98 protein-coding genes (1 of these 98 running past the window's edge) are annotated in these 105,011 nt (G+C 65.9%); 50 read left to right on the forward strand and 48 right to left on the reverse strand.

Annotation, left to right across the window (positions count from 1 at the left end):
* On the forward strand, positions 1–219 hold the final stretch of the coding sequence (locus VNM24_04225; GenBank protein HWQ37808.1) for a glucose 1-dehydrogenase. The gene continues 531 nt to the left of window position 1, outside the view; the window shows 219 of its 750 coding nt (coding positions 532–750); its start codon lies off the left edge, out of view; the stop codon is at positions 217–219.
* A 94-nt stretch (positions 220–313) separates the two neighbouring features.
* Here the strand turns inward: VNM24_04225 and VNM24_04230 are convergent, their stop codons facing one another.
* Together VNM24_04230 and VNM24_04235 are read right to left on the reverse strand one after the other, a co-directional pair.
* Complete coding sequence (locus tag VNM24_04230; GenBank protein ID HWQ37809.1) at positions 314–2,179, reverse strand: TRAP transporter permease; 1,866 nt, start codon at positions 2,177–2,179, stop codon at positions 314–316.
* Positions 2,176–3,129 carry a TAXI family TRAP transporter solute-binding subunit gene (locus tag VNM24_04235; GenBank protein HWQ37810.1) on the reverse strand — a complete coding sequence of 318 codons (954 nt, stop codon included), beginning with the start codon at positions 3,127–3,129 and terminating at the stop codon, positions 2,176–2,178. The genes VNM24_04230 and VNM24_04235 overlap by 4 nt, the downstream gene beginning before the upstream one ends.
* A gap of 364 nt (positions 3,130–3,493) precedes the next feature.
* On the opposite strand from VNM24_04235, the gene VNM24_04240 reads away from it, so the two are divergent.
* On the forward strand, positions 3,494–3,697 hold the full coding sequence (locus tag VNM24_04240; GenBank protein ID HWQ37811.1) for a cold-shock protein: 204 nt from the start codon (positions 3,494–3,496) through the stop codon (positions 3,695–3,697).
* A gap of 462 nt (positions 3,698–4,159) precedes the next feature.
* Here the strand turns inward: VNM24_04240 and VNM24_04245 are convergent, their stop codons facing one another.
* The 3 genes from VNM24_04245 to VNM24_04255 all read right to left on the reverse strand — a co-directional run bounded on the left by VNM24_04245 (position 4,160) and on the right by VNM24_04255 (position 6,389).
* Positions 4,160–4,555: a hypothetical protein gene (locus tag VNM24_04245; protein ID HWQ37812.1), complete on the reverse strand. Its 396-nt coding sequence runs from the start codon at positions 4,553–4,555 to the stop codon at positions 4,160–4,162.
* 121 nt (positions 4,556–4,676) lie between these two features.
* A complete protein-coding gene (locus VNM24_04250; protein ID HWQ37813.1) occupies positions 4,677–5,240 on the reverse strand; it encodes a hypothetical protein in 564 nt (187 codons plus the stop codon).
* A gap of 93 nt (positions 5,241–5,333) precedes the next feature.
* Positions 5,334–6,389 (reverse strand): serine hydrolase, encoded by a 1,056-nt coding sequence (locus VNM24_04255; GenBank protein ID HWQ37814.1) that lies wholly within the window; start codon positions 6,387–6,389, stop codon positions 5,334–5,336.
* Between the two features lie 188 nt (positions 6,390–6,577).
* On the opposite strand from VNM24_04255, the gene VNM24_04260 reads away from it, so the two are divergent.
* The 3 genes from VNM24_04260 (at position 6,578) to VNM24_04270 (ending at position 9,654) form a co-directional block, all read left to right on the forward strand.
* Positions 6,578–7,420, forward strand: a complete 843-nt coding sequence (locus VNM24_04260) for an alpha/beta hydrolase (GenBank protein HWQ37815.1) — start codon at positions 6,578–6,580, stop codon at positions 7,418–7,420.
* 263 nt (positions 7,421–7,683) lie between these two features.
* Complete coding sequence (locus VNM24_04265; GenBank protein HWQ37816.1) at positions 7,684–8,859, forward strand: CoA transferase; 1,176 nt, start codon at positions 7,684–7,686, stop codon at positions 8,857–8,859.
* A 12-nt stretch (positions 8,860–8,871) separates the two neighbouring features.
* On the forward strand, positions 8,872–9,654 hold the full coding sequence (locus VNM24_04270) for an enoyl-CoA hydratase (protein HWQ37817.1): 783 nt from the start codon (positions 8,872–8,874) through the stop codon (positions 9,652–9,654).
* A 49-nt stretch (positions 9,655–9,703) separates the two neighbouring features.
* On the opposite strand, the gene VNM24_04275 is transcribed toward VNM24_04270, so the two are convergent.
* The 4 genes from VNM24_04275 to VNM24_04290 all read right to left on the reverse strand — a co-directional run bounded on the left by VNM24_04275 (position 9,704) and on the right by VNM24_04290 (position 13,696).
* The gene (locus VNM24_04275; protein ID HWQ37818.1) at positions 9,704–10,981 is read right to left on the reverse strand and encodes a TRAP transporter large permease; all 1,278 of its coding nucleotides are present in this window, start codon (positions 10,979–10,981) and stop codon (positions 9,704–9,706) included.
* Positions 10,978–11,496 carry a TRAP transporter small permease subunit gene (locus tag VNM24_04280; protein ID HWQ37819.1) on the reverse strand — a complete coding sequence of 173 codons (519 nt, stop codon included), beginning with the start codon at positions 11,494–11,496 and terminating at the stop codon, positions 10,978–10,980. Before VNM24_04280 ends, VNM24_04275 begins: the two co-directional genes overlap by 4 nt.
* A gap of 156 nt (positions 11,497–11,652) precedes the next feature.
* On the reverse strand, positions 11,653–12,723 hold the full coding sequence (dctP, locus tag VNM24_04285; GenBank protein HWQ37820.1) for a TRAP transporter substrate-binding protein DctP: 1,071 nt from the start codon (positions 12,721–12,723) through the stop codon (positions 11,653–11,655).
* A gap of 217 nt (positions 12,724–12,940) precedes the next feature.
* Entirely contained in the window at positions 12,941–13,696 is a 756-nt protein-coding gene (locus VNM24_04290; protein ID HWQ37821.1) for an MBL fold metallo-hydrolase, read from the reverse strand.
* A gap of 93 nt (positions 13,697–13,789) precedes the next feature.
* Here VNM24_04290 and VNM24_04295 point away from each other — a divergent pair, with 93 nt between their 5' ends.
* Together VNM24_04295 and VNM24_04300 are read left to right on the forward strand one after the other, a co-directional pair.
* Positions 13,790–14,365 carry a sigma-70 family RNA polymerase sigma factor gene (locus tag VNM24_04295; protein ID HWQ37822.1) on the forward strand — a complete coding sequence of 192 codons (576 nt, stop codon included), beginning with the start codon at positions 13,790–13,792 and terminating at the stop codon, positions 14,363–14,365.
* A complete protein-coding gene (locus VNM24_04300; protein ID HWQ37823.1) occupies positions 14,362–14,937 on the forward strand; it encodes a zf-HC2 domain-containing protein in 576 nt (191 codons plus the stop codon). Before VNM24_04295 ends, VNM24_04300 begins: the two co-directional genes overlap by 4 nt.
* A gap of 129 nt (positions 14,938–15,066) precedes the next feature.
* On the opposite strand, the gene VNM24_04305 is transcribed toward VNM24_04300, so the two are convergent.
* From VNM24_04305 to VNM24_04315, 3 genes are read right to left on the reverse strand one after another with little or no spacing between them, the layout of a single operon-like run.
* Positions 15,067–16,038, reverse strand: a complete 972-nt coding sequence (locus VNM24_04305; protein ID HWQ37824.1) for a transketolase C-terminal domain-containing protein — start codon at positions 16,036–16,038, stop codon at positions 15,067–15,069.
* Positions 16,035–16,877 (reverse strand): transketolase, encoded by an 843-nt coding sequence (locus VNM24_04310; GenBank protein ID HWQ37825.1) that lies wholly within the window; start codon positions 16,875–16,877, stop codon positions 16,035–16,037. Before VNM24_04310 ends, VNM24_04305 begins: the two co-directional genes overlap by 4 nt.
* 10 nt (positions 16,878–16,887) lie before the next feature.
* On the reverse strand, positions 16,888–17,403 hold the full coding sequence (locus VNM24_04315) for an OmpA family protein (protein HWQ37826.1): 516 nt from the start codon (positions 17,401–17,403) through the stop codon (positions 16,888–16,890).
* Positions 17,404–17,573: 170 nt separating this feature from the next.
* Between VNM24_04315 and VNM24_04320 the strand changes: the two genes are divergently transcribed.
* From VNM24_04320 to VNM24_04370, 11 genes are all read left to right on the forward strand, one after another.
* On the forward strand, positions 17,574–17,771 hold the full coding sequence (locus tag VNM24_04320; GenBank protein ID HWQ37827.1) for a hypothetical protein: 198 nt from the start codon (positions 17,574–17,576) through the stop codon (positions 17,769–17,771).
* Positions 17,768–18,277, forward strand: a complete 510-nt coding sequence (locus VNM24_04325) for a hypothetical protein (GenBank protein ID HWQ37828.1) — start codon at positions 17,768–17,770, stop codon at positions 18,275–18,277. The genes VNM24_04320 and VNM24_04325 overlap by 4 nt, the downstream gene beginning before the upstream one ends.
* A 122-nt stretch (positions 18,278–18,399) precedes the next feature.
* A complete protein-coding gene (locus VNM24_04330; GenBank protein HWQ37829.1) occupies positions 18,400–21,681 on the forward strand; it encodes a BTAD domain-containing putative transcriptional regulator in 3,282 nt (1,093 codons plus the stop codon).
* A gap of 99 nt (positions 21,682–21,780) precedes the next feature.
* On the forward strand, positions 21,781–22,275 hold the full coding sequence (locus tag VNM24_04335) for a hypothetical protein (protein ID HWQ37830.1): 495 nt from the start codon (positions 21,781–21,783) through the stop codon (positions 22,273–22,275).
* 246 nt (positions 22,276–22,521) lie between these two features.
* Positions 22,522–23,103 carry a cell wall hydrolase gene (locus tag VNM24_04340; protein HWQ37831.1) on the forward strand — a complete coding sequence of 194 codons (582 nt, stop codon included), beginning with the start codon at positions 22,522–22,524 and terminating at the stop codon, positions 23,101–23,103.
* A gap of 157 nt (positions 23,104–23,260) precedes the next feature.
* Positions 23,261–24,568 (forward strand): ABC transporter substrate-binding protein, encoded by a 1,308-nt coding sequence (locus tag VNM24_04345; protein ID HWQ37832.1) that lies wholly within the window; start codon positions 23,261–23,263, stop codon positions 24,566–24,568.
* 92 nt (positions 24,569–24,660) lie between these two features.
* Complete coding sequence (locus tag VNM24_04350) at positions 24,661–25,419, forward strand: ABC transporter ATP-binding protein (protein HWQ37833.1); 759 nt, start codon at positions 24,661–24,663, stop codon at positions 25,417–25,419.
* Positions 25,419–26,123 carry an ABC transporter ATP-binding protein gene (locus tag VNM24_04355; protein HWQ37834.1) on the forward strand — a complete coding sequence of 235 codons (705 nt, stop codon included), beginning with the start codon at positions 25,419–25,421 and terminating at the stop codon, positions 26,121–26,123. Before VNM24_04350 ends, VNM24_04355 begins: the two co-directional genes overlap by 1 nt.
* A gap of 170 nt (positions 26,124–26,293) precedes the next feature.
* On the forward strand, positions 26,294–27,163 hold the full coding sequence (locus VNM24_04360) for a branched-chain amino acid ABC transporter permease (GenBank protein HWQ37835.1): 870 nt from the start codon (positions 26,294–26,296) through the stop codon (positions 27,161–27,163).
* A complete protein-coding gene (locus VNM24_04365) occupies positions 27,160–28,155 on the forward strand; it encodes a branched-chain amino acid ABC transporter permease (GenBank protein HWQ37836.1) in 996 nt (331 codons plus the stop codon). Before VNM24_04360 ends, VNM24_04365 begins: the two co-directional genes overlap by 4 nt.
* Positions 28,156–28,244: 89 nt before the next feature.
* On the forward strand, positions 28,245–28,964 hold the full coding sequence (locus tag VNM24_04370) for a GntR family transcriptional regulator (protein HWQ37837.1): 720 nt from the start codon (positions 28,245–28,247) through the stop codon (positions 28,962–28,964).
* 241 nt (positions 28,965–29,205) lie between these two features.
* Here the strand turns inward: VNM24_04370 and VNM24_04375 are convergent, their stop codons facing one another.
* Positions 29,206–30,312, reverse strand: coding sequence for an enolase C-terminal domain-like protein (locus VNM24_04375; protein ID HWQ37838.1), 1,107 nt, complete (start codon positions 30,310–30,312; stop codon positions 29,206–29,208).
* A gap of 574 nt (positions 30,313–30,886) precedes the next feature.
* On the opposite strand from VNM24_04375, the gene VNM24_04380 reads away from it, so the two are divergent.
* The 5 genes from VNM24_04380 (at position 30,887) to VNM24_04400 (ending at position 38,529) form a co-directional block, all read left to right on the forward strand.
* A complete protein-coding gene (locus tag VNM24_04380) occupies positions 30,887–31,426 on the forward strand; it encodes a Rieske (2Fe-2S) protein (protein ID HWQ37839.1) in 540 nt (179 codons plus the stop codon).
* Positions 31,427–31,494: 68 nt separating this feature from the next.
* A complete protein-coding gene (locus tag VNM24_04385; protein HWQ37840.1) occupies positions 31,495–33,225 on the forward strand; it encodes a PQQ-dependent dehydrogenase, methanol/ethanol family in 1,731 nt (576 codons plus the stop codon).
* A gap of 560 nt (positions 33,226–33,785) precedes the next feature.
* Positions 33,786–35,096, forward strand: coding sequence for an MFS transporter (locus VNM24_04390; protein HWQ37841.1), 1,311 nt, complete (start codon positions 33,786–33,788; stop codon positions 35,094–35,096).
* 24 nt (positions 35,097–35,120) lie between these two features.
* Positions 35,121–36,776 carry an AMP-binding protein gene (locus VNM24_04395; protein ID HWQ37842.1) on the forward strand — a complete coding sequence of 552 codons (1,656 nt, stop codon included), beginning with the start codon at positions 35,121–35,123 and terminating at the stop codon, positions 36,774–36,776.
* Between the two features lie 19 nt (positions 36,777–36,795).
* The gene (locus VNM24_04400) at positions 36,796–38,529 is read left to right on the forward strand and encodes a thiamine pyrophosphate-binding protein (GenBank protein HWQ37843.1); all 1,734 of its coding nucleotides are present in this window, start codon (positions 36,796–36,798) and stop codon (positions 38,527–38,529) included.
* 134 nt (positions 38,530–38,663) lie between these two features.
* On the opposite strand, the gene VNM24_04405 is transcribed toward VNM24_04400, so the two are convergent.
* On the reverse strand, positions 38,664–39,413 hold the full coding sequence (locus VNM24_04405; protein ID HWQ37844.1) for a hypothetical protein: 750 nt from the start codon (positions 39,411–39,413) through the stop codon (positions 38,664–38,666).
* 116 nt (positions 39,414–39,529) lie between these two features.
* Between VNM24_04405 and VNM24_04410 the strand changes: the two genes are divergently transcribed.
* A complete protein-coding gene (locus tag VNM24_04410) occupies positions 39,530–39,940 on the forward strand; it encodes a hypothetical protein (GenBank protein HWQ37845.1) in 411 nt (136 codons plus the stop codon).
* A 22-nt stretch (positions 39,941–39,962) separates the two neighbouring features.
* Positions 39,963–40,775, forward strand: coding sequence for an aspartate dehydrogenase (locus tag VNM24_04415; GenBank protein ID HWQ37846.1), 813 nt, complete (start codon positions 39,963–39,965; stop codon positions 40,773–40,775).
* A gap of 12 nt (positions 40,776–40,787) precedes the next feature.
* On the opposite strand, the gene VNM24_04420 is transcribed toward VNM24_04415, so the two are convergent.
* The 9 genes from VNM24_04420 to VNM24_04460 all read right to left on the reverse strand — a co-directional run bounded on the left by VNM24_04420 (position 40,788) and on the right by VNM24_04460 (position 50,165).
* The gene (locus tag VNM24_04420) at positions 40,788–41,822 is read right to left on the reverse strand and encodes an aldo/keto reductase (protein HWQ37847.1); all 1,035 of its coding nucleotides are present in this window, start codon (positions 41,820–41,822) and stop codon (positions 40,788–40,790) included.
* Positions 41,823–41,933: 111 nt separating this feature from the next.
* Positions 41,934–42,704 carry a DNA oxidative demethylase AlkB gene (gene alkB / locus VNM24_04425; protein ID HWQ37848.1) on the reverse strand — a complete coding sequence of 257 codons (771 nt, stop codon included), beginning with the start codon at positions 42,702–42,704 and terminating at the stop codon, positions 41,934–41,936.
* The gene (gene ada / locus VNM24_04430) at positions 42,701–43,783 is read right to left on the reverse strand and encodes a bifunctional DNA-binding transcriptional regulator/O6-methylguanine-DNA methyltransferase Ada (GenBank protein ID HWQ37849.1); all 1,083 of its coding nucleotides are present in this window, start codon (positions 43,781–43,783) and stop codon (positions 42,701–42,703) included. The genes alkB and ada overlap by 4 nt, the downstream gene beginning before the upstream one ends.
* Positions 43,784–43,883: 100 nt before the next feature.
* Positions 43,884–44,510 (reverse strand): YceI family protein, encoded by a 627-nt coding sequence (locus tag VNM24_04435; GenBank protein ID HWQ37850.1) that lies wholly within the window; start codon positions 44,508–44,510, stop codon positions 43,884–43,886.
* Between the two features lie 28 nt (positions 44,511–44,538).
* Positions 44,539–45,312 carry a DUF2189 domain-containing protein gene (locus VNM24_04440; GenBank protein HWQ37851.1) on the reverse strand — a complete coding sequence of 258 codons (774 nt, stop codon included), beginning with the start codon at positions 45,310–45,312 and terminating at the stop codon, positions 44,539–44,541.
* Positions 45,313–45,427: 115 nt separating this feature from the next.
* Positions 45,428–46,234 carry a metallophosphoesterase gene (locus VNM24_04445; GenBank protein ID HWQ37852.1) on the reverse strand — a complete coding sequence of 269 codons (807 nt, stop codon included), beginning with the start codon at positions 46,232–46,234 and terminating at the stop codon, positions 45,428–45,430.
* Between the two features lie 4 nt (positions 46,235–46,238).
* A complete protein-coding gene (locus VNM24_04450; protein HWQ37853.1) occupies positions 46,239–47,711 on the reverse strand; it encodes an amidohydrolase family protein in 1,473 nt (490 codons plus the stop codon).
* A gap of 53 nt (positions 47,712–47,764) precedes the next feature.
* Complete coding sequence (locus tag VNM24_04455) at positions 47,765–48,775, reverse strand: D-2-hydroxyacid dehydrogenase family protein (GenBank protein HWQ37854.1); 1,011 nt, start codon at positions 48,773–48,775, stop codon at positions 47,765–47,767.
* 67 nt (positions 48,776–48,842) lie between these two features.
* A complete protein-coding gene (locus VNM24_04460; protein ID HWQ37855.1) occupies positions 48,843–50,165 on the reverse strand; it encodes an aspartate aminotransferase family protein in 1,323 nt (440 codons plus the stop codon).
* A gap of 147 nt (positions 50,166–50,312) precedes the next feature.
* On the opposite strand from VNM24_04460, the gene VNM24_04465 reads away from it, so the two are divergent.
* The 3 genes from VNM24_04465 (at position 50,313) to VNM24_04475 (ending at position 52,608) form a co-directional block, all read left to right on the forward strand.
* On the forward strand, positions 50,313–50,774 hold the full coding sequence (locus tag VNM24_04465; protein HWQ37856.1) for a hypothetical protein: 462 nt from the start codon (positions 50,313–50,315) through the stop codon (positions 50,772–50,774).
* A gap of 3 nt (positions 50,775–50,777) precedes the next feature.
* Positions 50,778–52,043, forward strand: a complete 1,266-nt coding sequence (locus VNM24_04470; protein HWQ37857.1) for an MFS transporter — start codon at positions 50,778–50,780, stop codon at positions 52,041–52,043.
* Between the two features lie 361 nt (positions 52,044–52,404).
* Positions 52,405–52,608, forward strand: a complete 204-nt coding sequence (locus VNM24_04475) for a cold-shock protein (protein HWQ37858.1) — start codon at positions 52,405–52,407, stop codon at positions 52,606–52,608.
* Between the two features lie 106 nt (positions 52,609–52,714).
* Here VNM24_04475 and VNM24_04480 read toward each other — a convergent pair whose 3' ends face one another.
* The 4 genes from VNM24_04480 to VNM24_04495 form a co-directional block, all read right to left on the reverse strand.
* Positions 52,715–53,689 (reverse strand): S1C family serine protease, encoded by a 975-nt coding sequence (locus tag VNM24_04480; GenBank protein ID HWQ37859.1) that lies wholly within the window; start codon positions 53,687–53,689, stop codon positions 52,715–52,717.
* 114 nt (positions 53,690–53,803) lie between these two features.
* Complete coding sequence (locus tag VNM24_04485; protein HWQ37860.1) at positions 53,804–55,126, reverse strand: diguanylate cyclase; 1,323 nt, start codon at positions 55,124–55,126, stop codon at positions 53,804–53,806.
* A gap of 230 nt (positions 55,127–55,356) precedes the next feature.
* The gene (locus VNM24_04490) at positions 55,357–55,617 is read right to left on the reverse strand and encodes a hypothetical protein (GenBank protein HWQ37861.1); all 261 of its coding nucleotides are present in this window, start codon (positions 55,615–55,617) and stop codon (positions 55,357–55,359) included.
* 189 nt (positions 55,618–55,806) lie between these two features.
* Positions 55,807–57,054, reverse strand: coding sequence for a S41 family peptidase (locus tag VNM24_04495; GenBank protein HWQ37862.1), 1,248 nt, complete (start codon positions 57,052–57,054; stop codon positions 55,807–55,809).
* Between the two features lie 186 nt (positions 57,055–57,240).
* Between VNM24_04495 and tal the strand changes: the two genes are divergently transcribed.
* A complete protein-coding gene (tal, locus tag VNM24_04500; protein ID HWQ37863.1) occupies positions 57,241–58,365 on the forward strand; it encodes a transaldolase in 1,125 nt (374 codons plus the stop codon).
* A gap of 173 nt (positions 58,366–58,538) precedes the next feature.
* The gene (locus VNM24_04505; protein HWQ37864.1) at positions 58,539–59,795 is read left to right on the forward strand and encodes an anion transporter; all 1,257 of its coding nucleotides are present in this window, start codon (positions 58,539–58,541) and stop codon (positions 59,793–59,795) included.
* Between the two features lie 138 nt (positions 59,796–59,933).
* Here VNM24_04505 and VNM24_04510 read toward each other — a convergent pair whose 3' ends face one another.
* A complete protein-coding gene (locus VNM24_04510) occupies positions 59,934–60,902 on the reverse strand; it encodes a hydrogen peroxide-inducible genes activator (GenBank protein ID HWQ37865.1) in 969 nt (322 codons plus the stop codon).
* 89 nt (positions 60,903–60,991) lie between these two features.
* Between VNM24_04510 and VNM24_04515 the strand changes: the two genes are divergently transcribed.
* Complete coding sequence (locus VNM24_04515; protein ID HWQ37866.1) at positions 60,992–61,531, forward strand: peroxiredoxin; 540 nt, start codon at positions 60,992–60,994, stop codon at positions 61,529–61,531.
* A 57-nt stretch (positions 61,532–61,588) separates the two neighbouring features.
* The gene (locus VNM24_04520; GenBank protein HWQ37867.1) at positions 61,589–62,140 is read left to right on the forward strand and encodes a carboxymuconolactone decarboxylase family protein; all 552 of its coding nucleotides are present in this window, start codon (positions 61,589–61,591) and stop codon (positions 62,138–62,140) included.
* Positions 62,141–62,306: 166 nt separating this feature from the next.
* Here VNM24_04520 and VNM24_04525 read toward each other — a convergent pair whose 3' ends face one another.
* Positions 62,307–63,086: a sterol desaturase family protein gene (locus VNM24_04525; GenBank protein ID HWQ37868.1), complete on the reverse strand. Its 780-nt coding sequence runs from the start codon at positions 63,084–63,086 to the stop codon at positions 62,307–62,309.
* Between the two features lie 182 nt (positions 63,087–63,268).
* Between VNM24_04525 and VNM24_04530 the strand changes: the two genes are divergently transcribed.
* From VNM24_04530 to VNM24_04550, 5 genes are all read left to right on the forward strand, one after another.
* Positions 63,269–63,823 carry an NnrU family protein gene (locus VNM24_04530; GenBank protein HWQ37869.1) on the forward strand — a complete coding sequence of 185 codons (555 nt, stop codon included), beginning with the start codon at positions 63,269–63,271 and terminating at the stop codon, positions 63,821–63,823.
* 17 nt (positions 63,824–63,840) lie between these two features.
* Positions 63,841–65,652: an ABC transporter transmembrane domain-containing protein gene (locus VNM24_04535; GenBank protein HWQ37870.1), complete on the forward strand. Its 1,812-nt coding sequence runs from the start codon at positions 63,841–63,843 to the stop codon at positions 65,650–65,652.
* Positions 65,653–65,686: 34 nt separating this feature from the next.
* Positions 65,687–66,388 carry a hypothetical protein gene (locus VNM24_04540; protein ID HWQ37871.1) on the forward strand — a complete coding sequence of 234 codons (702 nt, stop codon included), beginning with the start codon at positions 65,687–65,689 and terminating at the stop codon, positions 66,386–66,388.
* Positions 66,389–66,504: 116 nt separating this feature from the next.
* Positions 66,505–66,639, forward strand: coding sequence for a hypothetical protein (locus tag VNM24_04545; protein ID HWQ37872.1), 135 nt, complete (start codon positions 66,505–66,507; stop codon positions 66,637–66,639).
* A complete protein-coding gene (locus tag VNM24_04550; GenBank protein ID HWQ37873.1) occupies positions 66,636–67,250 on the forward strand; it encodes a hypothetical protein in 615 nt (204 codons plus the stop codon). The genes VNM24_04545 and VNM24_04550 overlap by 4 nt, the downstream gene beginning before the upstream one ends.
* A 69-nt stretch (positions 67,251–67,319) precedes the next feature.
* On the opposite strand, the gene VNM24_04555 is transcribed toward VNM24_04550, so the two are convergent.
* Positions 67,320–69,605 carry an NADP-dependent malic enzyme gene (locus VNM24_04555; protein ID HWQ37874.1) on the reverse strand — a complete coding sequence of 762 codons (2,286 nt, stop codon included), beginning with the start codon at positions 69,603–69,605 and terminating at the stop codon, positions 67,320–67,322.
* A 276-nt stretch (positions 69,606–69,881) separates the two neighbouring features.
* On the opposite strand from VNM24_04555, the gene VNM24_04560 reads away from it, so the two are divergent.
* The 4 genes from VNM24_04560 (at position 69,882) to VNM24_04575 (ending at position 75,272) form a co-directional block, all read left to right on the forward strand.
* The gene (locus VNM24_04560) at positions 69,882–72,785 is read left to right on the forward strand and encodes a proline dehydrogenase family protein (protein ID HWQ37875.1); all 2,904 of its coding nucleotides are present in this window, start codon (positions 69,882–69,884) and stop codon (positions 72,783–72,785) included.
* A gap of 234 nt (positions 72,786–73,019) precedes the next feature.
* Positions 73,020–73,490: a YbaK/EbsC family protein gene (locus VNM24_04565; protein ID HWQ37876.1), complete on the forward strand. Its 471-nt coding sequence runs from the start codon at positions 73,020–73,022 to the stop codon at positions 73,488–73,490.
* Positions 73,491–73,577: 87 nt separating this feature from the next.
* Positions 73,578–74,657, forward strand: a complete 1,080-nt coding sequence (locus tag VNM24_04570; protein ID HWQ37877.1) for a glycerol-3-phosphate dehydrogenase/oxidase — start codon at positions 73,578–73,580, stop codon at positions 74,655–74,657.
* Between the two features lie 99 nt (positions 74,658–74,756).
* On the forward strand, positions 74,757–75,272 hold the full coding sequence (locus VNM24_04575; GenBank protein HWQ37878.1) for a cysteine rich repeat-containing protein: 516 nt from the start codon (positions 74,757–74,759) through the stop codon (positions 75,270–75,272).
* A 45-nt stretch (positions 75,273–75,317) separates the two neighbouring features.
* Here VNM24_04575 and VNM24_04580 read toward each other — a convergent pair whose 3' ends face one another.
* A complete protein-coding gene (locus tag VNM24_04580; protein ID HWQ37879.1) occupies positions 75,318–75,677 on the reverse strand; it encodes a hypothetical protein in 360 nt (119 codons plus the stop codon).
* Between the two features lie 155 nt (positions 75,678–75,832).
* Entirely contained in the window at positions 75,833–76,252 is a 420-nt protein-coding gene (locus tag VNM24_04585; GenBank protein HWQ37880.1) for a hypothetical protein, read from the reverse strand.
* A gap of 77 nt (positions 76,253–76,329) precedes the next feature.
* Between VNM24_04585 and VNM24_04590 the strand changes: the two genes are divergently transcribed.
* Positions 76,330–77,943, forward strand: a complete 1,614-nt coding sequence (locus tag VNM24_04590; protein ID HWQ37881.1) for an acyl-CoA synthetase — start codon at positions 76,330–76,332, stop codon at positions 77,941–77,943.
* A 34-nt stretch (positions 77,944–77,977) separates the two neighbouring features.
* On the opposite strand, the gene VNM24_04595 is transcribed toward VNM24_04590, so the two are convergent.
* The 6 genes from VNM24_04595 to VNM24_04620 form a co-directional block, all read right to left on the reverse strand.
* The gene (locus tag VNM24_04595) at positions 77,978–78,889 is read right to left on the reverse strand and encodes an MBL fold metallo-hydrolase (GenBank protein HWQ37882.1); all 912 of its coding nucleotides are present in this window, start codon (positions 78,887–78,889) and stop codon (positions 77,978–77,980) included.
* Positions 78,890–79,034: 145 nt separating this feature from the next.
* Complete coding sequence (locus tag VNM24_04600) at positions 79,035–79,994, reverse strand: branched-chain amino acid ABC transporter permease (protein HWQ37883.1); 960 nt, start codon at positions 79,992–79,994, stop codon at positions 79,035–79,037.
* A complete protein-coding gene (locus VNM24_04605) occupies positions 79,991–80,875 on the reverse strand; it encodes a branched-chain amino acid ABC transporter permease (protein HWQ37884.1) in 885 nt (294 codons plus the stop codon). The genes VNM24_04600 and VNM24_04605 overlap by 4 nt, the downstream gene beginning before the upstream one ends.
* A 31-nt stretch (positions 80,876–80,906) precedes the next feature.
* Positions 80,907–82,115 (reverse strand): ABC transporter substrate-binding protein, encoded by a 1,209-nt coding sequence (locus VNM24_04610; GenBank protein HWQ37885.1) that lies wholly within the window; start codon positions 82,113–82,115, stop codon positions 80,907–80,909.
* Positions 82,116–82,173: 58 nt separating this feature from the next.
* Positions 82,174–82,896, reverse strand: a complete 723-nt coding sequence (locus tag VNM24_04615; GenBank protein HWQ37886.1) for an ABC transporter ATP-binding protein — start codon at positions 82,894–82,896, stop codon at positions 82,174–82,176.
* Positions 82,874–83,629 (reverse strand): ABC transporter ATP-binding protein, encoded by a 756-nt coding sequence (locus VNM24_04620; protein HWQ37887.1) that lies wholly within the window; start codon positions 83,627–83,629, stop codon positions 82,874–82,876. The genes VNM24_04615 and VNM24_04620 overlap by 23 nt, the downstream gene beginning before the upstream one ends.
* Positions 83,630–83,896: 267 nt before the next feature.
* On the opposite strand from VNM24_04620, the gene VNM24_04625 reads away from it, so the two are divergent.
* Entirely contained in the window at positions 83,897–84,499 is a 603-nt protein-coding gene (locus tag VNM24_04625) for an intradiol ring-cleavage dioxygenase (GenBank protein HWQ37888.1), read from the forward strand.
* Between the two features lie 152 nt (positions 84,500–84,651).
* On the opposite strand, the gene VNM24_04630 is transcribed toward VNM24_04625, so the two are convergent.
* The 3 genes from VNM24_04630 to VNM24_04640 are packed head-to-tail and all read right to left on the reverse strand — an operon-like array spanning position 84,652 to position 90,529.
* Positions 84,652–86,097 carry an efflux transporter outer membrane subunit gene (locus VNM24_04630; GenBank protein HWQ37889.1) on the reverse strand — a complete coding sequence of 482 codons (1,446 nt, stop codon included), beginning with the start codon at positions 86,095–86,097 and terminating at the stop codon, positions 84,652–84,654.
* Entirely contained in the window at positions 86,090–89,293 is a 3,204-nt protein-coding gene (locus VNM24_04635; protein ID HWQ37890.1) for an efflux RND transporter permease subunit, read from the reverse strand. Before VNM24_04635 ends, VNM24_04630 begins: the two co-directional genes overlap by 8 nt.
* A gap of 15 nt (positions 89,294–89,308) precedes the next feature.
* The gene (locus tag VNM24_04640) at positions 89,309–90,529 is read right to left on the reverse strand and encodes an efflux RND transporter periplasmic adaptor subunit (GenBank protein ID HWQ37891.1); all 1,221 of its coding nucleotides are present in this window, start codon (positions 90,527–90,529) and stop codon (positions 89,309–89,311) included.
* 132 nt (positions 90,530–90,661) lie between these two features.
* On the opposite strand from VNM24_04640, the gene VNM24_04645 reads away from it, so the two are divergent.
* Positions 90,662–91,330 carry a TetR family transcriptional regulator gene (locus VNM24_04645; protein ID HWQ37892.1) on the forward strand — a complete coding sequence of 223 codons (669 nt, stop codon included), beginning with the start codon at positions 90,662–90,664 and terminating at the stop codon, positions 91,328–91,330.
* A 51-nt stretch (positions 91,331–91,381) separates the two neighbouring features.
* Here the strand turns inward: VNM24_04645 and VNM24_04650 are convergent, their stop codons facing one another.
* A complete protein-coding gene (locus VNM24_04650) occupies positions 91,382–91,780 on the reverse strand; it encodes a DUF2237 domain-containing protein (GenBank protein ID HWQ37893.1) in 399 nt (132 codons plus the stop codon).
* 305 nt (positions 91,781–92,085) lie between these two features.
* Here VNM24_04650 and VNM24_04655 point away from each other — a divergent pair, with 305 nt between their 5' ends.
* Together VNM24_04655 and VNM24_04660 are read left to right on the forward strand one after the other, a co-directional pair.
* The gene (locus VNM24_04655) at positions 92,086–93,561 is read left to right on the forward strand and encodes a hypothetical protein (protein HWQ37894.1); all 1,476 of its coding nucleotides are present in this window, start codon (positions 92,086–92,088) and stop codon (positions 93,559–93,561) included.
* Entirely contained in the window at positions 93,558–94,220 is a 663-nt protein-coding gene (locus VNM24_04660) for a VWA domain-containing protein (GenBank protein ID HWQ37895.1), read from the forward strand. The genes VNM24_04655 and VNM24_04660 overlap by 4 nt, the downstream gene beginning before the upstream one ends.
* Positions 94,221–94,292: 72 nt before the next feature.
* Here the strand turns inward: VNM24_04660 and VNM24_04665 are convergent, their stop codons facing one another.
* From VNM24_04665 to VNM24_04685, 5 genes are all read right to left on the reverse strand, one after another.
* Positions 94,293–94,865: a GNAT family N-acetyltransferase gene (locus VNM24_04665; GenBank protein ID HWQ37896.1), complete on the reverse strand. Its 573-nt coding sequence runs from the start codon at positions 94,863–94,865 to the stop codon at positions 94,293–94,295.
* Positions 94,862–95,509: an MBL fold metallo-hydrolase gene (locus VNM24_04670; protein HWQ37897.1), complete on the reverse strand. Its 648-nt coding sequence runs from the start codon at positions 95,507–95,509 to the stop codon at positions 94,862–94,864. Before VNM24_04670 ends, VNM24_04665 begins: the two co-directional genes overlap by 4 nt.
* A 104-nt stretch (positions 95,510–95,613) precedes the next feature.
* Entirely contained in the window at positions 95,614–96,918 is a 1,305-nt protein-coding gene (guaD, locus tag VNM24_04675) for a guanine deaminase (GenBank protein HWQ37898.1), read from the reverse strand.
* A gap of 18 nt (positions 96,919–96,936) precedes the next feature.
* A complete protein-coding gene (locus tag VNM24_04680; protein HWQ37899.1) occupies positions 96,937–98,106 on the reverse strand; it encodes a pyridoxal phosphate-dependent aminotransferase in 1,170 nt (389 codons plus the stop codon).
* A 215-nt stretch (positions 98,107–98,321) separates the two neighbouring features.
* Complete coding sequence (locus VNM24_04685) at positions 98,322–98,513, reverse strand: hypothetical protein (protein HWQ37900.1); 192 nt, start codon at positions 98,511–98,513, stop codon at positions 98,322–98,324.
* A 159-nt stretch (positions 98,514–98,672) separates the two neighbouring features.
* Between VNM24_04685 and VNM24_04690 the strand changes: the two genes are divergently transcribed.
* Both VNM24_04690 and VNM24_04695 read left to right on the forward strand, forming a co-directional pair.
* Positions 98,673–99,416: a helix-turn-helix transcriptional regulator gene (locus tag VNM24_04690; GenBank protein ID HWQ37901.1), complete on the forward strand. Its 744-nt coding sequence runs from the start codon at positions 98,673–98,675 to the stop codon at positions 99,414–99,416.
* 57 nt (positions 99,417–99,473) lie between these two features.
* Positions 99,474–100,913, forward strand: coding sequence for an aldehyde dehydrogenase family protein (locus tag VNM24_04695; protein ID HWQ37902.1), 1,440 nt, complete (start codon positions 99,474–99,476; stop codon positions 100,911–100,913).
* A gap of 168 nt (positions 100,914–101,081) precedes the next feature.
* Here the strand turns inward: VNM24_04695 and VNM24_04700 are convergent, their stop codons facing one another.
* Positions 101,082–102,071, reverse strand: a complete 990-nt coding sequence (locus tag VNM24_04700) for a DMT family transporter (GenBank protein ID HWQ37903.1) — start codon at positions 102,069–102,071, stop codon at positions 101,082–101,084.
* Positions 102,072–102,574: 503 nt separating this feature from the next.
* Between VNM24_04700 and VNM24_04705 the strand changes: the two genes are divergently transcribed.
* Both VNM24_04705 and VNM24_04710 read left to right on the forward strand, forming a co-directional pair.
* Positions 102,575–104,692, forward strand: a complete 2,118-nt coding sequence (locus tag VNM24_04705; GenBank protein HWQ37904.1) for a peptidase domain-containing ABC transporter — start codon at positions 102,575–102,577, stop codon at positions 104,690–104,692.
* 118 nt (positions 104,693–104,810) lie between these two features.
* Positions 104,811–105,011 (forward strand): hypothetical protein (locus VNM24_04710; GenBank protein HWQ37905.1); only part of this gene is annotated, 201 nt, incomplete at its 3' end.

A 105,011-nucleotide genomic window follows, 5' to 3' on the forward strand; every position in this document is an offset into this window, starting at 1 on the left:
CGCGTGAATTCCGTTCATCCCGGCGTGATGCCGCCAATGCGCACCTCGGTGACCGCCGCTGATCCCAAGTTGCGCGAAAAGCTGATGGAGTCAATCCCGATGCGCCGCGCCGGCCGGGTGGAGGAGGCGGCCTACGCGGTTCTCTTCCTCGCCTCCGACGAAGCTTCCTACATCACCGGCACCGAGCTGGCGGTGGACGGCGGGTACCTCGCGGCCTAGCAAGAGTTGAGAAGGACGGCCTGAGCGAATCGCCGCTGCTCGCTCGGTGCCGCTCGCTGCGCACGTGACGGTGGCGGCGGGTCGGTCTCGCCGGTCAGGCGCCCTTGGCCTTCGGTTTCTTCGCAAGCACCTGGGCGGCGATGACGATCGCGGTCAGCGCGATGCCCCCAAGGTCGGTGTAGATGCCCGGCTTGATCAGCATCAGCGCGGCAGCCACCAGCAGCAGCCGCTGCCACCAGGTGGCGATGCCGGCGAAGTAGCCAGCCAGCCCGCCGGCGAGGCAGGTCACGCCGATACTCGCGCTCACTGCCGTGAGCGCGATGGAGCCGGGCGTGCCGATCATCAGGAGCGAGGGACCGAACACGAACATGAACGGAATGATGTAGCCGCTCGCGCCGAGTCGCACGGCTTCGCGACTCGACTCCCACAGCCCGGCGCGGGAGATGCCGTTGGCGGCGTACACCGCGAGCGCGACCGGCGGTGTGATGGCCGAGAGGATGGAGAAGTACAGCACGAACATGTGCGCCGCTTCGACCTGCACGCCGAGCTTCACCAGAGCGGGGACCAGCAGTGCGGTCTGCATGATGTAGGCCGGTGCGGTGGGCATGCCCATGCCGAGCACGATGCCCGCCGCCATGGTGAGCAGAAGCGCCAGCAGCACCTGGTTGGCGGCGGCCCGCAGCACCAGATCGGTGAACTCGAGGCCCAGTCCCGTGAGATAGATGACGCCGATGACGATGCCGGCGCAGGCGCAGGACAGCGCAACCGAGACGGTATTGCGCGCGCCGGACTCCAGCGCGGCGACCAGGTTGTCGAGCCGCACATAACGGCGCGTGCTCTTGCGCAGCAACGCGGTGGGAATCGTGGAGGCAATCCCGCAGAGCGCGGCAAAGGGCGCGCTGTAGCCGGCAAGCAGCACGCCGATGATGATGCCGAGCGGCAGGAACAGATGCCCGCGGGCCTTGAGCACTTCGCCCAGACGCGGTAGTTCGGAACGCGGCAGCCCCTTCATGCCCACGCGCTTGGCCTCGAAGTGCACCGTCATGAACAGCGCGAAGTAGTAGAGCAGCGCCGGCAGCAGCGCGTACATCGTGACTGTGAGGTAGCTGATGCCGAGGAACTCGGCCATGATGAAGGCCGCCGCGCCCATGATGGGCGGCATGATCTGCCCGCCGGTGGAGGCGACCGCCTCTACGCCGCCGGCGAAGGCCGGCGAGTAGCCGATGCGCTTCATCATCGGGATGGTGAAAGTGCCGGTGGTCATGACGTTGGCCACCGCGCTGCCCGAGACGGTGCCGAACATGCCGCTGGTGATGCAGGCGACCTTGGCCGGTCCGCCCACCGCCCTTCCGGTCAGGCTCAGCGCGAAGTCCATGAACAGTTGCCCGGTTCCCGTACGCTCCACCAGCGCGCCGAACACGATGAAGAGCATGACGTAGGTCGCCGAGACGTAAACGGGAATGCCGAAGATCCCCTCGGTGCCGAGGTACATCTGCTCCGCCAGCTCGCGCAGGGTATTGCCGCCGAGCGTGAGCGCGTAGAGCACAAAGGCGGCCGCAGTCGCCGGCAAAGCCCAGCCCACCGCACGCCTTGTGGCGTCCAGCACGAGCAGCACGGTCGCCACGGAGAACGCCCAGTCCAGCGGCATCAGGGCGTCGACGTAGACCATCCGGTTGGTGACGTACTCGCGCTCCACGACGAGATAGCCGCAAACCACCATCGAGGCCGCCACCAGAACGAACTGCAGCCAGCGCGGCCGCGGCGCCAGCATCAAGTAGGCGAGGACGAGGGCGAATCCGAGGTGAAGGCTGCGCAGCGTGAGCGCGTCCGGCGGCCCGTACCAGCCCACGTAGAGATGGAAGGCGGCCATCGCCAGCGCCACCAGCGTGACGAGGCGCCCGCGCACGCTTCTGTGCAGCAGCGGCAGGCCCGGCTGTTCGCTGCTCGCCGCCGCCGTCATGAACCCGAGCTCTTCTCGCGATACCACTGCGCCGCGCCGGCGTGCAACGGTACGCCGATGTCCCGGCCCATGCTCCGCACCGTGGCCCTTTTGAGCGCCCGCGCGATGGCGGCGAGATCGTCGCGGCGGGTGTAGAGGCCGTCGAGCACGGTGTAGACGATCTTCGCATCGAGATCGCAGCGCGCGATGAGGTGCGTGGCGTAGCCGATGGTGAGCACGTCCCGATCCTGCTTCGGATAGGTTCCGGCGGGGATGACCGTGCGCTCGTAGCCGGGATTCAGCGCCCGCATTCTCGCCAGACCGTCGTCCGGAATGTCGACCAGCCTCACGTCGCGCCCGCTGGCGAGATCCATGATGGCGGAAGCCGGAATCGAGGTCCCGAGCGTGAAGATGTCGGCATTGCCGTCCTTCATCAGCGCCACCGAATCGGTGTACGAGCCGTAGTTCACGCCCGCCAGATCCCGATAGCTCATGCCGTAGGCCTGAAGCAGATGCGCGGTGATCGCTTCGGCGGTGTTGCCGCGCTGCTGCGCGGCCAGCACGCGCCCGCGAAAGTCGGCCGGACTTGCGATGCCGGAATCCGCCAGCGTGACTACCTGGAAGTACTGCGGGTACAGGGTGGCCACGTTGCAGACGTGCGTGGCCTTGTTCTGGAAGGGCGGCTGGCCGTTGATGGCGTCCAGCGTGGACACCGAGTTGGCGAAGGCCATCTGGGCGCGGTCGGTTTCCACCGCGAGCACGTTGGCGATGCCGCCACCGGGCAACACCTGCACGGACAGGCCGGGCATGCGCGCCTCCACGACGCTCTTCAACGCGCCCGCCAGGGGGTACCACGCGCCGCCCTGTGGACCGCTCGCGAAGCGCAGCCGTTCCGAGGGCGCCGTGCAGCCTGCGGCCAGCGCACCCGCGAGCAGTGCGTGCGCCAGCCACGCGGCCAATCTGGACCTCATCGGATTCTCCTGCCTCCCTCTATCCCGTCCGCGTCCGCCGCCTCGCACTCCCCGAACGCGCAGAGCGCATGATCACACATTCCCGCCAGCGTGACGGCGATGGCACGCCTCATCCTCCCGCTGACCCGAGAGGGGAAGTTGCACGCCGTCGATGCGCATGGCTTGCCGAGCACTGCGAGCGGCGAAATGTTTTGACGGGGCCGGGATATCCGTGTATAAAGAGCGCGCAGGATTCTCCAAGCGCTGATTCAGCTGGTCCGTCGAAACTGCGTTCGCGGTACTCGTCAGATCTCCTCAATAATCTACTCTTGGCTGTCCCGCCAGCGGGCGAAAGCCCATTCATTCTCTTTCAGGAAGATCAGACGTGGAAACAGGTACCGTAAAGTGGTTCAACGAGGCAAAAGGCTTCGGCTTCATTACTCCGGACAATGGCGGCAAAGATCTCTTTGCGCATTATTCGGCGATCCAGGGCAGCGGTTTCAAGTCGCTCAGGGAAAACCAGAAGGTGACCTACGACAAGACGACCGGCCCCAAAGGCGATCAAGCATCCAACATTCGGCCTGTGTAAGCAGGGCGAACGAAGGACCCAGGACTGAGGAATCAGGACTGGGCGAAGAAAGCCCGCCTCGCGCGGGCTTTTTTCTTTTCAGAGTCGGCAGGCTGCGCGTACCCGAGGCTCAAGGCAAGGGGCAGACCGATCGCGGCCGTCGACTACGGAGATGTGCGGCGTTGCGCTCCCTCGAAGCATCGCGCGGGTGATGCGATCGCCCAGGCGCTGCAGCCCCTGTGCCTGATCGATGATCCAGGCGCCATCGGCTTTGACGCGATCGAGCACCGACTCCAGCGTCCCCACGACGCGCGGATGATCGGCCTGCGCAGTCTTGACCTCGAGAACGATTCGGCGATTGCCGCGTTCGATGAAACGGGCGGCGAGTTGGCGCAGGCGGCCGCAGCCAGGCGGCGAAACATGCCCTGCGACTTGGAAGGGTGGCTTCTGGATTGCAAGTTACTCCCGGGCTTTCCGGGGCGATCAGTTCTGCGGCGGCGGGGGAGACGCAGGCGCGGGCGACGGCCGTCGGGTGGGGAACTGCGCCGAGGCGCGCCACATGTAGAAAGTGACGGCCTCGGATCTGGCCAGCACCTCGCCCTTTTCGTCGACCAGCAGCGCCTGCAGCGTGTGCGCGCCGCGGTCGATGCCCTCAAGATCGATGGTCGAGGCGTCGGTATCGGGGCCGACCGGCGAGCCGTCCAGCAGCAATCGGATGCGTCGGCGATCGCCGAGCGCGGCTTCCACCACCACCCTGACATTGCCCAGATTGTCGTGAACCGTCTGCTCGTGCTGCGGGCTCACGATGGCGATTTGCGCCGCGCCGGCCTTCGGCACGGCGAGCCAACAAACCGCCGCCATCAGGATGGCGGCGGACATACGTGCTCCTGGACGGTCGCGGGTCATGAATGCTGGCCTCCGTCAACAGAGACCGCCAGGCGGCGTCTCGGGTTCGCGGGCCGGGCGCTCGGAAGGCTGCGGTGATCCGCCGATTGCTCGCTCACCAGACTCTGACCTTGATCTGCGCTATGACGGCTCCGTCTACCCGGTCGTTGATGGTCGGGACCACGCTGAAATTGAAGCCGATGCGCCGACTCTCGATGGCCAGCAGCGGCAGCGGCGCGACGAACCAATCGCCGTCCCGCACTCGAGGATAGCCATCCAGCGCGGCGATGACGACGCCGGCCACGACCCGAGTCGTATCGCCGGCCTTCCAGTGCAGCGGCCGCCACTGGTAGGCGGCGTAGCGGGTCCTCTCCCGTTCACTGTTGATGAAGGTGCCGCCGATGAGTGCGTGGTTGCGGTGCAGCACGATCTCGGCACCGAGGCCGATGTTGTCTTCGCGCAGATCCCGCGTGCGGTCGAAGTGCAGGGAGAAGAAACCCGGGTTGAGCCATATCCGGGGATAGGATTCACCGGTTTTCGAATCAGCCAGCGACGGAGTCGGAGAGGCCAGGACGACGAGCACGAGGCACAGGCTCCCGAATGTGCTCGGCGTTGCCCGGACAATTCGTCTTGCATTCATTCTTGTTGCACTCGTCTTGTTCTTGATTTCGGGCGACATGATCGGCCGGTCCCCACGAAGCAACCGCCCTGCAAAGCGGCCCGGCGGCATTGTGCCGCAACTTCGCCTGTCCAGTCGAAGCCAAGGGATCTTCTACCCCTGATCCACGGCCTCCAACACCTGTCCGAAGAATGCGTTTGCGTGCTCCGGATCGATCCAGCGAACCACCAGTACCATCCGGCGCTCGGGCTCGATCCAGGTGAAGTTGCCGCCTGCGCCGACGGCGAACCAGCTCGACTCCGGCACGCCGGGAAAAACGCGCCGCTGGTCATTGAGCCAGACGAGATATCCATAGAAAGGCGCGATCGGACACGGCGTTCGCATGCGCCCGATCCACTCCGACGAAACCACCTGTCGGCCGTTCGCTCTACCGTCATCCAGCATCATCTGGCCGATCCGCGCCTGATCCAGGGCGCTGATCGACACGCCGCCACCCCAATGCGAGCCACCGGGTACCGACTGGACTTTGCGCCCCTTCACCTCGACCCAGGCGTGGTCGTAACCCTTCCAGCCCCAATCGTCGCTCGCGCCGATCGGTTGCATGATCGCTTCGCGAAAGACTTCGGGCAGCGGACGGCCGAAAAGGTGAAGCAGCGCCAGTGAAAGCTGGTTGATGCGAACGTCGTTGTACTCCCAGTAGGTTCCGGGTGCCTGAAGCGGGCGCGCGTCGCCTTTCCTTCCCCTTGCGGCGGTGACCTGAAACTGCACGAAGCGGTAGCGGTCGACGCGGTCCGGGATACCGAAGCACTCGCCTTCCCATTCGCTCGTCTGCTGCAGCAAGTGCGTCCAGGTCACCTGGGCATTGCGGCCGTGGTCGAAGCCGATGCCGCGAATGCGCGATCCGACGGGCTCGTCGGGATCGGGCAGCAGGCCTCGGTCAAAGGCCACGCCCGCCAGCAGCGCAAGATAGGTCTTCGCCACGCTGAACGTGAGATCGGCCCGGTGAGGCTCGCCCCAGGAGACAAGCGTCTTCCCGTGCAGCAAGACCGTTCCGGACACCGGGCCGCGCGCGTGCACCGGCCCGAGCAGGCGGTTCCACGGCGGCGGGTCCTCGTTGTGAATGCCCCAGCTGTCGGAAATGTCGCGCGACCAGGGAATCTCGTGGTTGGTCGCGAAGCGCACGGCTTGTTCGAGCTTGGTGTGTCGCATGCCAGTCGATGCCGGACCGGGCCGGTCCAGCGCGGCATCTTAGCGCGCAGCACGAGATCCGGCTGGCCAACGATCACGCACGAGGCATGCCCGATCCCTTGTGCCGCCTGATCTGCTAATGTCTTGCAGCGAATCGCCTTGCCGCAGGCACGGCGGGAAGTCCATGACGTCCGTTTGGCCGCAACTGCATGCCTGTCCTGACCACCGACGATGGTGTGAATCTGTACTACGAAGAGACCGGCTCGGGGACTCCGATCGTCTTCGTGCACGAGTTCGCCGGCGACTGGCGCACCTGGGAGCCGCAGGTTCGCCACTTCTCGCGCCGCTACCACTGCATCGTCTATAACGCCCGCGGCTATCCGCCCTCCGATGTTCCCGCGGAGGTCGAACGCTATTCGCAGAGCCGCGCACGGGACGACATTCTGGCCGTGTTGAACGCGCTTCGCATCGAGCGGGCGCACATCGTCGGCAACTCGATGGGCGCCTTCGCGGCGCTGCACTTCGGAATGGCTTATTCGCCGCGTGCGGCTTCGCTCGTGGTCTGCGGCTGTGGCTACGGCGCGCATCCGTCGCAGTATGCGCAGTTTCAGGCGCAGTCCCGCGAGCTGGCGAGGACGATCCTCGACAAGGGCATGGCGCACGTGGCAGCGACCTACGGCCACGGCCCCTCGCGGTTGCAATTGAAGGTGAAGGACCCGCGCGGCTTCGAGGAATTCATCCGCAACTTCTCGGAACACTCGCCGCAAGGCTCCGCCAACACGATGCTTGGATACCAGGCGCGGCGACCTTCGCTCTACGACTTGACCGCGGAAATGGCGCGCGTGCGTGTGCCGGTGTTGATCGTGGCTGGCGACGAAGACGATCCGGTGCTCGAGCCATCACTCATGATGAAGCGCACCATCCCCACCGCCGCGCTCGCCGTGCTGCCGAAAAGCGGGCACATGACCAACCTCGAAGAGCCTCAGCTATTCAACCACCTGCTGGAGGATTTCTTCCGCCAGGTCGAAAGCGGAAGATGGCAGTCCCGCTGACGCGGGACTGAAGCTCTCAAAGCGGAGGACGCAGAGGACGCGGAGTATAGATAGGACTTACTATGTGAACCACGGAAGACACGGTGGACACGGAGGAAGCCAAAAACAAGATTGGGTAACAACGGAAAACAGGAAGAACGCGCTAAGTTCTGGCGGGTGCAGACCGAATCGTCAGTTCTCAATCTCCAGGCAGTCCGCTGCTTTTTCTCTCGTTCTTCCTCCATGTCCTCCGTGCCCTCCGTGGTTCAATGGTTCATCGTGAGATGACGACAGCGGACGCTCTCTCTCATTTGCGAGTGATCGACCTGACGCGCGTGCGCGCGGGTCCGACGTGCGTGAAGCAGTTCGCGGACTGGGGCGCGGACGTGATCAAGGTCGAGATGCCGGACAGCGAGGACCTGCTGGGAGAACGCGAAGGTTCGGACTTCCACAACCTGCATCGCAACAAGCGCTCGCTCACGCTCAACCTCAAGGATCCGCGCGGCGTCGAGGTGCTCAAGCGCCTGGTGAGGACGGCCGACGTGCTGGTGGAAAACTTCCGGCCCGACGTCAAGCACAAGCTGGGCATCGACTACGAAACGCTCGCGCACGAGAATCCGCGGCTGATCTATGCCAGCATCTCCGGGTTCGGTCAGGACGGGCCGTATCGCGATCGCGCGGGCTTCGACCAGATCGCACAAGGCATGGGGGGATTGATGTGGGTGACCGGGTTGCCGGGACAGGGCCCGGTGCGCGCCGGCATCCCGGTCGCGGACTTGAGCGCCGGGCTGTTCGCCGCCCTCGGCATCCTGATTGCGCTGGAAGAACGCAGCCGTTCCGGCAAGGGGCAATGGGTGCAGACTTCGCTGCTGTCGGCGATGGTGGCGATGATGGATTTCCAGGCGGCGCGCTGGCTGGTCGAAGGCGAACTGCCGGACCAGGCGGGCAACGATCATCCGACGTCGATGCCCACCAGCGTCTATCCGACCGCGGACGGATTCGTAAACATCGCCGCGTCCGGCAATCCGATCTTCGCCCGCCTGTGCGAGGCGGTGGGTGATCCGGATCTTGCCCGGCACCCGGACTACGTGACGGCCAGGCTGCGCTCGAAGAACCGTGTCGCGCTGAACGCCGCGATCGCCGCGCACACGCGCCGCTACGCCTCCGAGGCGCTGATCGATCTGCTGGCGAAGGCCGGGGTGCCCTGCGGGCCGATCTACAGGATGGACCAGGTCTTCGCCGATCCGCAGGTGCGGCATCTCGCGATGGCGGTGGCGGTGCCGAGGGCAGATGGCGGCGAGCACATGGCTCTGGTCGGCCCGGCGTTCACGCTTTCGCGCACGCCGGCGCGCATGAAGCGCACGATCGGGTCAGCTGGAGAGCATAATGAGGAAATTCTTCGCAGCCTCGGCTACAGCGCCACGGACATCGCCGCACTGCGCGCGGCCAAGGTCGTCTGATCGGGGAAGGCCATGAGCGAAGGCAGGCTGCGCGTGGAGCGCGACGGACCGGTCGGCCGGCTGGTGCTGGACAATCTGGCCCGCCGCAACGCGATCAACGCGGACATGTGGCGTGCGATTCCGGGCGCGATCGCGGCGTTGGACGCCGACGCGGCGATCCGCTGCATCGTGATTCGAGGTGAGGGAAACGAGGCCTTCGCGGCCGGCGCCGATATCTCCGAGTTCGAGAAAAACCGCTCCAGCGAGTCGCAGGTCAGGGACTACGAGGCGGCGACCGCCGCGGCCCACCACGCGATCGAATCTTCCCCCAAACCGGTGATCGCCCTGATCCATGGAGTCTGCGTCGGCGGGGGACTCGCGATCGCTTTGTCCTGCGACCTGCGTTACGCCGGCCAGTCGAGCCGCTTCGCCATTCCCGCGGCGCGCCTCGGGCTGGGGTACGGGGTGCACGGCACGAACCGGCTGGTCGCCACGGTCGGCCACGCTGCGGCACGCGAGATCATGTTCAGCGCCCGCCGCTACGACGCCCCCGAGGCGCTCGCCATGGGACTGGTCAACCGCGTGCTGCCGGATGCCGAGCTGGAGGCGTACGTCCAGAACGTCGCGCTCGAGCTGGCGTCGAACGCGCCGCTCACCATCGCCGCATCGAAGGCGGTGATCAACGCGCTGATCGAGCCGAGTGGAGAGTTCGCGACGGCGGAAGCTGCCGTCGCGCGCTGCATGAACAGCGAGGACTACGTCGAGGGCCGGCGCGCCTTCATGGAAAAGCGCGCGCCGCAGTTCAGGGGCAAGTGATCGTTTCGACCGGTGCCGTTCTCGAAGAGCGACACACCGGATCGACTCGCTACTTCAGCAGGCCCGGCAGCCACAGCACCATCTGCGGCCACACGGAAACGATCGCGATCACCGCGATGAAGCTCACGTAGAACGGCAGCGAGGCGCGGATCGCGCTCTCGTAGCTCACGCCCGCGATCTGCGAGGCGGTCATCAGCGTCATGCCGACAGGAGGGGTGATGTTGCCGACGTTCAGGGCCAGGATCATCACCATCGCGAAGTGCAGGGGGTCGAAGCCGAGCTGTGTCATGGCGGGAGCCAGTACCGGCGCCACGATCACCAGCGCAGGGAGCACGTCCACCACGGTGCCGAGCACGAGCAGCAGCAGATTGACCATCAGGATCTGCACCAGCGGGTCGGTGCTGAAGCCGGCGATCAGCTCCGCGGCCTCGCGGGTGATGCCGGAGCGGGCGACGAACCAGCCCAGAACGGTGGACGCGCCCAGCAGAAAGAACACGACTCCGGACAGCCGCACTGTGGTCATCAGCGCATCGAACACGTCCCGCCACGTCAGGGTGCGGTAGAGCAGCGTGCCCACGGCGATGGCGAAGACCACGGCGAAGGCCGAGGCTTCGGTCACGGTGCTCAGGCCGCTCAGGATGCCGCCGAGGATGATCAGCGGCACCAGCAGCGCCGGGACGGTGGGCAGGAAGGCGCGCACCGCGAGGCGCAGGCTGGCGGCGCCGTGTACCGGAAAGTTGCGCCGCCAGGCGAGATAGAAGCTCACGATGAGCAGTGCCGCGGCCAGCAGCAGCCCCGGCACAACGCCGGCCACGAACAACGAGATGACCGACACGTCGTAGAGAATCGTGGCGTACACCACCATCACGATGCTCGGCGGAATGATCGGCCCGATCACGGAGGCGCAGGCCGTGACCGCGGCGGCATAGGCCGCCGGGTAGCCTTCCTTTTTCATGGCCGGGATGAGCAGCTTGCCGATCGCCACGCAGTCGGTGATCGCGGCGCCGGTGAGCCCGGCGAAGAACAGGCTGCTGGTGATGTTGACGTGGCTCAGTGCCCCGCGCACGCGTCCCAGCAGCGCATTGTTGAAGTCGATCAGCCGCTGGGTGAGCCCGGCGCGGTTCATCAGCTCGGCGGTGAGGATGAAGTAGGGAATCGCCATCAACAGAAAGCCGCTCACGCCGGAGAACATGCGGTCGGCGACGATCTCGAGGAATTCGATCCCGCCGAGCGACATCGCGCCGGCCAGACCGGAGAACACCATCACCAGCGCGATCGGAGCGCCGATCAGCAGGGCGACTGCGAAGACGATCAGCGCGGCGCTCATCGCTCCCCGCTGCTCGGAGCGGCTTCGCGCGGCGCCTCGACCGGCCCCAGCAACGCGAAGCCGCTCGCGAGATGCAGCAGCAGGATCAGGCCGGACACGGGCACGCAGGCGGCGATCCAGCGCGCATGCACCTGGAGCTGATCGGAGACCATGTAGATCTGGTTCGAGGCGAGAAAGAAATGCCAGCCGAACCACACGAGGAGCAGCGCGAAGAGCGCGACCAGAAACAGGCTCGCGCTGCGCAGCAACCGCGAGAAGCGTCCGGGGAGCAGGCGCACCACCATGTTGACGGCGACGTGCTCGCCGCCCTTGAACGCGACCGTGATGCTCAGCATCCCGATCCAGGGAATGAAGAGCCGCGCCAGCGAATAGGTCCAGCTCAGCGCCGCGCCGGTAACGATCATGTAGAAGAAACCGATGAAGGAAATCGACAGCATCACCAGCACGCAGGCGACGCAGACGGCGATGGTGACCCGGTTGGCCCGGTCGCTCAGCTTCCTCAGGCGCTCCAGCATTTGGCAGGGCTGATCATGCAGGCCGACGGCTCCTGCCGCGGTGGAAACCAGAAAGCCCGAAACCAGGATCAACCACCAAGGGCACCAAGAAAATCAAGACCGACTCTGGTGTTTTCCTGGTGGTCTTGGTGTCCTGGTGGTTCGCCCTGTCTTTGCCTACTGGCCGTAGCGCTTGAGGTCCTGCGCGACGACCTCCTTCTCGATGCGGGTGACCTCGGCCCAGAGCTGGTCGATCAGCTTCGGGTCGATGCCGAAGTCCTTGGTGATCCACTGCTTCCAGGCGGGACGCGCCACCGCCGCCATCTTGTCGCGTTCGGCCTGCGTCAGGATGTGACACTGCTTGAACTTCTTGCACGAGGTCTCCCAGCCTGCGATCGCGGCCAGTACCGCGATGCCATGTGCTACTTGAACGGCCTCGCGCGCTGCTTCGAAGATGACCTGCTGGTGCTTCGCCGGCAGCGAGCGGAACCACTTTTCGCTCATCATCCAGGAGATGGTGTTGTAGACGTGGCCGCTCCACGTGGTGTACTGGTTTACCTCCCACAGTTTGAACGCCAGGCTCACGCCCGGCGCGTTGAACTGCCCGTCGGCGAGTCCCGTGCCCAGCGCCGTGAGCACCTCTCCCCACGGCAGCGGGGTGGCCGAGGCGCCGAGCGCCTTCATCGTGGCCACGTGCGCCGGATTCTCTTCGACCCGGATCTTCAACCCCTTGATGTCGTCCACCGTCCGGATCAGCCGCTTGTTGTTGGTGAAGGCCACGAAGCCGCCACCGTCGTCGAGCGTGCCCAGGTAGCGCAGTCCGCTGGCTTTCAGGGCGCCGCGCATGAAGTTCGCGTGCCACTCGCCGTCGAAATAGGCGCGCGCCACGCGGTAGTTGGGGAACAGGAACGGCGTGGTGATGATCTGGTAGGCGGGATAGAAGGACGACATCGCGCCCGAGGAAATGAGCGTGGCCTGCACCGTCCTGCCGGCCTGGGCCTGCTTGGCTGTTTCGACCTCGGAGCCGAGCTGGCCGTTGCCGAATACCTGCACGTCGATCTCGCCACCGGTCCGCGACTCGACGACGGATTCGAAATGCTTCATCGCCGGATGCATTTCGTTGTTGGTGAGGTCTTCGGGGGCCAGATGGCTGATGACCATGGTATAGCTGGCTGAGAACGCCGGCGAGACGGCGAACGCGGCGACGACAGCAGCCAAAGCAGCGGATGAGACAAGGCGCAGATTCATATCCCCTCCCGGAACATGCGCAGGACTGGCACGGGATCTTCCGTGGCGGGCCTTATTAGACGCCCGCACCTTGAGTTTGTCATCCGGTCGCCGCGCCCCGGACCCACGATGCGCAGCGAATGGGCCGCGCTCGACACCGGTTTTCGGCGGCTTCGTGGCGCCTCCGTTCGTGTGTCTCCCCTGCGCTCGAGCGCAGAGGCCGACTCTTCTCGTCGAGTCAGGCTGCTTGCGACAGGGGCTGCGGTGTCCCCGAGCCGTGCAACCTTTCGGCCAGCGCTTTCAAGAGGGCTGCCCCGTCCCCGCGCCAGGCACTGCCGTGCATGCAGGCCAACGTTTCGGGACGCTCGTTCGCAAGGCGCTGGAGAATGGTGCCGGTGTTCGGAGCGTGCGCGAAGTAGTCCATCGGTGCGCGGAAGGCTTCGCTCGGCTCGAGAATGTCGGATTCGGTAAGCGGCTTTTCCCCCAGACCGCCTTGGGTGAAGAGGTCGCCGCACAGGAGGGTTTGGGTGCTGTATTCCATCAACAGTCCGCACTCCCAGGCGTGAGGCACGTGCGGTGTATCGAACCAACGCACCGCATGCCGGCCCAGTACCAGCAATTCGCCGTCCGTGAGCGCGCGGGCCGGCCGATCGGCCATGTCGTTGACCGACACCGTGGCCGCAATCCGTCCGCACACCGGCACGGCCTGGGGCGCCGTCGCCAGCCATTGGTTCAGCGAGCCGCATTCGTCGGCCTCGAAATGCGAGAAGGCGACGTAGCTCAGGCGATGGACCGGCATGACGTGCGCGACGGCTTGGCGTACCAGCGAGAAAAGCCTGCGCGGGCCGGTATGGAACAGCATTGGGGCGTCGTCCACGATGAGGTACTGGTTGAAGCTGAACTGTGAACCGGGAATGGTTACCGGCGTGTTGATGCGGTAGATGCCGTCGGCGATTTCGTGGATGTTGGTACCGAATTGCGGGTTGCTGAGCATGTCTGCCTCCTTTGTTGTGGGCACAAGGGTGTGTAACGGGGAGGCGCTTCGTTACACTTCCTTGGCAAAGGCCGGAAAGGTATGCTCGGCTGCTTGAACAACCTTGACCAGGCAGACAACCTCGAAGATTCCGCCTTGGCGCGGCGGATCGCGGCTGCCGGAGCCGATGGCGACCGGATGGCCGAGGCCGAGCTATGCCGGCGCCTGGCTCCGCGCGTGCGCTTCTATGGCCTGAAGCATTTGCGCGACGAGCAGGCCGCGGCCGACCTCGTTCAACAGGTGCTGCTGATGGTCCTGGAACGGCTCAGATCGGGCAAGGTCCGGCAGCCGGAAATGCTCGGGTCCTTCATGCTGGGCATGTGCCGGATGGTCGTGCTGGACATGAAGCGCAACTACGCGCGCCGCGAACGTCTGCTGCAGACCTTCGCGGCTGACGTTCCCGCCGCCGACACCTCGTTCTCGCCGCGCCTGGATCAGGCGAAGCTTCTGCGCTGCCTGGATCGATTGCCCGAGCGCGAGAAGTCGGTCCTGGTGATGACCTTCTACGACGACCAGCGTGCGGCACAGGTGGCCACGGAATTGGGGATTTCCGAGACAAACGTCAGAGTGATCCGGCACCGCGGGCTGCAGCGTCTGCGCGATTGCCTTCAGACAAGGAGCGTGTCATGAGACGGGCCGCCTGTTCTTCGCCGATCCCGATCTCGACGCTGGCGGAGTACTGGTTCGGGGAACTGGACCCTGCGCGGGAAAGCTCGCTGGAGGAACACCTGCTCGGCTGCGAGCGATGCAGCACCGAAGCTCTGGGTCTGGCCGAGATCGCGGGCGGTATCCGCCGGCTGACGGAGCGCGGCTTGGTACGGGCCGTGGTCACCGAAGCGTTCCTGGAGCGCCTGCGGGCCGGCGGGCTGCAGGTGCGCGAGTACGACGTACCAAGGGGCGGCAGCGTCAATTGCACCATCGCTCCGGACGATGACTTTCTGGTCGCTCACCTCCAGGCACCGTTGGATACCGTGGAGCGACTCGATCTGGTGATGTCCGGTGCTCATGGCTCCGAGGTCGAGAGGATCGCGGACGTTCCTTTCGACCGCAGGACCGGCAGCGTGGTAGTCGCGTCCAGCACCGAGGTGATTCGTGCCCTGGCCGCCTCGACCTCGTACATGCGCTTGATCGCCGTGGATCGCGAAGGCGATCGCCTGATCGGCGAATACACGTTCAACCATACACCATGGCCGGCGCGCTGAAATAGATGCGCGCAGACCATGGCCTGCGGCAACGCAGGGCGGACATTCAACGCCGCCTCCTCTGCGCCGCCATCGCCTGATCTGCGGCACCGGCAGTTCCGGTTCTTGACCCTCGCTATTGCCAGCCCGTCAGGCAATCAGTGCCCGGCAGGCGTCGATGATGGCTTCCGCGCTCATTCCGTACTTGGCGCGCAGCCGCCCGGTGGGACCCACCATCGCAAAGGTGTCGGGCATGCAGATCATGCGCATCCGGGTCGGATGCTCCACTGCCAGCAGCTCGGCCACCGCACCGCCCAGGCCGCCGGCCAGGCGATGCTCCTCCGCGGTGACGATGCCGCGCGTCTCGGCCGCCGCGGCAAGCACCGCATCGCGATCGAAGGGCTTGATGGTGTGCATGTTCAGCACCCGAACGCTCACTCCTTCCTTCGCGAGCGCATCGGATGCGCGCACCGCCATCTCAACCAGCGCGCCGCAGGCGATCACCGTCACGTCCCGGCCAGGACGCAACAGAGTCGCCCTGCCCGGTCGAAAAGGCGCTTGCGGGTCGGTGACCGGCGGTTCCTCCACCCGGCCGCCCAGGCGCAGATAGACCGGGCCGTCGATATCCAGCGTCGCCAACGTCGCCTGGTAGGCTTCCTCGATATCGGCGGGCACGATGACCGTCATGTTGGGCAGGCTGCGCATCAGCGCGATATCCTCGAGAGCATGGTGGGTGCCACCCGCGACGCCGAGAGAGATGCCGCTCGCCGCCGCACCGATGACCACGCGCTGGTTGGCGTAGGCGACGTCGTTTCGGACCTGTTCCATGCTGCGGGCGGAAATGAACGGTGCATAGGCACAGACATAGGGATGCAGGCCGGTGGTCGCCATTCCCGAAGCGGCGCCGATCGCATTCTGCTCGGCGATGCCCAGCTCGACGAATCGGTCCGGGTGGCGCTCGACCCAGGCACGGATTCCGAGCAGGTCCTGGGTGTCGGCGGACACCACCACTGCCCGCGGGTCGCGCGCTCCGATCTCCAGCAAGGCTTGGCCGAAGGCGAGCCGGGTCTGGTTGGCGCAACGGCTGCGCCAGTCCTGCACGCCAGAGACGGCGCTGTTCACGATCCGCCCCCTGCGCCGGGTTCGGCGAGCTGCGCCAGCGCCTTGGCGAGGATCTCGTCGTTCACCGAGTTGCTGTGCCAGACATAGGTGTTCTCGGCGAAATCCACGCCCTTGCCCTTCACGGTGTGAGCGATGATCGCGGTGGGACGTTCTGGATCGAGCGGCACCGAATCCAGCGCCTCGACCACCTGCGCCATGTCGTGGCCGTCGATCTCGCGCACCTCCCAGCCGAAGGCGCGCCACTTCTCGGCGAGCGGATCGACGCCGATGATCTCGTCGACCCGGCCGCTCTGGCAGATCTTGTTGAAGTCGACGATCGCGGTGAGATTCGACAGCCGGTAATGCGCAGCCGACATCGCCGCCTCCCAGTTGGAACCTTCGTGCAGCTCGCCGTCACCCAGCATCACGAAGGTGTGGAACGGTTTTCTCTGAATGCGCGCGCCCAGCGCCATGCCCAGGGCGACGGCCAGCCCGTGTCCGAGCGCGCCGGTGCACATCTCCACACCGGGCATCTTGATGTCGGGATGCATGCCGAACGGCGATTCGAAGCCGTAGAAGCGGTCCAGCACCTCATCCGCGATGAATCCCGCCTGTGCCAGCACCGCGCCGAGCGCGGCGTTCGCATGCCCCTTGGATAGCACGAAACGGTCGCGCTCCGGCCAGTCTGGCTCATCGGGACGCACCCGAAGGCGATGGAAATACAGCGCCGCCAGGATGTCCGCGGCGGAACAGGAGCCGCCGGCGTGGCCTCCGCCGCCGGCGCGCAGCGCGCGCCAGACGTTGCGCCGTATCTGGCGCGCTTCCGCTTCCAGGCGACTCACCAGCGCGGATTTGTCCATGACGGTCGGGTTACCTCGCGACTTGCACCAGCACGCGGCGGTTCTTCTGCTTGTCCGCCGCCGTCTTCTCCGGCGAGACCAGTGGCTTGGAGGAGCCGACCCCGATCGGCTTGCAGGCAAGCTGCATGCCCTTGTCCTTGAGCGCTTTGCACACCGTACGGGCGCGGGCGAGTGAGAGCATCTGGTTGAACTCAGCAGTCCCGTCGGCGTCGGTGTGCCCTTCGGCGGTGACGTAGAGATCCGGAAACGCCGCCTTCAGCGCCTTGGAGTTGTCGGTGATGATCTTCAGCAGCCCGTCGATGCGCTTCTCGTTGCCGGGTGCGAACTCGGCCTTTCCGGTCTTGAACTGGAACTGACCATCCTTGATCTGCTGCTGCGCCAGTTTCTTGTTCACCGTGTCGAGCAGCGATTTGTCCTTCATCTCGCTCAGCCTGGGAACGCCGTCGAGTTTGGGCAGATCCACCGCCGTCGCGGAGGACCCCTGCATGAGCAACAGGCTGGCGGCGGCTACCAACATCGAGCGCATGACGATTCACCCTGGAGAGTTCGAACGGCCCAAAGTATAGAGGACGGCGGCCCGCCACGGGGCCTGCCAGCGGCAGCCTGCGGAATAACCGACCGGACCCGCCGCTATTTGTAGTCAATTCGTACCCGCCGCCTCGCTAGGCTGTTCTTGCGTCGAGGGAGGTCGAGCAGATGAATGCGGTCGGTGTCTATGTTGTCCGTCTCTACCGAAGGGATGCTTTGACGCTTGCGGGCGTGGTGGAATCGGTCGAAAGCGGCGAGCAATTGCCGTTTCACTCCACCGAGCAGTTGTGGCGCGCCCTTCACAAGCTGCCGTCTCCCCGACGAGCCATCCAGAGCGCCAAACCAGACGAGGAGGACATGCCATGAAGAGAGGTTTCGTTTCAGTAATGGCGATCGCAGTAGCCGGGGTCGTGCTGTCGACCGAGTCTCTTGCCGGCAGGGTCACCATGCCCAAGGAGGGCAGCTACGAGTTCGACTTTTGCCCCATCGGTCGTGGCAAGGTCTTTTCAGCGGGCGACAAGCTCTTCGTCATGAATTACGATCTTGAAGCGGTCCTGAGATCCACGCCAGCGGGGAAGGCGTTCGACCGCATGGGCGCCCGATGCTTCGGAATCTATTCGAACATCAGCGGGCGTCAGCAGGAAGCCGGAATATGCGAGCTGACGGACCTCGATGGAGACAAGTGGTGGATGGACTACCGCGGCAATCCGGACGGCAAAGGCGGTACTTACACATCCGTGCATGGCACGGGAAAGTATGAAAGCATGATTCTGCGGGGCGAGTACCGCATCGACAACGATTGGGGCAGCATTTCGAAGGAAGTCAGTTTTCAAGGCTGCAACCCCAACAAGGGTGCCTACAAGCTGAAGTAGCGCATGCAGGGCTCCGCGTGATGGCTTGAGTCCAGAATCGGGCCTGCGCATACTGCCGAGCAGGGTAGGGCCGCAGTCGTGGGTCCCATCCGTTCGCCCACGAGTCGGGAGGGGGCTCCGGGATGAGTAAGACGGCATCGCCAGCCAAGATCAGCCGGCCGCGATTGTTCGACGTGGTGCCGCGCGAGCGGCTGTTCGAGCTGCTCGACGGCAACCGCGGCCGGCCGCTGATCTGGATTGCTTCTCCGCCCGGCGCGGGCAAGACGGCGCTCATTGCCAGCTATCTCGAGGCGCGCAGCATCCCGACTGTCTGGTATCAGGTCGACGCGAGCGATACGGATCCGGCGACGTTCTTTCACTATTTGTCCCTGGCCGTGGAGCCCTTGCGCGAGGGCGATGATTCTCCGTTGCCATGCTTCGTCGCCGAACACCTGGCCGATCTGCCGGCCTTCGCGCGCCTCTACTTCCGTGCCTTTTTCGCACGGCTTCCGCAGGGCGTGGTTCTGGTTTTCGATAACTACCAGGAGATCCCGGAGGACGCACTGCTGCACGATATCGTCTGCCAATGTGTCGCGGAGACACCGAGCGACAGTTCGGTGATTTGCGTCAGTCGTGCGGAAGCGCCGCGGTACTTCGTCCAGTTTGCCGCGCGTGGCGCCATGGTCCTGGTCGGCTGGGAGAAGCTGCAACTGACGCTGGATGAGGTCCGTGCGGTGTCGCTGCGACGCGGGGTCGGCGACGAATGGCTGATCCATGCGCTGCACCAGCAATCGCAGGGATGGGCTGCAGGTGTCACGCTGATGCTGGAGCGTCTGGGGCACCTGGACTGCAGCGGCAGAGAGCTTCCGTCCGATTCCCGCGAGTCGGTCTTCAACTACTTCGCCAGTCTCATTTTCGACCGTGTGCCGGAGTCGATGCGCCATGTCCTGCTATCGGTTGCGTTCCTTCCACAGGTCACACCCGCACTCGCGCGCGAGCTGAGCGGTCGACCGGATGCCGCGACGGTACTGGAGGATCTGTACCGCCGCAGGATGTTCACCGACCGCAGGCCTGGCCCGGAACCCGTGTACCAGTTTCATGCACTGTTTCAGGAGTTTCTGAGAGCGCGGGCGAGAAATGTGCTCCCACCGAAGCAGTTTGATGCGTTGGTCGGTCGCACGGCTTTCGCTTTGCAGGTAGCGGACAATGTCGATGCGGCGATCAGCCTTTGGATCGCAGCGCGGGATTGGCAGCCGGTAGTGCAGTTGATTGTGAAGGAGGCGAAAGGACTGCTGAACAGTGGCCGAAGGCAGACGCTTGAGCGCTGGATAGGCGAAGTACCGGAATCGGGGCGGTACAGCTCGCCGTGGCTCGTGTATTGGCTTGGATGCTCGCAATTGCAGACGAGGCCGGAGCAAGGGGTAAAGACCCTCGAGAATGCACTGGGACTCTTTCATAGCGCCGAGGACCGCCGAGGTTCTATCGCCTGTCTTACGGCACTGTTGGGCGGTGGATATATCGGGTATGCGGCGATCGGCGCGATGGACAGGTGGCTCGACGAGTTGCAAGCAAGCTCAGAAGAATTCTCGGACGCCCTTGCGTCGGATAAACAGTTGCAGGCGTGGGGCGCCCTGTGTTGCGCGCTGATATACGTCAGGCCATGGGATCCCATGACGACGCAGGCTCTCGAGAGTGTCGAGGAGCTTCTTCCGCGTTGCGCAGACGCTGGCATCGCCCTTACCGCAGCGATTGGAGCAGTGAGTGCCTGCATGCTGACCGGTGATCTTGAGCGTGGCGAGCGAATCCTGGAACAAGCGACAGAACTCGCGGAACGGAGGGGAGCAAGCCCTTCGGAGGCAGCATGGTGGTACTGTCAAGTTGGGTACCTGAAATTTGTCGAGGCTCAGTACAACGACGCGTTGCGTTACCTCGACAAAGCGATTGCCATTGCGGAATCAAATGCGCTTCGCTCGACGATACGAGAGATCATGCTGCATCGCGTGACCGTCGAGTGCCGGACACTGGGATGGGCCAGGGCAAGCGCGACGCTCACCGAAATAGACGCTCTGTCGAGATCGAGCCGACCCATGAATGGATCACTCTATTGGTTGCACCAGGCGCGCAGGGCACGCTTCAATGGGCAATCTGAGCAAGCTGTCGAGTTTGCGCTGGCAGGTTATCAGGCCGCGGTCCGATCCGGGGCCAGACTGTGGGAAATGATGATCGGCCTGTGCGTGGCTGATCTCCTGATCGACGCCGGGCGACTCAAAGAAGCCAAGCCCCTGATTGCGCGGTCCGCGGAATTGATCGGCCGGACCCCTGTGTATGACTGCTATCGCGCGGCCCTGTCCTTTGTGGAGTCGTGGACTGCTCTCGTAGCGGGTGACCCGCAGCACGCCACGCTGCGACTGCGCGAAGCGCTTGGGCTGGCGCAGGGAGGAACCCGTCGCTACTACCTCTGTTTTCTTTACTGTGCTTTGCCTCGTCTGTTCATGTTTGCACTCGAGGAGGGAATCGAGGTGTCTGTTGTGCAGGGCTTGATCGGGTTGTTTCGTTTGAAACCTCCTACGGATGCGCCGGAGAACTGGCCGTGGCCAGTGCGGATTCTTACCTTGGGCCGGTTTGAAGTGCAGGTCAATGGCCGACCGATGGAGTTTTCCCGCAAGCTGCCACGCAAGACCTTGCTGCTTCTGAAAGCAATCGTCGCGCACGGTGGACGCAATGTGCCGGAACAGGTGTTGTGCGATGCACTTTGGGGCGACGAAGAGGCGGATGCCGCATTGAACGCGCTCGCCATTACCATCGTCCGTCTGCGCAAACTTCTGGGAACGAACGAGGCCGTGCTGTATCAAGCCGGCAGAATCACCCTGAATGCGGAGCTATGCTGGGTCGACACGTGGATCTTCGAGAAGTACATTGCGGACAATGGTTCGGCCGGCAGGTTGCTGAGCATTTACCGAGGTGCCTTTCTTCCGGACGAGGAAGGCGAACCGTGGAGCGTGGCGGCGAGGGAACGGTTGCGCGGCAAGTTCATCGACGCCCTGTCGAGGTACGGCGCGACGCTGGAGCAGCAGGGCGACTGGCAGGGTGCGGTTCAATGCTATCTGCGTGGTATCGACGCCGATCCGATCGTCGAGACATTCCACCAAGGGTTGATGCGCTGCTATGAGCGGCTGGGCCGGCGCACCGAAGCGCTGAGTGCGTACCGCCGGCTCAAGCAGACGCTGTCAGTAGTGCTGGGAGTTGCGCCTTCCGAGTCGACTCAGCAGCTTTTCCAGACGATGCTTCAACGGCAGAGTGCGCTGGGGAGCGGTGCGCGCGAACGCTCCTCGCACCTCGATGCGGAAGACGGTACTGGTTCCCAGCGCGAGGACACTGGCAATGTCGTGCGGAAACTGCCGCCACGCCGCAGGCAGGTGCGTTGACCGTGGGCACGGTCGGGTCCATCGGATGCCGTAATCCGACTTTCGAACGGGCAGCCCCATCGCGGGAACTTCCGCATGCGTAATCGGGACATACGCGTCGTGAGATCCATCACCGTTGTCGCACTCTGGCTGACAGTGCATACGGCCGCCGTCTTCGCCGAACCGTGGAATCCGGGCGAGGCGCTGGACGTGTGCCTGGAGGCCGCGCTCAAACAGCGGCCGGGTGTCGTCACGGCGTGGCGCCAGGCCGGAGGCGGGGACAAACCTCCGTATGCGGTGAGCGTGCTGAACGCGGACGGCAGGATCGCGGAGGCCACCTGTGATCCGACCAATCCCGCGAGCCTGCAGTTCAAGGACAAAGGCGGGCTGTACCGTTACGAGATGTACCGGCGCGCAACGTTTCCTGAGGCCAAGGCTCGCAGTGCAGCGCCGGAGATCTTCGTGGGTCCGGTCCGAATCATCGCAATGGACCTGAGGGTCAGCTTCACCGGCAAACCGCATTTCGTCTATCAGATGTTCCTGCCAAGCGGTCACAAGGCGGTGGTGAGCGTCGAGGCGACGGTCGGCCGGCTGACGAAAGCCGAGGTGGAGTGAAGACGGGCGTGCCATGCGGCCGGCGCCGGCCGGGGCTTTCCACGGAGGGAAATCGTGCGAGCGGCCAGCGGCGATCGCTCGGCGTGGGCGACTGCTAATGCCTTCTGTCGCTGACGAAAATCCTGTCCGTTCGGGACCGCTGGAGAATCTCAACAGTCCCTGCGCGTGAGCGGTCTGATTCTTGCATCGAATCGTGCAGCCACGCCGCGAAATCGCATTCCGTATTTTTCCCAACCTTCCGACAACATGACCTGGACGCGTTTGTTCGCGCGCTCTTCCTCCCGGCGCGTTTCGCCGTGGTCGCGCTGGTGGAACGACCTGCGCTTCCTCTGGCACACCCGGCGCAAGGCGCCGTGGATCGCCGCGTTCGCGCTCTGTCTGGTCGTCGCGACCTTTGTCTCCCTGATGCATTTCCTCGTGTCCAGGGACGCAGTGCACCGCGAACTGAATTGCCTGGCGCTGAACGTGTACTACGAGGCGCGCGGCGAACCCCTGGCCGGGCAGTACGCCGTGGCGGAAGTCACCATGAATCGCGTGGCGTCGTGGCGCTATCCATCCACGGTGTGCGAAGTGGTCTATCAGAAAAGGTGGGACTATCTGCGCAAGCGCTACGTGAGCGCGTTCTCATGGACCGAGTTCGAGGTGGTGCCTCATCCCGAGGGCGAGGAGTGGGAGCGGGCCCGGGAGATCGCCAGGGCGGTCTATCATGGCCACCACCGGCCCACGCTCAATGGTGCCGTGCTCTATCACGCGACCTACATCAAGCCGAGCTGGGCGCGCGGCAAGCGACACGTCGCCAAGATCGGAAATCACGTCTTCTACAGGTAAGGTCGGCGTCACGGGCTCCCGCTTGAGTCGAGTCCGGATGCAAGGCATTATCGCGGCACGCGACGATCGGTCGTCGCTCAACTGAACAACAGCCGGCGGCTGCTGCGCGCGGCACGACGGCGAGCTGAACCTGGCCAAACGGTTCGAGGAGGAGACCATGCACGTCCGGAACGTCTGCGGCCGCGTGCTTGCGGCGGCGTTGCTTGCGGCTGTGAGCCTGGGTGCGGCCGCGCTTGCGCAAGCGAAGGAAGTGAAGATCGGCGTCATCTACGACTACACCGGGCCCTTCGCCGCGGGTGGATCGCTTGCCGCGGCCATCGGCACCAAGATCGCGATCGACATGATCAACGAGCGTGGCGGGGTCGAGGGCTACAAGATCAACGCCATCTATGCCGACGCGCAATCCAAGGCAGAAGTAGCGATCAACGAAGCCACGCGCCTGCTCGAACAGGAAAAGGTTCATCTGATCATGGGCGTGTACTCGAGCGCCCACTGCGTTCCCATGGCGCAGAAAGTGGATGCCGCCAAGAAGTTCATGTGGGCCAACGTGTGCACCGCCTCCACGGTATTCAGGGGCAAGAACCTGCGTTACGTCTTCCGCCCGCAGGTGCACACGGATCAGTTCGGACTCGCTTCCTGCAGCTTCCTGAACGAGAACACCAGGACGCGGCTCAACAAGGACCCCAAGGCGCTGCGGGTAGCGATCATCTACGAGGACGGGCCGTACGGCGCCGGCGTGGCGGCCGGCAACGAGGAAGTCTGCAAGAAGTTCGGAATGCAGGTGGTGCTCAAGGAAGGCTATTCGGCGACCGCTCCGGATCTCTCCAGCCTGGTCACGAAGCTGCGCCGCGCACGCGCGGACGTGATCCTGCACACCGGCTACAACCCCGACATCACGCTGTTCTGGCGGCAGGCGCGCGAGCAGGGCTTGAAATGGGCGGCGCTGATCGGCCACGGCGCGGGATACGCCCAGTTCGATCGGCTGCGCGAGACGCTGGGTCGTGACGCCGAGTACATCATGGACGTGGATCCGGTGCCCGCCCAGTTGCTGGACCCGAAGACCCTCGCACCCGGACTTGGCCAGCTCATCCAGGAAATGGTCAAGCGCTACAAGGCCGAGGTGAAGGCCGACGAGTTGCCGCCGCACGTCTCGATGGGGTTCAACCAGACCTGGATCTTCCTGACGGACGTGCTCCCGCGCGCGATCAGGAAATATGGCGGAATCGATCCGGAGGCGCTGCGCAAGGCGGCGCTCGACACCGATATTCCGGACGGGGGCACGATCCAGGGGTACGGCGTGAAGTTCTACCCGCCGGGTCACGAAATGTCGGGACAGAACGAACGCTCGTTTCCGGTGGTCATCCAGTACGTCGGCGGCGATTCCAAGGTCATCTGGCCGGCGCGGCTGCGCACCGCCGAACCGGTGTTCCCCTGGCCGAAGACACACAGTTACTCGAATCAGTAATGCAGTGACGGATAACAAGCGATGAGCGACGCAATGACTGCGAATCGCGACAGCGCGCATCGCGCGTCTCCGTTCGCCGGTCACGGATTCTGATGCTCGCGGTCAGCGGACTGACGAAGCGCTTCGGCGGGTTCACCGCCGTCAATCGCGTCTCCTTCGAGGTCAAGGAGGGCGAGATCCTCGGCCTGATCGGCCCCAACGGCTCGGGCAAGAGCACCATATTCAACCTCATAGCCGGCGCGCTCGTGCCCACGGCCGGCTCGATCCGGTTTCTGGGGCGTGAGATCGCCGGTGAGCCCGCGTATCGCGTCGCCCACCACGGCATCGGACGCACCTATCAGCTTCCACGTCCTTTCCGGCGCCTGTCGATCCTCGAGAACGTCGCGCTCGCCGCCTACTACGGGCAAGCCGAGCGCCCCACCCGCGAGCAGGCCTTCGCCCAGGCGGCAGAGATCCTGGAGCTCGTGCGGCTTCGCGCGCAACCCGATGCGCGCGTCGACGGGTTGGGCGCGGCGGGCCTGAAGAAGCTCGAGCTGGCGCGCGCGCTCGCAACCAGGCCGAAGTTGCTGCTGGCCGATGAATCGCTCGGCGGGCTCGACGAACAGGAGATGAAGCAGGCCGCGGAGATGCTGGTCGATGTGCGCGCGCGGCGCGGCGTTACCATCGTGTGGGTCGAGCACATCATGGGCGTGCTGATGCGTGTGGTGGACCGCTGCGTGGTGCTCGACCATGGCGAGGTGATCGCCGAGGGCAGACCCGAGCAGGTGGCGCACGACCCGAAAGTCATCGAGGTTTACCTCGGCACGGAGGCCAGCGACGTCCAGGCCACCGTTGCGGCGAGGAACGGCTGATGCTGGTTTTGAGCAAGGTCTCCGCGGGCTACGGCGGCTTTCAGGCGCTGTTCGACGTGAGCCTCGAGGTCAAGGCGGGTGAGACCGTTGCGGTGATCGGCCCCAATGGCGCGGGCAAGACGACGCTGTTGCGGGTAATCTCGCGGCTGATCGACGCGACTGCCGGAGAGCTCATGATGGAAGGCCGGCGTCTGAATGACGTGCCGCCACACGAGGTGGTGGGATGCGGCATTGCGCACGTGCCGGAGAACCGGCGGCTGTTCCCGCGGCTCACCGTCGAGGAGAACCTGCGCATGGGCGCATTCGTGCCGCAGGCTCGGGCGCTGTGCGTTCAGCGTCTGGAACGCGTCTACCAGTTGTTTCCGCGCATGAAGGAGCGCCGGCATCAGCCGGCCGGAACGCTTTCCGGTGGCGAGCAGCAGATGTGCGCCATCGGCCGGGCCCTCATGTCCGGCCCGCGGCTGCTGCTGCTCGACGAACCTTCGGCGGGACTGGCGCCGGTCGTGGTGCAGGCGATCTTCGAGTCCGTGCGCCGGATGAGCGCGGAGGGCTATACCGTGTTGATCGTCGAGCAGAACATCCGCCAGGTACTCAAGATCGCCACCCGCGGCTACCTGCTCGAAACCGGGCGCATCCGCGCCGCCGGCACGGCCGCGCAACTGCTCGACACCGACGAACTCAAGAAAGCTTACCTGGGACTCTGACACGAAGAGCCAAACACGAAGGCACGAAGGAAACTCACTGGGAGAATAACGGAACACGCGGGCCGGAATATGTTGTCTGATTTCATTGGGCATTCTTGTATTCGTTTTTCTTCGTACCTTCGTGTCTTCGTATTTCGCTCTTTGGGTTTGATCGTGCTGTCCAATAGCAAATGGAGATCTTCGACATCTTTCTGCTGGAAGCGGTGGTCAACGGCGTGCTGCTGGGCGGCATCCTGGCGCTGCTGGCGCTGGGGCTGAACCTGATCTTCGGCGTGATCGACGTGGTGTGGATCTGCTACGCCGAGCTGATCATGATCGGCATGTACGCTGTGTACTACCTGCACGTCGAGTATTCCTGGCCGTTGTGGCTGGCCTTCGCTGCGGCCGTCGCGATGGTCTCGGTGCTGGGCATGGCGCTGCACCAGTTCGTGATCCGGCCGGTGCTCTCCGCCGAGCCGATCAATCAGCTGCTGGTCACTGGAGGCGTGCTCTTCCTGCTGCAGGGCGCGGCTACGCTCGCCTTCGGCGTGGAGTTCCGCAATCTCGGCGTCAAGTTGCCTACCTTCGAGTTGAGCGGGATGTTTCTCAGTGTGGCGCGACTGACCGCTTTCGCGATCGCGCTGGGTTGCATGATTGCCGTATACGCCTTCCTCAAACGCACGTATCTCGGCACCGCGATCCGCGCCATCTCGCAGGACCGCGGGATCATGCCGCTGATGGGCGTGAATCCGAGCCACATCTTTCTGATCACGTCCGCGCTGGGTGGGGCGCTGGCCGGGGTCGCCGCCTGCCTCCTGGTGCTTCAGTACGACATCCACCCGGCGATCGGACTTTCGTTCGGGCCGATCGCCTTCCTGGTATGCGTGCTGGGCGGGCTCGGAAACATGATCGGCGGGTTTCTCGCGGCGTTCATCTTCGCCCAGTTCATTTCCGTGGGCGGGTATTTCTTCCACCTCGAGTGGGGCTACGTGCTGGCCTTCCTGTTCTTCATCGGTTTCATGTTCTGGCGGCCGCAGGGTTTGCTCGGAGGCAAGGCATGAGGCGCGCGCTGCCGTGGATGGGGGTCGCGCTGCTCGCTGCCGCGCCGCTTTCCGGCATGGGCAACTACCCGCTGCACCTGATGATCATGTGCCTGCTCTGGGCATTCGTTTATACGAGCTGGGCGTTGATGGGGCGGTTGGGGATGACCAGCCTGGGCCACGGTGCTTTTCTGGCGATCGGCGCCTACGGGGTGGTCATGGCCTGGAATCTGTTCTCGGTTTCCCCCTGGCTGTCGCTGCCGTTGCTGCTGGCGATCACCGCGCTGGTCGCATTCCTGATCGGGTATCCGTGCTTCCGGCTGAAGATCGTCGGGCACTACTTCGCGCTGGTCACGCTGGCGCTTGGAGAAGTCGCGCGCATGATCATTGTGGCGCTTCGGGACCAGACCGGCGGCTCGCTAGGCGCTACGCCCAACACCGCGCTCGCCGACGCCGCGTGGTCGCTCTCGGCCCTACAGTTTTCCTCCAAGCTCGTCTGGTTCTACATCATCCTCGGCTTCTGGCTCTTCGGGCTCTGGGTGTGGGCTAGGATCGACCGCTCGATGGCGCGGCTTGCGCTCGAGGCCATCAGCCAGGAGGAGGACGCCGCGGCATCGGTCGGGATGAACGTCACCCGGCTCAAGCTCGGTGTCACGATCGTCTCGGCGCTGATGACGTGCGTAGGCGGTGCGCTCTACGCGCAGTACCAGCTCTATGTGAATCCGGAAACGGTCTCGGGAATCGGCGTCAGCCTGCAGATGGTCTTTGGCGCGATCGCCGGCGGCATGTTCGTGCGCCTGGGCCCGACGGTGGGTGCGGTGTTCACGCTCTTGCTGGCGGAAGCGCTGCGCCTCGCGCTCGGACACGACATACACGGTCTCGATGTCACGCTCTACGGGCTCATGCTGGTGCTGTTCATCATCTTCATGCCCAAGGGCATCCTCGGCGCGGCCATCGCCGCGCTGGAGGAGCGTCGTGCGCCCAAGCCTTTACCCGCCACCTTGACGAGATAATTCGAACCGCGATCGCTTCAGTCGGCCGCACGCTTTTGCATGCTGTATTCAGAATGCTAAACTCGTGCTGTTGAAATAGAGAGGCCGCAGTGAAGGCACTTCCGCATCAACCAACGCTGGTCGATCAAGTCTACGAGGCGATCCTGTCGGAGATCTCAGCGGGCAAGTTCGCGCACGATAGCCGGCTGATTCAGGAAGAACTCGCCGAGTCGCTGGGTGTGTCGCGTCAGCCGATACAGCAGGCGCTGCTGCTGCTGAAGAGCCACGGCATCCTGCGCGATGCACCCGGGCGCGGATTGATGGTGGCGCCGCTGGAAGCCGAATTCGTGCGCAATCTGTACGAGGTTCGGGGCGTGCTCGACGGGCTCGCCAGCAGCAAGGCGGCGGAACGCGCAGCCGTCACCGCCCGCAAGGAGGGCCCTGCCTTCATCAAACGCGGCCGCGAAGCGGTGGCCAGCCGTTCGATCCCGAAGATGATCGCGGCCGACATGGACTTCCATTTCTTCCTCTACGGCTTGTCGAGAAACCCGCTGATCGCCGAAGCCAGTTCGCCCTATTGGAGCTACCTGCGGCGAGTGATGGGTGAGGTGCTTCTGTACGACGAGACACCGGCAGAGATCTGGGACCAGCACGAGGCCATTCTCGATGCGGTCATCGCAGCCGACCCGCAAAAAGCAGGGCAATTGGCGCGCGAGCACATCGCCCAGGCATCGGACACGATCACCGAGCGACTGGCGGCGCGGGCACCTGCCGGGCCGGCTCGCGTTGCATTGACGCGCGTGCGGCGCAGGCGCGCCCAGGGCGTCTAGCAAACTTCCGCTGCACACACCGGCGCTGCTGGACGTGCTGCATCGGCGGCCCTGCAGGCGGGGCGCCGCACCACAGCAACGCGCAATCGGTGTCCGCGCCCTCGCCGCGGCTGGACGGCGACTGCCCGAACTTCCCCTACGCGCCTGCGGAAATCGAGGCTTGTCTCACCCCGTGCGCCAAGATGCAGGAGTGTTGTTTCGGCTTTCCCTGAGCCCCGGCCCCAAGTCCCGAGTCCCGTTCTTACATCGCGTACTTTTTCACTGCCGCCTCGTCCCAGTCCAGACCGTTGCCGGGAGTGTCGGGCACGATGGCGTGGCCGTCTTTCGCCAGGAAGGGCTCGGCGAGGAAGGGCTCGGCCCAGTCGCTCCATTCCAGCCAGTCGGCGGATTCGCTCACGCGCAGCAGTTGCGCGGAGACCGGCGTGTAGAGGTGGCTCGACAGTGGCAAGCCCGCGGCGCCGGCGATCGCGGCCGAGCGCATCCAGCCGGTGACGCCGCCGATGCGCATGAGATCCGGCATGTAGAGGTCTGCCGCTTTGGCCAACACCGCCTTGTGGAACTCGCGCGGGCCATAGATGTTCTCGCCGATCTGGATCGGCGTTTTCATGTCGCGCGCGATCTGCGCGCAGCCTTCGTAGTTGTCGTACACGATCGGCTCTTCGAACCAGTACAGCCCCTGGTCGTCCAGCCCGTGCATGCGCTGCAGCGCCTCTCCGAAGGTGAGCCCCTGGTTGAAGTCGCTCATCAGGATGATGTCGTCGCCGACCGCGTCGCGCACGATGCGGATCGCCTCGATGTCGTCCTTCAGGCTCGGCCGGCCGAGGCGCATCTTGATCGCCCTGAAGTTGCCTTCTTCCACCAGCGACCTGGCTTCGGAGGCAAGCTTTTCTTTCGGGATCAGCCACAGGCCGTTGGTGTTGTAGGCGCGGACCGGGCCGGGGCTACCCCCGAGCAGGGTCGCGAGCGGCAGGCCGGCGGCACGTGCGAGCGCGTCCCAGATCGCCATGTCGAGCCCGGACAGCGCGATCAAGGTCATGCCCTGGCGGCCGTTCAGATGCAGCGTCTTCATCGCCCCGCCGTACACGTCGAGCGGCGCGATCGGCTTGCCGATGAACTCCCCGGCGATGTTCTCGATCACTTGGGCGATCGGCTTCACCGCCTTGTGCACATACGGCTCGAGATAGCTGCGGCCGACCACGCCTTCGCGCGTGTGCACGTCGATCAGGATGAACGGCCAGTTCGGATACTCGCCGACCCTGGAGACGATCGGCCGGCGCAGCGGCACGGACAGCGCCTGCACCTGCACGCTTTCCAGCGTGAGCCTGATCGCAGCGGTTCCGGTTTTCATTTTTTCAGTCCTCCGTGAAACGATCCTGAAGAACCCAAGTACGCCCGGAACGGTCTCGGCGCAACGCTGACCCCCGGCGAATGCTTTTCCCCGTCATAGACCTGCTCAAAGATAAATCCTAAGTCTATGTTTCAAAATAATATGATGAAACCTCAGAAATAAATTCCGCACATCCGCATTGCATTCGGAATTCAGAATGCTACACTGCACGCCTGTAACGACCCTGAACAGGAGTCTGATTGATGCGACCGCCACCCCCGGACCCGACTCTAGTGTTCCGGGCCTACGGCAATTCTGTCGAAGATTTCAGCCGGCAAACTCGTCATCGACGCTCGGCTGCGGCAGGAGGAACTGGCCGAGTCGTTGGGCGCTTCGCGCCAGCCGGTTCAGCACGCGCTGCTTCGCTAAATATGCACACCTGCACACATCCTGCGTGACGCAGCCCAAGCCCTGCATCTTCACTGATCAAGACAGGTTACGGTCAACGGAGAAAAACATGGACCAAGGGCAACTCAGGAGCTGCGCAGCAAAGGTATGCGGCTGCAGTGGCCAAGCATCGCAATCCCAAAGGTCGGTGGAATCCAGGCGGCGCATCTTTCGCCTAATCGCCGGCATCGCTGCCGGACTGGCTACCCGAACGGCTTTTGCAAACGACGAGGGCCAGATCCTGGTCGGAGACCGCCTCGTGCTTCACACCGCCCAAGGCGAACCGGTGGCACTGCGGCCCGCAGACGTCAAACCCGGCAAAGTGGTTCTGGCGTTTCCCTTCGACCCTGCGACCAAGAAGATTCGCAACGAATCGCGCCTGAGCAAGATCCTGCTGGTTCGGGTAGACGAATCCAGGTTCGACGAGGCGACGAGGCAACGCGCCGCTGGCGGCGTGCTGGCGTTTTCCGCCGTGTGCACCCATGCCGGCTGTGACGTCAACGCGTGGATGAAACAGACGCACAAGCTGCTTTGCTATTGCCATTCCTCACAGTTCGACCCCTACGCCTCCGGAAGGGTGGCGGAGGGGCCGGCGCCCCGCAGCCTGCCCTGGCTGCCGATAAGGCTGGAGGGTGAGGAGTTGGTGGTGGCTGGGCAACTGAGCGCTCCGGCGGGCGCGCCCGCCTAGATTTCGACGACACAGCAACGGTCGTCTCCCGTGTCAGTACCTGCAACCGTGACAAGATCGGAGGAAACATGAGAAACACCAGAAAGAACAGGATCGGAGCGCTAGTGATCGCCCCCATCATGGCCATGGCGACCGCTCATGGCATGGACTACGTGCCAGTCACCGACGCCAGGCTGAAAAATCCTGAACCGGCCAACTGGCTGCAGTATCGCGGCAACTACGCTGGCTGGGGCTACAGTCCGCTGAAGCAGATCAACTCCAAGAACGCGAAGAACCTGACCGTGGCCTGGTCGTTCGCTACCGGGCAGGCGGAGGGCCATCAGTCGCCGCCGATCGTCAACAACGGCTATATGTTCATCACCACGCCGGGCAGCCAGGTGATCGCCCTCAACGCCAAAACCGGCGAAGAGATCTGGCGCTTCAAGAAAGAGCTGCCGAGGGATCTGCTGCAGCTGCACCCGACCAACCGCGGCGTAGCGCTGTATGGCGACAAAGTGTACTACACCACCCTCGATACCTTCTTGGTCGCGCTGGACGCCAAAACCGGCAAGCAGGTGTGGGAGTCGAAGATCGGCGAGTGGAAGCACGGGTACTACACCACGGTGGCGCCGCTCGCCGTCAAGGGCAAGATCCTTGTCGGCATTTCCGGCGGCGAGATGGGCGTTCGCGGATTCGTCAAGGCATTCGACGCCGAGAGCGGCAAGGAAGCGTGGGTATTTCACACCGTTCCCGCACCTGGAGAACCGGGCGGCGACACTTGGCCCGGCGAAACTTACAAGACCGGCGGCGGCGCCACCTGGGTCACCGGCACATACGACCCGGAAACCAACCTAACCTTCTGGGGCACCGGCAACCCCGGCCCGTGGCCCACCGAAGGCCGCAAGGGCGATAATCTCTACACGACCTCGGTGGTGGCGCTCGATGCGGATACCGGCAAACTCAAGGGCTACCACCAGTACCACTGGCACGACGCCTGGGACTGGGATGAGGTGTCCGCGCCGGTGCTCATCGACACGGAGATCGGCGGCAAGAAGGTCAAGACCGCCGTGCACGCCGGCCGCAACGGCTATCTCTGGGTACTGGAGCGCACGAAGGACAAGATGAACTTCCTCGCCGCGCACAAGTATGTCGAGCAGGATGTGTTCACCAGCATCGATCCGAAGACCGGCCGGCCGTCCTACGATCCCGCGCGCACCCCGGGCAAGGTGGCGACCACGTTCTGCCCGTCGCTGTGGGGCGGCAAGGACTGGCTGCCGGAAGCCTACAACCCGGACACCGGCCTGTTCTACATCCCAGCCACCAACAACCTGTGCTCCGAATTGCCCGAGCCCGAAGAAGGCCTTGAGTACCAACCGGGTGGACTGTACATCGGCTATCCGATTCCCGACGTACTGGGCAGCCTGCGCCTGGGCAAGAATGCGCACAAGAGCATCGGAGAAGTGCAGGCGTGGAACCTGAAGACCGGCAAGCAAGTCTGGACGCACACTTACAAGGGCATCAACTGGGGGCCGCTGCTGACCACCGGCGGTAACCTGGTGTTCGGTGGAGGCACGGCCGACCGTAAGTTCCGCGCCTTCAACGCTACTACCGGCGAAGTTGTGTGGGAGTACCCCACGCCGTCGGGCGTAACCGGAGTGCCGACCTCCTACGAGATCGATGGCGTCCAGTACGTGGCCGTGCAATCAGGCTGGGGCGTGGATGCGCAGCGCATGCAAGCCGGCATCGATGCCGCCACCAACACCAAGACCAATGTCCCGCAGGGCGGCACGGTCATGGTGTTCAAGCTGGGCAATAAGTAACTGCCAGACGGCAAGACGCGCGTCGTCTGCTGCTTCGAAGACGCGGACCCGTAATTACCGGGTCCGCGTCATTGTTTCCGGATGGTCGTGAAATCAGAAGCTTCTGTTCGCCGTTCGCAGAGCACTGCGCCATCGACTCAGATCAGGATTGCGTGCGTTGGACGAAAGAAATGACAGCCCCGCAAAGGCTCCAGATGCCTGGCGCCGACCACGCCTTCGCGGGCGAGCACGTCGATCAAAACAGGTGGTCACTTGGGATAGACCCCCAAGGACCCGATCGGTAGCGCAGCCCTAACGATAGTGTCCGGTCCCGGTCGCGAGCGCGTGTGTCTTCTTTTCCAAGCGTCATGCCTAACTGCTTGTCAGGCTCTACGGACTCATGGCGATCCCTGAAAACGCAAGAGCTCGAAACAGGTAGCGTCCGGAAGAAGACGCGCACGGACCTGGGCCGCCAGTAGCAGGAAAGCCTGTCGATCAACGGATTGAGACCTCGGCATCGGCGCCAGGCAGATGGCTTCGGCCGACGCGCAGAATTCTTGACCCTGGAGGCGGAAACACCCATGTCGCAAATCGCACGCGCCGCACCGCTGCCCCAGCCCGTGGCAGCTGAGAAACTCGCTTACCAGAAGGTCACGCTGCGGCTCGTGCCCTTCCTCTTCCTCTGCTATCTCGCCGCCTATCTGGACCGGGTGAACGTCGGCTTTGCCAAGCTGCAGATGCAAGACGATCTGGGTTTCAGCAGCACCGTCTACGGTCTTGGCGCGGGCATCTTCTTCGTCGGTTACGTGCTGTTCGAGGTGCCGAGCAACATGATCCTGCACAAGGTCGGCGCAAAGCTGTGGATCGCACGCATCATGATCACCTGGGGTCTGATTTCCGGCGCGATGATGTTCGTGGAAACGCCGACGCAGTTCTACCTCCTGCGCTTCCTGCTCGGCGTGGCGGAAGCCGGGTTCATTCCCGGCGTGCTGCTCTACCTCACTTATTGGTATCCGGCGGCGCGCCGCGGTCGCATCGTCGCCCTGTTTCTGGCGGGCATTCCGGTCTCCAGCATCTTTGGCGGCCCGGTCTCCGGCTGGATTCTCAATACCTTCGCCGATGTCGGCGGTTTGCGCGGCTGGCAGTGGCTGTTCGTGATCGAAGCGATGCCGTCGGTGATTCTGGGCATTCTCACGTTGTTTCTTCTCGATGACGGGGTGCGCGACGTCAAGTGGCTCACCGAAGCCGAAAAACGCATCATCAGCGACCGCATCGCGGAAGAAAACCAGGAAAAAGGCGGCCACGCCGGTTTCGGCGATGCCTTCAAGAGCGGGCGCGTCTGGCTGTTGAGCGTGGCCTATTTCTTCTTTGCGAGCGCGATCTACGTCACCAGCTTCTGGCTGCCGACGCTGATCAAGGCGCGCGGCGTGAACGACCCGCTGCACATCGGACTGCTAGTCGCCATCCCTTACACGGTGGCGACGATCGCGATGATCTGGACCAACGTGCACGCCGACCGCACCCGCGAACGCCGCTGGCACGCCGCCTTGCCGTGCTTCCTCGCCGGAGTCGGGCTGCTGCTGAGCGCCCTGCCGGGGCAAGCTCTGGTTTACGGCATGCTGGCACTCACCTTGGCCACCGCGGGTGCCTGCGCCGCAGTGGCCGCCTTCTGGAGTCTGCCCGCAGCGTTCTTGGTCGGGGCCGCGGCGGCGACGGGCATCGCGCTGATCAATTCGCTGGGCAACGTCGCCGGATTCGTCAGCACCTCGCTGGTCGGGTGGATCAGCGATCTGACTGGCAGCGCCCAGGCGAGCCTGTACCTGTTCGGTGCACTGATGTTCGTCGGTGGCGCGATGGTTCTGGCGATTCCGGCAAAGCTGGTTAACAAGTAAACCTTACTCCTACGCGCACAACCCATGGACGCTTCCAAGTACGGAACTCTTTACCAATCCTTGCAGCGCACCGCCGCGCGGTTCGGCGACCGGACGGCCTATGCGGTGCCGCCGATGGCCGGCCGCGCCTACCACCCGGAGGGCTGGGAGGTCACCTGGGCGCAGACCCTCGCTGCGGTCGAGGAGAAGAAGCGCATCTACGCGAACGCCGGCTATGGCTACGGGCACCGGGTCGCGATGCTGTTCGACCAGCGGCCGGAATTCTTCTTTCACTATTACGCGCTGAACGCGCTCGGCGCCGGCGTCGTCCCGATCAATCCCGATTACCGCGCCGACGAGATCCGCTATGTCGTGGAGCACTCGGAGGCGAGCCTCGCGCTCGCGATCGACAGCCGGCTCGCCGAGATCGAGGCGGTGGCGCGAGCGATCGGCGGCGTCCTGCCGGTGGTGTCCTTCGAGCGCTTTCCCGACCGTCTGCCTGCGCCGGCGCGCCCGGCGCAGGCTGGCACGCCGGGTCCCGACACCGAGGCCGCGCTGCTCTACACCTCGGGTACCACCGGGCGCCCGAAGGGCTGCATCCTCACCAACGAATACTTCCACAGTTTCGGCGCCTGTTATCTTTCGCTCGGCGGCCGCCTGGAGTTTCGCGAAGGCGAAACACGCCTGTACAACCCGCTGCCCTTGCACCATGCCAATGCGCTGTCGGTCTCCACGCCCGCCCTGCTGCTGTGCGGCGGCTGCCTGATCTTTCCCGACCGCTTCCACGCCAGCACCTGGTGGAAGGACCTGATCGCCACCCGCGCGAACGCGGCCCAGTTCCAGGGCATCATCCCCAACATCCTGCTGAAACTGCCGCCCTGCCCGGAAGAGCGCCAGCACAGCGTGCGCTTTTCGCTGTGCGCCGGCGTCGAGCCCAGCCAGCATGAACTCTTCGAGAAGCGCTTCGGCTTTCCCGTCGTCGAGATGTGGGCAATGACCGAGACCGGTCGCCTCATCAGCGACAGCGTCGAGCCGCGCTCGATTCACACCCGGGCATTCGGGCGGCCCAACGCCTGGGTCGAGGTACGTGTAGTCGACGAGCAGGGTCGCGACCTGCCGCCCAACCAGCCCGGCGAAATGCTCATCCGCCACAGCGCGCAGACGCCGCGCAAGGGCTTCTTCTCCGGCTACCTCAAGAATCCCGAGGCGACCGAAGAGGCCTGGCGCGGCGGATGGTTCCATACCGGCGATGTCGTCGCGCGCGACGACACCGGCATGCTGTACTTTGTCGATCGCAAGAGAAACATCATCCGCCGCTCGGGCGAGAACATTGCCGCGGCCGAGATCGAGGCCTGTCTGACCGCGCACGACAAGGTGAAGCAGGTCGCTGTCATCGCCGCGCCCGACGAGGTGCGCGAGGAAGAAGTCATGGCCTGCGTGATCGCCAAGTCGCCCGAGGATGTCGCCACCGAAGAGGCGCGCAAGGCGCTGGCGCAGGCGCTGTTCGACTGGTGCTTCGAGCGCATGGCCTACTTCAAGGCACCGGGCTGGATACTGTTCGTCGACAGCCTGCCCACCGGCACGTCGGCCAAGGTGCAGAAGATCCACATCTTCCCCACCGGTACCGACCCGCGCAAGCAGTCCGGCGCGATCGACCTGCGCGCGCAGAAGAAACAGACAAAGCCGGCCGTCTCCCACTGAGTGAAACAAGGATGATCCGATGCTTCCTCCTCCGCTGACTCCCGACTGCACCGCCGGCGTCATCGCCCGCTTTCTGAAGGCGCGCAGTGTCGACCGCATCTTCGCCCTGTGCGGCGGCCACATCATGCCGATCTGGATGCGTGCGGATGCCGAGGGCATTCGCATCATCGACGTGCGCGACGAGCGCGCCGCCGTTTACATGGCCCATGCCCATAGCGAGCTGACCGGCGGCCTCGGAGTGGCGCTGGTCACTGCCGGCCCCGGCATGACCAACGCGATGACCGGCATCGCCAACGCGCACGTGTCCCGCGCGCCGGTGCTGGTGCTCTCCGGCGGGCCGCCGCGCCCGCAGGAAAACCGCGGCGGTCTTCAGGATCTGCCCCACGCCGACATGGCGCGTCCAATCACCCGTTATGCGCGCACGGTGCGCGAACCCGCACTGGTGCTGCAAGAACTGGACGAAGCGGTTTCGCGCGCCTTCGGTCAGGGCGGTGAGCCGGGACCGGTCTATCTGGACTTTCCGACCGACACGCTGCGCGCGGAGGTGCCGAAGCCGCTGCAGCTCGAAGAACACTTCCGGGTGAAACCGAAGCCGGTGCTGCTGCCCAACGACAACGACGTGTCGGCAGCGGTGGAACTGCTGTGGTCGGCGAGGCGCCCGCTGGTGATCAGCGGTCGCGGCGCGCGCGGTGCGGCGCGGGAGTTGCGCGCGCTTCTGGACGCGCTTGGCGCGCCTTATCTCGACACCGGCGAAAGCAAGGGACTCATTGCCGAAGATCATCCAAGCGTGGTCGCTGCAATGCGTGGCGCGGTGATGGGCCAGGCCGACGTGGTGGTGACCGTCGGCCGGCGGCTGGATTTCCAGCTTGCCTACGGTTCGCCGGCGGTGTTCGGCGAGGCGAAGTTTCTGCGCATCGGCGATGTGCCCTCGGAGATCCGCGACAACCGGCGCGGCGCCGTCGAGCTTTTCGCGCAGCCGGCGGCGGCGCTGGCCGCCATCGTGCGCAAGGCGGGCGGCCGCGCGCCCTCGGTCGACCGCGCCTGGGCCGATGGCCTGCGCGAGAGGCATCTGGAGCGCGCGCAGAAGCTCAAGGCCTCGATGAGCACCGCCGCCTCGGACGGTGAAGGACGCATTCATCCGAACCGGCTGCTCGCCGAGCTGCAGGCGCAGCTCAAGCCCGATGCGGTCATCATCGCCGACGGCGGCGATTTCCTCAGCTTCGCGCGCGTCGGTCTCGCCTGCTCGGTCTACCTCGATCCCGGCTCGCTCGGTTGCATCGGCATCGGTACGCCGTTCGGCGTGGCCGCCAGCCTGGCGCTCCCCGACAGGCAGGTGGTGGTCGCCACCGGCGACGGGGCGTTCGGCTTCAATGCGATGGAGATCGACACAGCGGTGCGTCACAAGGCGCCGGTGCTGATCGTGGTGGCCAACAACGGCGCCTGGCAGATCGAGGTGCACGACCAGAGCGACACCCACGGCAAGGTCGTCGGGACAAAGCTGCAGTTTTCCGATCACGCGCAGATGGCGCGCGCCTTCGGCATGCACGCCGAGCGGGTGGAAAGGGCGGAGGACCTGAAGGGCGCGATTGCGCGCGCGCTGGACAATCGTCCCGCGCTGCTCGATGTCGTTGTGTCGCCCGAGGCGCGCTCCTCCGACGGCAAATCGGGGTTGGCGTGGGTGCCCGATCTGCAGCCGCTCGCCGCGTGGGACGACGCGGAGCGCAGCTGGCGAAGCGCGGTCCGTCATCGCTGAGGCAGGCGGTCAGAACACGCACCTCGAGAAAAGGCGAAAGGGAAGTCTGCAGGACATCGCCAGCACGTACCACCACGGCGATGCCGATTTGCGCCGCATTGTTCCGCTTTGGTTGATCTTGCGCGCGGATGGTTTTACACCGCCAGGACGCGTTCGAGGGCGACGCCGCGCACGTCCATCTCGTACTCGAGTTCGACGATCGGCGGGCTGCAGTAGTGCCAGGTCACACCGGGGCCGTTTCCGGTGCGCGGCAGTATCTCCTCCCGGAGCACGCCATGGATGTCGTGCACCGAGTACACCTGCACTGCGGTCGCGTCGCCCCACGATGCGCCGAGCCCCGCGAGACGCTCTTCCATCTTGCCGAGCACGAAGCGCACTTTTTGCCTAAGGCCCGCGGGCGTGACGTCGCCGCGCGCCACGATGTCCTCGGGGAAGCGGCCGCCTTCGGGCCATTCGCCGCTGCCCGCCGCGACGAAGTTGACCGCGGCGGCCGCGGGCACGCTGTAGCAGAACGCGTAGAAGCAGGGTTCGGCCGGCGGGGCAATCCGCGGCGCGACGTTGGAGCGCGCCACGGGGTTCAGGCCGTCGCGAAACAGGTTCCACTTGGTCAGGACGCCGACATAGCCTTCGTTGAAGGTCCGGAATCCGGCCATGGTGAGCGGCTGCGGCGAGCGCAGCTCGGCTGCGCAGAGCGCAGTGCGCGGCCTGCCGAGTGCCGCGAGATGCGCTTCGATGGCGGCGAAGCCGTGCAGCAGGGGAAGCGGGCGCGCGAAACGGACCCGCTCGATGGCGTGACCTTCCAGCGCCTTCACCCCTTGGGAGTAGGCAAAGCCGCCTTTGAGAAACGCGAAACCGCCATCTGGAAACGGGATCAACTGCGCCATTGCGCCTCCACGGATGCGCGCCGGCGATCTGGTCGTGCCGGCGCTCGGTGCCGAATGCACCGCAGTCTGGAGCAAAATAGCGCTCCGTGGAAGCTCGCGATGGAGACCGCAACGACATGAAGACTACCCTTGTACCCGGCCTTGCGTTGCTGCTCGCCGCCGGCCCCGCGCTGGCGCTCGACGTCGAGGCCTACATCGATGGGCCGTTGCTCAAGCGCGAGCGGGTCATCGAGTTCGTCGGGAAACGGATCGGCGGGGCCGTGGCCAGGATGCCGGGCCTGGAAGAAGGCGGCCGTCATCGTCTGTTTGTCCGCGTGATCTCCGAGCGCACGGGACCCGGCAGCCGGTTCTCGTCGCTGGTGGACATCGAGTTGCAACGGCAGGTGATCGAGCAGGACACCGGCAACATCTATTGGGCGATGCTGCGCTCCGGGACCGCGTGGGGCAGCGTTCCCTCCGAGACGGAGTTGTGGCAGTGGATCGCCGATTTGATCGAGCAGAAGGTCAACCTCTGGCCCGCGCACTGAAGGGTCCGGAAGGCATCGGCACATGCGCCCCCCCTTGCTGCGTGTAGCCATCGCCGGGCTGGGTGCGGTCGGCAAGGTGGTCGCGCGCAAGCTCGACGCAGGCATGCCGGGGTTGACGCTGAGCGCGGTTGCGGTGCGCGATGCGCGGCTCGCCGAGCGCTTCATCCAGACCTTGTCGCGGCGCCCGCCCGTCGTCGCGCTGGAGGCACTCGCGCAGTGCGCCGATATCGTGGTGGAGTGCGCACCAGCGCAGCTGCTCGCGCGGATTGCGGAACCGACCCTGGCGGCGGGAAAGAAGGTGGTGGTGCTGTCGGCGGGTGCGCTGCTCGCCAATCCGCAGCTCGAGCGCATCGCTGCACGCAACGGCGGGCAGATCCTGGTGCCGACTGGGGCGCTGATCGGGCTCGACGCGGTGCTTGCCGCCGCCGAAGGCCAAATTCACACGGTGCGCCTGGTCACGCGCAAACCGCCGAAGAGTCTCGAAGGCGCGCCCATGCTCGTCGAGAAGGGCGTCGACCTGTCGGATCTTCAGGCGCCCCTCAAGGTGTTCTCGGGCAGCGCGCGCGAGGCGGCGACCGGTTTCCCGGCCAATCTCAACGTGGCGGCGGCGCTCGCGCTCGCCGGAATCGGTCCCGAGAGGACCGAAGTGGAGGTCTGGGCCGACCCGGCGGTCACGCGCAACACCCACCACCTCGAGGTCGAGTCGGATGCGGCCCGCTTCAGCATGACCATCGAGAACATTCCCTCCGAGAATCCGAAGACGGGGCGCATCACGGCACAAAGCGTGGTTGCCTTGCTGCGCAAGCTGACCGCGCCGGTTCGCATCGGCACTTGACCGGACGCGCGCTCAGGCGATCGCGCCGCCGGGATGGCGGTCCTTGTTCTGGCGCTCGAACATCCAGCCAGGATATTCGGCCGGGAGTCGGCTCACTGCGTCGAGCGTCTGCAATTCGGATTGCGACAAGCGCAGGTCGGCTGCGGCGATATTGTCGGCAAGCTGGGCCTGCGTCTTGGCGCCGATGATCACGCTCGCCACGGCCGGCTGCTGCAGCAGCCACGCCAGCGCCACGCGGGCTACCGACACGCCGTGCGCCTGCGCGATCGGGCGCATGGCCTGCACGCACTTGAACGCGCGCTGCCGGTCCACGGGCGGGAAGTCGAAGGTCGTGCGCCGCGCATCGGGCGGGCCTTCGGCGCCTTCGGCGAACTTGCCCGAGAGCAGCCCGCCTGCCAGCGGGCTCCATACCAGAATCCCGAGCCCCTGATCGAGCGCGAGCGGCACGATCTCGCGTTCGATGTCGCGCCCGGCCAGCGAATAGTAGGCCTGGATGCTCTCGAAACGGCTCCAGCCGCGCCGATCGGAAATGGCCAGCGCCTTCATGATCTGCCAGGCCGCATGGTTGCTCACGCCGAGGTAGCGCACCTTGCCGGAGCGGACCAGATCTTCCAGTGCCCGCAGCGTCTCTTCCAGCGGCGTCAGCAGATCCTGGCCGTGGATCTGGTACAGATCGATGTGATCGACCTGCAGCCGGCGCAGACTGGCTTCCGCCGCATCCATGATGTGAGCGCGCGACAGGCCGACCTGGTTGGGGCCGGGTCCCATTCGGATCCGGACTTTGGTGGCGATGACCAGCTCGTCTCGCGGCAGCCCGAGACTTTTCAACGCCTGTCCGAGCAGTGCCTCCGAGTCGCCCTCCGAGTAGACATTCGCCGTGTCGATGAAATTGATGCCGGCATCGAACGCAGCCCTGACCTGGGCTTCGACTTCGGCAAGGCCGAGCTGGCCGATCGGCCGCCAGCGACCCTTGCCGCCGTAGGTCATGGTGCCGAGGCAGATTTCGGAAACGAACAGGCCGGTGCGGCCGAGCACGCGATAGCGCATGAAACCTCCGGTGATGGACTGTCTTGCGTTTGCCGCTCTTGCTTGGTTCTCGCTCCTCCCCGCTTGTGAACAGAGGCGCGGTGCAGCGCAGACCCCGTGTTTGGTTTCTCTTTATAGCGCCTTCCGAAAAGTGAGGTTGATCCGGCAGCGCCCGGTGAGTGGATCCACGCCGTCGGGCAGCCTGTCCACACCGTGGAAGAAGAGCCGCGCCGGCCCGCCCCACACGGCGACATCGCCGCTGGCCATCCACACGGGGCGGGGGCGGATGGTGCGGCGCGGTCCGCCGAACAGGAACCGCGCGGGCAGGCCGAGCGATACCGACACGATGGGAGCGGAGAAGTCGCGCTCGTTGCGATCCTGGTGCAGAGTGAGGCGCGTGCCGGGCTCGTAGCGATTGATCAGGCAGGCATCGGGAGCGAAGCCCGGAAACCCGCCGCACGCGGCGGCGCGCACGGCCAGGTCGCGCAACAGCTCCGGCATTGCGGGCCACGGCAAGCCGGTCTCCGGGTCGTATGCGACGTAACGGTAGCCGCTTCGATCGGTCACCCATCCGGCGTGGCCGCAGTTGGTCATCGCTACCGACATGCGGTTTCCGCCCGGCGTGACCATGTGGCGGAACGGCGCCTGTGCGGCAATCTCTCCCACCGCGCGCACCAGTGCGGGCGCCGCCTCCGCCGCGAAGCGGCGCAACACGATCGCTCCCGCGCAGAGTCGTTCGATACCCCGGCCGCCCTGGGCTGCGGTCAACGAGTCGCCGGTGGGCGCGCCGCGCGAGGCTCTCATGCCGCGTCGTGGAAGATGCACCTTCTCGTTCGGGGCTGCCTGCCGGGCGATCGCGGGCGGCGTCTCGGCCGTACTTCGCTGGCGCAACGCAGTGCTCATCGCCGTTCGCGTTCGAGCAGTGCTCGCTTGCGCTCCACGCCCCAGCGATAACCGGCGAGCGCGCCGTCGTTGCGCACCACCCGATGACACGGAATGGCCACGGCGAGCGGGTTCGCGGCACAGGCCCGAGCGACCGCGCGCGCGGCACGCGGCGCACCGACGCGCCTGGCGATTTCGGCGTAGGTGGCGGTGGCGCCGGGCGGGATCTTGCGCAGCGCCTGCCATACCCGCTGCTGGAACGCGGTGCCCCGCACGTCCAGCGGCAGATCGAGACCGATGCGCGGCGCTTCGACGAAACCGATCACCCGGGCGACCCATTGTTCGAAGTCGCGATCGCCGCCGGCCAGTTGCGCTCTGGGGAAGCGTGCCTGCAGATCGCGTACCAGCGGCTCCGGATCGCCGCCGAGCAGGATCGCACACACGCCTTTCTCGGTGGCGGCGACGAGAATGGCACCGAGAGAGCATTCGCCGACGGCGAAACGGATGCAAGTCCCTGCTCCACCGGCGCGAAAGCGCGACGGAGTCATGCCCAGCACCTCGGCGCAGGCGGCATAGAAGCGCCCGCTGGAGTTGAACCCGGCTGCGTAGATCGCCTCGGTCACGGTTTCGCTGCGCGGCAGTTGCGCGCGCGCACGCTGCGCCCGCTGCGCGTTCGCGTAAGCCTTGGGTGTCAGCCCGGTGAGGGCCTTGAACACGCGATGGAAATGGAACCGACTCATGCCCGCGGCCGCGGCCAGCGCCTGGAGCCGGGGCGGCTCTTCGGAGGCCTGGATCAGGCGGCAGGCCGCCGTGACCGCCGCCGCGTGCTGCTCGGCCAGTGCCGGCTGATCGGGGCGGCAGCGCTTGCAAGGGCGCAGGCCCGCCTGCTCGGCCTGCGCGCGCGTGGGATAAAAGCTCACGTTCTCCCGCCGCGGCAGTCGTGCGGCGCACGAAGGGCGGCAGTACACGCCGGTGGTAGTCACACCATAGTAGAACAGGCCGTCCGCGCTGGCGTCACGGCGCCGCACCGCCGCCCAGCGCTCGCTGTCGGTCGACAAACGCTCTGGGTCCGTGGTGGTATTCGTGGCCGGAAAATTCATCATCTGCTCCTTTGTCCTGGCGCGGCCGGTCGGCCGGCGTCGACGCCCATTGTGCGGATTTCGCGGAGGGAGCCACTCCGCTTCTTGCTCTCGAATTTCGCTACGGGCCTTCGCGGATCGCCTCGACCGAGATGCTCAGGCGCACTTCGTCGCTGATCATCGTGAGGTACTCGTCCAGGCCGAATTCGGCACGGTTCAGGGTCGCGTGAAGGTCGCCGCCGCACACGAAGCGTTTGAGCGCCAGGATCTTGACCTCCTTGCACACGAACCGCTCGGCGCTGAGGCGCAGCGGCCGGGTCACCCCTCGCAGCGTCAATTCGCCCTCGAACTCGGTCGGTACTCCGTCGTGGAACTGCACGGCCCGTGCGGAGAAGCGGGCACTCCTGTGGCGCGCCACATCGAAGAACAGCTCGCCGCTCAACGTCGCATCGAGCTTCTTGACGCCGGTGTCCAGAGTGCGCAGATCGATCTCCACCGCGACCTCGGCGCTTTGCCGCTCGGCATCGAGCGTTGCTGTTCCCTTCGCCCCTCCCACCCGGCCGCGGACCGAGGATACACCGGTGTGCAGCACCGCGAAGTGCACGAAGGTGTGGTCGGGATCGATCCGGTAACGCTCGACCGCAGCCGATGCGGTGCACCAGGCCGCCGCCGTCAGACAAAAGACCACGCTGCCTTGGATGCGGCGCAGACGCCGCGGATCAGCGAGCCCGGGGGCAGCTTCGATCATCGCCGGAATCGAGTCGTGCCGCGCGCGCTCAGCGGACCAGATCGCGATAGGCGTGCCAAGTGGCGTGTCCCAGCAGCGGCAGCACGATGACCAGGCCGAACAGGAACGTGGCGAAGCCGACCGCCGTGAGCAGCGCAATGATCGCGGCCCACAGCAGCATGGCCGAGGGATTCGCGCCGACCGCGCGCAGGCTGGTGAGCACGGCCTCGCTGGTGCCCGAGCCGCGGTCGAACAGCATCGGCGCCGAGACACAAGAGAGGACAAACGCCACCGCGGCGAATACCGCGCCGGTGCTCAGGTAGGTCGCCACGAAGCCGTAATGCTGCCAGTCGACGATGGTCTGGTAGAACGTCTCCCGCACCGAAGGCAGGGTGCCGCCGAATGCCTGCACGAACAGCAGTCTGGATGTCGCCACCCAGGCGATCGCCAGGACCGCGAGGATCAGGCCCAGCCGCGCCAGCGATCTCGCGTTCCTCAGCGCGCCTTCGAGCGCCGCGTCGAACGTTGCCGGCCGTCCCTCGGCACGCAGGCGCGACAACTCATAGAACGCCGCGGCGAATACCGGACCCACCAGCAGGAAGCCAGACACCGCCGCGGCCAGCAGGTCGATCTGCGTGCTGCACAACAGGAGGATCAGCCATCCGAGAGACACGAACAGCAGGCCGTGTGCGATGCTCGGTCCGGGATTGGCGGTGAGATCGCTCCAGCCGAGCTTGAGCCAGCGCAGGGGCCGCGACGTTTGCACGCGGGCCACCGGCCGCAATCCAGGTGCATGCGAGAACGCAGGAATGGGCTTGTCCATGATTGTTTCCCCTCGGCTGGCATGCGCCGGCCCGTACCGATTCGGCTGGCGCCAAGTTTAGTCGTTTGACGGCGGCTCGTGCCAGGAAATTCCTTCACTGCCCCGGCGTGCGGGATCAGACCGCGACGGTCAGTGCCGGGTCGAACAGGGCGTTCTCGTATTTCACCCACGTCGCCACCGCCCCGCTGCGCGCCTGCGGCCAGTTGGAAGTGCGGTATCCCATCGGATTGGCGACGATGCGCGTGCCGTTCACCCGGTAGTCGAAGCTGTCGTGGGTGTGACCGTGGATCCACAGGTCGGAGCGGCCCAGCAAGCGCGTAAGGTCGGAGACGAACGCCGCACTGCTGAGGTGAGCGGCCCAGCGCGGATGCACGCTCGCGGGATGCGGAGCGTGGTGCGTGACGACCACGGTCTTGCCGCGGAATGCACGGGCGAGGCACTCCTCGAGAAACGCCACGGCCGCGCGATGCAGTGTGATGCTGCGCTCGGGCGTGAAAAGCGTGTGCCGGTCCCAGCGGATGGCGCGAAAGTCCACGACGTACTTCAACGATTCGGCCAGCGCTGCCTCCTTCTGCTGCCGTCCGAAAAGCTCGAAGTCGGTCCACAACGTCGCGCCGATGAAGCGCACGTCGCCCACAACGAGTTGCGCATTGTCTAGCAGGCGCACGTTGGGACTGCGCTTCGCGCGCGCCCTTAACGCCGCGGCGACGGCGGGCAGCTCCGCCTCGTAATATTCGTGGTTGCCGGGGACGTAGATGACCGTGCGGTCGGAGAACGCTCGTTCGGCCCAGTCGATCGCCCGCGTGCCGTTGTCGATGTCTCCCGCCAGCACGACGACCTCGGCGTCGGCTTCCGGCGGTTCGAACGGCGGATGCCGGTCGGAAAACTCCAGGTGCAGGTCGGAAAGAACGCGGATCCTCATCGCGCTAGGCGCGCGAGCCGCCGTTCCACGCGAGCAGGTTCAAAAATTCCCGGCGAGTCTTCGGGCCGTAGGTGAGATAGTGCGGCTCGGGCCGCTCGAGATAGGCGAGGCGCTCGCGGGCGATTCGGTCCGTCCGGGTGCGCATCTTCACTTCCTCGGCGCTGATCCGGTACGGCCGGGTGGCGTTCAGGCCGAAGATCTTGGCGCGCAGTTGCGGCGTGATCTGCGGATAGCCGTAGGCCGCGCGAAACTGCTCGGAGATCTGGAACGCGCGGAAGGCCTGAATCTGGTCCTGCGGCGAGCCGTACCAGATCGAGTCCGTTCCCCACAGGACGTTGTTCTCTCCGCAGTACTTGAGCAGCTTGCCGAGCACGTGCGCGGCCTGTTCGGGTTCACGCATCAGGAAGCGCCACGTGCTGCCCAGCTCGGCGTAGACGTTGCTGTTCGGCGGGACTTCGTTCTCGATCAGGGAACGGATGAGCGTGTCGACGCCGTCGCCAGAGCCATTGCCCACGTACGGTCCCTCGCGGTGACCGGTGACAAATCCCGAGTGGTAGACGAGAAAGCTCACGTCGGGAAAGCGCTTCGCCACCACCCCGATGTCCGAGCACTGGCTGTGCTCGTAGGAGCGCCTGCCGAACGGCAGGCCCTTGTGAATGCAGATGACCTTGACGCCGAGCGCGCGCGCCTTCTCGATGAAGCGCATGCCGACATCGTCCGAAAGAAAATAGCCTCTGCCGTCCGGGCCCCATTGCGTGTACGTCTTCCAGGCGCAGACGTCCCAGCGTGACTTCAGCTCGTCCATCGATTCGAGGTCGCCCGGCTGGTTCGGATTGACTCGCCCGTGGAGCATCAGTCGGTGCATGCCTTCCATGCGGTCCACGATGCGACGCACCGCGTCGGCGGCCTGGATGGTGACCGGCTCGGCGTCGCGCCGCGAGGGCACGAACGACAGCACCATCATGTCCGTGTCGCTGTCGAGGAAAACGTCCTTGACGAATTCGTCGGGCCCGAGACAGGCGAGATGGCTGCGCGGACCCGGCCTGTCGGCCAGCGCGCATGCGGCCTTGGGCGCCCACTTGAAGGCTTCGGGCGGTGCGCTCTTGACCCACGCCCCGCTCGGGTCGACAAAATGTCCCTGAACATCGAAGATGAATTCGTCGCCGTCGAGTCTGGCTTGTGCGAGCCGGGGTTCCAGCGCGGCTTCGGTTTCCAATTCGAAGAAGCCGCCGCACCTTCCCGCGCGGGCTTGGGCGGCGTTGAACGCGAGCAGCGTGCTCGCAACTCCGCAGGCGGAAACGAGAAAGTCGCGCCGGTTCATCCCCAGGCGCTTTGCGTTGCGCGTGGCCGCCTCGTGCGCCAGCGCCTTGGCGGCGCGCTGGACGGGCGCCAGCGGAACCGGCTCGAACTCGCCGTTCGAGGTCGCGTCGAGCTTGATCGGCAGGCGCCGTCCTTCGGGATCGATCCGGTGTCGCACGAACCCAGTATAGTCCCGTTCCCGGGGAAGCGGCCGGCAACGGCGGATTCGATTCACGGCTTCGCGTCGGGCCCGATGGGATCGTGGCGAACGGGGAGGATTGCCGGATTCAGAACGCGGATCGGATGGCCGTCGAGAAACGCCAGGACATTCTCGATCGATTCGCGATAGAACTGATCGTAGACCTCGCGCGTGCAATAGCCTTGGTGGGGCGTGAGCACCGTGTTCGGCAGGCGCAGCAACGGGTGGTCGGCGGGCAGCGGTTCGCGGTCGTAGACGTCGAGGGCGGCGATCAGCAGTCCCGCGCGCAGCCGTTCGATCAGCGCGGCTTCGTCGACCAGCGGACCGCGCGAAGTGTTGACCAGGATCGCGCCGGGTTTCATGCACGCCAGCTCGGCGGCGCCCAGCAAACCGCGAGTACGTTCCGAAAGCACGACGTGCAGGGAGACGACATCGGACTGCTCCAGGAGCGCAGCCTTGTCGACCGGCTGCGCGCCGGAAGCAACGGCTCTTTCGGTCGTGAGGTTGTGGCTCCAGGCGAGCACGCGCATGCCGAGCGCCTGGCCGTAGCGGGCCATGCGTGATCCGATCTTGCCCAGGCCGATCACGCCCAGCGTTCTGCCCTCCAACACGAAGCCCGCGGGCAATCCACGCTGAAAACGGCCTTCGCGCATGGAGGCGTCTGCCGCGGGGATGAAGCGCGCGGCGGCGAGCAGCAGGCCCAGCGCCAGCTCGGCGGTCGCGGCGCTCGCACGTTCGCCGCCGGTATGACACACCACGATGCCGCGCGCGGTGCAGGCTTCGACATCCAGCGTCCAGCTGCGCGCGCCGGTGAGCGCGATCATGCGCAGCCGCGGCAGGCGATCGATCAGCGCCTTGGGAAACGCGGTGCGCTCGCGCATCGCCATCAGGATGTCGAATCCGGCCAGCGCGCTTGCGACGGCTTCCGGTCCATCGAGCGCGCGCTCGAAGAAGACGACTTCGCCGCGGCTGTGCAATCGCGACCAGTCGGCGCTGTGCCGGGCGACGCCTTGCCAGTCGTCCAGTACAGCGATGCGCGTCATGTACCGCTGGCTGGCCGAGGAGCGCCGCGCGAGGCGCCGCAATCTCCGGGTGCGTACGTTTTCCGCTTCACCGCCCGGCAATCTGTCCACGCAGCGCGGCGAAGGCCTCGTCCACGATCGCGAGCGTGCGATCCACGTCGGCATCGGTATGCGCGATCGAGATATAGAACTTCTCGTTCGGATTCACCAGCAGCCCGCGTTTGATCAGCTCGATCGACCAGCGCCAGCCCAGCTCCTTGTCCGCCGTGGTGAGATCCAGCCAGGTGCGCAACGGCTTGCGCGCGGTGAAGCGCACGCCCCATACGGCATTTTCGCCCGGCGCCTGCACAGCGAAGCCGTGGCGCTCCCCGGCTTGCACCATGCCGGAGCGCAGCCGCGCGCCGATGCGCTCCAGGTGCTGGTAGACGCCCGGCTGCGAAAGGACGTCGAGCGCCGCCAGGCCGGCGACGGCGCACACCGGGTTGCCGTTCAGCGTGTTGGTCGCCCAGACGACTTCGGCCTTCGGCCGGTTGCGCGCGTCCAGCACCGACATGATCTCGGCGCTGCCCGCGATGGCGGCCATCGGGAAGCCGCCGCTGATCGCCTTGCCGTAGCAGGCGAGGTCGGGAATCACGCCGTAGCGCTCCTGCGCCCCGCCCCAGGCGATGCGAAATCCGGTGACGATCTCGTCGAAGATCATGACGATGCGGTGCTTGCGGGTGACGTCGCGGATGGCCTGCAGAAACCCGGGCTCGGGCAGCAGCACGCGCTGCAAAGGTTCGATAATCACCGCCGCGAGATCGGCCGCATGGCGCTCGATCATCTGCACGGCGCGTTCGGTTTCGTTGAAGGGTGTGACCAGCACGGTCTGCCCGGTTTCGGGCGGCACACCCACGGAATCCGGAAGCGCACGCGGATAGTCCGACGCCGTGCCCGGCACGGTGCCCCACAGCCCGTAGTCGTGCATGCCGTGCCACGCACCCTCGAACTTCAGCACCTGGTTGCGCCGGGTCCAGGCGCGCGCGATGCGCAGAGCGTAGAACGTCGCTTCGGTTCCGGAACCTGTGTAATGCACGACTTCTGCGCAGGGAATCGCATCGACCAGGCGTTTGGCGAGCTGGATTTCCGGCTCGTTGAGAAAGAAATAGGTCGTGCCTTTGGGCAGTTGCGCCTGCACCGCCTGCGTGATGGCCGGATGGCCATGGCCCAGCAGCGCCGGACCGGAACTCAGGTGGTAGTCGATGTACTCGCGCCCGGCGACGTCCCACACGCGGCTGCCCTGACCGCGTGCCACGACCAGGTTCAGTTCGGGCGGCAGGACGAAAAGCCCGGTGCCGCCGCCGGCGAGATAGCGGCCAGCCTGGTCGAGCAGCTCAGCCTGACGTTGTGCGGGGGTGAGGAGGTTGTCCATGGGATCGATCCGTTGGCGTGACGAGTTTGAATCGGCGAGCAGCAGCGCGATTTTGCCTGCGGTGCCGCTTTTGCGCCATCCGCCGGCCGCGCCGTGGTAGGCTGTGCCTGCGTTTCACGATCCGATCCTTGCAAGGAACCCAGCGTAATGAACATGCTCTTCAGCCGCTTGGCCGGCGGCTTTCTGGCGCGCCGCGCGCGCGTGCTGACCGTTTGCTCGACGTTCGCCCTCGCGCTGCCAGCGCTCGCCGATGACTCCGTGCTCGCCTGGTCCTCGAATCTGAAAAACCTCAGCGCAAAGGACGGCCGCACGCTGTTCGCGATTGCGCACGATCTGTTTCCCAGACAGTCGTTCAGCGACGCGCGCTACACGGCCTGCATCGATGCCTTCGACGACGCCGCCGCCGACCCGGCGGAAAAGGCCGCAGCCGAGGAGGCGATGAGCCTCGTCGTGGGCGCAGCCCGGCGCATGGGCTACCACAGTTACGAGGACATCGCCGACGAGCAGGAGCGGCTGCGAATGGCCCGGATGCTGGCCGAAGGCCGCTGGATGCGCAGATTCAAGAAGGGCATGGAGGAGTGCCTGAACGCACAGCCACAGGCGCAGTGAGCGATGCGTTCGCGAAGTGAGCATGCGCCCGCCGAACTCGGCGGCGGGCCCGGTTCGCTGACGCACGGCACGGAGTCGGCTTACGCCTGGGCACGGCTGGTGGCGGCCGTGCTGGTGTGCACGATCGGCGGGGTGGGCATGTGGTCGGTCGTCGTCGCCCTGCCGGCGGTGCAGGCGGAGTTCGGCGTTGCGCGCGGCGATGCCTCGCTGCCTTACACGATCACGATGATCGGCTTCGGCGTGGGCGGCATCCTCATGGGCCGGCTGTCCGATCGCCACGGAATCATGCTGCCGGTCGTGCTGGGTACCTGCGCGCTGGCGCTGGGCTACGTTCTGGCCAGCCGGGCGGCCACGCTGGGGCAGTATGCGGCCGCTCAGGGATTGCTGATCGGATTCGGCAGCTCGGCGACGTTCGCGCCCCTGATGGCGGATACCTCGTTGTGGTTCACGCGGCGCCGGGGCATCGCGGTGGCGATCTTCGCCAGCGGCAGCTACCTCGCGGGCACGGTGTGGCCGCCGGTGGTCCAGCACTTCATCGACGCCGCCGGATGGCGCCAGACCCTGATGGGCATCGCCGTGTTCTGCGTGCTCAGCGTGCTGCCGATGTCGCTGGCGCTGCGCCGCCGCGCACCGGCGATCGGACACGGTTCGCACCACGCGCATCCCTTGTCCTGGCCGGCCCGGCCGCTCGGGCTGCCGGCCGGTTCGTTGCAGGCGTTGCTCATCATCGCCGGCGTCGCCTGTTGCGTGGCAATGTCGATGCCGCAGGTTCACGTCGTGGCCTACTGCACCGATCTCGGCTACGGCGCTGCGCGCGGCGCGCAGATGCTCTCGCTCATGCTCGGTTGCGGGATCGTGAGCCGGCTTGCCTTCGGCTGGATCTCGGATCGCATCGGCGGATTGCGCACTCTGCTGCTCGGTTCGGCGTTGCAGGGCATCGCGTTGCTGCTGTTCCTGCCGTTCGACGGGCTGGTGTCGCTCTACGTCATTTCGGCCATGTTCGGCCTGTTCCAGGGCGGCATCGTGCCCGCCTACGCCATCATCATCCGCGAATTCTTTCCACCGCGGGAAGCCGGCGTGCGCGTGGGCCTGGTGATCACCGCGACCCTGTTCGGCATGGCGTTCGGCGGCTGGTTCTCCGGCGCGATCTTCGATCTCACCGGTTCCTACGACGCCGCCTTCGTCAACGGCGTGCTGTGGAATCTGCTCAACCTGTCGATCGCGCTCTGGCTGTTGCGGCGCTCCGTCCGGCGTCTGGCCTACGCCTGATGCGCTGTTCGCTCGACCGTGTTTGGGCCCAAGAGCGGGCCTTCGACAAGAAATTCGATCCCGAGAAGCTCGTTTGGCTCGACGGATACGAACGGGCGCGCACGCCGGAATCCGCCGCCTGGGCAAGGCAACGGTGCGGCGACTGATCCGGCCGGATTCTTGCCGCGGGCCGGCGTGTGCCGCGATTGACCCTCGCCCCGTACAAGCGTATAAAGGCGCCGCAGGATTCAAGGCTGATAGCGCAGGTTTGTCGTTGCCGCGATTGCGGTAGTAGCCCTCAAATCACGTACTCTCCTCTTGAAGTTCCCGCATTTGCCGGGCGCAAGCCCTTTTTACTCCCAATATCAGAAGGAAGACGTAGATGGCGACAGGTACCGTGAAGTGGTTCAACGACGCGAAAGGTTTCGGATTCATTACTCCGGACGACGGCGGCAAGGACCTCTTCGCTCACTTCTCCGCGATTCAAGGCGACGGTTTCAAGACGCTCAAGGAAAACCAGAAGGTGAGCTACGACAAGACCAGCGGTCCCAAGGGCGATCAGGCCACCAACATCCGGCCGCTCTAGGACCCGTCGCTGGATTCGGTCTCGCGATCGGCGGGACCGATGAAGTCTTGAACGGAAAGCCCGGGCAGCCGGGCTTTCTGTTTTTTTTTGGCGCTCGCGGGCTGCCTCAATGCAGCCTGGGCTTTTTCAGGAAGTCGTTGCGGTCCGCGGAGCGCAGCCTCACCAAGAGGGAATGCCCCTGGCGCACGAGCGTCAAGGGAACCTCCACGCCCGCCGGACCCAGCGCCCACACCTTGCGGAACAGGTCGGCCAGACCGGTGAGGCGTTGCCCCGCGACTTCCGTCACGAGATCGCCTTGGCGCACGCCCGCGCGGTCGGCCGGCCCCCCTTCCGCTACACCGGCTACGACAAGCTGCCCGTTGGTCTCGGTCGTGTACATGCCCATCCACGGGCGCGGGCGGCGATCCGGCCTGCCCAGCGTGAGCATGTCCGGCAGGATCGGTTCCAGCAGATCGATCGGCACCATCATGTTGGCCTGCACGGCCTGACCGCCGATGACCTCTTGCACGAGCAGCGAGCCGATGCCGAGCAGCCTGCCTTCCATGCCGACCAGAGCGGTGCCGCCCCATTGCGGGTGAGCCGGCGCAGTGAACAGCGCTTCGTCGAGCACGTACTCCCAATACCCGGCGAACTCGCGTTTCTCGATCACCTTCGCTTTGAGCGCGTGAGCGCGCCCGCCTTGACCCATGACGATCACGTCGTCGCCCACCGCACAAGCGGCCGCCGAACCACGCGCAAGGGTGGGCAGCTTGAGCTCTCCGAGCGGTTGGATGAGACCGAACCCGGTCACCTGGTCATACGCCAGCGGATAACCGGGTACCACGTCTCCGGCGTTGGTGGTCAGCCAGATCGCATGCGCCTCGGCGATCAGATAACCGATCGTGAGCACGATGCCGTCCTCGCGGATCGCCACGCCGTTGCCGACGCGCTCCGTGCCCAGAATCGAGGCGGTGAAAGCATCCTCTGGAATCTCCGCGCGCACCAAAACCAGCGCGTTCAGCGCGGCTTCGAGATCGAAGCGCACGTCCTGCGGGTCCGGCTGCACCTCCCGGGGGAATGCCCAGTATCTCGATTCAGGCATGGCGGTCTTGCGATCGGGTTGACTGACCAACGAAGGGGCCGCGAACGACCTCCTCGTGCATGATGCGCGCAGCTTAGACGAAACCGCTCAGGACGTGAACAGCGCGCGGAGGATTCAGGTGGACAGCGGCCGCTCGCTCGCTCCGGTGAGCGCGGTGGCGAAGAAACGGTAGCCATTGCGACCGGCTTTCTTGGCGTGGTACATGGCGACGTCCGCATTGGCGATCAGCTCGGTCGAAGTCTTTCCGTCCGCGGGGTACACGCTGATACCGATGCTGCACGAAATCGTCAGCACGTGGCGCTCGATCTGAAACGGCCGGGCGAGCGCTTCGAGGATCTTGCGACCGATGAGGGCCGCGTCATCGGCGCTGCTCAGAGAGCCCAGCACCACGATGAACTCGTCGCCGCCGGCGCGGGCCACCGTGTCCTCGCCTCTCACGCAGTCGGTGAGGCGCTTCGCCACGGCTTTGAGCAGCTCGTCGCCCACGTGGTGGCCGCAGTTGTCGTTGACGGGCTTGAAATTGTCGAGATCCACGAACATCAGCGCACAGGGCTTGCCGCTGCGATCGCAACGCCGCATCGCCTGCTGCATCCGGTCCTCCAGAAGCAGGCGGTTGGGCAGTCCGGTCAGGCTGTCGTAGAGCGCGATGTTGCGCAGCTGCTCGTTGGCGGCCCGCAGTGCTTCGGCATGCCGCGCGGCGTGGGCGGCGAGCTGGGTATCGAAGGCGGAGATGACCAGCGTGACGAGGAGGATCGTCACCGTGGCCGCGGCGATCAGGCCTGCGAGCACGGGATTGCTGATGCCGGTCGCCGAACCTGCGGCGAGGCACACGCTGTCGGGCGCAAAGCGCGCGGCGGCCATCCCGGTGTAGTGCATCCCCGTGATCGCCATGCCCATGACCAGCGCGCTGCCGAGTTTGGCGAGAACGGCTCCCGCGGAATGCTTCTTGCGCAACTGGAAAGCGATCCACAGCGCCGCGAGAGAAGCGCCGATCGCGATCACCACCGAAGCGATGAACAGCACGGGGTGGTACTCGATCGGCGGCGACATGCGCATCGAGGCCATGCCGGTGTAGTGCATGCCCGAGATGCCGATGCCCATCAGGGCGGCACCCGCGGACAGATTGCCGCGGGTCATGGCCGGACGCCGAACCACGAACAGCGCGGTGCCGGACACCACGACGGCGATCAGCCACGAGAGCGTATTGAGCCAGCCGTCGTAGGCGATCGGGATGGGCAGATGGAATGCCAGCATGCCGATGAAATGCATCGACCAGATGCCGGTGCCCATCGAAAAGGCTCCGCCCAGCAGCCACAGCCAGGAACGGCGCCCGTGCGTCTGGCTGACCCGGCTGGCCAGATCGAGCGCGGTGTAAGACGCGACGACCGCAACCGCGAGTGAAAGGGCGACGAGCTTGAGATCGTAGACTCCGACCACGCCGGAGCTCCCGGTCGACTGTGCTGGCGTACGCTAGTGTCCGCCAATCGGGTAGACCGGCGCAACCTCCGGCGCCGCGGGGCACGCGCCGACGCGCTGCAACTGCCTGCTCGTCGCTCGGGCGATGACTCGCGCGGTCGGGGCGGCGGGCGGCTAGACCGGGCCGGGGCGCCGTCTCGAACGGACGCCGAGCGCGCTCGGCGTCCGTGCTCCGCTTCAGCGCTGGAGGATCACATCTGTCCGAAGCGCTTCTTGGCTGCCTCGATGCACTTCTGCCTTTCGGCTGCGGCGAGCGGCTCGCACTTCTTCAGCGCGGCGAGATACTCCTGCTCGCGCTGTGCGGCATCGCTGCCCGGAGTCGGCTGCGCCTGCGGTTGCTGCTGGCCGGCCTGTCCTTCCTGGCCCGCGAAGGCGAATCCGCTCAATGCGAACGCCAGAACGCCTGCGCTCAGTGTGGAAAGCAGTCTGCTGGTCGAGCATTCCCTAGCCATGGTTGTCCTCCTCGATTGATGAGTTGATGAATCGCCGCGTCCGACTCCAGTGACCCGCTCCCTGGACGCGCGTGGCAGCCTGTGCCGGCTGCTTCATGAACGGTTAGTCCGGGTCGAACGGGACAAGTTCGGAGAAAAAATGTCGCCACGCGGCGACGCGACACGGCGCGCGTTCGCGCACAATGCAAGTCAGTGGCTGATGGCGAACGCGGATTGGCGCAGCGTTTCGATCGCGCGCGCGAGCTGCGGATCGTCGTCTTCCGATGTCCGCTCCACCGCCAGATCGGGCACGATGCCCAGGCCCTCGATCAGGCGTCCTCCCGGGGTGCGATAGCGCGCGGCGGTGAGCTTGATCGCCGCGCCGCGGACCAGCGGCAGCACGAGCTGGATCGATCCCTTTCCGAAGGTTCGCGTGCCGATCACGCGCGCGCGCCCGTGATCCTGCAGTGCGCCGGCCACGATCTCGGCGGCGGAGGCCGACTGTTCGTTCACCAGCACCGCGACGGGCATCTCCTGCAGCGCGGCGAGGAGCTCCGGCTCCGCGGCGCGCGCATGGCGCCGGGCGTCGGCGAACAGTTGCATGCGAGACTGCGGTGAGGCGCTTTCTGTGGAGACGATCAGCGCGGCGTCCTTCAGGAACAGGCTGCACACCGCGACGGCGGCCCGCAGCGATCCGCCGGGGTTGTCGCGCAAGTCGAGCACCAGGCCCTTCAGCACACCATCGCCGCGCGACGCCGCCGCGAGCGCGGCCAGCGCTTCGTGCGGCGTCCGCTGGTTGAAGACCGAGATGCCGAGGTGGCCGTATCCCGCCTCGATCCGCGCGAACTCCACGCTGCGGCTCTGCACGATCGCGCGCTCGAGCGTGAGCGTGGCGGGTCGCGCCTGCCCCCGGCGCAGCACCGTGAGCACGATGCGGCTGCCGGGTTCGCCCCGCGCGCGCCCAATCGCCTGTTCGAGGGTCCAGGCCGCGACCGGCGCCGCGTCCAGATGCGTGATCGAGTCGCCCGCTCGCAGCCCCGCTCGAAACGCCGGCGTGTCCTCGAAGACGTCGACGATGCGCAAGACCCCCTCTTCCATGGCCACTTCGACGCCGATGCCGCCGAATACGCCGGCGGTGTCGCGCCGCAACTGATCGTACGTGGTCGCGTCGAAATATTCGGAGTGGGAATCCAGGCTCCTGACCATGCCGCGGATCGCGTTCTCGATCAGGGTGCGTTCGTCGACCGGTTCGGCGTATCGCGCCCGGATCTGCCGGAACGCCTCGACGAATTCCGTCGGCGCGACGTCGTGCGCCGGCTGCGCGCTCGCGCTGACCGGCAGGGCGAGCGCGCAAAGCACTGCGCCGAGCACCGGACGATATCCGGCGCCGCGCACCGCGGGCCGCGTGGCATCTCTCCAGCGAAAGGCAAAGCTCATGTCCGGCGAGAAGCAAGCCATACGCCCGGAGGATACCGGGGATCGCCCGCGGTCATCCAGCAATCGGCCTTCGCGCAGGGGCGGGCGTCGCACAGCGGCCCTTGTCCGCATTGGCACGGACGGCCGCCGGCCGGCGAGCGGTCTTGCGCCGTTCCCGGCGGAGCCACTTTCGCGTATCTTTGCGCCAACGCGAGAGGAGAGCCACGGATGAGCCGATTGAAGGAACTGGAGCGCTTCGGGCAGTCGGTCTGGATCGATTTCATTCGCCGCGAGTTGTTGACCGGCGGCGGACTGGAGAAGCTCGTGCGCGAGGACGGAGTCAAGGGACTGACTTCCAACCCGGCGATCTTCGAGAAGGCGATCGGGTCCGGCGCCGAATACCGGGCGGTGCTCGCGTCGCTGTCGCGGCTGGGCGAGACCAATCCGCAGCGGGTGTACGAGACCATCGCCATCGAAGACATCCGCATGGCCGCCGATCAGATGAGCCCCGTATTCCAGGCGACCGGCGGGCGCGACGGTTTCGTTTCGCTGGAGGTCTCTCCGAAGCTCGCTCACGACACGGCGGGCACGATCGCGGAGGCGCACCGGTTGTGGTCGGCGGTCGACCGCCCCAATCTGATGATCAAGGTGCCGGCGACTGCGGCCGGGATTCCCGCCATCGAACGGCTCATCGCCGACGGGCTGAACATCAACGTGACGCTGCTGTTCGCGGTGCCGATGTACGCCAGGGTTGTCGAAGCGTACCTCGCGGGCCTCGAGCAGCGCGCGGCCGCCGGCAAGCCGGTCGCCGGCGTGGCCAGCGTGGCGAGTTTCTTCGTGAGCCGCATCGATACCGCGATCGACGCGCAGCTTCAGGCGCGTTCCGATGCCGCGCGTTCCGACGCCGAACGCACACGGCTTCTTGCCTTGCGCGGCAAGGCGGCGATCGCCAACGCCAAGCTCGCCTATGCGCATTACAAAGCGGTGATGGCAGGGCAACGCTGGCGCGATCTCGCCCGGCGCGGCGCGCAGTCTCAGCGCTTGCTGTGGGCGAGCACCAGCACCAAGAACCCGGACTACCCGGATACCCTCTACGTGGACGAGCTGATCGGGCCCGATACGGTCAATACCATTCCGCCGGCCACGCTCGATGCCTTTCGCGATCACGGCAAGCCCGCGCCCACCCTGGAGCGCGACCTGGAGGGTGCGCGGTCGACCCTGGCCGCGATCGCGCAAGCCGGAGTTTCGCTCGACGCCGTGACCGCGCAGTTGCTCGATGAAGGCGTGAAGCTTTTCGCCGATGCGTTCGACCGGCTGCTCGACGCGGTGAACCGCGCGCGCCAGGCCGCCTGACGCCGGGCGTTGAGCAGGGAGACACAGAGGCGCAGAGAAAATAAAGAACACAGCCAACAAGAAACGACGAAGAATCGGTTTGCAGTCGCGCTTTCCGCGCGGCCGGAAGTTCCTGGCGAACCTGCAGCGCCACGTGCCTCTGTGGCGGATTGCAGGCGCGGTCAACCCCGCCGATGCCGCATCCTGACGCGCACACGATCACGATCGTGGCGGTCTTCGCGATCGTGTACCTCGGAATGATCCTGGGTGCCCTGCCGTTCCTTCAGCTCGACCGGACCGGAATCGCTCTGCTGGGCGCGATCGCGCTGGTGGGCAGCGAGGCGGTGGGGCTGGAGGAGGCCTGGGCGGCGATCCATGCCCCGACCCTGATCCTGCTCTTCGCCTTCATGGTGGTGTCCGCGCAACTGCGGCTTGGCGGCTTCTACACCTGGGTGACGCTCAGGATCGGCAAGCAGCGCGTGTCGCCCGCGCTGCTGCTCGGCACGCTGATCTTCGTGGTGGCGGGACTGTCCGCCGTGTTCAGCAACGACGTGATCTGCCTCGCGATGGCTCCGGTGCTGGTGGACGTGTGCCTTGCGCGCCGGCTCAATCCCGTCCCCTTCCTGCTCGCGCTCGCCTGTTCGGCGAACGTCGGCTCCGCCCTCACCCTGATCGGCAACCCTCAGAACATGCTGATCGGGGAAACGCTCAAGCTCGATTTCTTCGGCTACATCCGCGAGTCGGCGGTCCCGGTCGTCCTCGGCTTGCTGGTGACGTGGGGCATTATCACCGCCGGCGCGCGCGGGCGCTGGTACTTCCGAAGCTGGGAGATTGCCGAGGCGGTCCCCGAACTGCACCCCGACGCGCGACCCGAACTCGACCGCTGGCAGACCGCGAAGGGACTGGGTGTGGCGGCCGTCGTGTTCGCGATGTTCCTGGGCGCGCCGCTGCCGCGCGAAGTCGTGGCGCTGACCGCGGCCGGCGTGCTCCTCCTGTCGCGCAAGCTGCACTCGCGCAAGATGCTCGGCCTGGTGGACTGGCAGCTGCTGGTGCTGTTCATCGGGCTGTTCATCGTCAACCATGCGGTGCAGAAGACCGGACTGCCGAACGATGCGGTCGAGGCTCTGCGCACCGCCGGCATCCATCTCGATCAACCGGCCCCGCTCTTCGTGACCGCCTTCGCCCTGTCCAACATCGTATCCAATGTGCCGGCGGTGATGCTGCTGCTGCCCCTCGCCACGCACGAGATGGCCGGGGCGCTGCTCGCGCTGGCGAGCACGCTTGCCGGCAACCTGCTCATCGTGGGCAGCATCGCCAACATCATCGTGGTGGACGCGGCGCACCGGCGCAACATCGTCATCGACTGGAAACGCCACGCCATGGTCGGCGTTCCGGTGACGTTGGCGACCCTGACCATCGCCGCGCTCTGGTTTTTCATGCGGACGATCTGACAGGGACCGCGCCCGTCCGGGAGGAGCCGTGTTGACGTGAATGCGCCGCGAAGGCAAAGGAAGAAACGAGAATGTCCTTGTGCCCTCTTGGCGCTTTCGTGCCTTTGGTGGTGAGCAACACCCCTGGCCTGGCGGCAATCACCTCCGTCGCGAGGCAACACGGGTGCGTGTGGCCTCGCGGTGCTGGTGGATGATCAGCTCGCAAAGCAGGTCGAAGTCCTTGGTGTACGGACTGGTGCGGCGCATGGCGAGCGCGATGGTGCGGGCGGGCACCCGCACCGAGAACGGGCGCGCGATCAACCGGGTACCGTTCAGCACGCCGGCTTTCAGAACCATTTCCGGCAGCAGCGTCACTCCGAGCCCGCTTTCCACCATCTGCAGCAGCGTGTACAGGCTGGTGGCTTCGAGGCCGCCCTCGCGCCGCGACATCCGTCTTGCGCCGCAGGCTTCGATCGCGTGCTCGCGCAGGCAGTGCCCTTCCTCCAGCAAAAGGATGCGATTGGGCTCCACTTGCCGCACCGCCACCTCCCTGAGGCGCGCGAGCGCATCGTCCTCGCGCGCCACAAACCAGAACTCGTCGCTGAACAGCGTCCGCACCACCAGATCGCCGGTGTCGTAGGGCAGGGCGATCAGCGCGAAATCCAGATCGCCCGATTCGATCTGCTGCAGCAGCCGGTCGGTCAGATCCTCCCGCAGATAAAGCTGCAGCTTCGGATAGGCCGTTCGCGCAACGGGCAGGATGGCCGGCAGCAGGAAGGGCGCCACGGTCGGGATCACGCCCAGCCGCCGCAGCCCGCTCAGCGGTTGTCCGGCGCCGCGCGCGACCATCACGAGGTCTTCGGCCTGGGCCAGCAGCTTGCGCGCGCGCTCGACGACCTGCTCGCCGATCGCGGTCAGCCGCACCGAGCGCTTGTCGCGCTCGACCAGCGTCGTCCCGAGCAGGGTCTCCAGCTCCTTGATGCCGGCCGAAAGCGTGGACTGGGTCACGAACAGGCGTTCGGCCGCTCTGCGGAAATTCAGGGTTTCGGACAGCGCCACCAGATAGCGCAGCTGGCGGGGTGAGGGCAGGGCGTTGATCATGGGCGGCTGATCGGTCGGCACGATCATTGTAAACGGCAAATTTCGTTGGCACGATCAACGGCCGGGCCGCACACTGCGCGCCGAGTCATCCAACTCTAAACCAAGGAGCAAGCACGATGTTGACCGTAGGCGACCGCATTCCCGCATTCGACCTGCAGGCGGTGGTGTCCACCGAGCAGGACAAGGCCTTCACCCGGATCACGGACAAATCGGATCCGGGCAAGTGGAAGATCGTTTTCTTCTGGCCGAAAGACTTCACCTTCGTGTGCCCTACCGAGATCGCGGCGTTCGGCAGACTCAACGCCGAATTCAACGACCGCGACGCCGTCATCTACGGCGTGTCGACCGACAGCGAATACGTGCACCTGGCTTGGCGGCGCCAGCACCCGGATCTGAAGGACCTGCCGTTTCCGATGCTCTCCGACATCAAGCGCGAGCTGTCCGCCGCGTTCGGGGTGCTGGACAGGGCCGAAGGCGTGGCGCTGCGCGCGACCTTCATCGTCGATCCGCAGGGCGTGATCCGCTTCGTTTCGGTCAACGACCTCAATGTCGGGCGCAATCCGCAGGAAGTGCTGCGCGTGCTGGACGCCTTGCAGACCGACGAACTTTGCCCCTGCAACTGGCAGAAGGGCGAGGAAGTTCTGAAGGCGGCCTGATGTCGTTTAACTGGTGCGCCCGCGCAAGAGCGCTCGCCTTTTCGCGCGGAGATTCCAATGTCGATACAGATTTTGAAGGACAGGCTGCCTGAGTACGCCAGAGACCTGAAGCTCAATCTCGGCTCGCTGGCCGCCGAAACGGTGCTCACCGAGACCCAGAAAGCCGGGACCTTCGTCGCCACGGCGCTCGCCGCGCGCAACCCCGAGGTGATCGAGGCCGTGCTCGCCGAGTTCGGCACGAAGCTCGATCCCGCCGCGCTCGCTGCCGCCAGGGCCGCCGCGGCGATCATGGGCATGAACAACGTCTATTACCGCTTTCTCCACCTGGTGGAGGATGCCGAGTACTCGAAGCTGCCGGCCAGATTGCGCATGAACGTCATCGCCACGCCGGGAACCGCGCGCGTCGACTTCGAGTTGTGGTGCCTCGCCGTGTCGGCGGTGAACGCCTGCGGCCGATGCATCACCTCGCACGAGAAGGTCTTGCGCGAGGCGGGCATGACGCGCGAGCAGATCCAGGCTGCGGTGCGCATCGCTTCGGTCGTGCACGCAGTGGCGGCAACGCTCGACGCCGAGACGCTGGACAAAGGCCACGTGGCCGCGGCGGCGTGACGCGACGGTCTGGGCGCGAGGTGGTACGCGCTTTCAGCCGGATTCTCGATCCCCTGAAATGGAAGGGCCCACGAAGCAGCGCTTCGTGGGCCCCCTCCTCTCATGCCGCTTCTATGGCGGCGCTCCCCCTCCCCTGCGGGTTTCCCTTGCCACAGAGTGGCGGACTTTATGCCGGTTTCATCCGGGAGTCCAGTTCTTTTCCCTGATCCGCGAGAAATTCCTTCTTGACGTGCTGCGTGCTGTAGCCGTTGAACAGGTGCCCCAGCAGCCCCCGGCTGAGGTCGCTGGTGCCCATGTACCAGTCGGCAATCGGGTAGGTGAGGTTCATGTTGCGCTCCATCATGATCGGCTGGCTATGATGCGCCGCATGATGCCGGCGGATGGTATTGATCAGCGGACAATGGCGCACGAACCAGTTGTCCTCCACGTGACAGCACAAGTGAAAGGTCTCGTAATTCAGATAGTAGAGCGGGGTCAGCATCATCAGGATGTAGCCCGCATTGGCCGACCATAGATAGCCGACGGCAAGCGCGAACGGCAGCGTCAGCAGCATGAATACCAGCAACGCGTAGGGCGGAAACAGCACGATGCGCCATTCGCGGTTGGTGTCGTAAGTCATGCGCTGGGCGGTGAAGTACTGATGGTGCTGGTGCGTGTGACGATGAAAGACCGGCATCAGAATCCCGCCCAGGCCCCTGATCGGCCGGTGCATGGCGTTGCGATGCAACCACCATTCGTTCCAGTTGTAGAGGATCAGGACCGGGATCGCGAACAGCATCTCCCAGAGGGTCGGGGATTCGATGCGCGAGACGCAGAACGCGACGAGCGCCAGGCCGGGAACGAAGATCGACAGCAGGTGACCCCAGCCGTTGTACCACGGGGCGATCCGGGCCTTGTACTCTTCGCGAAACGCAGCCTGCTTTTCCGTCATCCTGCCGGTGGCCATGGCTGTGATCCCGGCGCGCGGGTGCACATGAGTTGGTATGGGGCCCGAAGCGAAGGCGGCTTTTATACGCCCGCGCGCCGCGTCGAGTCAAGGCGCAGCCGGTGCCGCAGTGGATGGTGCACTGCCTTCCCAGCCGCGCGGGCGACGGGCATCATGGGGCTGTCTTCAGCGGAGGTTCGGCGATGGGATTGCTCGTACTGGGACTCGCGGTCTTCTTTTCCGTGCACCTGATGTCCAGCTTCCGCGATGCGCGCGACACGCTCATTGCGCGCTATGGCGAGAAGCCCTACAAGGCCGGTTATGCGCTGCTCTCGGCCATCGGACTCGCGTTGATCGTCTGGGGCAAGATCCAGGCGGACCCGGTGCCGCTGTGGCAACCCCCGGCGTGGAGTCGTTCGCTGGCGTTGTGGCTGATGCCGCTGGCGTTCATCCTCCTCGTCGGAGCCTATGTGCCCAGCAACCTCAGGCGCCTGACCGCGCACCCGATGCTCTGGGCCGTGACGCTCTGGGCGGTATTGCATCTGCTGGCCAACGGCGATCTCGGCTCGGTCCTCCTGTTCGGCGCCTTTGCGCTCTACTCCTTGTATGCGATGTGGTCGCAGACCCAGCGCGGCGCGAAGCCGGGCGATACGGTGCGCCCGGTCTCCCGCGATATCGCGGTCGTGGCGCTGGGCTTGGCGGTGTACGGCGCGGCGCTCTACGGCCACCGGTGGCTTTCGGGCGTGACGCTGGTCTGAAGTTCGCGGTCCGTCGCATGCCTCGCGCAGATCCGCCCGTGGAGTCCCGCTCGTCGACTCCGCCGGCTCCGTTGCGGCGACTCGCGGCACTTTCGGTGCTGTGGCGTTTCGCGCGCCCGTACAGGGCGCGGATCGCGGGATTCGCGGTCGCGCTGATCGTGGCCGCCGGCGGCTTCCTGGTGATCGGCCAGGGGCTGAAGATCGTGGTCGATCGCGGCTTCGCCGGCGGGGATGCGCAGGCGCTGAACCATGCGCTGTTCTTGCTTCTGGCCGTGGTTGCGGTGATGGCCACCGCCACTTACGTCCGTTTCTATTTGATCTCGTGGCTGGGCGAGCGCGTGGTCGCGGACCTGCGCCGGGAGGTGTTCTCCCACATGCTGCGGCTGTCTCCCGGCTGGTACGAGCACACGCGCACTGGGGAAGTCATCTCGCGCCTGACCACCGATACCGCGCTGCTCGAGCAGGTGGTGGGTACCAGCGTGTCGATGGCGTTGCGCAACCTGCTGATGGGCACGGGCGCGCTCGTCATGCTGATGGTCACGAGCTGGAAGCTGACCGCGCTGGTGCTGCTGACCGTGCCCATCGTGATCGGACCGATCGTCCTGTTCGGGCGCCGCGTGCGCAGCCTCTCGCGCGCCAGCCAGGACCGCGTGGCCGACCTCGGCGCCTACGTGGACGAAGCGCTGCACGAGATCCGCACGGTCCAGGCCTATGGGCACGAGCGGGAGGAGGAGCGCGCCTTCGCCCGCCGCGTCGAGGATGCTTTTGCGACCGCGCGGCGTCGAATCCGGGTGCGCGCGGCGCTGATCGCGTCGGTCATCCTGCTGGTATTCGCCGGCGTGGGCGTCATCCTCTGGGTAGGCGGGCACGACGTGCTCGCCGGGCGCATTTCGGCAGGGGAGTTGTCCGCTTTCGTGTTCTATGCGGCGATCGTGGCGGGCGCGGCCGGCGCGCTGAGCGAAGTCGTGGGCGACCTGCAGCGCGGGGCGGGCGCCGCGCAGCGGCTGCTCGAAATTCTCGCCACCGAGCCGTGGATCCAGGCACCGTCGCGGCCGCTGCCTCTGCCCGAACCGCCGGTGGGCCGGGTGTCCTTCGAGCGTGTGACCTTTTTCTATCCCGCGCGTCCTGCTACTGCGGCGCTCGACGATTTCTCGCTGGAGGTGCAGCCGGGGGAAAAGCTGGCGCTGGTCGGTCCGTCGGGCGCGGGCAAGTCCACCGTCTTCCACCTGCTGCTGCGCTTCTATGATCCGACCGCCGGCGCAGTGCGCCTGGACGGCGTGGATCTGCGGCTGGCGGATCCCGCGGCGGTGCGCGGCCGCATCGCGCTCGTACCGCAGGAACCGGCGATCTTCGCCGCCAGCGTGGCCGCGAACGTGCGCTATGGGCGCCCGGAGGCCACCGAGGCGCAGCTACGCGCCGCGTGCGAGGCCGCCTTCGCCGCGGAGTTCATCGAGGGTCTGCCGCAGAAATACGAAACCTTCCTCGGCGAGCGCGGCGTGCGCCTGTCCGCGGGCCAGCGCCAGCGTCTGGCGATCGCCCGCGCGATCCTCGCCGATCGCCCGGTGCTGCTGCTCGACGAAGCGACCTCCGCGCTCGACTCCGAGTCCGAGCGCATGGTGCAGGCGGCGCTCGAGCGCCTGATGCGCGGGCGCACGGTGCTGATCATCGCCCATCGCCTTTCCACCGTGAAGAGCGCCGACCGCATCGCGATCATCGACCACGGGCGCCTGATCGGCATCGGCAAGCACGAGGAATTGCTGCGCTCCAATGCGCTGTACGCGCGGCTCGCGGCGCTGCAGTTCGGTACCGAGCCTTCAAGCGGGCGGTGAAGGATTTCCGTTCACTGTGCAGGAGCGAGACGCCATGGAGAAGTTCAGAGGATGTTTGTTCGCGGCCGTGCTGGTCCTGGGCGCACCCGCCTGGGCCCAAGACGACGATCGCGTGGTGCCGGCGCACGAGGAGCCGCGCCACGTGCCCAAGCTCGTCAATGAGTGGGTACGCATCATCGACGTCGAGATTCCAGAGGGCGGCCGCACGCTCTATCACGCGCATGCGCTCGACTATCCCTACGTGATGGCGAGCAGCGTCATGCTCGACAACCAGGTCTACGGGCAGGAGCCCAGGGAAGTGAAGATCGAGCGCGGCACGGTGGGCTACTACCGCGCTTCCACGCAGGGAACCTACACACACCGCTTCATCAACAGGGGCCCGGGAACTTTCCGTGCGATCGGGATCGAGCTGCTGAAACCCTTGCAGCCGGGCGCGCGGATCAGCGACCCGATTCCGGACTCCAGCGCGGTGAAGACCGTGCTCGATACCGAGCGCGTGCGCGCCTACCGCATCCGGCTTGAACCAGGCGAATCGCTCGGTCCGGTCACGATTTCCGGCCCCAGCATCCGCGTGGCCGTGACCGAAGGGCGAATCAGCGAGGCCATGGAAGGGCGCCCCGAGGCGGTCTCCGAGCTGGCGCCCGCGCAGTTCGTTTTTCGCGCCGAGTCCGCCACGCTCACGCTCCGCAACACCGGGCGTTCGGTGGTCGAGCTGGTCGAGTTCGAGCTCAAGTAGATGCCGAAAGAGTCTGTCAGCCGGTCTCGTGCGCGCAAGTTTTGGGTGCCCACCGGCACCTTGACGCTTGCACCCGCAACGATGTCGCGCTTTCCTGCACGCGAAAAGGCGTCACCGTGACCCTGGCGGCGGACAACGCGTTCGACGGCAAATGCGAGCAGTTCCTCGGGCTCGAGCATCCGGGCGCGCGAGCCCGCCTGGCCGTGTCCGCGACTTTCGGAAGCGGAGATTGTTTTCCGGAGAGCGAATGAGAGCGCCGGGCGTGCTGTGCGTTGCCGCTGTTCTGCTGGTGTTCCGGCTGGGCGTGGCGGCGGCCGAGGACGAGAATCGCGCGCAGGCGCTGCGGCACGCGCAGAGCGCCTTTGCCGCCGCGCAGCGCGGCGATTGGGGCGTCGCGCGCGACGGGTTGCGCAAGGCCGTGGCCGCGGCTGAAAAGTCCGACGCCGATCAGCGCACCATGGCCGTGCTTTACTACGAATACGGGCGCGCGCTGGGAGTGACCTGCCGTTATGGCGAGGCCCGGACGTATCTCGAAAAGGCGCTGGCCTTCGACGAAGTGATGGGCGGGCCGGTTTACATGTCGCACGTCGAGCTGGCGCGGCTCAATCGCGCAGGCAGGTCTCTGCAGGAAGCGCAGTGGCACTACAGGACCGTCAAGCCCATGCTCGTTGCCCAGAACGTCCCGGACGTCGATCCGATCGGCTACGCCGATTTGCTGGATGAGTACGCCGATGTGCTCGAGCGGATCGGCCGGCAAGGCGAGGCGGGAGCGCTGCGTTCGCAAAGCCGCAAGCTGCGCGCCGCTCATCCGGGCCGAACGAGCCGCGTGAGCGCAACGCCTTACGGCACGCACTGCGATTGACCGGCCGCGGGCGCAGCGCCGGTCCTGTACAGGGGCAACCGGCGCCGGGGCGGTCTCCGCCGCCTGCGCCTAGAACAGCGTGCGCTGCTGCGCGTTGGCATCCACCGTGCAGAGCGCCGTCATGTTCACCAGCCGGCGCACCGTCGCGGTCGGCGTGAGGATGTGCACCGGCGCCCGCGCGCCCAGCAGGATCGGCCCGACCGTCACCCCTTCGCTGCCCAGCATCTTGAGCAGGTTGAACGCGATGTTGGCCGCGTCCAGGTTGGGCATGATCAGCAAATTGGCCTCGCCCCTGAGCTTGGAGTCTGGGTTGACGTGGTGGCGGATCGCCTCGGAGAGCGCGGCGTCGCCGTGCATCTCGCCGTCGATCTCCAGCTCGGGCGCCTGTGCTTCGATCAGCTCGAGCGCCTTGCTCATCTTCACCGCCGCGGGCACGTCGTCGGTGCCGAAGTTCGAGTGCGACAGCAGCGCGACCTTGGGCACGATGCCGAAGCGGCGCACTTCCTCGGCCGCCATCAACGTGATCTCGGCGATCTGGGCGGGGCTGGGATCCTCGTTCACGTAGGTGTCGCTGATGAACAGCGTGCGCCGCGGCAGCATCAGCACGTTCATCGCCGCGAACACGGTCGCACCGGGCTTGAGCCCGATGACGTTGTTGACGTGGCGCAGATGATCCTTGTGGCGCCCGAAGGTGCCGCACAGCAGCGCGTCGGCGTCGCCGCGCCGCAGCAGCATCGCGCCGATCAGCGTGGTGGACTGGCGGATGTGGACCTTCGCGTCGTCTGGAGACACGCCTTTCCTGCGCATGATCTTGTAGTACTCGGTCCAGACTTCCTTGTAGCGCGGATCGCTCTCCGGATTGACGATCTCGAAATCCTGGCCCGGGCGCAGCCGCAGCCCGAAGCGCTTGAGCCGCATGTCGATCACTTCCGGGCGTCCGATCAGGATCGGCCGGGCCAGCTTCTCGTCCACCACGACCTGAACGGCTCGCAGCACGCGCTCGTCTTCGCCCTCGGCGTAGATCACGCGCCGCGGCGCTTTCTTCGCGGCCGAAAAGACCGGTTTCATCACGAAGCCGGAGTGGTAGACGAAGTTGGTGAGCTGATCGCGGTAGGCCTCGAGATCCGTGATCGGCCGCGTGGCCACACCGCTTTCCATGGCGGCTTTGGCAACCGCCGGCGCGATGCGCACGATCAGCCTCGGGTCGAACGGCTTGGGGATGATGTACTCGGGGCCGAACGACAGCTCCTGCCCTTCGTAGGCCATGGCCACCACGTCGGATTGCTCCGCCTGGGCCAGCTCGGCGATGGCGTGCACACAGGCGAGCTTCATCTCCTCGGTGATCTTGGTCGCCCCCACGTCGAGCGCGCCGCGGAAGATGAACGGGAAACACAGCACGTTGTTGACCTGGTTCGGATAATCGGAGCGGCCGGTGGCGATGATCGCGTCCGGGCGCACGGCCTTCACTTCTTCGGGCAGGATCTCGGGCGTGGGATTCGCCAGCGCCAGCACCAGCGGTTTCGGCGCCATGGTCTTGACCCACGCCTGTTTCAGGGCGCCGGGGCCCGACAAGCCCAGAAAGATGTCCGCCCCCGGCATCGCGTCGGCCAGCGTGCGCGCCTCGGTCTTGCGCGCATAGCGCGCCTTGTTGGGCTCCATGCTCTTCTCGCGGCCTTCGTAGATCACGCCCTTGGTGTCGCAGACGATGACGTTCTCGCGCTTCAAGCCCAGCCGCACCAGCAGATCGAGACAGGCGATGGCCGAGGCCCCGGCGCCGGAGCAGACCAGTTTCACCTGTTCGATCGGCTTGCCCACCACCTTCAGGCCGTTGATCACCGCCGCACCCACGATGATCGCCGTGCCGTGCTGGTCGTCGTGGAACACCGGAATCTTCATGCGCTCGCGCAGCTTGGCCTCCACGTAGAAGCATTCCGGCGCCTTGATGTCCTCCAGATTGATCCCGCCCAGCGTCGGCTCGAGCGCCGCGATGATGTCCACCAGCTTGTCGGGATCGGTTTCGGCCAGTTCGATGTCGAAGACATCGATGCCCGCGAACTTCTTGAACAGGCAGCCCTTGCCTTCCATGACCGGCTTGCCGGCGAGCGGTCCGATGTTTCCCAGGCCGAGCACGGCGGTGCCGTTGGTCACCACGCCGACGAGATTGCCGCGTGCGGTCAGCCTGGCCGCGCGCGTGGGGTCGGCCTGGATCGCCTTGCAGGCGTAGGCCACCCCCGGCGAATAGGCGAGCGCAAGGTCGCGCTGGTTGGTCAGCCCTTTGGTGGGGACGACGGAGATTTTTCCGGGAGTTGGCTGCTCGTGATATTCGATCGCGGCAGTCTCGAGATCGTTGGCCATGTTGCGGTTCCTTGACTGGACATGTTGTGTGACGAGTGGAGCGCGCGTGGGCGACTGGCGCAGCGCACGCGTTGGTCGTGTTGTGTCTCCGGATGATACCTCCGGCGGCGCCGAACGCTACGATGCGGTGCGCAATTTCGCGATGCGCAATTCACGCGGGCTCCTGCCTCGGCCGCCCGCGCAGTCTTGTCGGACGACGAGATTCGCGCAGTGCAGGGCGCGGCGTCGCTGGCGAGATGGCGCGGGCCGCCTATACTTGAAACGAGAGGTGCCTGCATGGGCGATCCCGGACGAGAGAGTTCGGAAGCCCTGATTGCCGAAATCGGGACGCGGCTGTTGCGCCGCGCGGCCGGGGCGAGGCCATCGATCTTCGATGCGCGCGGTTTGCGCGGAAAGCTGCTGGCCGGCGCGCTGGCGGAGGAGCGGCTGCGCGCGGCGCTGTTTCTGTTCGTCGACGTGCTTCCGCAACTGGACAGCGCCGCGGAGGTGGCGGAACACTTCCGCGCCTATCTGTCCGGGTTCCGCCTCGGCGGCACGTGGGGCAGGCTGCTGCGCCTGGGCGCGAGCCCGCTGTTCGCGCCCGCCGTGCGCGCTTCGGTACGGCGGCTGGCGCGCAATTTTCTCGTCGAGGAAACGCCGGAGGCGATCCGGCGCGTGTGTGCGAAGCTCGCGCGGCTGCCCGCGACGGCCAGCTTCGACGCCGTGGGCGAGGCAGTGCTGACCGAGGCCGAAGCCGACGAGTACCTTGCGCGCAACCTCTTCCTGCTGGACTGCCTGGCGCGCAATCGCGTCGCCGCGCCCAACCTGTCCATCAAGCTCTCGGCACTGACCCCGCGCTTCGATCCGCTCGACGCCTCAGGCTCGCGCGAGCGCGTGATGAGCCGGCTGCGGCATCTGATGCCGCGTGTGCAGGCACTCGGCGCCACGCTCACGCTCGACATGGAGCACAACGACTTGCGGCCCCTGGTGCACGACGTCTTCGCGGCGCTGCTCGAGACCTACCCGGGACCCAACTGGATCCCCGGCATCGCGGTCCAGGCCTACCTGTGCGGCGCGCACGAAGAGGCGCAGCGCGTCATCGATCTCGCGCGCTCGCATGGGCGCCGCATCTGCGTGCGGCTGGTCAAAGGTGCCTACTGGGACACCGAGGTGGCGTTGGCCGTGCAGCGCGACTGGCCGATTCCGGTGCTGCTCGACAAGGCGGCGACCGACGCTCAATACGAAGCGCTCAGCGAGCGCCTGCTCGATGCCGGCGACGCGGTCTATCCGGCGTTCGCCACCCACAACGTGCGCAGCATCGCCCACGCCGTCGTCCACGCCTACACCCGCGAGCGTCCGCAGTCGAGCTGGGAAGTGCAGATGCTGTTCGGCATGGCCGAGCCCCTGGCGCAAGCCGTGGCCGCTCAGGGGATTGCGCTGCGCATCTATGTTCCGACCGGCGATCTGATCGGCGGCATCGCGTACCTGATCCGACGGCTGGCGGAGAACACCGCCAACACCTCGGTGCTGCGGCAGACCTGGCTCGAGCCCGCCCGGCCCGAGCTGCTCCTTGCCGCCCCTGCCGGCAGAGCCGATCGCGCACCTGCACCCGTACCGACGAACGGCCGGACAAGCAACACGCCGCTGCTCGACTTCAGCCAGCCTTCGGTGCGCGCGGCATTCGAGCGGGCGTTGAAGGAGGTGCGCGCCCAGTTCGGTGCGACCTGCCGGCTTGCGGCAGGTTCGAGCCTGTTTGCGGACCTGCCCGTGCGCCCCAGCGTCAACCCGGCGGATCCGGATGAAGTGCTGGGGCTGGTCGAACAGGCCGGCCAGCCTCAGGCCGCCGAGGCCGTCAGGATCGCCGTGCGCGCTTTTCCGGCGTGGCGCAGCGTGCCTGCGGCGCAGCGGGCGGCTTTGTGCCGGCGTGCGGCCGAACTGGTGCGGGGCAGGCGTCTGGCGCTCGCGGCCTGGGAGGTGTACGAGGCGGGCAAGAACTGGCGTGAAGCCGACGCCGACGTGGCCGAGGCGGCGGACTTCCTCGACTACTACGCGGCACAGATGGAGTCGCTCGGAGCGTGGCGCGCCACGCGCTGCTACCCGGGCGAGCGCAACGAGTTCGGCTATGAGCCGCGCGGCGTGGCCGCAGTCATCGCGCCCTGGAATTTCCCGCTGGCGATACTGACCGGCATGACCGCCGCGGCTCTGGTGACCGGAAACACCGTGATCGCCAAGCCGGCAGGGCCCACGCCGATCATCGCGCACCGGCTCCTCGAGATTCTGTACGAGGCCGGCTTTCCCGAGGAGGTGGTCCAGTTGCTGCCGGGTCCGGGCGCGCAGGTGGGTGACTTCCTGGTCGGGCATCCGGAGGTGGCGACCGTCGCGTTCACCGGATCGCGCGAGATCGGTTTCCGGATCCTGCGGCGCGCAGGCGAAGTGCCTGCCGGACAGGTGATGGTCAAGCGTGTGGTGTGCGAAATGGGCGGCAAGAACGCGATCCTGATCGACCGCGACGCCGACCTCGATCAGGCCGTGAGCGAGACGCTCGTCTGCGCGTTCGGCTATCAGGGCCAGAAGTGCTCGGCAGCCTCGCGCGTCATCGTGCTCGATGGTGTCTATGAACGCTTTCTGGCGCGGCTGACCGAGGCGCTGGATGCCCACAGCTACGGCCCACCCGAATCTCCGCGGCATCTCTTCGGTCCGGTGATCAGCGCCGAGGCCAAGGCACGCATCGAGCGCTGGATCGCCGTGGGGGAGGGTGAAGCGAAGCTCGTCTATCGGGGAAAGGTGCCGTCGCAGGGTTACTATGTCGCGCCGGCCGTTTTCAGCGATGTGCCGCCAGATGCGCGCATCGCCACCGAAGAGATCTTCGGTCCGGTCGTGTGCCTGATGCGCGCAGGCAGTTTCGATCAGGCGCTCGCCCTGGCGATGCACAGCGACTATGCGCTGACCGGCGGCGTGTTTACCCGCCTCCCGGCCCACGCGCAACTCGCGCGAGAGCGCTTCCTGGTCGGAAATCTGTACATCAATCGCCGGATCACCGGCGCGCGCGTCGGGGTGCAGCCGTTCGGTGGAATCCGGCATTCCGGCACCGGCGTCCAGGCCGGCGGTCCGGACTACATCAAGCAGTTCATGTGGTCGCGCGTCGTTTCTGAAAACACGCTACGTCATGGATTTGTGCCGTTCGAGGATTCGCAGTCGTAGCTTGTTTGGGCGCAGACTCACCTTGCACGCAGTGCAAGGTTATGTCGCAGCCAAAACACGCTACGCCATGGATTTGTGCCGTTCGAGGATTCGCAGCCTGCTCGGGTGCAGGCTTGCGATAGCGGAAGTCAGGCGCAAGCCGGACCGGTTGCGCCGTACAGGCGTACCATGGGGGTGGACGCGGCCGGTTTTCGCGCCCCGCGTAGACGGCGCACTGGCGCCAAGGAGGAGCAGATGAGCATTCCCGAGAAACTCAGAAACTACATGACCGAGCACCGGGCGACGTGGGACGTATGCGAACATGCGCGCACGGCCAGCAGCACGCAGACCTTGCGCGTCACGCACATTCCCGCCGAGCGTCTGGCCAAGTCGGTGGTGCTGGAGGACGACGACGGCTACTTGATGATCGTCCTCCCGGCGAGCGGGCGCGTGGATCTGGCAGCCGTGAACCGGATGCTGAACCGCAACCTGCGCCTGGCCAGCGAACCGGACGTCGTGCGCCTGTTCGACGACTGCGATCCGGGCGCGATACCGGCGATCGGACCGGCCTACGGCGTGCGGACGATGGTGGACGAAAGCCTGCTCATGCAGCCGGAGATCTACTTCGAGGCGGGCGACCACACCGAGCTCATTCACATGAGCTGCGAGAAGTTCATGGAGCTGATGGCCGGCGTACCCCGCGGGAAGTTCATGGTCAGGCACTGACCCCCGCCCGACTCGCCTCCCTCACCCCAGCCGAGCGAGCGGGCAGAATAATCCGCCTCGATTCTGGTAAGGCGGGACGGCGAGCGCATGCGGGTGGCAACGGTCGGCGCGGGAATCAACGGCATCATGTGCGCGTGGGCGCTGGCCGAAGCCGGCCATGCCGTGACGCTGTTCGAGCGCGGCGAGCCGATGGGGGAAACGAGCAGCCGCTCGAGCAAGCTGCTGCACGGCGGGCTGCGTTATCTGGAGCACGGCCAGCTCGCGCTGGTGCGGGAAGGCTTGCGCGAACGCGCCTGGTGGCTGAGATCCGCGCCGCAGCTCACGCGTGTCCTCGAAATCATCGTTCCGGTCTTCCGCAACTCTGCTCGCAGCCGTCCGGCGCTCAAGCTCGGTTTGCTGATCTACGATCTGTTCGCGGGCCGCGACCGGCTGGGCTGGCATCGGTGGTTGAACGTCGCAGCGCTTGGCGCTCGCGCACCGGAACTGCGGCGCGAGGGACTGATCGGAGGCTACCGCTATTTCGACGGGCAGATGGACGACCGCGCGCTCGGCCTGTGGGCCCTGCACGAAGCGCAGGCACGCGGGGTTGAGCTGCGCGAACGCACAGCGGTCGCGCGCGTGGACACCGAAGGCGGTGTGTTCGTCGCCGGGCGCCGGGAGCGGTTCGATTTCGTCGTCAATGCCGCCGGCCCGTGGGCGGGCAAGCTGCTGGCGGCGAGCGCGATTGCATCGCGCCACACGTTGGATCTGGTGCGCGGCAGCCATCTGATCGTCGGGCGCGAGGTCGGGCAGGGGTATCTGTTGCAGTCCCCCGACGACGGGCGCGTGTGCTTCGTGCTTCCGTACCAAGGCCGCACCCTGATCGGAACCACCGAAGTGCGGCAAAGCCTCGACGAGCCGATCACCGTCAGCACGGCCGAACGCGACTACCTGCTGCGAGTGTTCAACGCCTACCTGCGGCCGGCGCTGCAGGCCGCGGATGTCGTGGAGGCATTCGCCGGGGTGCGCCCGCTGTTGGGGTCGCGAGGTCAACCGCCTTCCGCAGTGAGCCGCGAGTACGCGCTGGAGCGCAGCGGCCGGTTGCTGACGGTCTTCGGCGGCAAGTGGACCACGGCCCGGGCGCTCGGGCGCAAGGTCGCGCGGACCGTCGGCCAGGCGGCCGCATGAGGGTCGCGCAGCAGCCGGGTCAACGCCAGGCGGGATCACGCCGTTACAGCCTCACCGGCGCACACGCCGGCCCTTCACTTTCTTACGGAGCTCAGACTCATGAAAACTCTGACGACCACGCTCGCGCTTCTCACCGGCGTGTTGCTGTCCACTGCCGCAGCGGCCGAAGAGCGGGAGCACGGCGCATGCCGCGCGGACGTGCAGAAATTCTGCAAGGACATCCGGCCGGGCCGTGGCGCGATCGCGCGCTGCCTCTCACGGCACGAAAGCGAATTGTCGCCGGCCTGCCGGGACCGGATGGCCGAGCGCAGGCAACGCGCGGAGGAGTTCGCCGAGGCTTGCAAGGCCGATGCGCAAACGCACTGCCAGCAGGTGCAGCCGGGCGATGGCCGGGTGCTGCGCTGCCTTGCGGCCAACAAGGAGCGGCTATCTCCCGGCTGTCGCGAGAAGGTCGCGCAAGCCGAAAGCCGCCATCCGTGCATGGCCGATATCGCGCGCCTGTGCAAGGACGTGCAGCCAGGAGGTGGGCGGGTGAATCAATGCCTGAAGGAACATCAAAGCGAGCTGGCCCCGGCCTGCAAGGCCGCGCTAGCCAAGGCGCACAAGGGAGAGTAATGGCCCTGCGCTGCACCAAGGCGCGCCGCGCGCCCGCCCGCGCACTCAGCGCCTGGCCTCGGCCCTGCGGCGCCGTTCGACAGCCGGCGGAGTATGGCGCTGGCGCCGGTCGGACAGCCCCGCGCGCCCGATCAGCTCACGCCAGAAGCGGTCGCTCTGATCCGATTTGAACTTGATGTACAGAGCGACCTCGTCGGGATAGGCGTCGGGCGCACCGAGCCGCTCCAGATGGCGGCTCGGTCCCTTGCCCGGCCGCGGCGACTCGTTGTCGGCTTCCCATGCGCGCATGATCGTATGCCAGAGGGATCGCTCGAAGGGATCGTCCTCGTCCTCGAAACCGTACTGCCACTTGAGGAACGAGATCTCCGCCGGGGTGAGGTCTTTGCTGATGAACTGGATGCTCATGCTTCCCTCGCTGCAGACCGGCCTATTGTGCCGGGGGAACTCATGAGGAATCAACACATTCCGCAAGCCATTTGCCGCGCTGCCGGCCCCGAGGCCGGCAGGCTCCCTCGGGAAGGGGGCGAATGCCGCCCTTTACTGGCCGTCCGGTCCGGCGTTCAGCCGTCCGAAGCGCGCAGCGTGAACACCCGCCGCAGCAGCCAGAACCATTGCAGGTGGCCGAGCAGAGCGGCGCCCGTCCAGGCGGCCAGCGGATGCGTGTACCACGGCCAGCGTTCCACGGTCACGCCCAGCGTCTGCGACAGCGACATGAGCGAAGGCAGCACCCAGATCCAGAATAATCCGGCCGGAAACGCGAGCACCGCCATGATGCCTTCGAGGATCTGCTGCTGCTCCGGGCGCCTCGCCTGGGACAGCGGGGTGCCGAGATCGATGGAGACGAACCACCACGCCAGAACGGCCAGGCACACTGCCCACCACGTCAGCCTGAGCCAGCGCCCGAGGCGCGGCGCGGGCGCGCCGGGGCGCGCGCGAGCGCGTGAAGAACGCGCAATCAAAACGTGCCTGCGCTTCGCCATTCATCGATCTCCGGAACCGCGGCGCTGCCGCCGGGGCGCATAGCATAGACTAGGACGAACGCATCCCGGAGACACCGGTGCTTCCGCAATCGCAATCCTACGAAGACCTCTGCGCGCGGTTCCGCTGGAGTGTGCCGCAGTTCTACAACATCGCCGCCGACATCTGCGACAAGTGGGCCGACGGACGCGGCCGGCTCGCGCTCGTTCACCAGCGGCGCGACGGCGGGGTCGAGCGCTTCACCTTCGACGACATCCAGCGCCTGTCCAATCGCGCCGCAAACCTGTTCGCGGCGCACGGGCTGCGCGCCGGTGATCGGGTCGGCATCCTGCTGGCGCAGGAACCGCAGAGCGCGATCGCCCACCTCGCCACGTACAAGATCGGCGCGATCGCGGTTCCACTGTTCGTGCTGTTCGGCACCGACGCGCTCCAGTACCGACTGGCCGACTGCGGCGCGAAGCTGCTTGTCACCGACTCCGCGGGCGCGGAAAAGATCGAGCGTATTCGCCACGCGCTGCCGGAATTACAGACGCTGTTCTGCATCGACGGGCAGCCGCCGGGCTGCGAGGACTTCACGCGATCGCTCGCGCGGGCCTCGGACCGGTTTACGACGCTGAAGACACAGGCCGACGATCCGGCGCTCATCATCTACACCTCGGGCACCACCGGAAACCCGAAGGGCGCGCTGCACGCCCACCGCACGCTGCTCGGCCATCTGCCCGGGGTCGAGATGTCTCACAATTTCCTGGGGCGCGACGGCGACTCGATGTGGACGCCGGCCGACTGGGCCTGGATCGGCGGGTTGATCGACGTGCTGTTCCCGGCCTGGCACCATGGGCTGGCGGTGGTCGCCCATCGCTTCGAAAAATTCGATCCGGAAGCGGCGGCCGATCTGATGGCGCGCCATCGAGTGCGCAACGTGTTCCTGCCGCCCACGGCGCTCAAGATGCTGCGCGGCCTGCCGGTGGCGCGCCTGCGGGGGAAGCTCGCGCTGCGCTCGGTGGCGAGCGGCGGCGAATCGTTGGGCGCCGAGTTGCTCGAATGGGGACGCGAGGTCTTCGGGCTCACGATCAACGAGTTCTACGGGCAGACCGAATGCAACATGACCGTGTCCGCGTGCGAGGCGCTGTTTCCCGCGCGCCCCGGCGCCATCGGCAAGGCGGTCGTGGGGCACGATGTCGGCATCCTCGACGACGCAGGCAAGATCGTGGCGCCGGGTGTCCAGGGGCACATTGCCGTGCGACGCCCCGATCCGGTGATGTTCCTCGGCTACTGGAACAATCCGGAGGCGACCCGCGGGAAATTCATCGGCGACTGGCTGATCACCGGAGATATCGGTGCAGCCGACGAAGACGGATATGTCCGCTTCGTGGGCCGCAACGACGACGTGATCACGAGCGCCGGCTATCGCATCGGCCCGGGACCGATCGAAGACTGCCTGCTGAAGCATCCGGCGGTGCGGATGGCCGCGGTGGTCGGCGTGCCCGACCCGCTGCGCACCGAGATCGTCAAGGCCTTCGTCGTGCTCAACGACGGCTATGTCGCCGGCGAAGAGTTGACCCGGCAACTGCAGGATCACGTCCGCCACCGGCTCTCCGCGCACGAGTATCCCCGCCGGATCGCCTATCTCGATGCGCTGCCCTTGACGGCCACCGGCAAGATCGTCCGCCGCGAGCTGCGCAAGCTCGGGTGAATCCACGCCGCAAGGCAGCGGGTGCTCCGCGCCGTCAATTGCTTGCGCGCATGCGCAAGTATCGATGCATCCCCTCGACGTTGAGTTCCACCCAGTCGCGGTAAGAACCCCAGCTCGCGTATTCGGGCATCGTCACCACGCGCTTGATCTCCTCCAGCGATCTGCCCGCGTCCATCTCGCGCTTGACACGCTCGCGCAGCAACTCGAGGTAGCGGCGATGTTCTGCCACGTCGGCACGGGTGCCCAGAGTGCCGTGACCGGGCGCCAGGATATCGAAGTCCATGCTTTCGAGCGTCTTGAGCGTCTGGATCCATTCATCGAGGTAGCCGTCCGGGAAATCGCGGTAAGGCAGCCGTTTCACGGCAACGATATCGACTGCGAACAGCGCGCGTTCGTCGGGAAAGCGCATCACGATCGTGTTGTCGGAATGGTTGCGGCCCAGGTAATGAAGCTCGACCCGTTTGCCTCCGGCTTCGATCGTCATTCGGTCGGAGAAGGTAAGCGCCGGAACGGCCGTCGGGACCTGTTCCGCCAGGATCCGCTCCTTCGCCCGTTCGTGGGCGACCACCGTGGCGGTATCCGCCAACACCTGGCCACCGGCGATGTGGTCGGCGTGACTGTGGCTGTAGATTACATAGCGGATCGGCTTTCCGGGAAAGCGCCGGCTCAGCTCGGACTTCAGCCACTGCGCGGCGCCAGCGTCGATCGGGTCTGTGGCGATGATTGCGTCGGAGGTGACCAGAAACACGGAGTAGTGAAAGTTGTTCTGGAACCGGTACAGGTCTCCGGCGATGGGTGTAATCGCGCGCTGCGGCTCGGACTGAGCCTGAGCGTTCGTCCCGGTCAAGACCAGGAGCAGCAGGCAGGCGGTGAGACATCGCATCGAGGCAGTGGACATCGAGCCGCGCCGAGCGGCGAGCGAGCGTGCGAGTTTCATGTGAAGCATGTAAGACCTCCGGATTCAGCACGAGATACCTGGATTGAGGCTGTGGGGACCGGCTTGCGCCGCCACACCGCCGACCTCCGCGGAAGCAACCGGGCCGGACAGCACACACGGGTTGCGGCTCCATGGTACTGCTTGAGGACCGTCTCTAGCCGTTGCCGCCGGCTTCGCCCTTGGCGGGGCGCAGGCGCGCGGCGACCTCGCCGACGATGCCGCGCCGGAAGAGCAGCACGCACACGACGAAGATCGCTCCCATGATGACGGTGACCCACGGACCCACGCGATCAGCCAGTTCGTGCTGCAACGTCACGATCGCTCCCGCGCCGATCACCGGCCCGAGCAAGGTACCGACCCCGCCCACCAGGGTCATCAGCACGATTTCGCCGGAAGTCTGCCAGTGCACGTCGGTGAGCGTGGCGAACCCCAGCACCAGGGTCTTGGTCGCCCCTGCCAGTCCAGACAAGCCCGAGGACAGCGTAAAGGCCAGCAGCTTGTAGCGGTCGACCTCGTAACCGAGCGAGAGCGTGCGCGGTTCGTTCTCGCGAATCGCCTTCAATACCTGGCCGAATGGCGAGTGCACGGCGCGGTGGATGAGCCAGAATCCCAGACCGAAGATCGCGAGCACGGTGTAATACAGAGCATACGCCGGCTGATCCGGCTCCGGTTGCAGGTCCAGCATCCCGAACAGTCTGCCGCGTGGCACGCCCTGCAAGCCGTCCTCTCCGCCGGTGAAGGGAGCCTGCAGGCAGAAGAAGTAGACCATCTGCGCCAGCGCCAGCGTGATCATCGCGAAGTAGATCCCCTGCCGCCGGATGGCAAGCGCGCCGAACACCGCGCCGAGCGCGGTGGCGGCCGCCGTGCCGGCGAACAACCCGATCTCGGGGGTGACGCCCAGGTGCAGCAGCACGTAGCCCGCCGTGTACGCGCCGGCGCCGAAGAAGGCCGCGTGGCCGAACGACAGCAGACCGGTGAATCCCAGCAACAGGTTGAACGCGCAGGCAAACAGCGCGAAGCACAACATCTGCATGAGGAGCATCGGGTAGACAGCGAACGGTGCCGCGAGCAGCAGGGCGAACAGCGCGCCGTAGACCGGGACCGTGCGGTTCATTTCTCGCGCCCGAACAGACCGGCCGGCCGCAGCAGGAGCACGATCGCCATGATGACGAAGACCACGGTGTTGGATGCCTCGGGATAGAAGACCTTGGTGAAGCCTTCGATCACGCCCAGGCCCAGGCCGGTGAAGATCGAGCCCAGGATGGAGCCCATCCCGCCGATCACCACCACGGCGAACACCACGATGATGAGGTTGGAGCCCATCAGCGGGCTGACCTGGATCACGGGGGCGGCCAGCACGCCGGCGAAGGCGGCCAGCGCCACGCCGAAGCCGTAGGTGAGCGTGACCATGAGGGGCACGTTGATGCCGAACGCCTGGGTGAGCTTCGGATTCTCGGTGCCGGCGCGCAGGTAAGCGCCCAGCCGCGTGCGCTCGATGAAAAACCAGGTGGCGAGACACACCACCAGCGAGGCGACCACGACCCAAGCGCGGTAGTTGGGCAGGATCATGAACCCGAGATCGCTGGCACCGCTCAACAGCTCGGGAACCGGATAGGGTTGGCCGGACACGCCGTAGAAGTAGCGGAACATGCCTTCGATGATCAAAGCCACGCCGAAGGTAAGCAGCAGCCCGTAGAGGTGATCGAGCTTGTAGAGCCACTGCAACAGCGCGCGCTCGATCACGATGCCCAGCACCCCGACGGTGAGCGGGGCCAGTAACAAGGCCCACCAGTAGCCGACGCCGAAGTACGTGAGCCCGATCCAGGCGAGGAACGCTCCCATCATGTACAGCGCCCCATGGGCGAAGTTGATGATGTTGAGCATCCCGAAGATCACGGCCAGGCCGAGGCTCAGGATGGCGTAGAACGAACCGTTCACCAGGCCGAGCAGAAGCTGGCCGAGCAGCATGGGCAGCGGCTTGCCGAAGATCTCCACGGGCGCGACCGAGGCGGCTGCTAGGCGGCGATCACTTCTTCACCAGCGGGCAGCGTGACAACGACAGCGGCTGGAAGGCCTTGTCCGCCGGAATCACCTGACGCAGGTGGTAGTAGTCCCACGGACCTTTCGATTCCTGCGGCTTCTTCACCTGGAACAGGTACATGTCGTGGAGCAAGCGCCCGTCCTCGCGCAGCTTCATGTTCTTGCCAAACATGTCGCTGTGGGTGTTCTTGCGCAGCCAGGCCATGACCGCCTCGGCATCGTCGGTACCGGTGGCCTTCACCGCGTTCAGAAACATCGTTACCGCCGAGTAGACGCCGGCCTGATTCATCGTGGGCATCTTCTTCATCTTGTCGAAGTAGCGCTTGCTCCACTTTCGCGTCTCTTCGTTCAAATCCCAGTACCAGGCTTCCGTGACGTACATGCCCTGCGTCGCCTGCAGGCCCAGGCTGTGGATGTCGGTGATGAACACGAGCAGGCCGGCGAGCGTCTGCGTTCTGGTCAGTCCGAACTCGTTGGCGGCCTTGATGGAATTGATCGTGTCGCCCCCCGCATTGGCGAGCCCGACGATCTTGGCCTTGGAGCCCTGGGCCTGGAGCAGGAACGAGGAAAAATCGGCGGCCGAGAGCGGATGGCGCACCGCGCCGAGCACCTTTCCCCCTGCGGCCCTGACCATGTCCGCGGTATCCTTCTCCAGCGAGTGGCCGAAGGCATAGTCGGCGGTCAGAAAGAACCACGTGTCGCCGCCTTGCCTGACGACCGCGTTTCCGGTGCCGTTGGCCAGCGCGTAGGTGTCGTAGGTGTGATGGATGGTGTAGGGCGTGCATTCCTCGTTGGTGAGGCGGGTGGAGGCCGCGCCGGTATCGATCAGCACCTTCTTTTTCTCGGCCACCACCTTGGCGGTCGCCAGCGCGACCGCCGAATTCAGTGCGTCGGTGATCATGTCCACACCTGCGCGGTCGATCCACTCGCGCGCCTTCTGCGCGCCGATGTCGGCCTTGTTCTGGTGATCGGCGGCCACCAGTTCGATCGGCCTGCCGAAGATCTTCCCGCCGAAGTCGTCGATCGCCATCCGCGCCGCGGTGACCGATCCCTGCCCGCCGATGTCGGAGTAAAGGCCGGACATGTCGGTCAGTACGCCGATGCGCACGCCGTTCCCCGAGAGTTTCTGCGCCCATGCAGGGCCGCAGGCCGTCATTGCCGCGATCGCGATCGCCGCCAGGCATTTCGTGTACATCGTCTGCTCCTCCGTCGTATTGGGCGCAGCCACGAGGCCGCGGCGCGCCCGAAGTTGGCTACACGCCGAGATATTCGTGCAGCATGTTCATGCGTGCGTCCAGTTCGTTCTTGTCCACCGTTTCCACCACGCGCCCGCGCTCGACCACGTAGTGCCGGTCGGCGAGCGGCGCGGCGAAGCGGAAGTTCTGCTCGGCCATCACGATGGTATAGCCCCTCTGGCGCAGCCGGTAGATGGCGCTGCCGAGCATCTTGACGATCACCGGCGCCAGACCTTCGGTGATCTCGTCGAGCAGCAGCAGCGGCGCGCCGGAGCGCAGGATGCGCGCCAGCGCGAGCATCTGCTGCTCTCCGCCGGAGAGCCGGCTGCCGGGGCTGGCACGCCGCTCGCGCAGGTTGGGAAACAGGTCGTAGATCTCTTCCACGCTCATCCCGCGTGCACCGAGCATGGGCGGCAGCATCAGGTTCTCCTCGGCGCTCAGGCTCGCGAAGATGCCGCGCTCTTCCGGGCAGTAGCCGATCCCCAGGCGCGCGATGCGATACGGTGGCAGGCCGATCAACTCCCGCCCCTCGAGCCGTACCGACCCCTTACGCCGGTCGACCAGGCCGAGCAGGGCGCGCAGCGTGGTGGTGCGCCCGGCGCCGTTGCGCCCCAGCAGGGTGACGATCTCGCCGCTGTGCACCCCGAACTGCATGCCGTGCAGAATGTGCGACTCGCCGTACCAGGCGTGCAGCCCGGTGACTTCCAGCAGCGCGCCGTCAGGTATCGACGTTGCCGACATAGGCTTCCAGCACCTGCGGGTTGCGGGACACTTCGGTGTAATTGCCCTCGGCGAGCACGCTGCCGCGTGCGAGCACGGTGATGGTGTCGCACAGGTCCTCGACCACGCTCAGGTTGTGCTCGACCATGAGCACCGTGCGGTGGGCCGCGACGCGGCGGATCAACGCCACCACCCGGCCCACATCCTCGTGCGCCATGCCCTGGGTGGGCTCGTCGAGCAGCAGCAGCTCCGGTTCCATCGCCAGCGTAGTGGCCAGCTCGAGCGCGCGCTTTCTGCCGTAGGGCAGCTCGACCGCGTGCACCTCGGCGTGATCGGCCAGTTCCACCGCCGCCAGCAACTCGCGCGCGCGGCCGTCGAGCACGGCGAGGCTCTTGGCCGAGGCCCAGAAATGGAAGGAGTTGCGGAGCTTGCGCTGCAGGGCCACGCGCACGTTCTCCAGCACGGTCATGTGGGGAAAGGTCGAGGAGATCTGGAACGAACGGCCGATGCCTTTGCGGGCGATCTGCGCCGGCCGTTCCCTCGTGATGTCCTCGCCCTTGAACCAGATGTTGCCGCGCGTGACGGGAAGGAAGCGCGTGAGCAGATTGAATACCGTGGTCTTGCCGGCGCCGTTGGGCCCGATCAGGGCGTGGATGCTGCCGCGGCGTACCTTCAGCGCGACATCGCTCACGGCGACGAACCCCTTGAACTCCTTGGTCAGTCCGCGTGTCTCCAGGATGTAGTCTCGGTTCATTGTTTCAACTTGCCGCGCCGCTTGCCTTCGCGCAGCGGGTGCTCGGCTCGGTTTGCGATGAGCGCCACGAATGCCCCGCCCGCGCCACGAAGGCGGGGCCGCCACCTGCCCTGCCTCGCGCCGATGGCTGTATATCACATCCGCACGCCGCGCTGCGCTCGCCTGCCGCGGATTGGCTTGGTCGGGTCGAGGGAACGGCGTATATATAGGTGAAGATGCGGAACCGGGTGCGCGCATCCGGTTCTCAGGACCAGAGGAGGTGAATCGATGAAACCCGATCCGACCAGCCCCACCCGTCGCAACCTGTTGACCGCCGGATTGGCGATGCCGGCACTGCTTCTGCCCGGCCTGCGGGTGGCCTGGAGCCAGGCCGCCGAGCTGCCGGTCACGCCGATGTGCGGGGAGGACCCCACACCACGGGACTACGAGGGGCCGTTCTTCAAGCCCCGCTCACCGATGCGCACCTCGCTGCTCGATCCGGGCGTTACCGGCGCGAAGCTCGTGTTGAGCGGATACGTGATGTCGAAGAGCTGCAAGCCGCTGGCGGGCGCGGTGCTCGACTTCTGGCATTGCGATACCGCGGGGCGCTACGACAATGCCGGCTATCGCCTGCGCGGCCATCAGTTCACAGACGAGGCGGGACGCTATCGGCTGGAGACGATCTTCCCGGGAGAATATCCGGGGCGTACGCGGCACATCCATGTCAAGGTGCAAGCCAAACACGGTCCGCTCCTCACCACACAACTCTACTTCCCGAACAACCCGGCCAACGAGAACGACTTCCTCTTCAAGCCCGCGTTACTGATGATGCTGACCGAAGCGGACGCCGGCAAGATGGGGCGCTTCGACTTCGTGCTCGACGTCGCCTGAGGGCCGAAGCTCGCCGTTCACCGCAAGACACAAGGGGAGAAAGTCGGCTTTGAACCGGCAAACAGGCGCAACAAGGGTTCTTCGCCTCTGTCGCCTCGCGAGACAGGAAATCCGTTCATGGTTCCGGGAGGGTCTGGTGCCTTTGATTCCTTCTAGTTCGCGCGGCCTGGGGCACTCGCCGTCTGGTCGGGCCGCGCGGGATCCCAGCCGCCGCCGAGCGCCTTGAACAAGTCGGTGGTGGCGGCGAGCCGGACGCGCTGCGCGTCGATGCGATTGAGCTGCGCGTCGAGCAAGCCGCGCTCGGCATCCAGCACCTCGAGCAGACTGGACACACCGTTGTCATAGCGCAACTGCGCCAGTTTCAGCGCGCTCTGCAGCGCGGTCACCCGCGCCTGCTGCGCCTCCAGAGCCTCGCGCGCCTTGCGCTGGGCGACGAGGGCATCGAGGGTTTCGCGGAACGCGTTCTGAATCGCCGACTGGTATCGGGCGAGCGCCTGCTGCTCGCGCGCCTGTGCCGCTTCGACCCGGGAAGCCGTGCGTCCCGCGTCGAACACGGTCTGTGCGGCGGCCGCCGAGAACAGCCACACGCGGGCGGACGACTTGAAGAGGTTGCCGAGCGATTCGCTTTCGCCGCCGAACAGGCCGGTGAGCGAGATCGACGGATAGTAGGCGGCCCTGGCCTGACCGATGCGCGCGTTGGCGGCGACCAGGCTCTGCTCGGCCTGCTGCAGGTCGGGGCGGCGCTCCAGCAGATCGGAAGGCAATCCTGCGGGCACGGAAGGCGGCATGGCCAGCACGTCGATGGCGGCGCCGCGGTCCATCGGCTGCTCGACGATGGCGCGCGGGCTGCGGCCGAGCAGAACCGACAACGCGTTCTCCTGGACTGCGACCTGCTGCTCGAGCCTTGGCAGCAGCGCTTGCGCCTGCGCGGCCTGCGCCTCCACCTGGCGCAGATCGAACTCCGAGGCCACGCCGGACTGGAAGCGCAGCCGCTGCAGGGCAGTGGAGGCGAGCCGGGTGGAGATGGTGCGTCGCGTCACTTCCACCTGCGCGTCGAGCGCTCGCAGGTTGAAATAGCCCTTCACCACCTCGCCGATCAGGGCGATCCGCACCGCATCGCGGTTGTGCCGCGCGGAGAGCAGTTCGGCACGCGCGGCCTCGGTCGCACGGCGGTACTTGCCCCAGAAGTCGATCTCGTAGGAGACATTGAGCGAGGCCGTGTAGTCGCTGAAAGTCGGATCGCTGCCCGGCGGTGCGCCGAGCGCGCTGTCTTCGCTGGCACGGTTGCGCGAGGCTGCGGCTGCGGCTGACACGCCGGGATACCGGTCGGCGCGCGCAGCGCCGAGCTGGGCGCGGGCCTCGGATACGCGGGCGATCGCAAGGCGCAGGTCCAGATTGTGGACGAGCGCCTCCTCGACCATCTCATCGAGCACCGGATCGCCGTAGCTCTTCCACCAGTGGGACGACACCGGCTCGGATACGCTCGCGACCGGCCACTGCTTGGGTGTGTCGATACTCGGGCGCTTGTAGTCCGGCCCGACAGTCATGCAGCCGGCGAGCGCCGCAATCGCGCCCAGTGCGATCATCCTTTCAAGCATGGCGAGGCTCCAGGTGTCCGGGCGGATGGTGCGGCACGTTCACCACGTTCGCCGCGGCGCTCTTGTGCTGCTCGATCTCGGTGCGGATCTGCGCAGTCGAGCGTGTCTCGGTGAGATGCCGGTCGGTAATCAGCTTGAAGAACAGCGGCACGAAGAAGATCGCCAGGAAGGTGGCGGCCAGCATTCCGCCCATGACACCGGTGCCGACCGCGATGCGCGCGCCGGCGCCGGCGCCGGACGAGAACGCCAGGGGCGCAACGCCCAGGATGAAGGCGAGCGAAGTCATCAGTATCGGGCGGAAGCGCAGCCGCGCCGCCTCGATCGCCGCCGCCGAAGGCGACAGCCCCTCTTCGTTCTTGAGCAGCGCGTACTCGACGATCAGGATGGCGTTTTTCGCCGCCAGGCCGAGCAGGGTGACCAGCCCGATCTGGAAATACACGTCGTTGGTGAGCCCGCGGATCCACACCGCGGCAAGCGCGCCGAAGGTGCCGAAGGGCAGTGCCATCATCACCGACAGCGGCAGCGACCAGCGCTCGTACTGCGCGGCCAGGATGAGGAACACCATGATCACCGCCAGCCCCAGCGCGAGTGCCGAGGTGCCGCTCGACTTCTTCTCTTGGAAGGAGGCACCGCCCCAGTCATAGCTGAAGTCGGGCGGCAGCACCTCATCCGCGATTCGTTCAACGACCTCGATCGCCTGCCCGGAAGACACGCCCGGAGCGCCCTGTCCGAGCAGCTTGACCGCGGGCAGGTTGTTGAAGCGGTCGAGCGAATCCGGCCCCGAGGTGTAGCTCACCTTCGCCAGCGCCTTGACCGGCACCATCTGTCCGGTATTGGAACGCACGTAGAGCTCGCCGATGGAGTCCGGGCTGCTGCGGTACTGCGGCTCCGCCGACATCAGCACCTGCCAGGTGCGGCCGAAGCGGTTGAAGTCGTTCACGTAGAATGAGCCCAGCGTCGCGGCCAGCGTGTCGTAGACGTCGTTGATCGGCACGCCCAGCGCCTTGGCCTTTTCGCGGTCCACGTCCACGCGCAACTGCGGAACGTTGGAGCGCCACAGCGTCTGCACGCCGGCCAGCATCGGATCCTTGTTGGCCGCCGCGAGGAACTGACCCATCGCCTGCGCGAGCGCCTGCGGGCCGCCTTCGCCGCGGTTCTGGATGTAGAACTCGAAGCCCCCGGCGTTGCCCAGCCCGAAGATCGGTGGCGGCGCGAAGGCGAGCACCAGACCTTCCTTGATGTGCGCGGTCTTCACGAAGTAGTCGCCGACCAGCATCCGGGTATCGATGCCCGGGCGCTCATCCCAGTGCTTCTGCGTCACGAAGATCGTCGCCGCGTTGTTGCGGAAACCCCCGCCGATGAAGTCCAGGCCGGTGAACGCCACAGCGTACTCGTTGGCGGGGTTGGACTGGATCGCCTTGAGCACTTCGCCGACCACCCTGTCGGTGCGCTCGAGCGTGGCGCCGTCAGGCAGGAACACCGCGCCGATGTAGTACCCCTGGTCCTCGTCCGGCACCAGGCTGCCCGGGGTGAAGCGCCAGAGCCCGGCGGTGATCGCCACCATGCCGGCGAACAGCGCCACCCCGATCGCGCCGCGCCGGATCATCCAGGCTGCGCCGTCGGTATAGCGGTGCGTGACCCGATGGAACCAGTCGTTGAACCAGCGGAAGAAGCGCCCGGGGGCCTTGTGCTCGCGCTTGAGGATCAGCACGCACAGGCTGGGGGTGAGCGTGAGCGCGATGATGCCCGACAGGACCACGGCGATCGAGATGGTGACGGCGAACTGCCGGTAGAGCTCTCCGGTCAGCCCGCCGAGGAAGGCGATCGGGATAAACACCGCGCACAGGGTCAGCACGATCGCGATGACCGGGCCGCTGACTTCACGCATCGCCTTGATCGCAGCCTCGCGCGCTTCGAGACGCTCCTCGTGCATGATGCGCTCGACGTTCTCCAGCACCACGATGGCGTCGTCGACCACGATGCCGATCGCCAGCACCATGCCGAACAGCGTGAGCGTGTTGATCGAATAGCCGAGGACGAACAGCCCGGCGAAGGTCCCGATCAGCGATACCGGCACGGCGGCGAACGGAATCAGCGTCGCGCGCCAGTTCTGCAGAAAGAGGTACACCACGAGGAATACCAGCGCCATCGCCTCCAGCAGCGTCTTCACCACCTCGCGGATCGACACCTCGACGAAGTCGGTGGTGTCGTAGACGATCTGGTATTCGAGTCCTGGCGGGAAACGCCGGGACAGGTCCTGCACGGTGCGCTCGACTTCCTTGGCGACGTCGAGCGCATTGGCGCCCGGTTGCAGGAAGATGCCGAGCAGCGCCGACTCCTTGCCGTTGACCCGCCCGATGAAGTCGTAGTCCTTGGCGGCCAGCTCCACGCGCGCCACGTCCTTCAGGCGCAGCGCCGAGCCGTCCTGGCTGGAGCGGATGATGATTTCCTCGAACTCCCTGGGATCGGCGAGCCGTCCCCTGGTGGTGATCGTGTAGACGAGTTCCTGGGAGCCGTTGTTGGGCGACTGGCCCACCTTGCCGGCGGCGAATTGCGCGTTCTGCTCGTTCAGCGCCTGCAGCAGGTCCGCCGTCGTCACCTTCAGTTGCGACATGCGATCGGGCCGCAACCAGATGCGCATGGCGTAGTCCTTGGCGCCGAAGATCTGGACATTGGTGGTGCCAGGGATGCGCTTGATCGTGTCGAGCACGTTCAGCGTCACGTAATTCGAGACGTACAGGTCGTCGAAGCGCCCGTCCGGCGAGTTGAACGCCAGCACCTGCAGGAAAGAGGTCGAGTTCTTTTCGACCGTGACGCCCTGCCGGCGCACTTCCTGGGGCAGGCGCGCTTCGGCCTGCTTGACCCGGTTGTTGACGTTGACGGTGGCCTGGTCGATGTCGGTCCCGATCTCGAAAGTGACGTTGATCTCGACCATGCCGTTGGAACCGGAATTGGAGGACATGTAAAGCATGTCCTCCACGCCGTTGATCTGGTTTTCAAGCGGCGCGGCGACGGTCTGCTCGAGCACTTCCGCGGAAGCGCCCGGATAGATCGCGCGCACGGTCACTACCGGCGGCGCGATCTCGGGATATTGGGCGATCGGGAGCACGCGGATGGCGGCCAGCCCCGCGAGCACCATGAAGATCGAGAGCACCGCCGCGAAGATCGGGCGGTCGATGAAAAAACGTGAAAACATCGCGGCGCGTCTCCCTCAATTGGCGCGCCATGCCGGGCCGGCATCCGCGGTTTTCGCGCCTTCCGGCTTCTTCGGCTGCGGCGCTGCCGGCTGCGCGGGAGGCGGCGCAGCGGGCTGCGCGATGCGCACCGGAGAGCCTGGACGCGCCTTGACCATGCCGTCGACGATTACCCGGTCGCCGGATTGCAGGCCGCCCAGAATGATCCAGTCCTCGCCCTGCCAATCGCCGACTTGCACCGGGCGCGGCTCGACGATGCCCTGGGCGTTGACGGTGAGCACGATCTTGTGCCCTGGCCCCTCCAGCACGGCGCGTTGCGGAACCGCGATCGCCTGTGGGCGCGTCGCTCCGGAGAGCTGCACGCGCACGAACTGCCCCGGGCGCAGCAGTTGCTGTGGGTTGGGCAGGACCGCCCGCGCCTCGATGGTCCCGGTGCCGGAGTCCACGCGCACGTCGGTGAAATCGACCTTGCCCGTGCGCGGATACGCGCTGTCGTCGGCGAGCTTGACCTTGACGTCGAACTTCCCGTCTTTGGGCAGAACCAGGCGTCCCTCGGCCACGGCGCGCGTGAACTTCAGGTGCTCCGCCTCCGTGAAGCTGAAGATCACCCAGATCGGATCGATCTGGGTGATGGTGGTGAGCAGCGTCTGCTGCGCTTGTACGAGGCTGCCTTCGGACTGCAGCGCGCGTCCCGAGATGCCGCTGATCGGTGCTGCCACGCGGGTATAGGAAAGGTTCAACCGCGCCTCGGTCACCGCTGCCTGCGCGGCCTTGACGTTGGCAGCCGCGATCTGTTCGGCCGAGACCGCGTCGTCGTAGTCCTTCTGGCTGACCGCCTTGGCTTCCCACAACGGTTTCAGGCGCGCGGCGTCACGGCTGGCCTGTGCCGCGGCCGCTTCCGCGCTGGCCAGTTGCGCTTCGGCTCGCGCCAGGGCGGCGCGATACGGTTCGGAGTCGATGGTGAACAGGCTCTGGCCTGCGGAGACCCGTGTCCCCTCGGTGTAGTTCCACTTCTCGAGAATGCCCGACACGCGTGGCCGCACTTCGACCTCGCGGATTCCCGCAATCTGCCCGACGTATTCATAGGTGGCCGGCAGGTCGCGCGGTTGCACCTCCACGACGTTGACCTCGGGTGGCGGAGGAGCGGACTGTGGCTGCGCCGATGGCTGGTTGCAGGCGACCACGGCAGCGGCGAGCGCGGCCACCAGGCTGCGCTGGGCGACGAGCAGGGCGTTCATTTCGGAGCTCCTTTGTTACGCATTTGTTTCCGGCAGTGCCGGCGGGTGAATGCGGACGAGACAGGCGGCGGAGTTTACATACATGCAGGAATGTATGTAAAGTATCATCTTGCTCTATGCGCGAGGGAGACAGTGAGAAGGACGAAGGAGGAAGCGCAGGCCACGCGCAGCCAGATTCTCGACACCGCGGAGCGGGTGTTCAGCGAGAAAGGCGTGTCGCGCACCTCGCTCAACGACATTGCCGAGACGGCGGGCTGCACGCGGGGTGCAATTTACTGGCATTTCAAGAACAAAGCCGATCTTTTTCAAGCGATGATCGAGCGGGTGGCGCTGCCCATGGAGGAAATGGTGCGCGCCGCCGGCGACGAAACGGCCGAGGACCCGCTGCAGAGGGTACGCGCCGCTTGCGTCTACGTCTTGCGCAAAACTGCTCTGGACCCTCAGGTCCGGCGCGTGCTCGAGATCGCCTTCTTCAAGTGCGAGATCGACGAGGACATCGGCCAGCTGGTCGGCAGGCAGATGGAGTGCAGGGCCGAAGGGATGGAGATGTTTCAGCGCGCGTTTCGTAATGCCGTGCGCCGCGGACAGTTGCCAAGGCACGTGGACGCGCGCAGGGCCACCATTGCCCTCATGGCGTTCATCGATGGCCTGCTCTACAACTGGCTGCTCAAGCCGGAGCTGTTTCCGCTGGCCAAGGACGCCGAGTGGTACGTGGACCTCTACCTGGCGGCACTGAAGCGCTTTCCCCAACCGCGCGCATCTCGCGGCGTGAGGGGGCGGCGGACAGCGGCGCAGCCGTGACGGTTCAGGCGGGTTAATCCGCGCGCATTCGGGATCGGTCGGGCCGCCCGGCTATTGCAGGTCGAGGGCGTGTCTTTTGAGGTCTTCCAGAGACACCACGGCCAGCGCGGCTTCATGCGTGGCCGCCAGAACCACCGGTGGAGCCTTTCCGGCTTGCAGCGCCTCCTTCCAGCGCGTGGCGCACAGGCACCAGCGGTCTCCGGCCTTGAGACCGGGAAACTCGAATTCCGGCACCGGTGTGACCAGATCGTTGCCGCGCTGCACGGAAAAGTCGAGAAACTCCCGGGTCATCTGCGCGCACACCACGTGCAAGCCCAAATCCCGCTGATCGGTGTCGCAGCATCCATTGCGGAAAAATCCGGTCAGCGGCCTTGCACTGCAAGTCTGCAGCGGGCCACCGAGCACGTTGCGCGCGCGGCTGCCGCCGGAATGAGTAGGATCGAAAAGCATGCAGCAGTCCTCCTGGCTCAGGCGCGATGAAATCACCGTTGCGGCTCGCCGACAAGTCCGTGGTCCCAATTGCGGCAGCCCAGTCGTCTCGCAACGACATCGTCACTGCCGATCATAGCGGCCTCTTGCTTTCCGCGCGCAGCGATTAGCCCGCAATAACAGCGACGTAGCGCCAGTACCGGCGAACGCGGCCGCGCTGCGGTGCAGCGCCCCTTTCTGGCCCGCGGGTTGCACGTTTTGTCTTGATTCGACCCGGCGTTCGCCGTCCGCGCTGAACGCGGGACACATCCCTCGAGGGAGGAACCATGGGCTTCTGGGAATCGCTGTTGATCTGGCCTGAGCGCCCGCTGCCATCGCTGCTCGTGCTGCTGGTGCTGGCCATGCCGTTCCTGTATGTCGCACGCGATCCGGTGCACACGCTGATCCGGCGTTTCGCGCGGGCGCTTTGCAATCCGTTGCGACTGGGCGCGCGCTGGCTCTCGGAAACCGCGCTGCGTCTGCGCAACCGCAACCGCGAGGTGCTGTTCGCCCACGGCGGACGCGAGGTGAAGCTCGCCATCGAGCGCGAGTTCGAGCGGGTGACCACGCTGGTGCAGCGGGATCTGGAAGGCTATCCGGCGCTGCAGCGCAGGCTGATGGACCAGATCACGCGCATCGAGGAAGACTACAAGAGAAGCGCCGAAGTGCCGCCACCACCGCCGGAGTGGGTGAAGGCCATCGAAGCCATCGCCAAGATCAAGGCGACCGGAGACGGGGTGGTCGAGCGCATCCTGTCCGACATCCGCGACTCGATCGACGAGATCTACCAGAAGGTCGTGGCGGAATATCGCGGCGCCTACCAGGAACGCCACCATATCCTGAAGGGCTTTCTGCCCTTCTGGCGCTCGGTCAGTCAGACGCTTACCCAGGTGGAGCGCAACATCACCAGTCTGCACGACAGCGCCACAAAGATCGATTCCAATGTTTCCAAGCTGGAGAACATCTTTGCACGCCGTGAACAGGCCGAGCACTTCCTGACGACTTCCGCGACGACGCAGTTCTTCATCGCCGGCCTGGTCATGCTGGTGGCGTTCGGCGGCGCGTACGTGAACTTCAAGCTGATCGCGCTGCCGATGTCGGCGATGGTAGGCGGCGGTGACTACATTACCGAAACCCTGCGCGCCTCGGAGATCGCCGCGCTGGTGATCATTCTGTTCGAGACGCTGATGGGCCTGTTCCTGATGGAGACGCTGCGCTTCACCAGCCTCTTTCCGCTGGGCAACATCACCGAAAAGATGCGCCGCCGGCTGATGTGGGCGTCGCTCGCCATCCTTCTGGTGCTGGCCGGCGTGGAAGTGGCCCTCGCAGTCATGCGCGACCTGATCGTCTCTGCCGACGTGGCGCTGAAGCAGAGCCTGGGGACGGGCGCCGCGGCTGCGGCCGAAAACGGCTGGGTCGGGCGGATCCCCACCTTCGGGCAGATGATCCTGGGCTTCACGCTGCCGTTCGCGCTGGCCTTCGTCGCCATCCCGCTCGAATACTTCGTGAATTCCGGCCGCATCGTGCTCGGCACGGGTCTCGTGCTGCTCATGCGTTCGGGTGCCTTTGCCCTGCGCCTCGGTGCTAATCTGGCGCGCGAAGGCGGAAAGCTGGCCGTCACCCTCTACGACGTGGTGATCTTTGCGCCGCTCGCCATCGAGCGCTGGGTCAACGCCATGCGCGAGACCAGCGCGCGGCGCAACAAGATGCGCGCCATTTCCGGCTTCGGCAAGCGCGCCTCCGGTAGCGAGGAGCTGATATGAGCGCCCGCCCGTGGATTCTGGCGGTGGCGCTCGTACTGTCGGCCTGCGGGCCGAAGGCGAATCACAACCATGCGGTCTTCGTCCTGGTCGACACCTCGGGAACCTATGCGGCGGAGGTCGGCAAGGCCCAGCGCCTGATCAATTATCTGCTGGGCACCCTGAATCCCGGCGATACGTTGGCGGTGGGGCGCGTGAAGAGCCGCAGCTTCAGCGAGAAAGACATTGTCGCCAAGGTGAGCCTCAACACCGATCCGCTGCAGGCCAACCAGCAAAAGCGCATGTTCAGCGAACAGGTCGCGGCCTTTACCAGAAACGCCCAGAACGCCCGCGGCAGCAGGTACACTGACATCACCGGCGGCATCATCCAGGCGGCCGAGTTTCTCAACGAGACCGGCGCCGGTCGCAAGACCATCATCGTCTTCTCCGACATGCAGGAGGAGCTCGACTACAAGACCGTGCGCGACTTTCCGATCAAGCTGGATGGAATCCGCGTCATCGCGCTCAACGTGACCAAGCTCGAGACCGACAACGTCGATCCGCGCCGCTACATCAGCCGGCTGGAGTGGTGGGAGCGGCGCGCCCGCGCCGCCGGCGCCGCCGAGTGGCGCGTGGTCAACGACATGGAGCACCTCGAACGCATCTTCCAGAAGCGCGGCTGAAGGTTCGGAAGCAAGCCGGGAAAGGCCCGGCGCAGACATGCCTTTGCGTCGGGTCCCTCTTTCGATGCCGCGTTAGCGAAAGATACAGGAAGTCGCCGCCGGCGGCACGCCAAAGGCGACGATCCAGTACGCTCTCCCCTCGAACCGGAAGTCGCCGACCAGGCTCATCCCCAGGCCGTCCACGTGCGCCGAGAACGAGCGCGTGTTGGACTTGCCGATGAAGCAGGCAGCCACTTCGAAACGCCCCCGGATCTCTTCCTTGAGCTGCCCGATCAGCCCGCGCAGGATACCCTTGCCGCGAAACGCGCGCGCCACGCAGACCGGTCCGTAGATGCAGCATGTTGCGTTGTCGAGGGGCTTGCCGAGATACGACAACTTCTGGAACTGCTGCCTCATCGCCTGCAGAGTCGGTATGTCCGCGCCAAATGACCGCGGCGCGCAGCAGGCATAGCCCGTCAGTACACCGTTTGCCTCCGCCACCGCGACTGCGCCGCCGGCGTTCATCTCGCCAAATTGTTCCGGGGAGAACTGCGCGGACAGGTAGCCGTCGCGCTTGTCTTCCTCCTCGAGCTTCCATGCCAGATTGGCGTCCTGCAGTGCGATTACGGCAGGCCAATCGTCGTCGCGCGCACGCCGGAAATTCATGGAGTGCGCACGCGGTCGGCGACGAAGGGGTTGGTTCTGCGCTCGGCCCCGATCGTTGACAGCGGACCGTGTCCAGGCACGAAGGTCACGTCCTCGCCGAGCGCCCACAACTGCGTCGTGATGGAGCGGATCAACGTGTCGTAATCGCCGCGCGGGAAGTCGGTGCGGCCGATCGAACCGCGGAACAGTACGTCTCCCACCAGGGCGAGGCGGCTCTGCGGATGGAAGAACACCACGTGGCCCGGCGTGTGTCCCGGGCAATGGCGCACCTCCAGCGTGACGTTGCCGAACCGGACGCTCTCGCCGTCGTGCAGATACCGATCGGGAACGAACTTCTCCAGCCGGGGGAAACCGAACATGCGTCCCTGCTCGGGCAGCCGGTCGATCCAGAACTGGTCGTCCTCGTGGGGGCCCTCCACCGGCACTTCGAAGCGCGCCTTCAACTGCGCCGTACCACCGCAATGGTCGATGTGCCCGTGGGTGAGAAGAATCTTCTCGAGCCTCGCCCCGGCTTTCTCCAAGGCGCCCACGATGCGATCGAGATCTCCGCCGGGGTCGACCACGGCGGCCGTACCGGTTTCCTCGCAGAGCAGCAGCGAGCAGTTCTGCTGGAATGGCGTGACGGGAATGACGGTGACTTTCACGGCGCGAAATTCTACGCGCAAGGAGCGAAACGGACAGCCGACACGAGGACTCCGCGAAGCCGCTTCGCGGTGCCCGACTCCGGGCGGCGTGCGCGCTTGCGGTATCAGCCGCGCAGGCGCACGGGCTCACCCATCACGTATGTGGCTTCGACGTTGCGCTCGTCTCCGAGCATCATCAGGGCGAACAGCTTCTCCTGGAGCGTTTCGGCGGCACGCACGCGGCGCATCATGAGCGGGGTGGAGTCCAGGCGCAACACCACGAAGTCGGCTTCCTTCCCGGGAGCGAAATTCCCGATGTACTCGTCCAGTGCCAGTGCCCGCGCACCGCCCAGCGTGGCCAGGTAGAACGCCTGCCACGGTGAAAGGCGCTGCCCGCGAAGCTGCGCGACCTTGTAGCCCTCGTGCATCGTGCGCAGGAGGCCGAAGCTCGTGCCGGCGCCCACATCCGTACCGAAGCCCATTCGCATTCCGGCGCGCATGGCGGCGTCGAAATCGAACAGCCCGCTGCCCAGGAAAAGATTCGAGGTCGGGCAGACAGCGGCGGCGGCCCGTGCCTCAGCCATGCGCCGGCGGTCCTGCTCGTCGAGATGGATGCAGTGGGCATACACCGCACGCTCGCGCACCAGCCCGAAGCGATCGTAGACGTCGAGGTAGCTTCGGCTCTTCGGGAACAGTGTGCGCACCCACTGGACTTCGCGCACGCTTTCCGCGAGATGGCTCTGGATGTGCACGTCGGGATGTTCGGCGGCGAGCTGGCCGGCCAGCTCGAGCTGCGCCTCAGAGCACATTCCGGCGAAGCGGGGCGACACCGCATAGCGAAGGCGCCCGCACCCGTGCCACTTCTCGATCAGTGCCGCGGAGTCGCGGTAGCCGCTTTCGGGGGTGTCGCGCAACGGTTCCGGACAGTTGCGGTCCATCAGCACCTTGCCGGAGATCAGCCGCAGATTGCGCGCAAGCGCGCGCTCGAACAGCGCCTCTACCGACGCGACATGTACGGTCGCGAAGACGAGTGCGGTGGTGGTGCCGTTGCGCAGCAGCTCTTCGAGAAAGAAATCGGCGGTTTCTCGGGCGTGGGCCGGATCGCCGAATCTGTGCTCTGCGGGCAGGGTGTAGCGCTCCAGCCAGTCGAGAAGCTGTGCGCCGTAGGAGGCGATGACGTCGACCTGCGGGTAGTGAACGTGCGTGTCGACGAACCCCGGGACGATCAGCCGGGCACGATAGTCCGCAACCGCGGTGCCGGCGGGCAGCGCCGGCAACAGCTCGGCGGCGGGTCCGGCCGCCTGTATCCGGCCGTCTGCCACCACCAGCAGCCCGTCCTCGAAGAAGCGGTAGGCGTGCGGATCGTGGCCCTCGCCCGGATCGGCAAGGAAGTGCAGGAGCATGCCGCGAAAGGCGTGGGGCGCAGACACGGAAGCACCGCTTCCTGACTAGCGGTGCAACGCGCGCCGGAGCCGGGCGACGCCCTCTTCCAGCCGCTCGTCGCTCGCCGCAAAACACCAGCGCACGAAACCTTGCCCTTCCGCGCCGAACGCGATGCCCGGCGCGAGCCCGAGGCCGGCTTCGCAGACCAGGCGCTTGCAGAAGCCCAGGCTGTCGGCGGCGCCCGAAACGCGAAAGAACGCATACATGGCGCCTTCCGGTGCGGGGGCTTGCACGCCGGGCAGCTCGCGCAGGCGCGCGAACAGGAAATCGCGCGCGTGCCTCAGGCGCGCGTTGAAGTCGCGAGGCACCTGCTCGCCCCGTTCGATGGCGGCCACACCTGCGCGCTGCACGAACGCGGGCGCGCACGACGTGTTGTACTCGATCAGCGTACTGATGCTCGCCGTCAGCGGCTCGGGCATCACGACCCAGCCCAGCCGCCAGCCCGTCATCAACCAGGATTTCGAGAACGTGTTCGTGCTGACCAGCCGGTCCTGCGGGTCGGCGATATCGAGAAACGAGGGCGCCACGCCCGAGCCGTTGCCGAAGTACAGGCGCTCGTAAGCGTCGTCGGCCAGGATCCAGATACCGTGCCTGCGGCAATGTTCCAGGACCGCTCTGAGCGCCTGCTCGTCGATGGTCCAGCCGGTGGGATTGTTCGGAGAATTGATGTAGACGGCGCGGGTGCGGGGTGTCAGCTCGCGCAGCAGCCGGTCGAGATCCAGCGTCCAGCCGGCCGTGGAGAAGTCGAGCGCAAAGGTTGCTGCGTCCGCCCCCAGGATCTTGGGGATCTCCACCAGATTGGGCCACACCGGCGTGACGATGACGACGCGATCCCCGGGTCCCACCAGTGCCTGGGTGGCGAGCATCAGCGCCGACATGCCCGAGTTGGTGACCGCGACGCGCTCGACCGAAATCGGCCGGTGCAACCGCGTGAGGTAGCGGGCGATCGCCTCGCGCAGCGCCGGGATGCCGAGGTTGTGCGTGTAGAAGGTCTCGCCGGCATCGAGCGAGTCGATCGCGGCCTGCCGGATGAACTCCGGCGTCACTTCGTCCGGCTCGCCGAACCAGAACGCGACGACGTCGTCCTTGCCCATGCCGGCGTTGGCCACTTCGCGGATCTTCGAGGAGCGCAGCGCCTGCACGGCCGGCCGCGCGCCCAAGGACAGGTGCTGCATGTTCGGTATTGAAAGGAGTGAGCGGCAATTTTCTCACGTGCTGGCGTGATGCCCAACTGCCCGCGGGCTTTCGGAGAATGCGGCGCGAACCGGGAGTGAAGGCACGCAGGAACCCCGGGGCGGATCTGCAAAAAAATAGGCCGGTCATCCTTTCGGATGCCGGCCTAAGAGAGGCGGGGCAACTGCACCTCCCTTGACCCCGCCGCTAGGGGTAGCTATGGCACGAGAGCCTCTTCTTCTTCGGGAATCAATCCGATTCGCCGCCGCACGATCTGATCCATCCCGGTCGCGCTTCGATGCAGCGCGCTCAGCAGCAGGTCTTCCCGGGGCGAGGCGACCTGGGCGGGGCGATTGCGTGCGATGCGGTCGATGGCGGCCTGAAAGGCGGAAGCGAGTGTCTGCGTCATTTGTTTTCTCCCTGTTCCGTAGGTCCGCCACCGCGGCGGCCTTGGTGCGCATCCTTGCGCAGTCGCGCCGCGCCAGTAAACGGCGGCGAGAGGTGTTGATGCAGCCGCGCCTCCCGGTATCAAATACCGCTACTTTTCGCCGCTAGCCCGGAGGTGACTGTGTCCCAGGCCGAAGCGCTCGTCGAGGCGCTGAAGAAGGTCTTGCGCGCCCGCAAACTCAATTACGCGCAGGTCGCGCGGGCCCTCAAGCTGTCGGAAGCGACCGTCAAGCGCATGTTTTCCAAGAACGATTTCTCGCTCGACCGCTTCGAGGAGGTGTGCAAGCTGGCCGATGTGACAGTGGCCAGCCTGGTGCGCGACCTGGACAGCGCCAATACCTACATCTCCAGCCTGACCCTGGAGCAGGAAAAGGAGATCGTCGGCAACCCGAAGCTGCTTTTGGTGGCCGTGTGCGCGCTGAACCACTTGACGCTGGAGCAGATCGTGGACATCTACGACGTGAGCAAGACCGAGTGCATCCAGTTGCTGGTCAGGCTCGACCGCATCCGCTTTCTCGAACTGCTGCCCAACAACCGCATCAAGCTCAAGGTCTCGCGCACCTTTTCCTGGCTGCCCAATGGCCCGATCCGCCGCTACTTCCTGGAGCGGGCCGAGCGCGAGTACTTCCGGTCCAACTTCGACCGCGACAACGAGCACATCGCGGTCATCAACGGCATGCTCTCCAAGTCGGCCAGCGAACGCATGATCGCCCGGCTGCGGCGGGTGGCGGCCGAGTTCGCGGAGCTGCACGAGGAGGAGAAGAATTTGCCGCTTGGCGCGCGCAAGCCCTCCACCCTGCTGCTCGCGATGCGTCCCTGGGAGCTGGACGCATTCCGCCAGTTGCGCCGCAAGAAGAAAAGCTGATTTGACGTCGACTTCTGCGCTTGGCTAGCATCGCGCCCTTGACCAGAGAGGACACCAATGGCTACCCGGTTTCTGAACTACATCGCCGGCGAGTGGGTTGCCGGCGCCACCGCGTCCAGGGACATCAACCCGTCGGACGTCTCCGATGTGCTCGGCGAATACGCGCAGGCCGACCAGAAGCAGACCGAGACCGCCATCGAGGCGGCGCGCGCGGCCTTCCCTGGCTGGGCGGTGTTCAACACCCAGTCCCGGGCCGATCTGCTGGACAAGATCGGCTCGGAGATCCTCGCGCGCCGTGAGGAGCTGGGCAAGCTGCTCTCGCGCGAGGAAGGCAAGCCGCTCGCCGACGGCATCGGCGAGGTCGTGCGCGCCGGCAATATCTTCAAGTTCTTCGCCGGCGAGGTCCTGCGGCGCGCCGGCGAGCTGCTGCCCTCGGTGCGCCCGGGCATCGAGGTCGAGATCACCCGCGAGCCGGTGGGGGTGGTCGGCATCATCTCGCCGTGGAACTTCCCCGCCGCGATTCCCGCGTGGAAGATCGCGCCCGCGCTCGCCTACGGCAACTGCGTGGTGTTCAAGCCGGCCGATCTGGTGCCCGGCATGGCACACGCCATCGCGCAGATCATCGCCAACGCCGGTGTGCCCAAGGGCGTGTTCAACTTCGTGATGGGCCGCGGAAGCGTGGTTGGCGAGACGCTGGTCAACGACCCGCGGGTGGACGCCATCACCTTCACCGGCTCGGTGGACACCGGCCGCAAGGTGGCGGCGAAGGCCGTGGCGCGCATGGCCAAGGTCCAGCTCGAAATGGGCGGCAAGAACCCGCTGGTCGTGCTGGACGACGCCGATCTGAAGACCGCGGTGGAATGCGCGGTGAACGGCGCCTTCTTCCAGACGGGGCAGCGCTGCACGGCGTCTTCGCGGCTCATCGTCACCAAGGGCATCTACGACCAGTTCGTCGCCGCCATGATCGAGCGCACCAAGTCCTTGAAGGTGGACCACGCGTTGAAGCAGGGTACCGAAGTCGGGCCGGTGGTGGACAAGAACCAGCTCAACCAGGACCTCTTCTACATCGAGGAGGGCAGGAAGGAAGGCGCGAAGCTCGCCTTTGGCGGCAGCCTGCTCAAGCGCGAGACCGAAGGCTTCTATCTGGAGCCCGCGCTCTTCATCGACACCGACAACAAGATGCGGATCAACCGCGAGGAAGTGTTCGGTCCGGTCGCGACCGTCATTCCCGCCCGGGACTACGAGGAAGCGCTCGCCATCGCCAACGACACACCGTTCGGCCTTTCTTCCGGCATCTGCACTGCCTCGCTCAAGCATGCGGCGCACTTCCGCAGGAACAGCCAGGCCGGCATGGTGATGGTGAATCTGCCGACCGCGGGCGTCGACTACCACGTGCCGTTCGGCGGACGCAAGGGTTCCAGCTACGGCCCGCGCGAGCAGGGTCGCTACGCGCAGGAGTTCTTCACCGCGGTCAAGACGAGCTACGTGCTGGCCTGAGCTGCCTCACTTCTCGTCAGGCGGGCCGGCGGCCGTGGCGAGGTGTTTTCCTGCCGCAACTTCTCGACGTTTGACCTCGCAACGCGCTCGAGGCGGTGCGCGCTGCCTCGGCCATGGTGGGAGCTCATGCCGGTTGTTTGCGCACGGCTCGCACGTCGATGACAAGCGCTAGACACCGCGGCTCCTTTGCCGGCTCGCGAGATGGATGCCGGCGACGATGAGCGCCAGCCCCACCGCGTGATAGACCTGCGGCGTCTCGCCCAGCAGCAGGGTGGACAACGCCCCGGCGAAGATCGGCGTGAGATTCGCGAAGTAGATGGGCAGCACCGCCCCGACTCTCGCCACCCCCCGCGCCCAGGCGTAATAGGCCACGAGCGAGGGAAAGATTCCCACGTAGGCCAGTGCGCCGATCGTCGTCGCATTCCAGGTGATCGGCACCGAGCCCGTCACGGCCTCGGCCGCCGCGAGCGGCGCGATCGCGATCGTGCCCACCACGATCTGCGCCGCCAGAAACGGACCGAGCGAGATGTCCGGGCGGCGCGTGCGCAGCAGCCAGGTGTAGAACGTCCACGTGAGGTTGGCGGCGAGCATGATCAGATCGCCCGGCGCGAACTGAAAAGCGAGCAGGCGCGCCGGTTCGCCGCGCGCCAGCACCCACACCACACCTGCGAGCGACAGCGCGGCGCCGGCCCACTGCCCGCCGCGCGCCGGCTCGCCGAAGAAGAGCGCGCCGGTGGCCAGCACGAACACCGGCATCGAGGCGGCGATCAGCGTGACGTTGATCGCGGGCGAAGTCTGCAGGGCGAGGTACTGGAAGGTGTTGTAGCAGCCGATGCCGAGTGCTCCGACCAGAGTGACCAGCTTCCAGTGCGCGACGAGCGCGCGCCGCTGCGCCCACAGTGCCGGCCAGACCCAGGGCAGAAGCACCGCCGCCGCGATCAGCCAGCGCGTGAACGAGAGCGCCAGCGGCGGAAACAACCCCACCAGCGCGCGTCCGACCACCGCATTGCCGGCCCAGAACAGCGGCGGAAGCGTGAGCAGCACCGCGGTGCGCAGATCGAGTGTCGTGCGCCGGCTCGCCATGCCCGCGCCCTCCGACGTGACACTCGGCGAGCTTGCTTCATGCGCGGGCGATTCCTTTTCCTGAGACTCAGCCATGTCTGCCTGACCTGACCACCCTCCTCATTTGGCGCGCAACGCCGCCGCAACGAGAGGGCAGAATCAGTCGTCTTCCCTCTCGGGAACGGGGGCGCATCCGGGCCTTGTTTTCATGGTCCAAGCCGTCGCGCTGCAAGCATCCTCGGTAGGGTCGGCGAAAGCCGAGCCGTTGGCAAGAACGCGCCCCATCTCTTGAGCGCGTATGCGTCGAACATGTCTGAATGCGTTTGTCATCGTTCGCGTGCTTCGCCATTGCCGTCAGCTTGTAAGCGCAACGCGATGATTTGTGGCGCGATTTTTCGAATCTGTCATTTTGATAGATTTGCCTTGCGCCACGGATTGCACTAGCGTTTGCTCAAAGGATACGCAGTACGCGGGCAGCACTGCCGCGATCCGGCCGGGCACGGAGCCCGGAGGGGCAAAGGGAGGACGCGGCGCCGTGGGGTACGCCAGCGTTCGAGGCGACAACAAGAAGAAGAACGGAAGGCGAGGAAGCGGGCGGCATGGATCGATACCACGGGGTGCCCATCGGCGCCGCGGACCTGGTGTGGGCGCTGGGCAGCCTCGCACGACTGCATCGCAGGCCATTCGACGCGGAGTTGCTGCTGCAGCAGTTCCCGCCACCGTATTGCATCGAGTCGCTCGTCGCCGCCTGCCGCGCGCTGGGCCTCAAGGCCATCATTTTCCACCGGAATCTCGCAGCCGTATCGCGAAGCGACTTGCCCTGCGTGGCGATAGTCGCCGGCAACGAGCAAAGTCCATCGGCGCAGACCACGACTGCGCAACCCACAATGGGCTTGGTCCTGCTCACCGCGCTGGACAGCCAGAGGGTGCAGTACTTTGCGCCGAGTTCCGGCGCCGCGCTGCTCGCGGCGCGCGCCGACTTCGAGCGCCTCTTCAGCGGGCAGCTCATCCGCGTGAACGCGGTCCAGCCGCGGCCCCGGGATGCGGATGCGCTCGCGCAGACCCGGCCCGCATTCGGCTTGCGCTGGTTCGTCCCCGAGCTGCTCAAGCATCGCAAGATCTGGCGCGACGTCCTGACCGCCTCACTTTGCATCCAGGTCCTCGCGCTCGCCACGCCTTTGTTCACCCAGGTCATCATCGACAAGGTCGTGGTCCACCGCACGATGAGCACGCTTGCCGTGGTAGGCGTCGCGCTGGTGATGTTCCTGCTCTTTTCCGCGGCGCTGTCCTGGGTGCGGCAATATCTGATCCTGCATACCGGGAACCGCGTCGATGCCGTGCTCGGCAGTCAGGTCTTCGAGCACTTGTTGAAGCTTCCGCCGCGCTACTTCGAGCGAAGACCCACCGGGGTCGTCATCACCCGCGTGCATGCGGTGGAGACGATCCGCGAGTTCGTCACCGGCGCGGCGATCGCGCTGGTGCTCGACCTGCCGTTCCTGATGGTGTTCCTGGTCATCATGTTCTGGTACTCGTGGTTCCTCACCCTGCTCGCTGTCGGCTTCCTCGCTGCGATCGCGGCGATCAGCCTGGCAGTGGTGCCTGCGTTGCGTGCGCGGCTCAACGAGCAGTTCCTGCTCGCGGCACGCAACCAGGCGTTCCTGACCGAATACATCTCCGGCATCGAGACCGTGAAGTCGCTGCAGATGGAGCCACAGTTGAAGCGCACCTTCGGCGATTACCTGGCCGGGTATCTCAAAGCCGGCTTTCGCACCCGGCAGCTCTCCAACACCTTCAGCGTCGCCGCTGCCGCGCTCGAGCAGCTCATGAACGTGTCGCTGCTGTGCGTGGGCGCCTGGTACGTGATGAACAACGTCGGCTTCACCATCGGCATGCTGGTCGCCTTCCAGATGTTCGCAAGCCGCCTGTCCCAGCCGGTCATGCGCATCGCGAATCTCTGGCAGGAATTCCAGCAGGCCGCCATTGCCGTCAAACGGCTGGGCGATGTGATGGACGCGCCGGCGGAGCCGTATTCGATCGTCCCGGCCCGCGAACGCAAGGCGCAAGGACGCATCGAGATCGAGAACCTTTCGTTCCGGTATGGCGAAGACCGGCCGTATCTGTATCGGGGCCTCAACCTCGTCGTCGAAGCCGGCCAGTGCCTCGCGATCCTGGGTCCCTCGGGCTGCGGCAAGAGCACGCTGGCGAAACTCCTGCAGGGCTTCTACCAGCCCACCGAAGGCGCGATCCGCATCGACGGCCACGACATCCGCCATCTCGCGGCCAACGAACTCAGGAGCTATTTCGGCGTGGTGCCGCAGGAGACCGTGCTCTTCTCGGGCACGATCTACGACAACCTGGTCCTCGCCAATCCGCTCGCCGGCTTCGAGGAAGTGATCCAGGCCTGCAAGCTGGCCGGGATCCACGAAGTGATCGAATCCCTGCCACAGGGCTATCAGACCGAGATCGGCGAGCACGGCGCCGGTCTGTCCGGCGGCCAGAAGCAGCGCCTTGCCATCGCCCGCGCGCTGCTCAAGCGCCCCAGGATCCTGATCCTGGACGAGGCGACGAGCCACCTGGATCAAGAGACGGCCCGCGGATTCTGGGAGACCGTCAATCGATTCGCGGGTCAAGTCACCATCCTGCTCATCGCGCACGAGCCCCCGGCGGGATCTTGCGCAACCGCGGAGATCCGCCTCGATGCGGGTGAACGGCCGTGATGCTTGGCGGAACGAGGCAGCGGATCGATGCGTCCGGGCAACGCCTGACCGCGCGCAGGGGCCCTGAAGCCGATCGACGCAACAGCGAGCCAAGCCCACCCGAACGGAGCTCTCTCTCATGAGGTTTTACTCCATCGGCCTCTTTAGCGTTGTCCTGCTGGCGGTGATCTATTTCGTGGGCACCTGGGTGCTGGTTGCCTTTGGCGCCTGGCTCAGGCGGCGCTGGAAGCGCGCGTGGTGGGCGATGGTGCCGCTTTTCTTGCTGCTCTACATCGCTCCGATCGCCGAGGAGCTGTGGATTGCCTGGAACTTCGGGCGG

This window comes from Burkholderiales bacterium (assembly GCA_035560005.1).
GTDB lineage: Bacteria > Pseudomonadota > Gammaproteobacteria > Burkholderiales > Eutrophovitaceae > DASRFY01.

Bases quoted from the DNA above. Each gene is read 5' to 3' on its own strand.
- VNM24_04515 (HWQ37866.1), top strand. From the start codon at position 60,992: ATGTTGACCGTAGGCGACCGCATTCCCGCATTCGACCTGCAGGCGGTG.
- VNM24_04555 (HWQ37874.1), bottom strand. From the start codon at position 69,605: ATGGCCAACGATCTCGAGACTGCCGCGATCGAATATCACGAGCAGCCA.
- VNM24_04655 (HWQ37894.1), top strand. From the start codon at position 92,086: ATGGGCTTCTGGGAATCGCTGTTGATCTGGCCTGAGCGCCCGCTGCCA.
- VNM24_04255 (HWQ37814.1), bottom strand. From the start codon at position 6,389: ATGCGACACACCAAGCTCGAACAAGCCGTGCGCTTCGCGACCAACCAC.
- VNM24_04405 (HWQ37844.1), bottom strand. From the start codon at position 39,413: ATGGCGCAGTTGATCCCGTTTCCAGATGGCGGTTTCGCGTTTCTCAAA.
- VNM24_04610 (HWQ37885.1), bottom strand. From the start codon at position 82,115: ATGTACACGAAATGCCTGGCGGCGATCGCGATCGCGGCAATGACGGCC.
- VNM24_04310 (HWQ37825.1), bottom strand. From the start codon at position 16,877: ATGGACAAATCCGCGCTGGTGAGTCGCCTGGAAGCGGAAGCGCGCCAG.
- VNM24_04560 (HWQ37875.1), top strand. From the start codon at position 69,882: ATGGGCGATCCCGGACGAGAGAGTTCGGAAGCCCTGATTGCCGAAATC.
- VNM24_04410 (HWQ37845.1), top strand. From the start codon at position 39,530: ATGAAGACTACCCTTGTACCCGGCCTTGCGTTGCTGCTCGCCGCCGGC.
- VNM24_04320 (HWQ37827.1), top strand. From the start codon at position 17,574: ATGAATGCGGTCGGTGTCTATGTTGTCCGTCTCTACCGAAGGGATGCT.
- VNM24_04475 (HWQ37858.1), top strand. From the start codon at position 52,405: ATGGCGACAGGTACCGTGAAGTGGTTCAACGACGCGAAAGGTTTCGGA.
- VNM24_04435 (HWQ37850.1), bottom strand. From the start codon at position 44,510: ATGATCGAAGCTGCCCCCGGGCTCGCTGATCCGCGGCGTCTGCGCCGC.
- VNM24_04340 (HWQ37831.1), top strand. From the start codon at position 22,522: ATGACCTGGACGCGTTTGTTCGCGCGCTCTTCCTCCCGGCGCGTTTCG.
- VNM24_04260 (HWQ37815.1), top strand. From the start codon at position 6,578: ATGCCTGTCCTGACCACCGACGATGGTGTGAATCTGTACTACGAAGAG.
- VNM24_04520 (HWQ37867.1), top strand. From the start codon at position 61,589: ATGTCGATACAGATTTTGAAGGACAGGCTGCCTGAGTACGCCAGAGAC.
- VNM24_04630 (HWQ37889.1), bottom strand. From the start codon at position 86,097: ATGCTTGAAAGGATGATCGCACTGGGCGCGATTGCGGCGCTCGCCGGC.
- VNM24_04460 (HWQ37855.1), bottom strand. From the start codon at position 50,165: ATGGACAACCTCCTCACCCCCGCACAACGTCAGGCTGAGCTGCTCGAC.
- VNM24_04315 (HWQ37826.1), bottom strand. From the start codon at position 17,403: ATGCGCTCGATGTTGGTAGCCGCCGCCAGCCTGTTGCTCATGCAGGGG.
- VNM24_04490 (HWQ37861.1), bottom strand. From the start codon at position 55,617: ATGGCTAGGGAATGCTCGACCAGCAGACTGCTTTCCACACTGAGCGCA.
- VNM24_04265 (HWQ37816.1), top strand. From the start codon at position 7,684: ATGACGACAGCGGACGCTCTCTCTCATTTGCGAGTGATCGACCTGACG.
- VNM24_04325 (HWQ37828.1), top strand. From the start codon at position 17,768: ATGAAGAGAGGTTTCGTTTCAGTAATGGCGATCGCAGTAGCCGGGGTC.
- VNM24_04270 (HWQ37817.1), top strand. From the start codon at position 8,872: ATGAGCGAAGGCAGGCTGCGCGTGGAGCGCGACGGACCGGTCGGCCGG.
- VNM24_04695 (HWQ37902.1), top strand. From the start codon at position 99,474: ATGGCTACCCGGTTTCTGAACTACATCGCCGGCGAGTGGGTTGCCGGC.
- alkB (HWQ37848.1), bottom strand. From the start codon at position 42,704: ATGAGCACTGCGTTGCGCCAGCGAAGTACGGCCGAGACGCCGCCCGCG.
- VNM24_04570 (HWQ37877.1), top strand. From the start codon at position 73,578: ATGCGGGTGGCAACGGTCGGCGCGGGAATCAACGGCATCATGTGCGCG.
- VNM24_04495 (HWQ37862.1), bottom strand. From the start codon at position 57,054: ATGGCTTGCTTCTCGCCGGACATGAGCTTTGCCTTTCGCTGGAGAGAT.
- VNM24_04530 (HWQ37869.1), top strand. From the start codon at position 63,269: ATGGGATTGCTCGTACTGGGACTCGCGGTCTTCTTTTCCGTGCACCTG.
- VNM24_04595 (HWQ37882.1), bottom strand. From the start codon at position 78,889: ATGCTTCACATGAAACTCGCACGCTCGCTCGCCGCTCGGCGCGGCTCG.
- VNM24_04615 (HWQ37886.1), bottom strand. From the start codon at position 82,896: ATGTCGGCAACGTCGATACCTGACGGCGCGCTGCTGGAAGTCACCGGG.
- VNM24_04525 (HWQ37868.1), bottom strand. From the start codon at position 63,086: ATGGCCACCGGCAGGATGACGGAAAAGCAGGCTGCGTTTCGCGAAGAG.
- VNM24_04420 (HWQ37847.1), bottom strand. From the start codon at position 41,822: ATGCGCTATCGCGTGCTCGGCCGCACCGGCCTGTTCGTTTCCGAAATC.
- VNM24_04355 (HWQ37834.1), top strand. From the start codon at position 25,419: ATGCTGGTTTTGAGCAAGGTCTCCGCGGGCTACGGCGGCTTTCAGGCG.
- tal (HWQ37863.1), top strand. From the start codon at position 57,241: ATGAGCCGATTGAAGGAACTGGAGCGCTTCGGGCAGTCGGTCTGGATC.
- VNM24_04465 (HWQ37856.1), top strand. From the start codon at position 50,313: ATGAACATGCTCTTCAGCCGCTTGGCCGGCGGCTTTCTGGCGCGCCGC.
- VNM24_04660 (HWQ37895.1), top strand. From the start codon at position 93,558: ATGAGCGCCCGCCCGTGGATTCTGGCGGTGGCGCTCGTACTGTCGGCC.
- VNM24_04685 (HWQ37900.1), bottom strand. From the start codon at position 98,513: ATGACGCAGACACTCGCTTCCGCCTTTCAGGCCGCCATCGACCGCATC.
- VNM24_04415 (HWQ37846.1), top strand. From the start codon at position 39,963: ATGCGCCCCCCCTTGCTGCGTGTAGCCATCGCCGGGCTGGGTGCGGTC.
- VNM24_04680 (HWQ37899.1), bottom strand. From the start codon at position 98,106: ATGCAGCACCTGTCCTTGGGCGCGCGGCCGGCCGTGCAGGCGCTGCGC.
- VNM24_04230 (HWQ37809.1), bottom strand. From the start codon at position 2,179: ATGACGGCGGCGGCGAGCAGCGAACAGCCGGGCCTGCCGCTGCTGCAC.
- VNM24_04360 (HWQ37835.1), top strand. From the start codon at position 26,294: ATGGAGATCTTCGACATCTTTCTGCTGGAAGCGGTGGTCAACGGCGTG.
- VNM24_04235 (HWQ37810.1), bottom strand. From the start codon at position 3,129: ATGAGGTCCAGATTGGCCGCGTGGCTGGCGCACGCACTGCTCGCGGGT.
- VNM24_04535 (HWQ37870.1), top strand. From the start codon at position 63,841: ATGCCTCGCGCAGATCCGCCCGTGGAGTCCCGCTCGTCGACTCCGCCG.
- VNM24_04385 (HWQ37840.1), top strand. From the start codon at position 31,495: ATGAGAAACACCAGAAAGAACAGGATCGGAGCGCTAGTGATCGCCCCC.
- VNM24_04620 (HWQ37887.1), bottom strand. From the start codon at position 83,629: ATGAACCGAGACTACATCCTGGAGACACGCGGACTGACCAAGGAGTTC.
- VNM24_04565 (HWQ37876.1), top strand. From the start codon at position 73,020: ATGAGCATTCCCGAGAAACTCAGAAACTACATGACCGAGCACCGGGCG.
- VNM24_04365 (HWQ37836.1), top strand. From the start codon at position 27,160: ATGAGGCGCGCGCTGCCGTGGATGGGGGTCGCGCTGCTCGCTGCCGCG.
- VNM24_04300 (HWQ37823.1), top strand. From the start codon at position 14,362: ATGAGACGGGCCGCCTGTTCTTCGCCGATCCCGATCTCGACGCTGGCG.
- VNM24_04635 (HWQ37890.1), bottom strand. From the start codon at position 89,293: ATGTTTTCACGTTTTTTCATCGACCGCCCGATCTTCGCGGCGGTGCTC.
- VNM24_04575 (HWQ37878.1), top strand. From the start codon at position 74,757: ATGAAAACTCTGACGACCACGCTCGCGCTTCTCACCGGCGTGTTGCTG.
- VNM24_04540 (HWQ37871.1), top strand. From the start codon at position 65,687: ATGGAGAAGTTCAGAGGATGTTTGTTCGCGGCCGTGCTGGTCCTGGGC.
- VNM24_04250 (HWQ37813.1), bottom strand. From the start codon at position 5,240: ATGTCGCCCGAAATCAAGAACAAGACGAGTGCAACAAGAATGAATGCA.
- VNM24_04470 (HWQ37857.1), top strand. From the start codon at position 50,778: ATGCGTTCGCGAAGTGAGCATGCGCCCGCCGAACTCGGCGGCGGGCCC.
- VNM24_04390 (HWQ37841.1), top strand. From the start codon at position 33,786: ATGTCGCAAATCGCACGCGCCGCACCGCTGCCCCAGCCCGTGGCAGCT.
- VNM24_04445 (HWQ37852.1), bottom strand. From the start codon at position 46,234: ATGAGGATCCGCGTTCTTTCCGACCTGCACCTGGAGTTTTCCGACCGG.
- VNM24_04440 (HWQ37851.1), bottom strand. From the start codon at position 45,312: ATGGACAAGCCCATTCCTGCGTTCTCGCATGCACCTGGATTGCGGCCG.
- VNM24_04550 (HWQ37873.1), top strand. From the start codon at position 66,636: ATGAGAGCGCCGGGCGTGCTGTGCGTTGCCGCTGTTCTGCTGGTGTTC.
- VNM24_04665 (HWQ37896.1), bottom strand. From the start codon at position 94,865: ATGAATTTCCGGCGTGCGCGCGACGACGATTGGCCTGCCGTAATCGCA.
- dctP (HWQ37820.1), bottom strand. From the start codon at position 12,723: ATGAATCTGCGCCTTGTCTCATCCGCTGCTTTGGCTGCTGTCGTCGCC.
- VNM24_04650 (HWQ37893.1), bottom strand. From the start codon at position 91,780: ATGCTTTTCGATCCTACTCATTCCGGCGGCAGCCGCGCGCGCAACGTG.
- VNM24_04395 (HWQ37842.1), top strand. From the start codon at position 35,121: ATGGACGCTTCCAAGTACGGAACTCTTTACCAATCCTTGCAGCGCACC.
- VNM24_04345 (HWQ37832.1), top strand. From the start codon at position 23,261: ATGCACGTCCGGAACGTCTGCGGCCGCGTGCTTGCGGCGGCGTTGCTT.
- VNM24_04700 (HWQ37903.1), bottom strand. From the start codon at position 102,071: ATGGCTGAGTCTCAGGAAAAGGAATCGCCCGCGCATGAAGCAAGCTCG.
- VNM24_04580 (HWQ37879.1), bottom strand. From the start codon at position 75,677: ATGAGCATCCAGTTCATCAGCAAAGACCTCACCCCGGCGGAGATCTCG.
- VNM24_04705 (HWQ37904.1), top strand. From the start codon at position 102,575: ATGGATCGATACCACGGGGTGCCCATCGGCGCCGCGGACCTGGTGTGG.
- VNM24_04290 (HWQ37821.1), bottom strand. From the start codon at position 13,696: ATGCTCAGCAACCCGCAATTCGGTACCAACATCCACGAAATCGCCGAC.
- VNM24_04330 (HWQ37829.1), top strand. From the start codon at position 18,400: ATGAGTAAGACGGCATCGCCAGCCAAGATCAGCCGGCCGCGATTGTTC.
- ada (HWQ37849.1), bottom strand. From the start codon at position 43,783: ATGAATTTTCCGGCCACGAATACCACCACGGACCCAGAGCGTTTGTCG.
- VNM24_04480 (HWQ37859.1), bottom strand. From the start codon at position 53,689: ATGCCTGAATCGAGATACTGGGCATTCCCCCGGGAGGTGCAGCCGGAC.
- VNM24_04625 (HWQ37888.1), top strand. From the start codon at position 83,897: ATGAAACCCGATCCGACCAGCCCCACCCGTCGCAACCTGTTGACCGCC.
- VNM24_04510 (HWQ37865.1), bottom strand. From the start codon at position 60,902: ATGATCGTGCCGACCGATCAGCCGCCCATGATCAACGCCCTGCCCTCA.
- VNM24_04275 (HWQ37818.1), bottom strand. From the start codon at position 10,981: ATGAGCGCCGCGCTGATCGTCTTCGCAGTCGCCCTGCTGATCGGCGCT.
- VNM24_04640 (HWQ37891.1), bottom strand. From the start codon at position 90,529: ATGAACGCCCTGCTCGTCGCCCAGCGCAGCCTGGTGGCCGCGCTCGCC.
- VNM24_04245 (HWQ37812.1), bottom strand. From the start codon at position 4,555: ATGTCCGCCGCCATCCTGATGGCGGCGGTTTGTTGGCTCGCCGTGCCG.
- VNM24_04350 (HWQ37833.1), top strand. From the start codon at position 24,661: ATGCTCGCGGTCAGCGGACTGACGAAGCGCTTCGGCGGGTTCACCGCC.
- VNM24_04375 (HWQ37838.1), bottom strand. From the start codon at position 30,312: ATGAAAACCGGAACCGCTGCGATCAGGCTCACGCTGGAAAGCGTGCAG.
- VNM24_04280 (HWQ37819.1), bottom strand. From the start codon at position 11,496: ATGCTGGAGCGCCTGAGGAAGCTGAGCGACCGGGCCAACCGGGTCACC.
- VNM24_04505 (HWQ37864.1), top strand. From the start codon at position 58,539: ATGCCGCATCCTGACGCGCACACGATCACGATCGTGGCGGTCTTCGCG.
- VNM24_04600 (HWQ37883.1), bottom strand. From the start codon at position 79,994: ATGAACCGCACGGTCCCGGTCTACGGCGCGCTGTTCGCCCTGCTGCTC.
- VNM24_04455 (HWQ37854.1), bottom strand. From the start codon at position 48,775: ATGACGCGCATCGCTGTACTGGACGACTGGCAAGGCGTCGCCCGGCAC.
- VNM24_04585 (HWQ37880.1), bottom strand. From the start codon at position 76,252: ATGGCGAAGCGCAGGCACGTTTTGATTGCGCGTTCTTCACGCGCTCGC.
- VNM24_04400 (HWQ37843.1), top strand. From the start codon at position 36,796: ATGCTTCCTCCTCCGCTGACTCCCGACTGCACCGCCGGCGTCATCGCC.